The 115,343-nt window shown below is 68.1% G+C and carries 81 protein-coding genes and 4 pseudogenes (1 of these 85 running past the window's edge); 49 read left to right on the top strand and 36 right to left on the bottom strand.

Annotation, left to right across the window (positions count from 1 at the left end; translation table 11 throughout):
- The 21 genes from ACYVLT_RS26655 to ACYVLT_RS26555 form a co-directional block, all read left to right on the top strand.
- On the top strand, nucleotides 1–232 hold the 3' portion of the coding sequence (locus ACYVLT_RS26655; RefSeq protein ID WP_461122947.1) for a GGDEF domain-containing protein. It extends 950 nt beyond the left edge of the window; the window shows 232 of its 1,182 coding nt (coding positions 951–1,182); the start codon falls outside the window, past its left edge; it ends in the stop codon at nucleotides 230–232.
- A gap of 587 nt (nucleotides 233–819) precedes the next feature.
- Nucleotides 820–1,353, top strand: coding sequence for a hypothetical protein (locus ACYVLT_RS26650; RefSeq protein WP_461122946.1), 534 nt, complete (start codon nucleotides 820–822; stop codon nucleotides 1,351–1,353).
- 24 nt (nucleotides 1,354–1,377) lie between these two features.
- Nucleotides 1,378–1,554, top strand: a complete 177-nt coding sequence (locus ACYVLT_RS26645) for a hypothetical protein (RefSeq protein ID WP_461122945.1) — start codon at nucleotides 1,378–1,380, stop codon at nucleotides 1,552–1,554.
- A 553-nt stretch (nucleotides 1,555–2,107) separates the two neighbouring features.
- Nucleotides 2,108–2,599 (top strand): hypothetical protein, encoded by a 492-nt coding sequence (locus tag ACYVLT_RS26640; RefSeq protein WP_461122944.1) that lies wholly within the window; start codon nucleotides 2,108–2,110, stop codon nucleotides 2,597–2,599.
- Nucleotides 2,600–2,748: 149 nt separating this feature from the next.
- Nucleotides 2,749–4,773 (top strand): ParB/RepB/Spo0J family partition protein, encoded by a 2,025-nt coding sequence (locus ACYVLT_RS26635; RefSeq protein WP_461122943.1) that lies wholly within the window; start codon nucleotides 2,749–2,751, stop codon nucleotides 4,771–4,773.
- 545 nt (nucleotides 4,774–5,318) lie between these two features.
- Complete coding sequence (locus tag ACYVLT_RS26630) at nucleotides 5,319–5,660, top strand: DUF4326 domain-containing protein (protein WP_461122942.1); 342 nt, start codon at nucleotides 5,319–5,321, stop codon at nucleotides 5,658–5,660.
- Nucleotides 5,661–6,271: 611 nt separating this feature from the next.
- Entirely contained in the window at nucleotides 6,272–6,787 is a 516-nt protein-coding gene (locus tag ACYVLT_RS26625; protein ID WP_461122941.1) for a hypothetical protein, read from the top strand.
- A gap of 189 nt (nucleotides 6,788–6,976) precedes the next feature.
- Entirely contained in the window at nucleotides 6,977–7,576 is a 600-nt protein-coding gene (locus tag ACYVLT_RS26620) for a hypothetical protein (protein ID WP_461122940.1), read from the top strand.
- Between the two features lie 264 nt (nucleotides 7,577–7,840).
- Nucleotides 7,841–9,091: a hypothetical protein gene (locus ACYVLT_RS26615; RefSeq protein WP_461122939.1), complete on the top strand. Its 1,251-nt coding sequence runs from the start codon at nucleotides 7,841–7,843 to the stop codon at nucleotides 9,089–9,091.
- Between the two features lie 367 nt (nucleotides 9,092–9,458).
- Nucleotides 9,459–10,880, top strand: a complete 1,422-nt coding sequence (locus tag ACYVLT_RS26610) for an ATP-binding protein (RefSeq protein WP_461122938.1) — start codon at nucleotides 9,459–9,461, stop codon at nucleotides 10,878–10,880.
- A 78-nt stretch (nucleotides 10,881–10,958) separates the two neighbouring features.
- Entirely contained in the window at nucleotides 10,959–12,368 is a 1,410-nt protein-coding gene (locus tag ACYVLT_RS26605; protein ID WP_461122937.1) for a hypothetical protein, read from the top strand.
- A 216-nt stretch (nucleotides 12,369–12,584) separates the two neighbouring features.
- Entirely contained in the window at nucleotides 12,585–13,118 is a 534-nt protein-coding gene (locus ACYVLT_RS26600; protein ID WP_461122936.1) for a hypothetical protein, read from the top strand.
- Between the two features lie 633 nt (nucleotides 13,119–13,751).
- Nucleotides 13,752–14,171, top strand: a complete 420-nt coding sequence (locus ACYVLT_RS26595) for a hypothetical protein (RefSeq protein ID WP_461122935.1) — start codon at nucleotides 13,752–13,754, stop codon at nucleotides 14,169–14,171.
- A 97-nt stretch (nucleotides 14,172–14,268) separates the two neighbouring features.
- On the top strand, nucleotides 14,269–15,327 hold the full coding sequence (locus ACYVLT_RS26590) for a DUF4192 domain-containing protein (RefSeq protein ID WP_461122934.1): 1,059 nt from the start codon (nucleotides 14,269–14,271) through the stop codon (nucleotides 15,325–15,327).
- A gap of 365 nt (nucleotides 15,328–15,692) precedes the next feature.
- A complete protein-coding gene (locus ACYVLT_RS26585; RefSeq protein WP_461122933.1) occupies nucleotides 15,693–16,553 on the top strand; it encodes a bifunctional DNA primase/polymerase in 861 nt (286 codons plus the stop codon).
- Nucleotides 16,554–16,855: 302 nt separating this feature from the next.
- Nucleotides 16,856–17,260, top strand: coding sequence for a hypothetical protein (locus ACYVLT_RS26580; RefSeq protein ID WP_461122932.1), 405 nt, complete (start codon nucleotides 16,856–16,858; stop codon nucleotides 17,258–17,260).
- Nucleotides 17,261–17,583: 323 nt separating this feature from the next.
- On the top strand, nucleotides 17,584–18,636 hold the full coding sequence (locus tag ACYVLT_RS26575) for a hypothetical protein (RefSeq protein ID WP_461122931.1): 1,053 nt from the start codon (nucleotides 17,584–17,586) through the stop codon (nucleotides 18,634–18,636).
- A 38-nt stretch (nucleotides 18,637–18,674) separates the two neighbouring features.
- Nucleotides 18,675–18,953: a hypothetical protein gene (locus tag ACYVLT_RS26570; RefSeq protein ID WP_461122930.1), complete on the top strand. Its 279-nt coding sequence runs from the start codon at nucleotides 18,675–18,677 to the stop codon at nucleotides 18,951–18,953.
- 208 nt (nucleotides 18,954–19,161) lie between these two features.
- Complete coding sequence (locus ACYVLT_RS26565; protein WP_461122929.1) at nucleotides 19,162–19,761, top strand: hypothetical protein; 600 nt, start codon at nucleotides 19,162–19,164, stop codon at nucleotides 19,759–19,761.
- A 775-nt stretch (nucleotides 19,762–20,536) separates the two neighbouring features.
- On the top strand, nucleotides 20,537–21,304 hold the full coding sequence (locus ACYVLT_RS26560; RefSeq protein WP_461122928.1) for a DinB family protein: 768 nt from the start codon (nucleotides 20,537–20,539) through the stop codon (nucleotides 21,302–21,304).
- A 1,344-nt stretch (nucleotides 21,305–22,648) separates the two neighbouring features.
- Complete coding sequence (locus ACYVLT_RS26555; RefSeq protein WP_461122927.1) at nucleotides 22,649–23,854, top strand: hypothetical protein; 1,206 nt, start codon at nucleotides 22,649–22,651, stop codon at nucleotides 23,852–23,854.
- A gap of 122 nt (nucleotides 23,855–23,976) precedes the next feature.
- On the opposite strand, the gene ACYVLT_RS26550 is transcribed toward ACYVLT_RS26555, so the two are convergent.
- The gene (locus ACYVLT_RS26550; RefSeq protein WP_461122926.1) at nucleotides 23,977–24,603 is read right to left on the bottom strand and encodes a hypothetical protein; all 627 of its coding nucleotides are present in this window, start codon (nucleotides 24,601–24,603) and stop codon (nucleotides 23,977–23,979) included.
- A gap of 343 nt (nucleotides 24,604–24,946) precedes the next feature.
- On the opposite strand from ACYVLT_RS26550, the gene ACYVLT_RS26545 reads away from it, so the two are divergent.
- Both ACYVLT_RS26545 and ACYVLT_RS26540 read left to right on the top strand, forming a co-directional pair.
- The gene (locus tag ACYVLT_RS26545) at nucleotides 24,947–30,004 is read left to right on the top strand and encodes an AAA family ATPase (protein WP_461122925.1); all 5,058 of its coding nucleotides are present in this window, start codon (nucleotides 24,947–24,949) and stop codon (nucleotides 30,002–30,004) included.
- A 122-nt stretch (nucleotides 30,005–30,126) separates the two neighbouring features.
- The gene (locus tag ACYVLT_RS26540) at nucleotides 30,127–32,517 is read left to right on the top strand and encodes an ATP-binding protein (protein ID WP_461122924.1); all 2,391 of its coding nucleotides are present in this window, start codon (nucleotides 30,127–30,129) and stop codon (nucleotides 32,515–32,517) included.
- Between the two features lie 937 nt (nucleotides 32,518–33,454).
- On the opposite strand, the gene ACYVLT_RS26535 is transcribed toward ACYVLT_RS26540, so the two are convergent.
- Nucleotides 33,455–33,904 (bottom strand): DUF7779 domain-containing protein, encoded by a 450-nt coding sequence (locus tag ACYVLT_RS26535; protein WP_461122923.1) that lies wholly within the window; start codon nucleotides 33,902–33,904, stop codon nucleotides 33,455–33,457.
- A 181-nt stretch (nucleotides 33,905–34,085) separates the two neighbouring features.
- Between ACYVLT_RS26535 and ACYVLT_RS26530 the strand changes: the two genes are divergently transcribed.
- On the top strand, nucleotides 34,086–34,394 hold the full coding sequence (locus ACYVLT_RS26530; protein WP_461122922.1) for a hypothetical protein: 309 nt from the start codon (nucleotides 34,086–34,088) through the stop codon (nucleotides 34,392–34,394).
- 725 nt (nucleotides 34,395–35,119) lie between these two features.
- Here ACYVLT_RS26530 and ACYVLT_RS26525 read toward each other — a convergent pair.
- From ACYVLT_RS26525 to ACYVLT_RS26500, 6 genes are all read right to left on the bottom strand, one after another.
- Complete coding sequence (locus ACYVLT_RS26525; protein ID WP_461122921.1) at nucleotides 35,120–35,383, bottom strand: VMAP-C domain-containing protein; 264 nt, start codon at nucleotides 35,381–35,383, stop codon at nucleotides 35,120–35,122.
- Nucleotides 35,308–35,919 carry a hypothetical protein gene (locus ACYVLT_RS26520; RefSeq protein WP_461122920.1) on the bottom strand — a complete coding sequence of 204 codons (612 nt, stop codon included), beginning with the start codon at nucleotides 35,917–35,919 and terminating at the stop codon, nucleotides 35,308–35,310. The genes ACYVLT_RS26525 and ACYVLT_RS26520 overlap by 76 nt, the downstream gene beginning before the upstream one ends.
- Before the next feature lie 113 nt (nucleotides 35,920–36,032).
- Nucleotides 36,033–36,443: a hypothetical protein gene (locus ACYVLT_RS26515; RefSeq protein ID WP_461122919.1), complete on the bottom strand. Its 411-nt coding sequence runs from the start codon at nucleotides 36,441–36,443 to the stop codon at nucleotides 36,033–36,035.
- A gap of 176 nt (nucleotides 36,444–36,619) precedes the next feature.
- Entirely contained in the window at nucleotides 36,620–38,638 is a 2,019-nt protein-coding gene (locus ACYVLT_RS26510) for a type IV secretory system conjugative DNA transfer family protein (RefSeq protein ID WP_461122918.1), read from the bottom strand.
- Entirely contained in the window at nucleotides 38,632–39,765 is a 1,134-nt protein-coding gene (locus ACYVLT_RS26505) for a C40 family peptidase (protein ID WP_461122917.1), read from the bottom strand. Before ACYVLT_RS26505 ends, ACYVLT_RS26510 begins: the two co-directional genes overlap by 7 nt.
- 4 nt (nucleotides 39,766–39,769) lie before the next feature.
- Nucleotides 39,770–40,204: a hypothetical protein gene (locus tag ACYVLT_RS26500; RefSeq protein WP_461122916.1), complete on the bottom strand. Its 435-nt coding sequence runs from the start codon at nucleotides 40,202–40,204 to the stop codon at nucleotides 39,770–39,772.
- A gap of 354 nt (nucleotides 40,205–40,558) precedes the next feature.
- On the opposite strand from ACYVLT_RS26500, the gene ACYVLT_RS26495 reads away from it, so the two are divergent.
- Nucleotides 40,559–40,741 (top strand): hypothetical protein, encoded by a 183-nt coding sequence (locus ACYVLT_RS26495; RefSeq protein ID WP_461122915.1) that lies wholly within the window; start codon nucleotides 40,559–40,561, stop codon nucleotides 40,739–40,741.
- Nucleotides 40,742–40,858: 117 nt separating this feature from the next.
- Here the strand turns inward: ACYVLT_RS26495 and ACYVLT_RS26490 are convergent, their stop codons facing one another.
- The 7 genes from ACYVLT_RS26490 to ACYVLT_RS26460 form a co-directional block, all read right to left on the bottom strand.
- Nucleotides 40,859–42,793 carry a hypothetical protein gene (locus ACYVLT_RS26490; protein ID WP_461122914.1) on the bottom strand — a complete coding sequence of 645 codons (1,935 nt, stop codon included), beginning with the start codon at nucleotides 42,791–42,793 and terminating at the stop codon, nucleotides 40,859–40,861.
- Between the two features lie 589 nt (nucleotides 42,794–43,382).
- A complete protein-coding gene (locus ACYVLT_RS26485; protein WP_461122913.1) occupies nucleotides 43,383–45,992 on the bottom strand; it encodes an ATP-binding protein in 2,610 nt (869 codons plus the stop codon).
- Entirely contained in the window at nucleotides 45,989–46,411 is a 423-nt protein-coding gene (locus tag ACYVLT_RS26480) for a hypothetical protein (protein WP_461122912.1), read from the bottom strand. Before ACYVLT_RS26480 ends, ACYVLT_RS26485 begins: the two co-directional genes overlap by 4 nt.
- Nucleotides 46,408–46,683, bottom strand: a complete 276-nt coding sequence (locus ACYVLT_RS26475; protein ID WP_461122911.1) for a hypothetical protein — start codon at nucleotides 46,681–46,683, stop codon at nucleotides 46,408–46,410. The genes ACYVLT_RS26480 and ACYVLT_RS26475 overlap by 4 nt, the downstream gene beginning before the upstream one ends.
- Nucleotides 46,684–46,694: 11 nt before the next feature.
- Nucleotides 46,695–47,597, bottom strand: a complete 903-nt coding sequence (locus ACYVLT_RS26470; RefSeq protein WP_461122910.1) for a hypothetical protein — start codon at nucleotides 47,595–47,597, stop codon at nucleotides 46,695–46,697.
- Between the two features lie 891 nt (nucleotides 47,598–48,488).
- A complete protein-coding gene (locus tag ACYVLT_RS26465) occupies nucleotides 48,489–48,788 on the bottom strand; it encodes a helix-turn-helix domain-containing protein (RefSeq protein WP_461122909.1) in 300 nt (99 codons plus the stop codon).
- Nucleotides 48,789–49,056: 268 nt separating this feature from the next.
- A complete protein-coding gene (locus ACYVLT_RS26460; RefSeq protein WP_461122908.1) occupies nucleotides 49,057–49,731 on the bottom strand; it encodes a hypothetical protein in 675 nt (224 codons plus the stop codon).
- 265 nt (nucleotides 49,732–49,996) lie between these two features.
- Here ACYVLT_RS26460 and ACYVLT_RS26455 point away from each other — a divergent pair, with 265 nt between their 5' ends.
- The gene (locus ACYVLT_RS26455) at nucleotides 49,997–50,188 is read left to right on the top strand and encodes a hypothetical protein (protein ID WP_461122907.1); all 192 of its coding nucleotides are present in this window, start codon (nucleotides 49,997–49,999) and stop codon (nucleotides 50,186–50,188) included.
- A gap of 37 nt (nucleotides 50,189–50,225) precedes the next feature.
- Here the strand turns inward: ACYVLT_RS26455 and ACYVLT_RS26450 are convergent, their stop codons facing one another.
- The 4 genes from ACYVLT_RS26450 to ACYVLT_RS26435 all read right to left on the bottom strand — a co-directional run bounded on the left by ACYVLT_RS26450 (nucleotide 50,226) and on the right by ACYVLT_RS26435 (nucleotide 53,278).
- Nucleotides 50,226–51,185: a L,D-transpeptidase gene (locus ACYVLT_RS26450; protein WP_461122906.1), complete on the bottom strand. Its 960-nt coding sequence runs from the start codon at nucleotides 51,183–51,185 to the stop codon at nucleotides 50,226–50,228.
- 108 nt (nucleotides 51,186–51,293) lie between these two features.
- On the bottom strand, nucleotides 51,294–51,785 hold the full coding sequence (locus tag ACYVLT_RS26445) for a DUF6355 family natural product biosynthesis protein (protein ID WP_461122905.1): 492 nt from the start codon (nucleotides 51,783–51,785) through the stop codon (nucleotides 51,294–51,296).
- A gap of 249 nt (nucleotides 51,786–52,034) precedes the next feature.
- A complete protein-coding gene (locus ACYVLT_RS26440) occupies nucleotides 52,035–52,430 on the bottom strand; it encodes a hypothetical protein (protein WP_461122904.1) in 396 nt (131 codons plus the stop codon).
- A gap of 32 nt (nucleotides 52,431–52,462) precedes the next feature.
- Nucleotides 52,463–53,278: a hypothetical protein gene (locus ACYVLT_RS26435; RefSeq protein ID WP_461122903.1), complete on the bottom strand. Its 816-nt coding sequence runs from the start codon at nucleotides 53,276–53,278 to the stop codon at nucleotides 52,463–52,465.
- 694 nt (nucleotides 53,279–53,972) lie between these two features.
- On the opposite strand from ACYVLT_RS26435, the gene ACYVLT_RS26430 reads away from it, so the two are divergent.
- The 5 genes from ACYVLT_RS26430 to ACYVLT_RS26410 are packed head-to-tail and all read left to right on the top strand — an operon-like array spanning nucleotide 53,973 to nucleotide 58,359.
- A complete protein-coding gene (locus ACYVLT_RS26430) occupies nucleotides 53,973–54,806 on the top strand; it encodes a YczE/YyaS/YitT family protein (protein ID WP_461122902.1) in 834 nt (277 codons plus the stop codon).
- A gap of 37 nt (nucleotides 54,807–54,843) precedes the next feature.
- Entirely contained in the window at nucleotides 54,844–55,920 is a 1,077-nt protein-coding gene (locus tag ACYVLT_RS26425; protein WP_461122901.1) for a hypothetical protein, read from the top strand.
- Nucleotides 55,917–56,612 carry a hypothetical protein gene (locus ACYVLT_RS26420; protein WP_461122900.1) on the top strand — a complete coding sequence of 232 codons (696 nt, stop codon included), beginning with the start codon at nucleotides 55,917–55,919 and terminating at the stop codon, nucleotides 56,610–56,612. Before ACYVLT_RS26425 ends, ACYVLT_RS26420 begins: the two co-directional genes overlap by 4 nt.
- Nucleotides 56,613–56,638: 26 nt before the next feature.
- Entirely contained in the window at nucleotides 56,639–57,343 is a 705-nt protein-coding gene (locus ACYVLT_RS26415; protein WP_461122899.1) for a hypothetical protein, read from the top strand.
- 26 nt (nucleotides 57,344–57,369) lie between these two features.
- Complete coding sequence (locus ACYVLT_RS26410; protein WP_461122898.1) at nucleotides 57,370–58,359, top strand: hypothetical protein; 990 nt, start codon at nucleotides 57,370–57,372, stop codon at nucleotides 58,357–58,359.
- A 334-nt stretch (nucleotides 58,360–58,693) separates the two neighbouring features.
- On the opposite strand, the gene ACYVLT_RS26405 is transcribed toward ACYVLT_RS26410, so the two are convergent.
- A complete protein-coding gene (locus tag ACYVLT_RS26405) occupies nucleotides 58,694–59,038 on the bottom strand; it encodes a helix-turn-helix domain-containing protein (protein ID WP_461122897.1) in 345 nt (114 codons plus the stop codon).
- Nucleotides 59,039–59,706: 668 nt separating this feature from the next.
- On the opposite strand from ACYVLT_RS26405, the gene ACYVLT_RS26400 reads away from it, so the two are divergent.
- On the top strand, nucleotides 59,707–62,064 hold the full coding sequence (locus ACYVLT_RS26400) for a helix-turn-helix transcriptional regulator (protein WP_461122896.1): 2,358 nt from the start codon (nucleotides 59,707–59,709) through the stop codon (nucleotides 62,062–62,064).
- A 51-nt stretch (nucleotides 62,065–62,115) separates the two neighbouring features.
- Here the strand turns inward: ACYVLT_RS26400 and ACYVLT_RS26395 are convergent, their stop codons facing one another.
- Nucleotides 62,116–63,357, bottom strand: a complete 1,242-nt coding sequence (locus ACYVLT_RS26395) for a cytochrome P450 (RefSeq protein WP_461122895.1) — start codon at nucleotides 63,355–63,357, stop codon at nucleotides 62,116–62,118.
- An 862-nt stretch (nucleotides 63,358–64,219) separates the two neighbouring features.
- Here ACYVLT_RS26395 and ACYVLT_RS26390 point away from each other — a divergent pair.
- Entirely contained in the window at nucleotides 64,220–64,618 is a 399-nt protein-coding gene (locus ACYVLT_RS26390; RefSeq protein ID WP_461122894.1) for an SsgA family sporulation/cell division regulator, read from the top strand.
- A gap of 424 nt (nucleotides 64,619–65,042) precedes the next feature.
- Here ACYVLT_RS26390 and ACYVLT_RS26385 read toward each other — a convergent pair whose 3' ends face one another.
- A complete protein-coding gene (locus ACYVLT_RS26385; RefSeq protein ID WP_461122893.1) occupies nucleotides 65,043–66,074 on the bottom strand; it encodes a tyrosine-type recombinase/integrase in 1,032 nt (343 codons plus the stop codon).
- Nucleotides 66,075–66,894: 820 nt separating this feature from the next.
- Between ACYVLT_RS26385 and ACYVLT_RS26380 the strand changes: the two are divergent.
- Nucleotides 66,895–67,059 (top strand): annotated as a pseudogene (locus ACYVLT_RS26380) (rhamnogalacturonan lyase family protein); the annotation flags it as partial.
- A gap of 91 nt (nucleotides 67,060–67,150) precedes the next feature.
- Here the strand turns inward: ACYVLT_RS26380 and ACYVLT_RS26375 are convergent.
- Nucleotides 67,151–67,330 (bottom strand): annotated as a pseudogene (locus ACYVLT_RS26375) (transposase); the annotation flags it as partial.
- Between the two features lie 318 nt (nucleotides 67,331–67,648).
- On the opposite strand from ACYVLT_RS26375, the gene ACYVLT_RS26370 reads away from it, so the two are divergent.
- Nucleotides 67,649–70,888: a P-loop domain-containing protein gene (locus ACYVLT_RS26370; RefSeq protein ID WP_461122892.1), complete on the top strand. Its 3,240-nt coding sequence runs from the start codon at nucleotides 67,649–67,651 to the stop codon at nucleotides 70,886–70,888.
- A 404-nt stretch (nucleotides 70,889–71,292) separates the two neighbouring features.
- Here ACYVLT_RS26370 and ACYVLT_RS26365 read toward each other — a convergent pair whose 3' ends face one another.
- Nucleotides 71,293–71,544, bottom strand: a complete 252-nt coding sequence (locus tag ACYVLT_RS26365) for a hypothetical protein (protein ID WP_461122891.1) — start codon at nucleotides 71,542–71,544, stop codon at nucleotides 71,293–71,295.
- Nucleotides 71,545–71,576: 32 nt separating this feature from the next.
- On the opposite strand from ACYVLT_RS26365, the gene ACYVLT_RS26360 reads away from it, so the two are divergent.
- Both ACYVLT_RS26360 and ACYVLT_RS26355 read left to right on the top strand, forming a co-directional pair.
- A complete protein-coding gene (locus ACYVLT_RS26360; protein ID WP_461122890.1) occupies nucleotides 71,577–75,719 on the top strand; it encodes a helix-turn-helix domain-containing protein in 4,143 nt (1,380 codons plus the stop codon).
- 340 nt (nucleotides 75,720–76,059) lie between these two features.
- Nucleotides 76,060–76,230 carry a hypothetical protein gene (locus tag ACYVLT_RS26355; protein WP_461122889.1) on the top strand — a complete coding sequence of 57 codons (171 nt, stop codon included), beginning with the start codon at nucleotides 76,060–76,062 and terminating at the stop codon, nucleotides 76,228–76,230.
- A 158-nt stretch (nucleotides 76,231–76,388) separates the two neighbouring features.
- Here ACYVLT_RS26355 and ACYVLT_RS26350 read toward each other — a convergent pair whose 3' ends face one another.
- The 3 genes from ACYVLT_RS26350 to ACYVLT_RS26340 all read right to left on the bottom strand — a co-directional run bounded on the left by ACYVLT_RS26350 (nucleotide 76,389) and on the right by ACYVLT_RS26340 (nucleotide 81,460).
- Entirely contained in the window at nucleotides 76,389–76,967 is a 579-nt protein-coding gene (locus tag ACYVLT_RS26350; protein WP_461122888.1) for a hypothetical protein, read from the bottom strand.
- A 593-nt stretch (nucleotides 76,968–77,560) separates the two neighbouring features.
- Entirely contained in the window at nucleotides 77,561–80,701 is a 3,141-nt protein-coding gene (locus tag ACYVLT_RS26345; protein ID WP_461122887.1) for a TIR domain-containing protein, read from the bottom strand.
- A 114-nt stretch (nucleotides 80,702–80,815) separates the two neighbouring features.
- Complete coding sequence (locus ACYVLT_RS26340; RefSeq protein WP_461122886.1) at nucleotides 80,816–81,460, bottom strand: recombinase family protein; 645 nt, start codon at nucleotides 81,458–81,460, stop codon at nucleotides 80,816–80,818.
- A 339-nt stretch (nucleotides 81,461–81,799) separates the two neighbouring features.
- Here ACYVLT_RS26340 and ACYVLT_RS26335 point away from each other — a divergent pair, with 339 nt between their 5' ends.
- On the top strand, nucleotides 81,800–82,279 hold the full coding sequence (locus ACYVLT_RS26335) for a DUF6247 family protein (RefSeq protein ID WP_461122885.1): 480 nt from the start codon (nucleotides 81,800–81,802) through the stop codon (nucleotides 82,277–82,279).
- Nucleotides 82,280–82,543: a hypothetical protein gene (locus ACYVLT_RS26330; protein WP_461122884.1), complete on the top strand. Its 264-nt coding sequence runs from the start codon at nucleotides 82,280–82,282 to the stop codon at nucleotides 82,541–82,543.
- Between the two features lie 126 nt (nucleotides 82,544–82,669).
- Here the strand turns inward: ACYVLT_RS26330 and ACYVLT_RS26325 are convergent, their stop codons facing one another.
- Nucleotides 82,670–83,251, bottom strand: coding sequence for a hypothetical protein (locus tag ACYVLT_RS26325; protein WP_461122883.1), 582 nt, complete (start codon nucleotides 83,249–83,251; stop codon nucleotides 82,670–82,672).
- Nucleotides 83,252–83,576: 325 nt separating this feature from the next.
- Between ACYVLT_RS26325 and ACYVLT_RS26320 the strand changes: the two genes are divergently transcribed.
- Together ACYVLT_RS26320 and ACYVLT_RS26315 are read left to right on the top strand one after the other, a co-directional pair.
- The gene (locus tag ACYVLT_RS26320; protein WP_461122882.1) at nucleotides 83,577–88,514 is read left to right on the top strand and encodes a hypothetical protein; all 4,938 of its coding nucleotides are present in this window, start codon (nucleotides 83,577–83,579) and stop codon (nucleotides 88,512–88,514) included.
- A 138-nt stretch (nucleotides 88,515–88,652) separates the two neighbouring features.
- Entirely contained in the window at nucleotides 88,653–93,371 is a 4,719-nt protein-coding gene (locus ACYVLT_RS26315) for an NACHT domain-containing protein (protein ID WP_461122881.1), read from the top strand.
- A gap of 443 nt (nucleotides 93,372–93,814) precedes the next feature.
- Here the strand turns inward: ACYVLT_RS26315 and ACYVLT_RS26310 are convergent, their stop codons facing one another.
- Nucleotides 93,815–95,233, bottom strand: a complete 1,419-nt coding sequence (locus tag ACYVLT_RS26310) for a recombinase family protein (protein ID WP_461122880.1) — start codon at nucleotides 95,231–95,233, stop codon at nucleotides 93,815–93,817.
- A gap of 317 nt (nucleotides 95,234–95,550) precedes the next feature.
- Between ACYVLT_RS26310 and ACYVLT_RS26305 the strand changes: the two genes are divergently transcribed.
- Together ACYVLT_RS26305 and ACYVLT_RS26300 are read left to right on the top strand one after the other, a co-directional pair.
- Nucleotides 95,551–96,408, top strand: a complete 858-nt coding sequence (locus ACYVLT_RS26305) for a hypothetical protein (RefSeq protein WP_461122879.1) — start codon at nucleotides 95,551–95,553, stop codon at nucleotides 96,406–96,408.
- Between the two features lie 145 nt (nucleotides 96,409–96,553).
- On the top strand, nucleotides 96,554–97,624 hold the full coding sequence (locus ACYVLT_RS26300) for a hypothetical protein (RefSeq protein WP_461122878.1): 1,071 nt from the start codon (nucleotides 96,554–96,556) through the stop codon (nucleotides 97,622–97,624).
- A gap of 87 nt (nucleotides 97,625–97,711) precedes the next feature.
- Here the strand turns inward: ACYVLT_RS26300 and ACYVLT_RS26295 are convergent, their stop codons facing one another.
- From ACYVLT_RS26295 to ACYVLT_RS26280, 4 genes are all read right to left on the bottom strand, one after another.
- Nucleotides 97,712–99,307, bottom strand: coding sequence for a DUF4209 domain-containing protein (locus tag ACYVLT_RS26295; protein WP_461122877.1), 1,596 nt, complete (start codon nucleotides 99,305–99,307; stop codon nucleotides 97,712–97,714).
- 416 nt (nucleotides 99,308–99,723) lie between these two features.
- Nucleotides 99,724–101,592: a recombinase family protein gene (locus tag ACYVLT_RS26290; RefSeq protein ID WP_461122876.1), complete on the bottom strand. Its 1,869-nt coding sequence runs from the start codon at nucleotides 101,590–101,592 to the stop codon at nucleotides 99,724–99,726.
- 274 nt (nucleotides 101,593–101,866) lie between these two features.
- Nucleotides 101,867–104,029: an ATP-binding protein gene (locus tag ACYVLT_RS26285; protein WP_461122875.1), complete on the bottom strand. Its 2,163-nt coding sequence runs from the start codon at nucleotides 104,027–104,029 to the stop codon at nucleotides 101,867–101,869.
- A gap of 137 nt (nucleotides 104,030–104,166) precedes the next feature.
- Nucleotides 104,167–105,060, bottom strand: coding sequence for an AfsR/SARP family transcriptional regulator (locus ACYVLT_RS26280; RefSeq protein WP_461122874.1), 894 nt, complete (start codon nucleotides 105,058–105,060; stop codon nucleotides 104,167–104,169).
- Between the two features lie 634 nt (nucleotides 105,061–105,694).
- On the opposite strand from ACYVLT_RS26280, the gene ACYVLT_RS26275 reads away from it, so the two are divergent.
- On the top strand, nucleotides 105,695–106,795 hold the full coding sequence (locus ACYVLT_RS26275; protein ID WP_461122873.1) for a HesA/MoeB/ThiF family protein: 1,101 nt from the start codon (nucleotides 105,695–105,697) through the stop codon (nucleotides 106,793–106,795).
- Here ACYVLT_RS26275 and ACYVLT_RS26270 read toward each other — a convergent pair.
- Nucleotides 106,780–108,993: an ATP-binding protein gene (locus ACYVLT_RS26270; protein ID WP_461122872.1), complete on the bottom strand. Its 2,214-nt coding sequence runs from the start codon at nucleotides 108,991–108,993 to the stop codon at nucleotides 106,780–106,782. The two genes, ACYVLT_RS26275 and ACYVLT_RS26270, sit on opposite strands and share 16 nt — an antisense overlap.
- Before the next feature lie 440 nt (nucleotides 108,994–109,433).
- On the opposite strand from ACYVLT_RS26270, the gene ACYVLT_RS26265 reads away from it, so the two are divergent.
- Nucleotides 109,434–112,463, top strand: coding sequence for an ATP-binding protein (locus ACYVLT_RS26265; RefSeq protein ID WP_461122871.1), 3,030 nt, complete (start codon nucleotides 109,434–109,436; stop codon nucleotides 112,461–112,463).
- 108 nt (nucleotides 112,464–112,571) lie between these two features.
- A pseudogene (locus tag ACYVLT_RS26260) lies at nucleotides 112,572–112,916 on the top strand (ISL3 family transposase); the annotation flags it as partial.
- A gap of 60 nt (nucleotides 112,917–112,976) precedes the next feature.
- Here ACYVLT_RS26260 and ACYVLT_RS26255 read toward each other — a convergent pair.
- Nucleotides 112,977–113,126, bottom strand: coding sequence for a hypothetical protein (locus ACYVLT_RS26255; RefSeq protein WP_461122950.1), 150 nt, complete (start codon nucleotides 113,124–113,126; stop codon nucleotides 112,977–112,979).
- Nucleotides 113,127–113,467: 341 nt separating this feature from the next.
- The gene (locus tag ACYVLT_RS26250) at nucleotides 113,468–113,782 is read right to left on the bottom strand and encodes a hypothetical protein (protein WP_461122870.1); all 315 of its coding nucleotides are present in this window, start codon (nucleotides 113,780–113,782) and stop codon (nucleotides 113,468–113,470) included.
- A gap of 117 nt (nucleotides 113,783–113,899) precedes the next feature.
- Between ACYVLT_RS26250 and ACYVLT_RS26245 the strand changes: the two genes are divergently transcribed.
- The 3 genes and pseudogenes from ACYVLT_RS26245 to ACYVLT_RS26235 form a co-directional block, all read left to right on the top strand.
- The gene (locus tag ACYVLT_RS26245; RefSeq protein WP_461122869.1) at nucleotides 113,900–114,427 is read left to right on the top strand and encodes a hypothetical protein; all 528 of its coding nucleotides are present in this window, start codon (nucleotides 113,900–113,902) and stop codon (nucleotides 114,425–114,427) included.
- Between the two features lie 75 nt (nucleotides 114,428–114,502).
- Nucleotides 114,503–114,912 (top strand): annotated as a pseudogene (locus tag ACYVLT_RS26240) (transposase); the annotation flags it as partial.
- Between the two features lie 127 nt (nucleotides 114,913–115,039).
- Nucleotides 115,040–115,343: helix-turn-helix domain-containing protein (locus ACYVLT_RS26235; RefSeq protein WP_461122868.1), on the top strand; the 304-nt coding region annotated here is incomplete at its 3' end.

Genomic DNA, 115,343 nt, shown 5'->3' with positions numbered 1-115,343 from the left:
GACGGCCGCCGAACGGATCCGGGCGATGGTCGCGGTGCTGCGGGTGGCCGCACGCGACCACACCGGCCAGGAAGTCGTCATCAGCGGTCTGACCCTGTCGGTGGGTGCCGGGGCGTTCCCCGCCACGGCCACGACGGTGGCCGACCTCCTGCTGGCCGTCGACGCCGCCCTCTACGAGGCGAAGGACGGCGGACGCGACCAGGTCCGGTTCGCCGAGGTCGGCGCAGCCTGAGGACACGCACCGACTACCCGAGGGTCGGCGGACTCGGTCGTGCATCGGCCACCTACCCGTTCGTCCCAACTGAAAGCCCACTTCCGGTTGGCTCCGCCGTTGCAGGTCCAGATGATCAGCTGCATCCCGTCGGCGGCAAGGCATTTGGCATCGTTGCGGATCGTGCCGTCGATGTTCCGATGCCCATGCGTCAGGGGCAGGTACCGAAATACTCGATCGTCGATCAACGACGGTGCGGGATTTCTCTGCGCGATGTGCGCCGTGGTTCGTACCCGACCCGGTCCATTCGCCCGACCGGGTGAGGTTCGGGTTGCGCGGTTGCCTCACGCGAGGCAACCGCGCGGCTGCCAGGAACCAGCCGCAGGATGATCCACCTCGCCGCCCACGGTCTCTGCGCCGGCGATCCGGCGGGTCGCCGCGCACGTTGCGCCGCCGCCGGTCAGGCGTCAAGCCCACGGGGAAAGCGTCCGTGGGCTTGACGCCTCTCCCGCCGCCGACGCTGACCGAGCGCGTCCCGCCGGATCGCGGGACGCGGCAAGGCCGTCAAGCCTGACCCTCAAACCCGCGTTGCAGGTCTTGCCGCTCGATTGCAGCAGAGGAGAGAACCCGCAATGGGAGCGGAAATTTTCAGTACCTATGCCGAGGGCGTCGACGTCGCGGCCGCATTCCGGGCGGCCGTCGAGCAGGCGCAGTACGACGACGGCCATGACGGCTCGACCGGCGCGATCGCCGAGAAAGACCATTACGTCGTCATCGACGGCGGGCCGCTGTCGCTCAGCGAGGCCGAGGCGTTGGCGGACAGGCTGATCGAGGGAAGGGACAGCCGGGTTGACGACAAGTGGGGGCCGGCCGGGGCCATCGCGGTCCTCGGTGGTTCCCGCACGCTGACCGGCCTGCCCGTTCCCGTCCGCGCCGACGGCTACCCCGACACGGAGACCGCGGCGCTGGCCGCGGTCGAGGGCCGTCTCGGTGACACGGAGACCGTGACCGAGACGGCCCTCAGCTTCTACACCGCCCGGCGCCGCGGTATCGATGTCGACGAGCACACGACCGCCACCGTCACCACCACCGGTTCGCCCGAGGTGACCGGCTGGTTGTTCTTCGGCTGGGCCAACTCCTGATCCCGGCGCGAAGGAACGCAGAACATGGACGGCAGCCGCGCCCCCTCGAACTCCACGATGACGCTGACCGACGGCCGCGTGGTCAGCGTGGCCGTGTCCGGGCGGCTCGACGTCGACGACCCTGACGGGCACTACACGATCTGGCTCCCCACGGTCGGCGAGGTGAGCCGCGGCGACATCGCGCCGGTCGTCCTCGACTGACGCCACAGAGCCGGGTATGCGCCACCAGCGTGCTCCACCCCAGCAAAGCCGCACGGCGGCCACACCACCAGGTCAGGCCAACCGCCCACACAACCTCGACCGAACCACCGCTCTTCCTTCCCCACCAACACATGTCCGCCCTCACGCAAGCGCATTGCCGTGCCCGAAGACATGCACGGCACACCGGACAACGGCGATGGTCAGCGACCACGTCACCGACGCCGCGCCCTCCGCCGGAGCAAGGCACCTGGTGTTCGCGGTGCCCTGAGGCCGCGCCGAACTCGCCGTCGACGTGTTCCGACGACACGACGGGCGCGAGGTTCTGTTGTACGACGCCAAGGAGGCGTCACGGGGCACCGGCAATCAGTGCAAGGTGCTCGCCGCTCCGCGCCCGCCCCAGGGACACCCGAAGCGATCACGCGCGATAGCGGGGCAGCCGGGTCGCCGACGCGGTCCAGGCGTCACCACGCCCCCGCGCACTCCCCCCTTCCGAATACGGGCGGGCCGACCACCCCGCACGTGCCAGACCGACACCGAGCGAAAGAAGCGACCCGTGTCACCTCCATCCCTGATCGGTGGACTCGACTCCGACAACGACACTTACACCGTCCGGCCGTGCAACAGGTTGGGCTTCCCCGCGAACCAGGTGGCCGAGCTGGGCAAGGCCCTGCACCGCTATCACGACGGGGATCTCGACCGTCTGCTCGCGGCGATCCTGCGCCACGATTGGGAGTCGATCAACCCGTGGTCCGCGGGCCACGCACTGGACACCGGACAGCGCACGCCGGGCACCGCGGAGAACATCAGGCCGTACCGCGGCATCGGCTACCACCTCACCGAGTCGGCCCCGGAACCGAGCACCGGCCGCCTGCGCGACCGCCCGGCCCCGTCCTACCGATGGCTCTACGCCTTCGACGCGGAGGTGCTGCGCGTCTTCCACAACCAGGACGACCGGCGGTGGGTGCCGATGTACGACTTCGTCACCGCCGAGCTTGCCACCCTCGACCTCGCCGGCCTGGGCGATCTGGGCACCGGGCTGGGATAGGCCCACGTGGCCAATCCAGCCGCACCGGATCGAGGACCTCCTCAGAGATCCCCCGCCCGCACCGACCACGCCCTCGCCCCCACGCGGGTCCGAGTCGCGCGCCGACCTGGTCCGGTGTTTGCCGTCCAGCGTGCTCTGTCGGGGTGGGGGTGTCCAGCAGAAAGCACTGGACACCCCCACCTCGGCAGAGCCGCACGGCGACCACACCACCGGACCAGGTCCGCAGCCACAACGACCCCGACCGCACACCACTTTCCTTTACAGCCAACACATTTCGCATTCACACCAGGGCACCGCCATGCCTACAGCACCGGAATGAGGCCATCACGATGACCACGACCCCCGACACCACAGACGCCGACGCCGCTGCCCCCGACGAGGCCACCGGTCACGTAACCGACGACGACACCACCATCGACGACCGGACCGTCTACCCCTACGTCGTTCACGGGATCGACCCGCGGACGCTGCGCGCGGACGGCAACAGCCGTGTGGTCGGCGACATCCGCGAGACCCGGCCCGCGCTGGTGGCATCCGTCGCCGAGCACGGCGTGGACCCGAGGATCTCGATCATCAACGTGGCGCCGGACCCCGACGGTGCCCTCGCGGTGCTCGTGGGCTTCCACCGCCACGCCGCGGCGGTCGCGGTCAAGGAACGGGAGAACCCCGCCCTCACCGTCGATCTCCTCGTGCACGCTCCCGGCACCAGGAGGGAGGTACTGGTGGTTCAGGGCATCGAGAACATCCTCCGTGAGGACTACACCACGGTCGAACAGGCAGAGCTCTACGGCCAGCTCGCCCTCGAAGGGATGAACGCCGAGGCGATCGCCCGGGAACTGAGCCTGCCGGACGCACAGGTCAACGCCGGCCTCGCCGTCGCCGCCAGCACCCGCACTCGCGTCGCCGGCAAGGCCCTGCCCACCGCGGACATGTTCCAGCTCTCCCAGCTCGCCGAGTTCGGCGACGACGAGCAAGCCCACCAGCAGTTGGTCGACGTCATGACCAACCGCCCGCACCAGTTCGAGTGGACGATCGAACAGCTGCGCGACAAGCGGGAACAGCAGGCCCTGCTGGCCCGGGAGACGCAGCGGTTCACCGACCTGGGCTACGCACTGGTCGACGACGAGAACGACCTGCCCGACGGCGTCGAGCGCCTGGACGAACTGTGCGCAGGTGACACCGTCGAACCGCTCGACCCTGACGGCCACGCCGACTGCCCAGGACGCGCGGTCTCCGTCTGGGCGGACCGCGACCTGGAGGTCGAGGTCATCCACCTCTGCGTCGACTACACCGCACACGGCCACCGCACCATCGCCTCGGTCCGGGTAGCCGAGGCCGAGGACCGGCTGCGCGCCGATGGTGTGCCGATCGTCGATCCCGACACCGACGGCATGGTCCGCCTGCACGAACTGCTCGCCGACGCGCAGGCCCAGCACTCCGTCAGTCCCGAGGAGCACGCCGGCTGCCCCGGTCACGCCGCCTACGTCCTGGACAGGCCCTCCCGGGCCATCACGGACGTCCAGTACGTCTGCACCGACTACGCCGCGAACGGCCACGCCCTGCGCTTTGCACAGACGGCGCAGCCCGAGCACGACGCCGCCTGGCAGACCTCCGAGCGCAAGCGGGCGAGCGTGAACAACAGGCTGTGGCGCGACGCCAAGGTCGACCGCCGCAAGTGGCTGACCAAGTACTTCGCCGGCTGGCGGAAGCGCAAGGCCGCCGAGTTGCCGCCGCGCCTGCAGCACTGGCTCGCGCTCGCCCCGATGCTGGCCGGCGACTACCTCGCCGAGCCCGGGCACACGCACGACTACGCCTGTTCGCTGCTCACACTCACCGAACCCCAGGACCACCGGCGCGACCACAACCCCATCACGGTGCTCCTACGGCGCAAGTCGACCACCGAGACCCAGGCCGTCCTGATCCGCCTCGCCCAGGTCGTCGGCGCCTGCGAGAAGCACTGGGATCTCGCTTACACCGACAAGAGCGCCGATGCCAGCTGGCGACGCCCCAGCGAGGACACCCAGTTCTACTTCGAGCTGCTCGCGGCGCTGGGTTATCCGCTCTCCCATGTCGAGCAACTAGTCAACAACCCCGACCTGGACCAGGAGAAGTGGCCTCACCTCGCCCCCACCGACACAGATGACGCCACGGCAGCGCAACCCCTCCGCTCCTGACGGTCAGGCCCGCACCGACCTGTCCGGTGCGGGCCTGACCGCTGGCGCCTTGTCAAGCTGCCCGGCTGCCTCGCTACCGAGCTCAACACTGATACGTCACTGCGGGCACCCGAGACGGTGCCACCGCGCTGGACCACCAACCGCAGCTGACGCCTACCTACTCGGCACCTAGCGACGTGTCCCAGGTGAGCGAACTGACGAGTTGCATGTCAGGTGGTCACAGCGACCCCCAGTATCGCGATCAGGAGATATTCGCTAATTCGGCAGTATCCGCCACTTTCGAGCGTGAGCGTGGTTCGCCACCGTCCTCGGACACGATGCCGCCGCCTGAAGTTCTGACCAGGGACCGAGCGGGACTGGCGATCTGCGCGAAGCCGATCAGGCCGTGCCAGGGTCCGCGGCGATGAACCCGGCCCAAAGTGCGCGGGCCGGAACCCCCGCCGCCCCTTCGGGCCCTGGCAAGGCCTGATCTTCGGCCCGCAGATCGACAGCCTCGGCGCGGCCCAGCCAGCGGGTGTTTCGGACTGGCAAGTCGTGTCCCTGCGATGAAGGAGCACACGGTGCCACATTCATTGGTAGTTCACTGCAAGCAGGCCCCATACGATGTCTACATTGGACGACCGTCGAAGTGGGGCAACCCCTTCAAGATCGGCAGTGACGGTACCCGTGAGCAGGTGATCGACCGGTATGAGCAGTGGCTGCTCAAACAACCTGACCTCGTCGCCGCGCTCGGCGAGCTGACCGACATGACGCTCGGATGCTGGTGCGCCCCGCACCGCTGCCACGGTGAAGTTCTCGCCCGACTGGCAGCAACTGTGTCCGTGTCCGACCTGCCGGAGACGTCCCCGGGCCTCACCGACTGGTCGACGGCAGTGCCGCCGTTCTGAACCTACTGGCGCTCCTCAATGGATCTGTAGCCATGAGAGGCCTGGGCAGCAGCTCATGCGGCACGCCTGGACCGATCAAGCGATCGCTGCTCAAGGCTCGCTTCTCCCGCCTGCACGAGGAGAAGCGAGTCTTTGCCGTGATGCAGGCACCAGCCCTGACCTACCGGCTCCGGGCGCCTGCACAACGCCGGAGTCCACGTCGACGATGTCGAGTACCGGTGTACCCAGTGCAGCGGCCTCGATGTCGACGCCGCCGTGGGCACCGTACTGGCGTCGCCGTCAGCCCTGGCCAGGAGGTGGGCACGGAGCCGGTGCGACACCCCGTCCGGTGGGGCGTGCGCACTCTGCGTCCGCGTCGGGCCGGGGGCAAGCCGCGGAAAAGATGCGGCTTGCCCCCTTACCCCGCCACGGACGCCATCCGAGTGCGCCCCACCGGACGGGGCCCGACGCCCGATACGGCGGCGCCGGTTCCGACTGAATGGACACGATGAAGACGACCCGCCACTGAAGAAGTGTGCTTACCGGTCATTCGTATGCGGTCCGACGGTCAACCGCACTCCCGATAATCGCGAAATCGTCGAGGATCGGACAATACCAACGGAAAGATTATCATGCGCTTGAAGAACTCGAATGGGCTCTTCGTCGACACCATCCGCTGCGCCGGTCGTCGCCAGGCTGCGCTGGAAGGCAGCGTCGGACCACGGTCGGACCGACGCCCTAATTCGATCTACGGTCAGTGCCCGCAGTGCCGGCAGGTCCGTCCCGTCGACCCGAAAGGCAGGCTGGTGGGCCACGACGAGCCGTTGCGGCTGGTCGTGCAGCCGTTCGTGGTCGGCGGGGACGCCTGGACCGCCTACGGCGCCCGGTGGCACCCCGCCGAGCTGGCCTCCATCCCGGCCCGGATCGCCGCCGAATTCGCGTGGCAGCACGAGGACGGAACCTTCATGACCTTCTACGGCGACAACGGTCACCGACCGGTCACCAACGCCATGCCCGATTGGGCCCGTGAGTGGCTGTCGGTCCATGTCCGGTTTGTCGAACAGTGGACGGGCGAACACGACATCATCGACCTGATCCCGGCATCAGAGGCATACCGGTTGCCGATGTTCTCCACGGTGGCGGTGTAGCGCATGGCGACGTCAAATACTCCCGACGACGCCAACCCGGCGGTCGATGCCCCCTCTCGATCCATCGGGCCACCCGAACACGTAGGCACCGGCGAAGTGGAGCTCGGGCAGGGTGGCCAGTGCGAGACCGGTGACGTCACCCCTGGGGCTGTCGGTTTTGATCCGGACACAGTCGAGGGCGCGGCGGTCATGCGACTGCTGCACCGCTATAAGGACGTCGAGCACGACGACCCGAAGCGCGGCGTGTCCGGCGGTGATGCCCTCGGGATGCTGAGGGACTGGTTCCGCTCGCTGGGCGTCGACCTCGGCGATGATCCGCTCACCACGGCGCAGAAGCTGCGGTTGGCCGTGCGACGCCGCCCCGGTGGTTCCCTGCGCGCCCGAGGTGTTTACAGCGTCCGGATCGGCACCGATCACGCCGAGCCCGATCACCTGGTGCGCACGTCCTTGCACGCTCTGGCCGAGCAGTTGGGACCGGGCACCGGTATCGACTTGTCGAACTGCGAAGGTGGCCTGCTCGCCCGGTTCGAGCACGCCGCACCACGGCAGGCGCCCGGTACGCCGGGTCCGGACCTGCTGGAGATCCTCCAGACACTGGTGGCCACGGCCTTGGACTACGACGCCGATCCAGTGCGCCTGGACCCTGACCAGTTCGAGTGGGCTGAACGCAACGGCCACCCGCTGATCATCATCCGGCGCACCGACGGCGGCGTCATCCTGACCAAGTCCCACACTCCGCAGTGCGCCTTCGTCACCAGCGCGGGCATCGCCGGGTGCGACTGCGACTGACGCCGCATCGGGAAGGTCCCCTCCCCCGGTCAGCACCCGTCCGCGCCACTGTCCGCCCCATGTCGGTGGGCCAGCGCAGCCTGCCGCAGCGCCGGCAAGGGGGCAAGCCGCAAACAGCACGGCTTGCCCCCCTCCTGCCGCCGCCACGGCCGAGCGGCCGCGCCCCACCGACACCAGGGGCGGACATCACCGCCATCACGTCAAGCGACGGCGACCGACCACGCCGACATCACCGATCAACCGAGTGCGAGGAATGGAGTTCACGTGTCGCTGACCACCACCGTGCGCAACGCCACCTTCGAGGACATGCTGCACATGCTGCACACCCAGCACGCCGACAAGATCGACGTCGTGGCCCCGGCCACGGCGTTGCGGGCCCGGGGCGGCGCGATCGAGCTGTCCGGGGTCGAGCCGGTCGTCGACGACCACGGCGTCACCCTGGTCGACGGCCTGTACGTGCCCACCGCCGCCGCAGACGGCACGATCGCCTCGAAGCTGGGCATCGGCTCGAAGTACCTGCGGCGCCTGCGCACCGAACGGCCCGACCTGTACGACGCCAACGTCAACGGGCTACTGCACGGCAAGTCCAAGCGCACCGCCACCGGCACGACCACCATGGTCTACCCGGCCGACTCCCGATCGTTCCTGCTGCGGCTGTTCCGCGGCAAGGACGCCGAGCCGGGAGTGCTCCGCGCCCTGCTGTCGGACCGGTTCGGCATGGTCGACAACCTCGACCTGCTCACCGCCGTGCTCGACGGCATCCGCCAGGCCGACGTCGAGGTCGAGATCCGCTCCTGCGACCTGACCGACTCCTCCATGCACTGCAAGGTCTACTCGCCCACCGTCGAACGACTGGCACCGAAGTTCCTGACCGGCTACCGCAATCCGTTCACTAACACGGACCTGGAGGCCGACCGCCAGCGCATCACCACCGACCTCGACACCGGCCGCCGCCTCGCCGCCGCGGAGGGCCTGGGTTACGAGCCCGGCTCGGAGCCGGTGGTCTTCGCCGGGTTCCGCTTCTCCAACTCCGAGATCGGTTCCGGCTCCGTGACCCTCAAGCCGGAGCTGTTCGTGCGGATCTGCCGCAACGGCTTGACCTTGCCCGCCCTGGCCTTCCGCAAGGTCCATCTGGGACAGCGGATGGAAGGCGGCACGATCAGCTGGTCGCCGGACACCGTCAAGAAGCAGCTCGACGTCATCTCCGCCCAAGCCCGGGATCACGTCCGCGAGTGGCTCTCGCCGCGGTTCCTGGCCGAGCAGGTCGCGAAGGTGGAGGAGCAGGCCGGTGCGCCGGTCACCGAGCCGCACACCACCGTGCAGGTGCTCAAGCGCGAGCTCGGGTTCACCGAGACCGAGCGCGAGGGCGTGCTCCGGCACTTCATCGCCGGGGGCCAGACCACCGCTGCGGGCATCGCCAACGCGATCACCAGTTACAGCCAGACCGTGGCCGACCCCAGCCGCGCCGACGCGCTGGACGACCTCGCCCTGCGCGCGATGACCCTGGCCAGGTAGGAGGCGACCAACCTCGGCGCACACGGCACGGGCCCATCCGGTGGCGACCGGGTGGGCCCGTGGCGCCGGCGACGGAGCCCGTCACCTGGGCCCGCACCCACAGAGGCGCGACCGACCCCAGCGATCGACGGTCGTTGTGCTGCTCAGGGCAACCGAGCAGGGACACCCGAGCGGCCACCGTCACCGAACAGCGTAGGCGCCGGCACCAGGCGCCCCTGGGCCCGCTATCACCGCCCGCCGGACCGGCTGCGCAGCCGACCTCGATTTGGCCGCACCACGGCCAGCCACGCACTCACCCCTGGGCAACACCCCGTGAAGTCCTCCCACAGTAGGGAAAGCCATGCCTACCGCTCACGTCCGTTCTCTCATGCCGGTCGCCGGCGGCGCTCAGGACTTGGTGATCACCGCCGTCCTCGGAGCCGACCGCCACATCCGCTCTCCTCTGTCGGGTCGTCGCCGGGTCACACCGGAGCGGCGTAACCGGGTCAAGGCGGCCATCCGCAACTCCGACCTCCCGTACCCGATCACGCCGGTGAGCATCGACAGTGATCGGTTCGTCGGGAGCGAGCACCCGGTGCACGATCTCGCCTTCGCCGTCGCGGTGCTGACCGCAGCCGGCGATATGCCGGCGCTCCAGCACACGATCGTGCTGGGTGGCTTGACCCGGGACGGCAGCGTGCGTTCAACTCCGGACCTCTGGGAGTGCCTGCGCTCGCTTCGCGGACGCACCGACGTCCACCGGGTGATCGTGCCCAACACGGACCCGGCACCCGCGATCGACGGTGTTCAGGTGCTCAGCGCGGCCACGCTGACCGACGTGGTGGCCTACGCCCACGGCCGCCGCGACGCGCTCACCCCGGCTCCCGACGCCCACTCTTCGCCCGAACGCACGATCCCGCCCGTCTTCGACGGAGTGATGCTCTCGCCGTGGGTGGCGCGCGGACTGGCAGCGGCAGCCGCAGGCGGACACCACGTCCTGCTCACCGGACCCGACGCCGACAGCCGAACACTGTTCGCACGCATGCTGGCCGCCCTGCTGCCCGAACTGACCGACGAGCAGGCACGCACCCTGGCCGAGAACCGACGTCACGACGCCCGCGCCGACGGCGTGGTGGTCGATCACAACCCGCCCTACCAGGCACCTGCCCGCGTCGCGTCGTGGTCAGGACTCGCCGGCACTTCCCGTCGACCCGGAGCGGCACTGCTGGCCACCCACGGCGTCCTGCACCTCGCCGACGCGGGCCGACGCTCACCCACCCAGTGGGCGACGATCCGACAGATCATCGACAAACGCGCGGTGTTCCTGGACGTCGACGGCACGCCCACCCGCTTCACTGCAGACCCGCTGCTCGTTTTGTCCTGTGTGGACCTGGTATCGGAGATGCGTCAAGTGCCGCCGTTCATCTACGACCGCGTCTCCGTCCGGCTGTTTGTCACGCACGCCGACCATGAACACCGGCAGGACCCGGATGCGGTGACGCTGCCGGCGCTGGCCGACAGGGTCGCCGCCGCTCGGCTGCGCGCCGCCCGCCGGTGGTCGGACGACGGCGTGTCCACCAACGCCGAGGTTCCCGACGATGCCCTGGCCATGAGCAGCATCTTCCCCCGTGCCTCGTGGGAACTGCTCGATCGTCACCACCAGGCCGGGCTGCTCAGTGGACGCGGCGTCGCCGAGGTCCGGCGCGTCGCCTGGTCGCTGGCCGACCTCGACGCCTGCAGGCACCCCGAGTCCCACCACGTCGAGCAGGCCGTCGCCCTACGACTGCAAAGCCTCCCCGCTTCTTCCTGACCGGAGTTCGCGGCTCGTCCCGGCGCGAGCCGCGAACCCGCCGGTCCGGACATCGCCAACCAGCAAAGGAACCCACGCATGACCATCGAACCCGCTATCCAGCCCGTCATCGACGCGCCGTTGCCGCTGCTGCGGCGGCGTGATCTGGTCCGGGCGGTATCCGAGGAGGCGCCGTGGACCGGCATCGACGAGGTGCTGCGTGTGCTGCGCGACGCCACCCCGCCCACCACGCGCAACGCCAAGTCCTGGGAAGCCGGTCGGGCACGCACCATCAGCATGATCGGTTCCGCCACCGACCTGCGACTGTCGCCCACCCGACGGTTGCTGTCGTTCACCGCGCGCTCCACCAGCGCCACACGCCACGGGCGCCGCCACGTCGTCCACGTCGCCACCGCCACGCACGTGCCCAAGCTCGCCGACCTCGCCCACGGAGACGCCGACGCCACCCAGGCAGGTCTCGACCTGACGGACCAGGCGTTCGCCGACTACGTCGACGCGCTGGAGCGCCTGCCCGGCGCCACTGGCGCCCCGATCGACTGGGGACGCTCACCGGAGGAAGTCCTGGAGCAGGTCACCGCTTGGCGCGATCCCCTGCTCGGCAGGCGCCACACAGCCGAACTCGAACTGGCTGCCGGAGCACGGGCCCTGCATGCCGCCGCGATGCTGCACGCACTCGCCGACGCCCCGGCCCGCGACGCCGCCTGCCACAGCGTCGTCACCCTCGTGCGCGACATCCTCGACGGTCCGTTGCCCTGGGTTCACGGCCGCAAGCCTGGACCGTTCCTGCGGCCGGTCAGCGTCGCGCTCGACGAACTCAACGGCGGTCGCAAGACCGGCCGCAGCGATCAGCGCCCGTCCGAGACCCGGGTCGACGACAACGTGACCACCGCGGTCATCGTCGAAGCCACGCTGACCGCCCTGGCCGGCCTGCCTTACCAGGCCGTCGACGCGCTGCGCCACCGGGCCGGGCAGCTCGACGACCTCGACGCCTGGTACATCCCCGCCGATCGCGCCGCCACGCTACGGAACCTGGCGCTGTCGCTGGCGGAGCTGTTCTCACCCGCGCCCACCGAACTGCAACTCCTGCGCAGGGTCCAGCCCGGCGACGTCGTCGCGTTCCTCGACCAGCCAGCCTGGGGGCCGCAACTGCGGGTCGTGCAGGTGACCGGCCCCGTGCAGTACTTGTCGCTGGGCATGGTCGCAGGAACCGAACGCGTGGCCATTCCGGTCAACGACGTCACCGCCGCGCCCGTCCAGTGCAGCGGGCTACTCGTGGTCGACCCCGCGGCCGGCCACACTCCGCCGATCGACCTGAAGATCATCGACGGTCAGCGCGTCTCGTTCCTGAGGGCAGGTCACGTCGCCACCGACCGGTGGGCGATCATGCCCTCCAGCTTCGCCGGCGCCGACCACATGGCCGTCACCGCCGCGCTGAGAGCGCTGTCGCACCGCGCCGTCGACGAGTTCGACAACGCCGCTCGACCCTGACCACCGCGGACCACACCGGCCGCGGCGTGCGTCGAGGCGCACATGAACGCCACCGACCACGAGAGCGCTCCAAGCTCATCGTGACGAGCGGCTTCACCCGATCCCGCTATCCGTCTACTTCGTTCCTGACGCTCGGACGTCGCCGTGCCCGCGACAGCCGCCGGCACGGCGACATTCGAGGGTCGCTTGCGCATCTAATCCAGAGGAGACGCACCTATGCAGGAAACGCACGACGTCTCGGAGAGTTCGCCGGATCAGGTCGAGGTGGGCCGGTGGGTGAACTACCACGGTTCACTCGACGACCACTGGGGCCGCTACCGGGTCGCCTCCGTCAGCAACACCGTCGACGGCCCGCGGTACGCACTCGCCGACGAGCGGGAACGCATCGTCCTGACCCGCGTCAGCCGCACGTCCATCACGCTCGTCCCCGACGGCCCGCCGCACCACGTGCGGAACATGCACCGACGCCTCGCGGCGGTCAGACAAGCCGCTCACGCCCTGTACGGTGGCGCGCTGCCCGAGCCCCTGGACAACTCGATCCGCAATGTGCCCAAGGTCGTCGCGGCCAACAGACACGCCGAAGCCGAGCACTACCTGCTGTCGCTGGAAGCCACCGTCGGCTGCATCGACTCCGAAGAGTTCCAGCGACGCGCCCAAGCCGTGGTCGTCACCGTCGGCGATGACTCGTGGTCGCCCGAGCGGATGACGTCCGCTGCCGCGACCCCGGAGGTCGCGGCAGGAGCCGGATGACGACCTCCGGGGTCGGGGCGGAAGTTCGCCCACCGCACCGACGGCATGGACTACAGCCCGGTGCGCACGTTCGGTCACGTATTCGCCGATCGGATGCTGTCCGACACTTGGACGCGCATAACACACTGCGATGAACCCGCCCTGTACTGATCTCCACTTCACCTGAAATAGGCCCTACCCGCTCCAGCTCGACACTTCCATTTCGACGGCGCGGCCGTGCCACTCACCGTCCCGGGGGTAGAGGCCGACACGTTGGTCACCCACGCTGTGCCGTCGCTGGCTGTCCTGTGCCGGTGAGCACCACAAAGGATTGGTTCGCCCCGTAAACCACCCGCCCATCACAAGTGCGGCGACCCCCGTGAGAAGTCGACGCGACCCAACCGGCACCTGGTGCGTGGCAAGCCGCTTTACCAGGCCCTCGGTGTCCGTCGCGACGGCGGGGCACGCCCACGCTGCGCCAGCACCGGACCGGGGTCAAGCCCGCAGGACAGGACACCTGCGGGCTTGACCCCGCACGTCCGGCACCGACGCCCACGCGAGTGCGCCCCGCCCCACGCGGCGGGCGCCAACGGCCCGCCGGGCCGGACACCAGTCGGGCAGTCACTGCCACAACACAGTGAAGGACCACAACCCATGCCATCGCACCGCTACCAGGTCAGCCTGATTGTGGTCGCTGCCACCGGTGACCAGGTCACCAGCACCATCCACGACACCAAGTCCATCGACCGCCACCGCGGCGTCAGCAGCATGCGTTCGAACAACACCCTGCCCGAGTTCCTGCGCCGCCGCGACGAGTTCGCCATCCCTGCCGGGGTTCCCGTCGTGCGCTTCGACACCACCGACGGGGCGGTGACCTTCGCGTTCCTCACCCGAGGCCCGTCCCACTTGGAGTACCTCCCCGCAGGCGCCGTGCAGGGTCCCGATGGCACCGAAGCGGCCTACGACGGCCGGGCGTGGCACGAGCTGGCCGGCTTCTACGTCGGTGACGACGTCTACGCACTGCTCGCCGAACAGGCCGGAGTGCACGTCGAGCGCATCCACGGGCACGACTGAACTACCGACCCGTACCCGTCGCCGTCGGGTTCCGGCTCATAGCCACCCGATCGCCGATGGCCGCAACGGTCGACCACAGCTACGAAGGAGCACGATCATGATGTCCGACCCGACGCCCGAGCCTGTCCCGTCCGCCTACTCGCTGGATCAGAACATGTCGGCCAAGCTGAGCGAGCCCGGCGAGCTGATCGCTGCATCGCCGTACCTGATCGGGTACTACCCGGCGGACGCTCTGGTCGTCAACATCATCGTCGACGGCGTGATCGAACTGACCATGTGTTCCGAACTGCCCGCCGACGACCTCTCCCAGAGTTTGGTCGGTCAGATCGCCGCCATCGTGGCGCGTTACCCCGCCGCGGCGGTCGTCGGTGTGGTCGTCGGCGGCGGCGAGCCCGACGGGCACGTTCTACCGCGCACCGCTCTGGTCACTCGACTGCGACACGCGATCTCCGAGTACGACACGTCACTGCACATGTTCTGGACCTCGGTGATCACCGCCGGAGCCCAATGGCACGACTACGACAACCCGTTTCACACCGGTGTCCTCCCGAACCCGGAAACCTCCCTGATCGCCGTGAAGGCCGCAGTGCAGGGGCTGCGGGTGTTCGGCAGCCGAGACGACCTCCTCGCCCTACTGCGGCCCGACCCGCAGGACGCCCTGGCTCGCCGAGCGACGGTGATCGACCTGCTACCGGATCAGGTTCGCCGGCGATCGGCAAGCGTCTCCTACCGACTGGTCATGGAGCAGGTGAAGCGGACCGGCGGACGGTCGGAGGCACTTGCCGACCAGGACATCGCGATGCTGGCCGTGGCCCTATCCGACTACACGGTGCGCGACGCGTGCATCGCCACCGCGACAGGCGAACACGCCCAGGCCGCCGAACGCCTGTGGACCGAACTTACCCGCCAGTGCCCCACCCCGGAATGCGCGGAACCGGCCGTGCTGCTGGCCATGTCCGCCTACCTGCGCGGCGACGGCGGGCTCGCCGCCTTGGCGCTCGACCGTGCCGATACCGCCGTCCCCGACCATCGACTCGCCGAACTGCTCCGTGCCGCCCTGTACAGCCAGATCCACCCGGACAAGCTCCGCCCCATCGTGAACCGCGCGGCCGAAACCGCAGAGCAGTTGGTTCGGGCCGATCTCGCGTGGCCTTGACCGGCCTCGTTCCCACCTCCACGGCAGCGCGCCTGCGCAGCGCACCTTGTCTGGCACCCACCGCTGCGCAGGCGCACTGACCACCAGGCTCGCACACGGACGACCGTCTCATAGGACCGCCCACAGGCCCGCCACCGTTGTCACAGATGCCGACGCGACTGCGCTCCAAAGGTTGAGCGTCCGTGAACCACTCAAGCGAAACCCGGCAGCAGCAACAGTCGCCGCAACCGGTCACGCTGCTCATCCATGGCGAGCCTCCGCGACACCACCCGAACCCGATACCCATGAGGAAGGACAGGACTGCCTTGAGCATCGTGAGCACAGCTCGATTTCCGGAAACGCGTTCACGCGTACCACCGCGACTGATGCGCGTCGCGCTCAACGCCGCCCGCGACGGTCACCACGTGATCCCCCTGTGGCCCCGCAGCAAGATACCCAGGGACAAAGGGTGGGAGTCCGCGGCCACTCGCGACCCTGAGCGGATTCGCGACATCTGGGGAGCGCTGCCCTACAACGTGGGCATCGCCTGCCGCCCCAGCGGCCTGTACGTGCTCGACCTGGACGACGCCCACGGCCATGAACCACCGCCTCAGTGGGCAGGAGCCAGGCACGGCCGCGATGTCCTGGCACGACTGGCCGCCGCAGCGGGGCAGCCCTACCCGGCCGACACCTTTGCCGTGCAGACCCCCAACAAGGGGCTGCACCTGTATTTTCGGGCACCCGTCGAGCCGGAGCTGCGCAACACGATCGGCCGCCTCGGGTGGCGCGTCGACTCCCGCGGCGCGGGCGGCTACATCGTCGCCGCCCGATCAGTAGGTGCCCGTGGCGTTTACCGGCCGATGAACCGCGCCCCGATCGCCGCACTGCCGCTGTGGCTGATTCCCCTGCTGCTGCCACCCGAACCACCGAAGCTTCTGCGGTCGACGAGCAGGGCACCGCATCATCCGGACGCCTACCTCGACGCCATCGTCACCGGCGAAGCCGACAAAGTACGCAGAGCCGCTCCCGGGCAACGGCACAACACCCTGCTGCGTGCGGCGAACAAGCTCGGCCGCTGGGTGGGCGGCGGCGACCTCGACGAGCATGAAGCCCGCGCCGTCCTGCACGCCGCCGCCGCCCAGCACGACGGAGTCGAAGGATGGAGCGCGCGCCAAGCCGAGACCACCATCAGCGACGGGCTCACCTGGGGCATGGCCCGACCACGCAGCCTGGCCGACCTTCGCTGACCACCCGGCCCAACGGCGCGACTTGCTCCCCGTCGACCCGACTGCGTGGTTGAGGTGCGCTCCTGTGCGGCCGGCTGTGCCCGTGGTTGCGGTGCGCCACACCGTACAGGGGCAGTGGGTGGCGACGGCACACAACGCCGCCCCCACCCACTGCCCCTGTCTCGGCGGACGCGCCCCGCAACCGCGGGGCACCCCGACTCGCAAGAGGGTGCGACACGATGAACATCCGACCGAACCGACAGCGCCTCGCGGAAGCCTTCGGCCGGTGCAGGCACACACTGCTGCGCTGGGCACAGCGCTCCGTGAGCATTCGGGTCTTCCACAACCTGAACGACCGCGCACTGCTGGTGGGCTACCAGGGACAGCCGGTCGCCGAAGTTCTCGCCTACACCGGGCCGCCGAGCGCCCGCAGCCACGACGTGGACCTGGTCGAGGCCGCCTTCCAGCTGTGCAATGTCGGCGACGACCCCGAGTTCGGCCGACCCGACCCACGCGCCGTCCGCTACCGCCGCCGCGGTAACCGGTCGCTGTCCATCGGCGACGTCGTCGCGGTCGACGGGCGCTTCTACGCCTGCCAGCGCATCGGGTGGCGCCGCATCGCGCAACCCAGGCTGATGCACGTGCGGCGTCACGGCACCACGCCACTGCACCGCGACCAGCGCCCCGTGCCGGGAACCGACCCGCGCTCACCCGAACCGCAAGTCTGACCCCGGCACGTGGCAGCCCCACTAGGCAGGGCACGGCCTGTCCTGCAAGGCGTATCGATGCCGCGGACGCCGAGGCACCGCACATCCCCGGTGATTCCTCCCGACGCCGGAGCAAGCGCCTCGCAACCATGACCGCCGGACATCGGCGGAAGCGGTCGTCGACCGAGAGCACGACGGCCACAACGGCTATCCGCCTGACAGCCCACCTCGCGCAGCGCCCCATCCCACGAGCCCGGCTTCGGCCGGCGCCGTGGGGCTCTCGCCGCGCGCAACCCCACCTCGCCCACAGTCACTTCCCCACCTTCCAGGAGCCACACACCGCCATGCCCTTCAACCCCGACACCGGCATCTGGGACAGCAGCTACAGCCCACCGGAACCCCGCGACCTGCCCGCCGTTCGTCTCTACCTGCGTGAGGTCTTCGCCCAGCCGGAAGCACTCGCCTTCCACACCACGATGGTCAGGCAAGGCCGCTTCTCACTCGACCTGATCCGCTCACCCGACCCGGAACAGGCTGCGCGGCTCATCCTCGAAGGGGAACGCGAACGCCTCGCCGAGGCCGCCCTGTACTGGGTCTCCCCGGAGATGACCCAGGTCGCCACGACTGCCGCCAACACATTGCCCGAGGATCTGCGCGTCGACGAAACCCACCAGCCCGCCGAGCAGGGGTTCATCGTCTTCACCGAACCCATCGGCTCCTACATCGGCGACGCGCTGGGCGACCGACGAGTCGACATCGCCGCCGCCTCCTGGGGCCCACTGCCGGGCGTGCCCGACGCCACCGGGGTGACCTTTTACAGCGTCCGCGACCTCGACTACGTCCGCCACGCCCTGCCCCGAATCCTCGGCCGGCCACCCAAGCGTGCCGAACTCGACGCCGCATTGAAAGCCACACCAGAGTGGCTGTGGGACAACGAGATCACCCTGCACCATGGCAACACCATCGCCGACCTCAACCTCATCGGGGAGCTGAGCACGCTCTTGGTCGGCCAAGCCGTCGTGCCTTGGCTGAAGGTCCTCTACGCCGCATGGCTGCTGATGACCCAACCAGGGATCAGCGAGACCGAGCAGATCACCCCCAATCGGCGCCTCCAGCGCCGCGAGGCCCGCGAGGGTGTGCGCACCTCCGAAGTCCGCATCGTGCACGTGCATCGCCGACACCGCGACAAGCCCACCGACAACCGGCCCGCCGGCACCGGTGAGCGCCAGTACACCGTGCGGTGGCTGGTCCGCGGCCACTGGCGCAACCAGGCTCACGGCCCCAACCGGTCCCTGCGCCGCCTCGTCTGGATTGACCCCCAGATCCGAGGCCACAAGGACAAGCCGCTCAAGACCGGCCACACCGTCCACGTCTGGGACCGGCCAGCGAGCAGGTAAGACACCCTACTGCACGACACCCCCGGCGGCATGGCCTCATGACCCGATCACAGAGCCCGGCCACGACAACGCCCGACACCGAAGTCGTTGTACTGCACGACCGGCCCGTCAGCTCCCACGGCCGCACCCGCGACTACGTCCACCCGGACCGGCGGGTCGTGCAAGTGCCCGACCGCACCTGGCCCGCGGTCTGCACCTGGGACTCGCCGACCGGCGTGTGGTTCGACCGCCACGGCCGCCCGGTCGACTCCGTCGAGTCGAATCTCGCCGCAGGCCTCTTCCTGCTGTGTCCCGGCTGCGGCCTCGACAACACGTAGGCAACCTCGGCGACGGCGCACGGACCCCCGGCACCCAGGTCGACGGGCTCCGCATGTCCGTTCGAGTCGGAGAAGCAAGCCCTGTGACAACACGTCCGTTCTTCCATGCCGAGGCGGCCCGTACTCGACCGACCTCACACAGTCCCCGCCGTTCGGGCTGCTCAGGCACGCGCCTGATACGAACCCACGCCGAAAGGGCCAAGACGTCATGAACAACTCCGCTGAGGAGCCAGAAACCCGCATCCGGCACCTATCGGCTACCAACGCCGATCGCGGCCCATCCACTCCGACCGCCGAAATGACAGGCCCGGACGCGGCCGAGTTCGCCGCGGCGTCACCGCCGCACTCCCGGCTCGGCCTGTTCTGCCACGCCGACCAGCTGTACTTCCTCTCGGTTCCCAGCGATGACGACGAACTGGCTCTGCTGCCGATCAGCTTGGTCGGCGACCCCTACGCCGACCGCATCCACGTGGTCCGCGGAATCGACTTCTGGGTAGGAGACCGAAGCCTCCAGAACCACCCGCCCAACACGATCGCCAGCATCCTGCTCGACGACCTGCTCGGCGACATCCTCACTGGTGAGGTCGCCGCCGATGAAGACGACCTCACCTTCGTTCGAAGGCTCCGCGTCACAGGCGTGCCGAGAGTCGCCGGCCCATGCCTACTGCTGGGACGCGACGAGACGACCGACACCAGCACAGGGCTGCCAGAGACGTTCCTCGACTGGTTGCGACGCAAGGCGGCGCAACCAGTCGTCGACCCTGCCGAGAAGCTGACCGCAGGCGACGGAGCAGACCTGGATAAGTAATCCGCGGTGTTCCGACTTCGACTGCGTTGACCACCGACCTCCGCTCCAATACCGACCCGCCGGGCGGAGCACCGACACGCACAAGGAGACCATGACAGACTCCACCGCAGGACCCTGTCCCCGGTCGTCCCCCGTTGGGCGACCTGGCACCGATGTGTCCAGATTGCGGCATAGGCGTCAGCCAACCGCACGTCGTCGACGAGACCGGCGGCGGCGACACCGCCACCTGCCCGGTGACCGGCTGCCAATGGGTGATGTGCGACGGCAAGCACGACTGCTGACGCGACCTCTGGACCGGATGGCTGCCCGGGGACCTCTTCCCTGTCAAGTCGGCGTGTTGAGAGATCTTGAGGGCTGCTGTGCGGCCTGGGGTGGGTGACCGCCGGCGGGCTACCCAACGGATCGCATTGGCCTGCGGAGAGGCCCTACGCTCCGCCATAAACGCACCGTCGGTGACGCGAGCGGCTCGCGGCAGAAGAGTGCGTTCCCGCTGACGAAGGAACGTCGTTGCAGGTGTGGGCCGGTCGGTCCTGATCGCGCGGTGGAACTCGACCCAGGATACTTCGGTCATCTGTACGAAGGCTTGCTCGCTCACAATGACGGCGTCTGCAGGCGTCGGGCATATGAAGCCGGGCCGGTGTGCGGGCGCGGGCGCCACAGCACCTTACGCCACCGTGGCCACGACCTCGACGCCGTTCTTCACCTTCCGTGGCGGGCCCGCTTCAGACCACTGCCGAACGTGGCGCGGGCGTGATGAGTGCGCGAGACTGCTTCGATGGTTTCCGAATACGCCCAGAGCGACCAATTCCGCGGTGCTCGTATCCACCTGTGCAACCTCTCCGGCCTCGAGATCCGCGATTGCGAGGTGAACGATCTGAAGATCGTCGACTGCTACGGCAGCGACGTCTACCTCGGTGGCCACTTCGAGCGCCTCGTCGTCAACGACGTCGACGTGACCGCCTACGTCGACGCCGAGCTCGACCGCCGGCACCCCGCGCGGGCGCTGGCGCGGAACGCGGCATCCCCCGAGGACTACCGGGCTGCTTGGGACGCCATCGAGACCCTGTGGGACGCGACACTCGACCGAGCGCGGCAGTTGCCCGCCGCCAAACTGCACGAGCAGGTCGGCGGAGAGTGGTCATTCGTCGAGACACAACGGCATCTGCTGTTCGCCTGCGACGCCTGGCTCGGCAACGCCGTGCTCGAGGAGAAAGCGCCCTACCACCCATTGGGCTTCCCGGCCGGGGGGACGCCGCCGGACGAGTCGGCGAACCTCGGCCTCACCCTCGAAGCCACCCCGACGCTCGACGAGGTGCTCACGCCGCGGCTCGCCCGTATGGCCGCGATGCGGCGTGTCGTCGACGGGCTGACCGCGGCCGAGCTCGACCGGGTATGCGGTCGCAAACCAGCGGACATGTATCCCGACCAGGAGTACGTCGTGCGCCGCTGCCTCAAGGTGGTGCTGAAGGAAGAAGCCGAGCACCACCGATACGCCGTGCGCGACCTAGCGGTGCTCGAGGCAGGTGTGCCTGAACGGCAGTAGTTCCCGCGTGGACCCCCAGCGGTGCGGGACGCACCGGGCCGCGAAAACCTGCGGAACTTTGTGGACTGCCCGTACAGGCTCAGCAGCGGATCCACCCGGTAGTCCGGCGACAGGAAGAGCGGGTCGCCCGCCCGCACCCCCACCTGATCTTCCCGCACCGGCAGGTCCTCCCACCCCGCCAGCAGCCGCCGCCGTACTCCACCCCGCACCGCATCCCGCGGCACCCAGCACTCGCCAGCCCGTCATCCCACCGTCCCTTGTGAACTGCATCAACACGCACATTCAATAGGGAAGACCTCGACTGTGAACTACTCGGTTGGATGATCGCCCCCGGCTTCCCCGACCTCAACCGGCTCTATACGCAGGGCATGTGGGATCCGCAGCGCTGTCTCTGGATCCCACGCCCTGAAGCCGACCAGCAGTAGAGCTTGCGCGCCCAGCGGGAGGTTGATGGGGAGGTGTGGGCTCTCGGCGATCGGCCATGCACGGTGTGCGCTTCGCCCGCCGAGAAATGCCCGCGGCCAGATTGGCCGAGACCGAACCAGGTCGACCATCGAGCCGAAATCGCACCACGACACACCATCGGCCAAGAACCAGCCGCAGGCGAACGCGCTCACACTATGGGAGCCCGGCCGGAGGTCGGTGGGCAGATGGTTGGGGGCGTGCCCAGCCGAAGCCAGGCACGCCCCCGGTCACCCCGCAGAAGCCCGAAGGCTTACCACCGCCAGGCAGTGGCTCGACCAAAACTACGGGGGACACAGCACATCAGAACCATGCAGGCTCACAAGGGCCTATTCCGATGCGCTACGAGGCGTAGTATAGCGGCCCAACGGATCATCATCACAGCCCTGGCGGCGCGCGGCATCGCCGCCATCTCCAAGGCCCTGAGCTGCCGTTTTGCTATCACCGTAGCTGCGTACGCGGCCCGGCGAGGCGCACCTTGGCCGCCGCGCGTCACCAAGCCCCCTCGTGCCCTGAGGGTGTCATGCCGCTACGGCCGCATCAAGGCACCCAAAAAATTCTTCTCCGCAAGCTCCGAAGAATTATTTCGGGGCCCACCTTGACCCGACCTACGCGACACGAAACCAGCACTACGCGAGGAGGCGGAGGGAAAAGGGTTGGCCACCATTCTTCGAGATGCTCGACAATGCGCGGCACTTGCGTTAGTTGGCGCAAAAGCACAGGTCAGGACACTGAGAAGGTGGGATAACACTTCCGCAACGACAATGCTCATGTCATTGCATCATCTTGCGAAATGGCCAATCTGGCCATTAAGATAGAATCGCAAGACACGCCGGGAAGACCAAACCCGGCGTACATGCGGATCACAATTCGAGGTTATTCATGTCGCAGCTCACGTCTTTTTCCGATGCACTCAACGATGCCGCCGCCTTCGTTAGGGGTGGCGACCGCGCAGCCGCCAAGCGTCACGTTCGCGCCGTACTCGACAACGCCGACCCCGAGACGCTGGCCCTGATGGGCAAGTGCGCCGCCACGCTCACCAGCTACCCCTACCGCATCGCCATCGCCAAGCTCCGCAACGCGTGGCAGCGAACCACCAACCCCGAGCACCGCGACATCATCGCCGCCTGTGTCCCCGACCAGGACCCCGGCCTCTACCGTCCCGACACCACCAGCGCGCCCCGCTACGGTCGCGGCAACTACCAGGCCCCGCGCGACAGCAGCACCCGCTACGACCACAGCGCCCGCCGCACCGTGCCTCAGCAGCGCACCCGCGCCCAGGCCGAACCGCGCACCGTCACCGAGTACGCCGACACCCGCGCCGGAGTGGACGACGCCCCCGCACGCGGCGAACGCCCGATCGCCTACGAACTGGATTACGACCGCGCCGCCGTTGCCGATCTGCGCACCCGCCCGTGCGTGTGGTGTGCAGGGGAACGCGCCGTCATCGACGTCTACACCGACCGCTTCAGGGCCGGACACGGTGACGACGGACTGTGCACCGAGTGCCGTTCGCTCAACCGCCCCGGCATTCCCGAGCTGCACACCGGTCACGCCTACGCCGACACCATCCGCGCCCGATGCGACTACCACGTCACGCACAACGGCATGCCCGCCGTACGCGCCGAGTGGCGACGCGCCATGCAGCAACACCGCCGCCTCACCGCCACCACCATCGAACAGTGGGCGAAGGACTACCAGAACCGACAGGCCACCGTCACGATTGCCGACGGCGTACCCCGCTGCGCCCACTGCGACGCCAACCTGAACAGCACCCCCAACCCCCACGACGTACCCAACCAACACGACGAGCGCAACGCCCCGCATGACCCGCGCTACTGCTCCCGCACCTGCGCCAACGCCGCCACCGCCCCCGAGGACGCCCCCGAACCGCAGCCCGAGCCGGAGCCGCAGCCGCAGCCGGAGCCGGAGCCGGAGCCGGAGCCGGAGAACGTTCCCATCAAGGACAACGGACGTTGCGGGACGTGCGGAGACGTGAAGCAGGTTCGACAGGGTCTGTGCCTCGACTGCCGGCGGTTGGAGCAGGAGACCGCCCAACAGCCGCACACCGAACCGGTGGCCGCCTAACCCGCTCAACCACGGCCGGCGGACGGGAACAACCCGTCCGCCGGCACCCGCGGCGTGCCGGGTGGCCGGCATCGAGCCGGCCACCCGGAAAAGCTGGCCCCACCCACCCACCCCCGACCGCCTCACGGCGACATCGAACCCGCCTGCGGCGGGTACTCACCCCCGCCAACCCCCACATCTCCCGCACCGAAGCGATGCCCCCAACCCATCGCAAGAGCACCCCCGACACCATCATGACCGGACGACACCCCGCCACTCGACGCGTGTTCATCGGAACCGCTCACCACGTCCGGCTCACCACTGACAGCGACGCCGATGACGTCCTCACCATCACCGCCCTCTCGCTCGGCGTCATCCTCCGGTTCATCCGACTCGCCTCCAGTCGACGCCGACCGCGCCAAGCGCACCAGCGACGCAACCATCTGATCGGACATCCCCGCGTAGCGCGCCAGCTCCACCTCGTCGAACACCTCCAGCGCCGCCGCGACCGTCTGCGCCAGGCCAACCCGGGCCACCTGCTTCTTCGCCCGCTCGGCCTCGATGTCCTTACCGAGCTGCTCGCGCAGCACAGCGACCCGCTCACGGTGTCGCTTCCGCAACCCCGCGATCCGCTCGTCGCTACTGCGCTCCACATCCTCGGCCGCCTCAGCGGCACGGGCGACATCCCGGATTCCGGTCGTCCGCCGCCGGGCTCGCCGCCTGTCCTCCTCCGCCACCTGCCGGGCGATGTCCTTCGCCGACACAGCCATGCTCCCGACCTCCACTCCGCACGGTCCCCCTGGGAGCACCACCACCGTAAACGCCACTTCCCCCCAACTCCAGAAAAAACACATTTCCACAGCGACACAGACCCGCGCAGCGCAACCGATCCCGTCTGTCCTTTCGGTACCTTTTCGCTCAACGAAAAGTCGACATCGGAACGCCCACCGCTTTCAAGCAATACAAGATCAACTGATTTGCACTATGGTATCCACGAGGTTTCCGCATCAGGGCACCAAGCCGGTAGCGGTCATCTCGGCCCCCACGCCAAGAGCCGAAGAGGCGGCAGGTCGTACAGCGACGTCGCCGAGCAGCGCGCGGGGAGGTCGTCGCGTGGCCTACGTCAAGCCCATCGGCTTCGACCCAGTGGAGATCGACTACCGCCTCGGCCGGCACAGCTCGTGCAGCGGTTCCGACCGGGAACGGCCGCTGTCGGCACACCCCAAGGGTGGCCCGGCGGGCCTACTGTGGATCGGACGAGGGCTGCACGAGGTCGGCATCACCCCGCTGAGTCCACTGACCCATGACCAGTTCCCCCAAGCGCGGACCCTCGCCACCGGGCACCATCCACATACTGGCGAAGTACTGGTGGAGCCCAAGAAGGCCGTCCCGGAGGATGCCAAGCTGCCGATCTCGCCGCTGGTGCGCGCCGTGCACGGGATCGCCAACCAAGCCGGGGTACTGGTGTCCGAGGTGCTCGCGGAGCACAAGCTGCGGGACATGTTCGCCACCGCAGAACGGGTGTGGCGGGCCGACGGCGAGACCGCGCGCCTGCGTGCCGACCACGCAGGTCTCATCCTCGACGCCATCGGACTGGCACCGGACGACGTCTGGCAATCCGGTGCCTTCACGCGAGCCACGGCGAACCTGTTCACCATTGTCCAGACCACCGGCCACACCGGAAAGCCGCGAAACAAGCGGGCGCCGCGACGCGTCATCACCGGCAACGCCGCCTACGACCTTACCGTCGACATCCCCAAGAGCGACTCGACCTTCCTGGCCATCGCCACCCCGGAGCTGGCCGCGCAGGCGGAGCCGATGTACCTCCAGCAGGTGCTGCGCACCTTCGACTGGCTCGAAGCCCGCACCGCCTACGGCATGCGCGGCAAACACGGCCAAGGCAAGACAGCCACCACCGTCCCTGGATCCGGCTTCCTGGGTTGGGCAATGGTCGAACGCACCGCCCGTCCCGTTACAGGCATGCCGGTGGGCGATCCGCACTGGCACGTTCACCTCACCCTGTCCAACATGACCCGCGGCATCGAGGACGGCAAGTGGAGCACCATCGCCGCCGGAGGGCGCGATCTCATCCGCCACGCCCCGGTGGTGCAGCACATGGTGCACGCACTGATCCGCTACCAGATGACGACTCGGTTCAGCGTGCGCTACCACCGCAGCCAACGCACCGGACGCTGGGAGATCGCAGGGATCCCCGACGAGACACTGAGGCAGTTTAGCAAGCGCAACAACGATATCCGCGCCCTGCTCACCCGTCTGGGACACGACCCGCAGACCGCGACCCGCGTCCAACAGGACCTCGCGGCCCGACTGACGCGCCGCCCCAAGCACGCACCGGGACGTTCCCACGGCGACTACATCGACGCTCCCGACGCCACGCTCCAGGACATCTGGCAAGGACAGGAACTGGCCGCCGGACGCGACCCTGCCGAGCAACTGCGACGTGTTCTCGCGGGTGGTCACCTGCCCGAAGACAGAGAGCAGCTTGAACCCGAACCGGTCATCACCGCCGAGACCATCGCGCGCCAACTACTCGACCCGGCCGCCGGTCTGACCTCGCACAGCCGCCGCTTCACCCGCGCCGACGTATTACGCCACGTCGCCGACGCGATGCCCGGCGGCTACGAGTCCCCCGAGGCGATCGAGGCCATGACCGACCGGGTCCTGGCCCACCTTGACTTCGTCCGGCTGCCCCAAGGCGCGGAGCTGGTCCACGGAGTGGGCGCGAAGCGCTCCCTGGCCGCGCAGCACATGGCCAACGCCGAGCAGTTCACCACCACCGACGTCGTCGAAGCCGAGAAGATCATCCTGCGCGCCGCGAAGGCCAGCCACCCCGAACAGTCACCAGTCCGCGTCACCGACCCGGACCTGCTGCAGATGACATTCGACACCGTCGAAGCCGGTCAGGGCTACCCGCTCTCCGACGAGCAACTCGCCGCCGTGACGCGCCTGGCGACCGACGGCCGCATGATCGACACCGTCAACGGCGCCCCCGGCACCGGCAAAACCACCCTCCTACGCGCACTGCGCACCACCCTGGAAGCAGCTGGCTACGTGGTGGAGGGCACGGCCAGTGCCGCCGTCGCCGCCCGCAACCTCCAGGCTGAATCCGGCATCCCCTCCCGCACCCTGGCCTCGCTGCTGTTCACCGCCGAGGACCTGGACAGCACCGCACTCACCGGCGTCGACGTGCTTGTGGTCGACGAGGCCAACCTCACAGACGACCGCGCCCGCGCCCGCCTGTACCGCCGAGCCACCCGAACCGGTACGCGCATCGTCGAAGTCGGCGACAAACTTCAGCTGCGCGGAGTAGGCGCGGGCTCACTGTTCGGGCATGTTCACCGACTCGTCGACGGCCCCGATCTGGTCGACAACAGAAGACAGCGCGACGAGGATGAGCGCGAAGCCATCGCCCTGTGGCGCGAAGGCCGCTACAGCGAAGCCCTCGCGATCTGGATGCTCAACAACAGACTGGTCGCCACCGACACCACCTCCGAAGCCACTGCCGCCATGCTCGCCACCTGGGCGCAGATGCGCACCGGGGCACCCGACCCACACACCGAGATCCGCGGCCTGGTGATGCTCAGCGCCACCCGCGACATGGTCGACCGGCTCAACCACGGCGCCCAAGCCCTGCGCCTGGCCGACGATGAACTCGGCCCCGGCCGCACTTATTCGTTGCGACGCGGCGGCGAGATCCGCTTCCACATCGGTGATCACGTGCTGATGCGCATCAACGCCGTGCAGCGCCGCACGTTGGCCGACACCGACGTCCTCAACGGCTACCGCGCCGTCGTCACCGCCATCACCGACGACGGCACCCTCACGGTCGAGTGGCAGGAGGACACAGCGGATGGCCGCGCCGCCCGCTTGGGCAGGCTGACCCCGGAGTACGTCGCCTGCGGCGGTGTCTCGCTCGGTTATGCCATGACCGTGCACAAGAGCGAGGGTCTGACGGTCGGTGACCAGTGGCGCGGGCCCAATGGCGAATGGTCCGGCGGCACGGTGCTGTTCCACGCCGCCGGAGCCGACAACCCCGCAGCCCACGTCGCCACCAGCCGCCATCGCAACGCAGTCCACCTCTTCGCTCCGCTTGACGCGCTCGACACCGAACGCGAAGTCACCGCCCGGCCCGAGCTGCGCACCCGCGCGGAGCGGATGGAACGTGCCGTGGAGAAGCTCGCCCGACGTGCCCGCGCCACCGAGACCTCACCCGACGACGTGCCCGTCGTCGTCCAACTGCGGCTCGCCGAATTCCGCGGCCTTACCGACGCGCAAGCCCGCGAACAGCACGCCCGCGACGCCGAAGCCGCCGCACGCGAAGCCCACCGACGCCGCCGGGAACGCGCCGAGCACAGCGCCGAAGCCAAACAGGCACACGCCGAACGCGCCGAGCGGGACCAACGGTCGCGCGACCGCGCGGCGACCCTGCTGCGTGACGTGTGGCGTCACGAGCCCGACCTGGTGGAGCGGATCATCGCCGCGGCCGCGTTCACCACCGTGGCCCGGCGGCTGGCCGAGATCGAGAACTCGGCACTGGACGTGCACGAAGTGCTCGCCCAGGTGCCGCTACACACCGTCGCCTCCGGCGCCGTCACGGACCCCGCGGCGTTCACCGCGTGGGCCGTGCGCGACGCCGCCGAACGCCTCGCCGACGGCCTCGTTGACCGCGAGCACGAACAAGCCGAACGCCGACAGCAGCGGCAATTGATGCGCGACCAGGTCGCCGACCTGCTGCGCGAGACTTGGACCGCACGCCCCGAACTGGCCGAAGCCGTGATCACCAGCTCCACGTTCGACGCCGTCGTCCGTCAGCTCGACCACCAAGCGGTCGGTGGCCTGGACGCCCGCACCCTGCTCGGACGCGTACCGCTGGCGAAGGTTGGCCACGATAACGTCGACGACCCGGCCCGCCTCACCGCCTACTTCATCAAACGCGCCGCCCGCGCCCACCAGTGGGAGGTCGACCAGGCGCAGGGTGGCAGCGACCGGGCGGGCGCCGAACGCCACCGCCGCAGGGTCGCCACAGAACACCTGCGCCGAGCCTGGGCCGACTACCCCGAGACCGTCGACCTCGTCGCAAACGGACCCGCGTTCGGCGCACTCGCCCAGCGCATCGAACAAGCCGCCGAAGCCGGCATCGACGTAGACGCCGTACTGCGCCAGGTTCCACCCATTGAGGTCAGCGCACGCTGGGTCAAGAATCCCTCGGCGTACACCACCGCCGCCTTCCAACGCGCCGCTCAGCATCAGACCCAGCCCACCGGTCCCGAACCCGCTGCTCTCGATCGACAATCACAGGCCCACGAGCCTGAACCACAGCGCATGCCGCGCTGGACCGATCGCGAACACGGCCATCACGACGACGGGCACCTGCGGCGCCTCCTCGCCGTCGAGCAGCAGCGCCTCGAAGCCCTCGACCGAGCCGTCGACGAAGCCCGCCGCAACGCCGAAGAGCTACGGATCCAGGTCAACACCGAAGCCGGTCCCGCCGTGCGGGCACTCGACGAACACCTGCACCGGCTACGCGAGCAAGCCGATCTGGTGCGTCAAGCAGACGACCTCGAAACGCGCTGGCACGCGGCCTTGGAACGCGCGGAGAAGGCCGCCGCCGACCGCGCCCGCACCGAGCACGCCCTCGACACCCTCGGGCCGCTGGCCCGCACACGGCGCGCCGAACTGTCCGAGCAGGTCGAACGGCACACCGAGGTGGAGGAACAGGCGCACGCGCACGCCCGTGACCTCGCCGCGCAGGCGGGGCGACTGCACGAGCGCACCGGGCCGCCCGAGCAACGCCGCCACACCGTCGTCCGCGCCAACGCCGCCGAGAAAGACCACGAGCACGCGCGTCCTAGAGCCCACCAACGCGACCTCGACGCCCTCACCATCGCCCAGGACCGCGCCGAACGCCTCGCCGCCGAACACGACAGCCTCACTCAGCGCATCGACGGCCTGCGCAACGAAGTCGAGCTGCGCGACCGCCAACCCGAGCATGTCCGCGAGCGAGAACGACAGGAACGGCACACCGAACTTGTTCCGGCGCACGACCGAGCCGGTCGCGCGCCCGAGCCCGCCGGGTACCAACCCCACATCGGCGACCCTGAACCACCGCACACCGGCAGCGAGATCGAGCCGCAACCTGGCGTCCGCTAGCGGACCACCGAGCAGCTCACCCCGCGGGCGGCGTACGGAGAACAGGTCGTGCTCCGGGATCAGGTTGCGGTGGGCGTGGGCGGCGGTGCCCGCCTTTCGTGCGGACGAGTTCGAACGGTCGGGTGAACTTCGCAGGCACCGGCCGGTATCCGGTGGTCATGGTGCGACGCTGCGATTCGCCGACCAACAACCAGGTCGAGGAGGTGTTCGAGATGGTGGCACCCGAACCTGAGGTGCGTAACACGGCATCAGGTGCTGCAGGCCACGTAGTGCAGGTCGGGGTGGTCCACGGTGATGTCCACCTGCACGCGGCACCCCCTCAACCGACGCAGGTGATTCCGCGTCAGCTCCCTGCCGCGCCAGCGCTGTTCGCGGGACGGGCCGCGGACCTGACCGAGTTGGACCGCGCCCTGTCCACCTCCGTACCCAACAGAGTCGACATCGCCGTGCCGGGACAGGCTTCTGCCGACGTGCTCGTCGCGGGCGCGACGGTGATGGTCTCCGCGATCGGCGGGGCCGGAGGCATCGGCAAGACCTGGCTGGCCCTGGCCTGGGCGCACCGCCACCTGGACCGGTTCCCCGACGGGCAACTGTTCGTCGACCTGCACGGGTTCAGTCCCGCAGAAGAGCCGATGACGTCCGGGGCGGCAGTGCGCGGGTTTCTCGAAGCCCTCGGCGTCGACCCCAACCGCATGCCGACCGACTTGGACGCCCAGTCCGCGCTGTACCGCAGCCTGGTCGCGGGCAGGCGGATGCTGATCGTGCTGGACAACGCCGCCACCGTCGACCAGATTGTCTCCCTGTTGCCTGGCAGCCCGACCTGCACCGTGCTGGTCACCGGCCGCCGCAAGCTCGCCTCGTTGATCGACCGGTACGGTGCCCGCCACCTGCGACTGGGCGTCCTCACCCAGGCCGAGTCGCGCGCCCTGCTGGCCGCACGCCTCGGCACCGACCGCGTCGCCGCGGATCCCGAGGCCGTCGACGAACTCGTCGAGCTGTGCAGGAGCTACCCGCTTGCTCTGTCGGTCACCGCCCGCAATGCCGCCACCCGCCCCGGCATCCCGCTGGCCGAGATCGTCGCCGAGCTGCGCGACCTGGGCCTGGAGATGCTCGACCACGACACCGACCCCGCCGCCAGCCTGCCCGCCGTACTGTCCTGGTCTCTACGCCACCTCACCGACGAACAGCGTACCTTGTTCGGGCTGCTCGGCATCGCGCCCGGACCCGATACCACCCTTCCCGCCGTGGTCTCCCTCGCCGACCTGTCCCTCGCCCGCGCACACAAGGCGCTCTCGGCGCTGGAAGAGGCGTCGCTGGTTGAACGGCGGCCGCACGGCCGGTATGCGATGCACGACCTGGTCCGTGACTACGCCGCCACCACCGCCCATGGTCTGGCCAAGCCTGTGCTGAAAGCGGCGATGGAACGGGTGGTGGACTTCTACCTACACACCGCCCACGCCGCCGACCGCCTCCTGGAACCCCACCGCCAACCGATTTTGCTCGACGAACCGGCTCCCGGCACCCGTCCCCATCCGATGTCCGACGTGGCGACCGCCATGGCGTGGCTGGACGCCGAACACCTCCACGTACTGGCCGCCCAACACACCGCCGGTCTGCACCACCGGCACCACGTCGTGTGGCAGTTGGCCTGGACCATGACCACGTTTCACTACCGGCGGGGCCACCGCCACAACGCTGTAGTCGCGTGGCAGGCCGCTCTGGATGCCGCCACCCACCTGAATGACGCCGTCATCACCATCCTCGCTTACCGGGGTCTCGGCCATGCCTGCACCAGGCTGGGACGGCATGAGGAGGCGACCAGGCACCTGCGCCGGGCCTTGGCCTTGGCCGACCACCACGACAATCCCGTCCAACAAGCCCGTACGCACCGTGACCTCGCGCGGGACTGGGAGTGGCAAGGGGACGACCGGCAGGCCCTCCGGCACGCCCGGCGCGCCTTGAACCTCTACCGCACGCTCGACCACCCCGTGTGGGAAGCCGACGCGGCCAATCAGGTGGGCTGGTACGCCGCCCGCCTGGGCGACTACAACACCGCTCGCGACCACTGCCAAGCCGCTCTCACACTGCACCAACATCATCACAACCCCGCTGGTGAAGCCGTCTCACTTGCCAACCTGGGCTACGTGGCCCACCACACCCACCGACATGAACGGGCTCTGGACTGCTACGAATTGGCCCTCGCCCTCCTCTGGCAGGTGGAAGACGGCTACAACGTGGCCACGACTTATGATCGAATGGGGCAGACGCACGCGGCCCTTGGACAACATGAGCATGCCCGCAAGGTGTGGCGGGAGGCACTGGAGCTGTACCGGGAACAAGGCCGCGACACTGACGCCCAACGTGTCCAACAGCAGCTCCACGACCTCGATAGCAGCGACGAGGTCGATCCGGACGATCCCTGCCAACGTGTCGCCGGCGACGCTGACGGGCCCTTGTCGAGACCGGCGTCATCGGCCAGGAGCAACAGCCCGTCTCGGCAAGCCGCACCATAGGGTTGCGATGACCACCGCCGTCCAGCCCTCGACGGTCAGATACGAAATCCGCTCAAGGTGATCAACGCGCGATGCCTTGCGCGGTGATGACCTTCGAGTCCATCGCGAGCAGGCCCGCGCCGGGTAGCGCGACCCACCCGAAGCACCGACCGACAAGGTCACACCTCGGTATGGTCGACCGCTGCCGGGCCGTTGGATGCGGTTGGGCGTGTCCGGCGACGCAAGATCCGCCTTTCAAGCCCCCGCTCCCACACGGTGAGGCGAGTCGTAGACCCACAGCCTGTACGAATCACCCAGGTTGATCAGATCCTTAGCACCCCGTTGTTGGTAAGGTCGTATCCGGCTCGAGCGTTGAACCTCATCTGGGAGGTCGGGCGGCGCACCTTGCGGGGCGCCACCCGACCACATCGCGCTACTTGAACAGGTCGATGATCTGCCCGATCAACGCCACGACCTGGACAAGGGTACCCAGAAGGACGCTGGCCTGATCGGAGCGCCAACTCCGATCGGGCTTGCGTGCACCCTCCGGTTCGTCATCCTTTTCTGGATAATCTTGATCCAATCCGCACCTCCGTCGATCACCTCGTTACGAGGCGAGCCGCTTGTCGACTCACGTGTTGTCGACAAAGCTCGAAGGCATCGTAGATTTGATCTTACGGAGGCAGCACAATCGAACTGTCGCCCGAAAGCCCTGTCTCCGTCAGGACTCAACTTCGTATGCGATCTTCAGTGCAGAGGGCGGTTTTGTCCAAGCGGCCACCGAAGCCAGCCGGGATTGCCGGGTCGTCGTCGGCGAGGTAGCGGACGCAGCTGTCGTAGCTGCACTTCGACAACTCCAGCGCGCCGACGCCCCTCGGCCCGCTTACCGGCCGCGACCCGGCCCATCGCCGTGACGGTTTCCCGTGCTCCTCGCCGAAGGTGCGGCGGTGTCGATCCTTCAGTTCCATATTCGGCGGGTCGCCTCGGCGTACCGGCCCTGCGCCCGGATCATGACGCCGTACCAGCTCATCTGGCTGATGAGCACTGCTTGCACGAGGCGGTGCAGCTCGATGGAGTTCGTGCGGTGGTCCACGCGGACGAGTGCGAATCGGTTGATGTCGCGAATTGCCTCGTTGAGCCGCAAGCGGTCGCGCAGCACCCGGGACAGCTCGTTCGGCACACCGGTGATGTTGCGGCTGTAGGTGAACATCGCGCGGTTGATCGGCTCCGGCGCCAGGAACGCGCACACCTGGAGCAACCGCAGCGCCGAGGGGTTCTTGCGCTTGAGCTCGTTGAGCGACAGGTCCCACATCGCCGCCACCGACTCGGGGTAGTCGAGGGTGGTGGTGACGTTCAGCAGCTCCAGCTGTTTCTCCGCGAGGAGTTCCAGGTACTCCGCGGCGGGCATGCCCGTCTCTACACGCCACGCCGCCACCTGCGCGATGGCTCAGTCGCTGCCCCAGTTCCACCAGCGAGTTGACGATCTTGACCGACCGCTCGGCGGGCACCCACCAGATCAGGTCGAAGTTCGCGCGGTTCCGATAGGCGTACTCGATGGCCAAGTGCGACTTGCCCACACCTCCCATGCCGTGGAGCGTTTCGGGCAGCACGGCCGCTGTCCCGCCCCGAACCAGACGCCGTTCGAGCTCCTGGAGGAGGTCCGCCCGCCCGGTGAAGTTCACGTTCCTCGGCGGTACTCCGCCGAAGACGGGCGATGCGAGAGTCCTTCTCCTTTCTTCCTGCTCGACGGCAGTCACCTCTGCTCCTCCTGCATTTCGCTCGACATCGACCGTGTCCTCGCGAACATGCGTTCGGGCACGTTCATCAGCCCGCATATCCGCGCCCGCGTCATCATTCCCGACCGTCGGCGACCGCTCGACTCCGGGGTCCTTGGCTGACGATTTTCTGGGGAGATGCAGCCCTGACCAGGCCCTACGCACCGCTCGCTCCGCTTCCGCCACGTGCGGCGGCGGGCTAATACGCGAAGCGGTCGAAATCGGCTCCTCGTCCAGCGGCCAATCGAACCCGGCCACCACCGGTTGCTGTTCATCCAGGTAATGGCGGACCACCTTGCGAACCCGCTCGGTGTCGACCCGACGTCCGTATGCGAGCAGTTCCTCCCGAATACCATCCCGCACGAACCTGAACACCACTCGATCTTCGCCGTCTTCAGGGCCGCCGGGCACGATCGCCACAAGGGGGCCGCCGAGGAATTCCGACAGGGCCGCCCGCCCGGCTTCCGGGTGCAGCACCTCGAGGATGCGGACGAGGAGGGGGATCTCCAGTGGCGTGACGGCCCAGTGGACCGCCAAATCGAACACCACCGACACGTGTACCGTCACATCCTTCCGGTGCGGGCACGACACCTGGGTTCGGATCGATAAGCCGATTCAATGCCAATGCGCCCGGAATCAGGGAACCATGGCTTGGACACCACCCTAGCGCCCGACCGCGGCGTCAGTGCGCGTTGACGAAGTGGATCGATTCCGAACGGGGGCGATAATCGGGGATATACCGTGGAATCGACTACTCTCTCACCATATTCGAGTAAACAGGAGGCTACGCCTACCAGGTGAATTAGGAACCGCTGTGCGTCTGGTATCGGGGGCACGCCCGCTGGGCATCAGATACCTCCCTGCGAACCCCAACCAGAGGTCAGGGGTTCCGGTAGACGCTCTGCGTCATCCCAGAGGACGGCAAGACTTCGGCCCGCGCGCGGCCCATCTGACTCATTCGTCAGCAGTGCTTCGCGGCGCAACCGGGCCAACCGATCGGGCAACCGACGGACCTCGCCTGCGGCGAACAACTCGGTCACGGCGTCGTGGAAGTGACTGGTGGAGCAGTCCTCGCGGTCCCAGATGATGATCGGGATCCCGGCCCGGAACAACCGGAGCCCTTCCAGTTCAGCCAGTGCGAGAGCACCACCTTGGCCTGGTCGACCGGGTCCGGGTCGACTTCGAAGACGAGGTGCACCACATCGGGGTCATCGTCGTCGGCCTTGATTTCGTTGCGCCACCGGGCCTGCTCGAACAGATCGGTCACCTCGAACTTCTCCGCCAACCTCCAGTTGTAGCGACGCAACTCGGCCGCCAGGGCGCTGTCCCCGAGATGTCCGGCGAGGCAGTCCACCAGCACCATCGCGGGCAGCAGGGCACCCGAACCTGCGTTGTGGTCGGCGAGGTGCAGGAACAGCGACCACACGGAGCGGCACCGCGCGGGAAGGTCGTCGCAATGCCCATCGGTGGACACGTCGGCCAGGCGACGCAACTCCAGCCGTTCCTCGAACGGGTCGTCGGACAACCGCACCGATCTCAACGCCTTCGCCAACCGGTCCCAGTCCCCCGTCGGCAACGCCCGGAACGCGGCCCACTCGCCCCCCAGTTCGACGAGCCTCGGGATCTCGGGCGCGTGCCGGTCCAGCAACCGATGCAGATGATGAGTACGACGCCTTCATAGATGGCCAGCCGAGAAGCTGCCGACCGCGCAACCGAGCGGCAGGGCTCGATTTGCTGCGAGTAAGGCTTGCAGCCGTCGGATCAATGACCAGTCGGCGCGCGAAATGCCGTACTCGAACGTGCGCTCCCCACGGAGAACCCGAACGAGAAGTGCAGCTCCTGGCGGCGTGCCTCGCCAGAGTCCTTGGCCTGAAGCCGGTCCGCTGGACGAAGTACATCGCCTGGGATGGTTCGCCACGAGGCTGGATGCTCGCCTGCACGGCAGCCAGCGGGGTCGCTGCCCAGCAGGTGGTCGAGCCGCGATCGGAAGCCTGGTAGGTAGCGGAGGTGGTAGTCGCCTGCCATTAGCGGTGTGGTTCTGCGGTCGTGGTGGGTGTCGTAGTAGACCCACACCATGACCGCGAGGTCGTACGCAAGGCCGGGATGCAGCGGCCAGCAGTCGGGGATGAGTTCGCGACTGGTCACGGCGTGGACGACGTTGTAATCGGCCACCCATCGCCGAACCATTCGCTTCAGGGCGGCGGACTCCTCCTGGGATAGCACGCTCCACGTCCACGGCGTGCGTCGGACCGCCGCGGGTTCGGACTCCAGAAGTGCAAGCAGGATCGCCGCATCGTGCTTGGCGGACGGTTCGGGTACAGATGAGGTAGGACCGATTGACTGGCCGGTCACGGCTGGATGCCTCCAACACGGTTGAAGGTGGCTCGCGCTTCGGCCGCGTCCATGCTCGCTCGGCCTCGGCTGCGTTCGCGGCTGCGTGCTTCCCTCAGGACTACGTCGACAGCGGCGACCTCGCAGTGAATGCGGCGGCTCAGGCGGCGGCGTTGGTAGATCGTGGGTGCGGAGGTCACGAACAGCCCTGCCCCGCGTGGTGCAATTACGGCCCGACCATCGGTCAGACGCTGTTGTTCCGACACCGACAGGCTGTCCACCCGGCTGACCTGGTCGGTGCCTCGTGCGCGGGTGCGTTCGGTGAGCGCCGCGTTGCCCGCTCGGGCGGTCAGCTCGGGTGCAACGGTCATGTCCAGCCCGCCGACCAGCGTGACGCTGGCCGAGGCCCGCAGACCGTCTGCTTGGGCGCCGTAGACTTCGTCTTCTTGGCTGCTGCTCTGCACCGAGTACAGGTAGTGGATGCCGTGCTTGCGCATGGTGTTCCCGACGTAGGGCAGGTTGGGCACCACGACGCTGTGCCGCAACTCGTCGAGGACCGCGACGAACGGCACGGGCAGCCTACCCCCAGTATGGCTGAGTGCCGCAGTGCGGGCGGCGATGAACATTTCCGCAGTGAACAGCGACAGCAAGGGCCGCACCCGGTGCACACGGTCGGGATCGGCCAGCACGTAGACGGTGCCGCCCTCGCGAACGAAATTGGCCATGTCGAACGACTGGTCCGGGTCGACGTCGCAGAACGTGCGGCCTTCGCTGCCGATCAGTGCGTTGATGGTCAGGGCGAGGTAGCGCTCGACGCCGGAGGTGGTGCGGTCGGATCGGGTGCTCAGGTGGGTGGTCAGCGCGAGCAGAGCGGTGCGGTCGGCGTGCGGGTGCTCGGCCAGTACCCGGCGCGGGGTGGTGTGCTGGGTGTCGGACAGCCACTGGGTGATCTCGTCGAGGCCGTAGCCGCCCAGCGCCGCCGCGTACAGCCAGGCGGCCAGGACCTCGCTGGAGGAGTTACGGAAGAAGGTGTCATCGTCGCTGCCGCGCCGTTGGGTACCGGCGGTGTCGGAGCCGGCGACCAACGCGTGTGCCCGTCGGGTGGCCACGGCGAAGTCGGCGCACCCGTCGATCGGGTTCCACCGCACCTGCGGGAATCCGGCGGTGAACCGGTGGGCCGGGTCGGAGAAGTCCGCCGCTGCGACCGGGTACTCGCGCATCCGGCGGTGGCGCGGGAGCCATCGCAGCGGTGCCCGCGCCGGGCGTGAGGGGCGGTGGCGGCGGGCCAGCACGGTGTGGGTGAACACCGCAGGCTCGATGCTGAGCACCATCGCCGCGCCGGGCAGGTCGCGGATGATCGGGATCAGTAGGCGCAGGGTTTTGCCCCAGCCGGTGCGGCCGAGGATGCGGATGTTCTGCTCGAAGTGCGCCCACAGCGGCACCCACGGCGCCCACGGCCGCAGTGGTCGGCCCAGGCGATAGCCGAACGCGGTGGTGGGCATGGTCAGGCGGGTCCACCATCGGCTTCGGGGCCAGGTCACGCGGCCTTTGCGGCGGGCCTGCCGGCGGCCGAGCGTGCGCCGCACCTCTCGGGTGCTGGCCAGACCTTCGCGGCGGTATCCGGCCACGGGTGCGACCACGAACGCGAGCCACGCCGCCCACGGGGGCAGGGCGATGGTGAACGCCCAAAGGGGGCGCACGGGCCACTGGATGGTCACCGGCCACCGTGATCCGATCCGATTCGGAGACGCGGTCGGGTCGGCATGCGGAACGCTCGGGGGCGTCGGCGAGACCGTGCCAGAGGTGGCGGTTGAGGACGGAGGCCGGTAGGTCGGCAGGCCGAGCAGCCCTCCGTCACCGCCGGTCGGCGAGTGCAGCTGGAGCCGGGGTGGTCGCCAACCCTGTCCGTCGACCATGGCGAGCAGCCCTGCGCCCAGCCACACGGCCGCGACCGCGCCGGCCAGGGCGAGCAGCAGGCTGGCCGCACGGCGTCGACGTTCCTCCAGCGTCGTGCGGTGTCGTCCTGGGATCACCATGCGCGCACCACCAAGGAGTCGAACCCCGTGACACGGGTGCGCACGAGGCTGACCTTGACGACGCCGCCGCTTTGAGGTGCTTCGACCATGTAGTGGACGCCGTTGAGCGTGCCCAGGTAGAGCGCCACATGGGTCGCCGGGCGTCCCCAGAACAGCATGTCCCCGGACTGGGCCTGTTCCCAGGGCAGTGAGCGGCCGACCTGCTGCTGGTTCTGGGAGACCCTCGGCAGGGTGACGCCGATCTGGGCGAAGGCGTAGACCATCAGGCCTGAGCAGTCGAAACCGACGTTTTCGAAGTCGCCGTGGGCGTCGCCGACGCCACCGTCGCGGATGCCGACAGTGGGGCCGTTGGTGTTGCCCCCGCCCCACGAGTAGCGGGTGCCCAGATAGCTCAACGCAGCGGCCACGACCGTGGCGACTCGTTCGTTGGGCATGGCGAGCGTGCCGAGGATCCCGGCTTCAGCGGGCAGGGTAATGGTCGTCCCGCTGACCATGATGCGGATCGGTCCCGCGCCACCACCCGGCGCGCAGACGATGCCCCCGGTGCCGCCTTGGACGGGGGTGCCCTCGTAGAGCTGGGCAGCCAGCGCGGTGGCCCACCCGTCCCATCGGGCATACCAGGAGGCTCCGGCGCCGGATGCCTGCACGGTCTGCGCCGCGTCGGCCAGCGCGACGGTCGGGTCGTTGTAGTTCGGGACGCGAGCCAGCAGCTGCTCGTAGAACGCCTTGGTGGTGTCGGCGGGGTCGTTGCGGTTGACGTTGGCGTACAGCTCGCCCTGCTGCTGGAACAGTCCGAGGCTGCGGCCGTTGACCGCGTCAGGGTCCAGGGTGGATTCCTGCATGGCCGTGGCCAGGGCTATCGCGGTGCCGCGCTGGGTGATGCCGAGGCCCTTGCCGACGGCGACGATGGTGCGGGCGACCGCCATCTGGTCGGCGCTCAAGGTGGCCTGCACCTGCCCACCATGAGCGGTTTGCTGGGCATCCGGTTGGTTGGTGGGTCGGATGGTGACCGTGCAGCCGCCACGTGGCGGAGCCGCCGTCGCCTCCTGGGCTCCGATGCTGAGCAGCGCGACCAGCAGCAGCACGCTGAACAACGCGACTGTGCCGCCGAGGATGCTTTTGACCATCAGTTCAGCCGCCCTCGGCGGCCAGGTCGACCCGCCACGTGCCGTCGACCTGCCGCAGCACAACCCGGGTCGAGGCGACCCACTCGACATACCGGGTGCCTGCGGCGGTCGTGACTAGCCGGTCGGCGGTCACCCGCACCACGACCCGCTCCGCGGTTCTGGGCGCGCTGGGCACGAGCTGGGCAACAGGCGCGGAGCAGTTCCCGGACTCCCGGGCAGCGGTGGCCTGTTCCCAACTGCGCGCGGCACGGTCGTCGGCGGTGGGGTCGAACAGCGACCACGCCTCAGCGGTCATCGCCGGTCGGGCCCGCCGCTCGGCGTCACCGAACCGCTCCCCGGCGGTGGTGAACGGGCACCACCGCGCCAGCCACGCACGTGCCGCGCTCTCCGCACCGGCCAGCTCCTGACCTGCCGGTGGCCCTTGTGGAGCCGCTGTCACGACGATCGTCGCCGGATCCGTCGCGGTCCGGGGCTGGACCACTGTCGGTGCGACCCCCGAGGGCGGGATGGGTGGTTGTTCCGGCAGAGTCATCGAAGACGTGACGCCGGAGGGCTGGACCGTCATCGACGTCGAGGTGCTGGACGTGACCCCGGCGGGGGTCGGTGCCGGTTCGCCAGGCTCACCCGACGCGCTGTCCGGTGTGCCCGGTTCATCCATCGACCAAGCCAAACCCACCACCGCGGCGACCACGGCGATCACGCCGGTGACGGCTGCGATATTGCGGCGGACCGATACGGGCCCCCATGGCGTGCGAACGTCGCCCAAGCCCCGGTCGCGGCTGCGGGTGAACTGGTGGTGCAGCTCGGCGCGGCGCTGCGCACCGACCTCGCGCAGCTCGCGCCGTCGATGTGCGCGGGCTCGGGCGCCCACGCCCCACGGCCACCATCCCGGCCGCGGGCCAAGCAGATCACGTCCCCAGAGCGCGCGGCTCACCTCGCGTGCGACCTGCGCTGGACCGTCCGCATCGCCATCTGACTGTTCGGCCCCGGGGTTCGCGATCTCGTACGGCTCGGAGTCGTCGTGTTGCGCGCCGAAGCGTGTCACCGGTGCTCATCCCTTCGCTGATCAACCGGACTCGGTGTCACCACGCCGCTATCCGGGTGTCCGACGTGGCCGTGTCGGCGGTATCGGATTCGCGTCGCCCTGATCTGGTGAGCGCGTTTCGCGTCGCACGGAACGTATTCGGGCCGTGGTGATCTGGTGGACGCCACGGCGGTTGCGTGCCGGGGGCGGCGGTGTCTTGTCAGGCGGTGCGAGTCCCCGCCCGCCGGGCGGAACGACCCACACCCGCCGCGTGTCTCCGACTCCTTGCGTGGTGCCGGTTCCGCCGGGCGACGCGATCCAACGGCGCGGGCCGACCGCGGTGGCCTGCTCGGCGTCGAACGTCGCACCCCTGCGTGCCTCGGGGTCGGGACCCGAGACAGGCTTCTCCCTTACCGCCAAAGCAGGCCCGGCAGTGATTGCGGTTGTAGCACCGGTCCCGTGCGGGCGTGCTCGACGCCCACCTGGGCCCGGCGCGTAGGGCCGTACGTCAGTGGACGGGGTGATGCGGGTGGCGGTTGCCTCCACCGGTCCGCGGTCGATGTCCGCTGCCTTGGTCGCCGTCGATCTGAGCTGGTTGGCCGCGATGCGGGTCGCGGCGACGGCCAACCCGACCCCACCGACCGCCGCTCCACCGGCCACTCGCGCTGCCCCGGCGGCGACGCGGGCGACGCCGCCGAACGCCTTGAACGCCGTCCGTGCCACCGACCGCGCGATCAACGCCGAGCCGACGCCCATCGTGCGGGCTCCTTCGCCGCCGGTCAGCGAGTCCACCCAGGCCTGCATCTGCACCGCCGACGTCATCAGGGCGATGTTGAGCACCGTGACGATGAAGAAGCCGTGCTGGCCGACGAGGGTGACGATGACAGTGGAGGTGACGGTCACACCGGACACTGTCGTGGTGATGGTCAGTGCTTGAAGGCTGCGACCGAAGGTGTAGATGACGTAGCGCGTGCCGGCCGCACGAGGCCAGCCGGGTATCGGCCACAAGGTGAGGAACACCAGCCCCGCAACCAAGGAGAGCAGCAGTCCCACTGACGCGTTGAGTCCGGCCACGATCAAGCGCACCAACAGCAACTCCAAGGGCACTACCAACAGCGTGAGCAACAGCACGATGCCCAACCGTGCCGGGTCCTGGCCGCGGATGTAGTCGCTGTAGGGGCCGAACTCCTCGACCGCGCCTTGGTCGTCGAGGATTTCCATCCATCGCTTCCAGGTGTCGTCGTTGGCCAGTGCGTGGTGCCCCGCCTTGCCGCACACGTTCAGGGAACCGAAGTGCGCCAGGCACCAGGGGGTGGCGCCGAAGTTCGACCACATGCTGTCGACGAGTCGGCGGGTTCCCGCGTGTGGACTTCCGTCGGCGATAGCCGGTGCACGGAATCCGGTGGGGTTGTTCGTCGTGGTCACGAACTCGGTCGATCCGGCGATGACACCGTCGGCGATCTGCTGTCGAGCGCCGTCCACGGTGGTCATCACGGTGGACGGGCCCGAGGCGACGAGCATCGCCGTCGCGGCAGTGGCGATGACCCAACCCAAGTCGGTGGCGAAGCCCCTGCCCTCACCGCGCCATCGGGCGTAGGTCATAACCGCGCCGATCGCGACGGTAGCCATGATCAACGGCCAGAACACGTGGTAGGCGACAGAGTTCACCGCTTGGTCGATCTTGTTGCTGGACTCGGCGTAGAGGGTGAGGTTGAGCAGCCATTCCAGCAGCGTCAGCGCGCCCTCCAGCACGCCGAGCGCGAGCCACATCAGCAGCAGCGTGATCACGCCGATGATCTGGTAAACCGGCAGCGCCAGATCCAGCCAGCCCGATGCCGAGTCATCCGGTTTGACCGTGATGGCGTAGTCGTAGAACGAGTACGTCTCGAACAGCGTCTTCGGGCTACCGCCCGCCAGGTCCGGGCCGGTGATCACGTCGTCGGCCAACGCACTGCGCGCGTGGCCAGCGATGAGCAGCCCCATCAACCAGGCCAGGGTCATCATCCGTTCGGGCCGGTCTCCCAGCCATCGCAGCGGTCGCGGGCCACGTTCGCGCGCTAGCCTCACCACCAGCAGCGCCTGCGAGCCCGTGCTGCGGCCGAGGTCTGCCAGTCTGGCGAGAACATGTCCTCTCATGGCTCCTCCGCGGATGCAGCTGCCGCCGAGTCGACCAACCACCGGTCGTCAACCAGGGCCAAGCCGACTGTGATGTGCCTGGGTGCGTCGTCGTGCGCACGGACTTCGACCACCGCGACCGCGACCTGGGCGGACCTGCTCTCTCCGAGGATTCGGACCTCCGGTCGCGGCCGGTAGTCAGTGATTAGGCAGCGCGCTTCGCGGCCGAGCCAGGCACGCCACCGCGGTGTCGCGAGTCGGCACGCATCCGGGTCCAGCGCCTGGTGGCGTTGTGCGAAGGCGAGCGCCACCGACGCCGGATCACCGAGATCCAGTGGTACCGCGTCTACCGAGGGCTGCGGTTCGGGCCACGAGATGGCGATGGTGGTTAGGCTCACCAGTGCTGCTGCCGACACAGCCGATGCGATCATTCCCGCGCGGCGCTGGGCAGCTGACGGTCCCAGCGGTGAGGTGGCGATCACCGGACACCCTCCTGGTGATCGGCTCGCTGCTGTTCGCCGACCACGCCCTCCGCAACCGCCTTGCCGGGCTCCGAGGCATCAGCCGACGCCGCGACCGTCCGGACATCCGGGGACACGCCGCCGACCTGTTCACCGTCGGTGCCGTACGCGTAGAGGTCGGCCGAGTCCTCCGCTGCGTCTGTGGACAGGGTGTCGGCGATCCACTCGGTGAGGCGGTCGAAGGCCACCAGCCCGAGCCGGTTGTACCGATCGCGCATCACACACTCGCCCGGTCCCAGCATGCTCTGCGCTTGGCGCAGTCGCAGACCTGCGTCGGGCCGGTGCAGCAGCACCGCCTGGGCGCGCTGTTCCTCCTGCCCCAGCGCCTCGAACGCCGCCGACATCACCAGCTGCTCGACCAGGCCCTCGATGGCGGCCATCTCGACCGCAGATTGGGAGTCCAGCAGCAAGTAGGTCTTGAGTGCGCGGCCGGTGCGGGCCAGCCACTGCACCAGCGACCGGCCTTCCGGGTAGGCGGTGATGCGGTGCAGCTCGGTCAACGCGACCAGCTTGATCAGTTCTCGCACGTGGCGTGACTGCATCAGCGCGTACGCCGTGGAGGTGCGGAAGGTGGTCATGGCGCAGCGCTGGGACACCGTCCACTGCTCCGCCATGCTGCCGGGCTGCGGCAAGCCCAGGCCGTCCAGACGCAGGTAGACCAGTCCGCGGCCGGACAGCATCGGAGCCGCACCGGCCGCTGGGGTACCCAGCGCGGCGCGCACGTCGGACTGGCGGGAGCGCACCGACAACGTCTCGCCCAGCGTCCGCGCCGACTGCGCGGCCGGTGTGTCACCGGGGGCGGCGATGAGTTCGCCGATCACGGCGGTGGCCGACCACAGCTCGCGAGCGCGGGCCAAGACCCGGTCGATCGCGGCCTCCAGCACCGCCTCGGTCCCTCGCCGGTCCTCACCGCTCAGCACGCCCAGCAGGGCGTCCAGGGTCAGCGCGCGGGCCTCGTCTGCAGTGGGCGTCCACCGCATCGGGTCCATCAACCCGGCCGCGTCCGGTGCGGTGACGTCGATGACCTGCACCGGGACACCCAGGACGCGGTCGGCGACCTCCACGATGCCGGCCAGGTCGCCCTTGGGGTCGGCCAGCAGGCACCAGGCGCCCTCGGCCAACGCCGCGAGCACCGTCAGCATCACCGCGGTCGACTTGCCGGAGCCCGAGCGGCCGGTGAACGACATCGTCGTGGGCATCCGTCGGTCATCGGCGGTGCGCGAGACCAGATGCAGCCGCACCGGTCCGGGTGTCGCGCCGAGGTTGCCTCCGATGTAGGGACCGCTGCCGTCGCCGACCGCCGAGCCGCCGTGGAACCATGAGCCGGCCAGTGTGCGCATCGGCTGGATCTGTCCGAACTCCGACACCCGCACCCGGTCCCCCGGCAGCAGCTCCTTCCACAGCAAATCCTGGATGTTCGGTGCCAACTCCAAAGCCACGATGCCGGTGTAACGGCGGCGCAGCGTTTCGATGCGGTCGGTTAGCTCCTCGACAGTCTCGGCGTGCACCACCCACCGCGGGTGCGAGGTCGCCAGCATGTCGACGCGCCGCCGCACTTCCCGGTCGCGTTCGGCGAGCGCGAGTTCGGCCTCGTCAATCTCCTCCGGTGGGGTGGTGCCCGCCTCACCGGCCTCCAGGGACTGCGACCTGGTCCACTTGCGGCCGGTGCGCAGCAGCGCCAGCGACCCGGTGCGGCCGTGGTTGACCCCGCGCACCGACGCCTCCACGTCGGTCAGCTCAGTCAATAGCGCCAGCCACTCCCCGCCGGGGATCTCCAGCTCATCGGCCGGGAAGCCGTTGACCGCAGGCACTAGCACCGCCACGTGCCGCGTGGCACCGGTGACGGCGTCCCTGGTGGTCACGTAACGGCCGTCGGAGCTGGGGAGGACCTCGCCATTCATCAGCGACACTAGTCGCGCGCCGGACAGCTCGCCGTCGTCGACCGAGGCGAGGTCGGCGGTACGACGAAGTTCACGGGCATAGGCCCACGCGATCGCCGCGGCCGACGCCGGGACACCGCGGAGAGGGCTGTCGCGCGCCTGGCCGAACCACCGCCGCACGGTGGGCCGCAGTTCCTCGACACGGTCGTGTGCGTCGCGCAGCATCCCTGCCCGGGAGCGCAGCTGCGCGGCGACCGCCTGTCGTCGACGTTCCCACGGCGAAGCGGTGTCTCGAGTCGGCCAGCGCACGCCGAGCAGCACCACGCGGCGGCGGAAGTGACCGGCTTCCGTGTTGCGGGCGATGCGATGTGCGCCCAGCTCGATGTAGTAGTCCGCACCCGGCGCGCGGACCCCGGGACTGGAAATCCAGCTTTCGCGGTAATCCTCGTCTGAGTACCGCGTCCACATGATCTTGAGGTGGTACTCGGCGTCAACCGGCAGAAGCGTGTGCAGCGCGGCGGCCGTGGCCCAGGTCGCGGCCTCCAGTTCGCCGTCCTCCATCAATTCGGTGGAGCCGTCCGGGATCTGCGTCCAGCTCCACACCGCGTCGTCCGTGACCTCGATGCCGTCCAGGATCAGCAGTGGCGCGGCGGGCGGGTCGGTGATGTGGCGTGTCTTGCGTGTCATGGTGCGCCACCATCCTTTCCGGACTCGGGTGCCGAGGTGACCAGAGGAGTGGTGACCAGCAGCCGGATCGGGTCGGATCGGCGTCCGGTGATTTCCAGCAGTGGGTTGCCGATCACCGCCCTGCGAGACGGCATCCGGAATTGCGCCCAGTCCCGCCAGGCGGCGAGCATCATCCGGCCGGTGTCATCGCGCCGCGTGCCGTAGAGCACGAACACCACCGGCGGCACCAGGAACACGAGTGGCGACAGGCGGTGCAGGATCGGCATATCCAGCAGAAGCAGCACCGCCCACCACAGCGCGAAGCCGACCGCCCCGATCAACAGGGCCCGCCGCTCTACACCACGTCCCAGGGAACGGCCGAACAGCTCGTACTGACGGGTCTGAAGTTTCAGGTGGACGGTGTCGGTGGGCAGCCTCATGTCGTACCGCCGACCACGGACTGGATGATTCCCTTGAGGATGTTCTCGGCGGTGTCCGGGAAGAAGATGAACACCCCGCACGCCATGGCGCCCAGGATCTGCGCCATCATCCTGCCCGGCTTGTCCTCCATGTAGGACCAGAAGGCTCGCACGCCCAGCACGATCATCAGCAGCACACCCAGCAACGTGAAGATCGCCTGCTTGATGCCGTCCAGGTTCACCTGTTGCAACGGTTGGGTCTGCGCCAGGTCCAGGGCACTCACGATGGTCATCGCGGTGTTCATCACGGTGCTTTCCCGGTGTCGATGTTGATGCCCGCCAACAGCCAACGGTCGGCCTGGCGGTGCAGGCTCAAGCGGTAGGTGCAGGTCAACCGGCCGGCACTCTCCGCCACGCGCCACACCGCTGTGGCCACACCCACGCGTTGATCGGGCGGTGCGCCCGCGGATGCCTGCATGCCACGCCACTGCCGCAGCTCGACGAGCGTCGCCGCGCCCTCCAGGGAGGCGATCCGTGCTCGCGGAGCTCGGACGAAGTCCAGGTCGCCGGTGGCGAAGGCATCCATGAAGGTCTCCACGGCCGCACGGGTGTCACGGGTGAACCGGTCGTCGGACACCGCCTGGCCCGACGGCACGGATTCAGGGACCACCGTGCCGGGCTCACCGACCAGCGCCGGAGACGCGGTCAACAACAGGCGGCCGTCGTGCTCCGCCAGAGGCACCGCGACGACCAGCCAACGCGCCGGATAGGCGCGCCAACCCGGAAGGTCCGCCGGTGCCGGCTCCGCGGCCGGGATACCGGAGCCGGCGGTGGGCAACGAAGACCCCGACTCCTCGGAGGGCGGTTGCGTCGGGGACTGTTCTAGCGATCCCCGGTCCTCGTCCGGCGCGTAGGGCACGACTCGCACCCGCACGGTCACCACGGCCTGCTCGCCGCCGTGTCGCACACGGCCGAGGACAACGGCACTGTCGGCGGACTGACGGCCTTGGCCGTCCCAGCCGTCTACCTCCCGCCCCGGAAACGCCCACCGCCGCATGACCTGCTCGCGGCGCTCCCGCTCCCGGGCATCCCAGGACAGGTAGTCCACCGCCATGCCCGCGGCGGCCCCGTCAAGAACCTCATCGGCAACGCCTGGGGTGGAGGTCGACGTCGACGGGCGCAACCACGCCGCCACGGTGACGGTCACGTCGACCGCGCCCAGGACGGTCAGGGCCGTGATCGCGGTCAGCACCGCCAGTCGCCGCGCTCGCGTCCACCACGGTTCGCGGACACCGTCGACCACGTCGAAGGCGGTCTGTCGCGACGTGGGTGAATGTCGTACCGGTGCGGCGTCGGCCGGAGGCGTCGGGGCCGGTGGCGCCCACTGCGGTGCGATACCGTGCGCTGGCGCTGGCCCGGGTGGTGCGGGACGTCCGGGCACCGAGGCCCTCCACGCGGGCGGCCGGTGTCGAACGTCCAACGGCGGTGCCTTTGGTCCGATGGCCGCGCGTCCTGGCTTGTCGCCGGCGGCGAACGCCGTGCCGTTTGCCCGAGTGGCCTTCCTGGCCCGGCGCGCTCTCCAGCGGACACGGACAGCCCGGTGATTCTTTCCAGCCATCAACCGCCACAGCAGATCACCGACCATGATCCGACCTCCGGACGGCCGACAGCCTCGTGACCAATACACACATGTAACCCCCTGTGAACACCGCATCGCTACTTCGCCACAATCCCGGATGCGCGGCGCGATACAAGCACCATAGCTCCAGTCTGCTCACAGAAAGCGTTTTTCCCGTAGATCGGGAAAAACGCTTTCAATGAATAAAAACCACCCGACTTGAATCTGATGCGATGCGGAGAAGTCCGCGACGTGCCATGATGTAGTCGGTGCGCAGTCGGGTCTGCGCGCTGTCGGGTGTGCGGGCGGTTGATTGCTCGTCGAGCCGTGGGGGCGTAGGCGAATAATCTTCCGCTCGCACTGGCGACACATTCCATGTGTCGAAAAACGGGTGTGCGGGAACCGGGGGCGGTTCCCGCACACCCCGCCCGCCATGAGCGTGTCGAGGCGAAGTCGTCGAAGCAATCGCGCGGCAACCGGTCAGTTCTTTCGGTCAAGCCGCTCGGATGTGGTGCGAGAGGTGATCGCGACCAGTCGCCCGCCGATCCGGTATCGGCGGCCCACCCGTTCCACGGCGCCGCAGTCTTCCAGGGCGCGGATGAGACGGTGGACCGTGCTGAGCGGAAGGCCGCCGAGTTCGCCGATCCGGGCCAGTGTCAACGGTGCCGGTTGGGGAGCGATGGACTCCAGCACACGCAGGCAGCGCTCCAGGTAGGAGTCGCGACCATGAGTCGCGGCTGCGGGGGCGGGTCGGGCCGCCCCGGATGGGTCACCGGTCATCGCCGTGCTCCGCTGTCGATTCCAGTTCCGGGTGGGTCAGCCGCCACGGCTGCGCGCCTTGTTGCCGATGGGATCGAGCCCCCAGTCGGCCAGGGCTCCGGGCAGGGAGAGACGGGCGGCGTCAGGCGATCCTCCGCCGCACCGGTTCACGACGGTGCGGTCAGAGCACCGGTCCAGCATCGCCTCGACGCTCCGGCGATCGGCAGTCATCAACGATGCGACCACAAGGTATGGGACGCGCACGATGCTCAACTCCAGTGGCGGGTTGTCACGGCCTCGCCGTCCACGGGCCAACCTGGATGTACTGCGGCACCGTGGCGGGCGCCCGCCACAGCAGCGGCCACCAGTAGGTCGTCTCGGTCACCACCGCGACCGGACGTCCCGCCACGAGCAGACGTGCCTGCGAGTACAGCGCCGGGGCATCGGCCTGCGCTGGCCCGTCGATACGGACGGTGAACTGGGTGGCACGTTGCACCGCCGCACCGAGCAGCTCGCCCAGCGGGACGCTGCCGTGTCGCAGCACCGCTTGCCCGTCGATGTCCAGGCGCAGCGCCGACTCGTACACCAGCGCCGTCACCGCGGCAAGACGCACGGCTGCATCACCCGTGGCAGGCACCAGAAAGCCGTCGCGCACCGTGACACGGGCACCGGGCGGGATATCGAGCAGCTTGGCCTCCAGCGGGTTCACCTCACGGCGCGTGTCAGGGGCGCGCGCTGTCCTGCGCACGGCAAAGCCGGTCCACCAGGACAAGGCCGCGGTGTACGTAGGCGCTGTGTTGATCAGACGCTTGAGCCGCACTGCCCGCTCCTCCAGCTCCTGGCCTGGGCTTTCGCCATGGGTTCCAGGAGTGTCGGTGGCCGGCCTTTCCGTTTCGACCGCGGTCCTGAATGTGGTGGCGTCGTGGCCGATGCTGACGCGCGTGTCGATGTCGACGAGGGACACGGTGATGCTCCTGCCTGAAAGCCGGCGTTGGTGGGGACGCGGCCCGCCCTCCTGGGAAGCGAGGGCGGGCCGCGCGCTGAGGGCTCGTCACTCGGTTCACCCGGTGACCGGGTGCCGGGCGACGACGATCGACGGTGCGGGTGCAGGGACGACGACCACGCTGGTCGTCGTCGATTCTGACTGAGGGCCGGAAGGGTTCGGCGCCGACGACGATGACGTTCCCGTCGGGCGGGACGTCGTGGTTATCGGCGTGGTCGTGGTGGGCTTGGACGTGATGGCCGCGGGCTTCGGCGGCGTGGTCATCGTCGTGGACGATGGGACGCTGATCCCTGCCGCCCGGGCCGAAGCGACGGTCGTGGTCAACACGGTGGCGGCACCTGCGATGAGCGCACCGGCCGCCAACCCGGCCAGGATGATGCGGGCAGACCTACTCGTCACTGGATCTCCTTACGGCTGAACGGTTTCCTGCCCGGCATCGACGCCCCTGGCGCCCGCTATTTGATCAACACGGTGGTGCCCGCAGGAATGGGGTTTCCGTCGTGGAGTGTGGTCAGTGTGTGCAGTGCGTCGGCGGGAACCCGGATGCAGCCGTTGGAGCCGGCGGCGCCGAAGACGCCCGGATCGGGCCAGCCGTGCACGGCGATGGTTCCGGGCCTTCCGCCGTAGGTGGTGTGAGTGTCGGAGTGCGCACCCAGCGCCAGGGGCACCGGCGTGTAGGTGGCGGTGGGGTCTCGCGTCGTGGCGATCACGAACGTGCGTCCCTGGGGCGTGACGGAGTTCCTGGCGCCGATGCCCACCGTCCACCGTCCGATCTCGCGATCATCCTGGTGCAGCGTCAGCGAGTAGCGCGCCCGGTCGACGGTGACCAGGTGGGGCGTCGTGGCGAGCATGATGTCAGGTCCCAGGTACAGCCAGGCCACCCTGTTGTTGGGCCTCGACGGCAGGGCGACCATGACCCAGTTCGATCGTGGCTCCAGGATCGGCAGCCAGGTGTCGACCTGAGCGCGCGCCGGTTCGACGCCGATGAGCTGGGTGCTGGGCACCGCAGCGACGGGGTCACCACCCGGCGACGCGTACGCCGCCACGGTGCGCGTGGGATGCGCGACCGTGCCGTCCGGCACCTGCTCGGGTGCCGAGTCGCGTGGCGCATCGGGCACCTCAGTGAACGTGTCTGCCTGCGGCAGCAGGACCAGTTGCTCCTCGGATACCGGCCGGGGCCGCGGTGATGCCACGGGACCGGCCGCCGCATCGGCGACCGGTCCCGTTTGCCGGCCGGGCGAGGAACCGGTAGCCGAGTGACTGTACTCTCGGTTCTCGGCCGTGAGAACGACTGCGACCACGGTGAGGACGGCTTGCGCGAGCCCGCCGAGGACGACTCCTCGCGATCGGCGTGGGACCACGTTTCCCGGGTCGTTCGTCCTGCCGTGGCGCACGATGGTCACCTCCTTCGTCATTTGCCGGACTAAGTGGACAGTTGGGCTAGAAATGAGGTGGTGCGCCGGACGTCCCCGACAGCGGCGGTGCACCTGGTTTCGCGCGCAAGCGCCTTACAGGTGGACTTGTCAGCAACCGCGGCCGTTGTAGTAGGCGTAGGTGATCAGCCCGCCTTGGAGGGACGGGTGGGTGGACAGGTTGGTCGTGCCGGGCCACACGCAGATCGAGCGGGTCGCGCCTGTGCCCCACCAGAACTCCACGTTGATCGAGATCCGTCCGGATCCGCAGTGGACGTAGTACGAGTTCCGGTTGGGCGCATACCAGCCGCACCCCTGGGCCGTCACGCCTTCGGTACCCGCTTGGGATGGCGCCGGAGCCGCGAGCTTGACCTCGCCCTGGATCTGCGATCCGGGCAGGACCACGCCGGCCTGGGTCTGGATCTGCGAGCCGGGGGTGCCTGAAGGTGCCTGGATCCGGGACGCGGACTTGTCGGTCGAGGTGGGCCCGTATGGGCCGCCCATGGCGATCTGTGCCGAGGCGCTTCCCGCGGCGACGGCCAGCGACAGCCCGAGCGCGAGGCCGAGCACGCCGAGCAGGCGCAGGATGGACGTGCGTGTCATCGGGTTCCTTTGCTTCCGGTGGGGACGGTGTGCCGCGCCGCTCGCCGCGCCCCCAGGGGGATTGGGCCTGAGCGGCGGCGCGGCACACCCTGCCGGTCGGGAGTGACCGGCAGTCTGGTTCTCACCGCCATCCGACGGTGAGCGTCCGGCCCGCAGTCGGGGCCGGCGGTCTGTGGTTGTCACGGGGCAGGGCGCTTGGTGAGCGCGACGACACGCCGCGTTCGGTGAAGTGATTGCCGTCCAACGCCTTTAGCGTCTGATCAATGCCAGCTGCTCTGCCCAGAACGCCCGCATCGGACCGCAGGACGTTGCGCCCACGGGCGGGATGTGGCCGGTGGCCTCGATCTCCTGCCGTGACGGACGTTCGCCAGCTCGCGCCTGCCGTTCGCCGTCGTCGGTGACTGTGCCCGTGAGCTGGAAGCGTTGCCCACTGGGCAACTCCAGCACGACACAGCCGGGTTGACGTCCGGTCCACTCGACGCTGCCGGTGACAGTGACCATCGATCCGCGCGCCTGTGGCGGCGGGATCACCACCGCGGTTTTCACTTGCGGATCGGGGCGATTCGCATCCGCGGATGCCGAGTCGACGACGTCTTCTGGTTGCGAGGTCGCGCAGGCCACCGCCGCAGCCAGGACGCTCAACATTCCCAACACGGTGGACCTCCGCCGATGGCGCCTCATCCCAGGTCGCCTTCGTCCGTCGGGATGCCCACGTCCCAGAACGTCGAGTCAGTCAGCGGGACCCTCGGCTCCCGCGTCCGCGACAGCGATGCCGTGTGGATGGTCCTGGCAGCCGAGATCAGCGAGTTCGGATGCGCCATCTGCGGTGCCAACTCGTCGAGGACCGCGTGCGCGGTATCGCGGGCGAGAGTCCGCCCCAGCAGCCAGATCCGCGACGGCACACCCGCTCCGCGCAGGACCGCGTAGATCTCCTGGGTGGCCGGCAGGTAGCCCAGCACCCACTGACCGCAGCGATCCGGTTGCAGGGCGGCGGACAGGTCGTCGTCATCGCCGTCGCGACGCCAGGCCCACCCCCACTCTTCGACGCCGTTCAACGCGAAGACACCCAAGCCCGTGGCAGTCGCCCTCCGAGGGTCGAGGGTGAGGAACGTGGTCTCGTCATCAAAGACCACCACCTGGGCAGGAACGTCCGGTGACCGACGCCAGCCGTCGGCAGCCGCCCGCAGTGGCCCCGACGGCGGGTCCAGCCCGATCACGAAGTCGCGGAGATCTTCGGCCAGGGCACGCGCGTTCTCCAGCTCCCGCACGGCCTGGGCGTGCTCGTCCACCGCCCGCTCAAGCGCGCCGATGTCGGATTTGGTCGCGGACCGGATCGTCGTGATGCGCCGCTGTGCGTCGTCGATCCGTTCCAGTGCCTCGGCCGACTCCTGCCGCAGCGTCGCTTCCAGCAGCAGCAGGTCACCAGCGGCGTCGGCGGTCAGGACCTGGAGCGACCCGTCCCTGACCAGGCGGTCGCTGATCGTCTGCGGCACCGGATCCGCCCGGTGTCCCAGCAGCACCAGCAGCTGCCCTTCCACGGTGTGCCGCCATCGTGCACGACGTGTCTCCACCTTGTTCCCCCTGTTATCCACCCGTCAGCAGGGCTGCGTACAACCGCTTGGTCGGACTTCGTGCGACAGCCGTCCTCTGACAGTCCACGAGCAATCAACCCGTCAATCGCGAACAAACCGACCCATGCAGGCACGTTTCGCGTCATCGCGACAGACCATTGGCCATGTCCGCATCCATGAGCTTCGCCGCAACAGATGACCCCGTTGCCGACAGAACAATGACACAGACTCCTGCGTCCCGTCACGAAAAAAGTTCGAACTAAACACAATTGGCTTCCGACCTGCACAAATACAACCATCTCGACTGTGCCTGATATTTCCTCAAGTGAAATGCTTTCAATGCATGAAAAGAGCCGATTCCACCACATGAAATCTTCCGCCACGCGCGTCGTAAGCATTGTTTCGACTGATGAAAACATTCCCTGGAGCACTTCGAGTCGACTATGGTCCTCAGCGCGCGACCGGCACCCCCTTGCCAGCCGGTGTTCTCAAACAACGAGATCGAAGGGACAGCCATGCGTAATGCGATGCCGAGTTCCGTGGGTCCGCCCGTTCGATGTGCGGTCGCGCCACGAGCCGCGGTTGCGTGGCAATGCAGGGCCGGACAGGTGCAGGTATGACCGGCACCGGCCGTCGGATCACGGCGCAGGGAGCCCGGTTCATCGGCCTGGTGGCGGGAACGGTCGCGATGGGGTTGGGCATCGCACTGCTGGTGCGTGCCCGGCTCGGTCTGCTACCGCTGGACGTCCTGCATGCGGCAATCAGCAGGCACACCGGGTGGACGATGGGCGGCGCGTTCCTCGCCGTTCAGGCGGTTCTGCTGCTGGCTTACCTGCCGCTGCGGGTGCGGCCGGGTGTGGGGACGGTCGTCGCCGCGGCGGCTCCGGCGCTCGTGTGCGACGTGGCCTTGGCCCTGCTGCCGGATTTCACCCTGGTGTGGCGCCTGGCGCTGTTGCCGCTCGGCGGCACACTGTTCGCGCTGGGGATCACCCTGTACCTGGACGCCGGGATGGGTGCACTTCCGCGTGACGGCCTGATGCTGGAGCTGCACCGCCGCCGGCCGTGGTTGCGCCTGGCGGTGATCCGGGTTGTCTCGGATGTCGGATGCCTGCTGGCGGGCTGGCTGGCCCTGGGACCAGTCGCCGCGGTGACCGAAGGAACCGTGGGTCTTGGCTCGCTGCTGTTGGCGTGTCTGCTCGGACCGGTCATCGCGATCCTGCTGCGCCGGACCGGGAGCTCCACCACGCCCGCCGAGTCGTCACAGGACGGACAGGCATGCCGCGCCAGCGGCCAGGCGTGTACTTCACGCGATTCCCATCGCGAGTTGGTTACACAACCCCTTCGCCCCGCAGCGACCGACGACGTCACGCGGGACTACTCGCGAACATCCGCGACACAGACCCTCGACGGCGTACCGGTCGTCGACCTCGCCCATCACCTCAAGCGCTGACCTCTCGGCGCGCTTACCTTCACCTGTAGGGAGATCCATGTTGCGCGGCCCTGTTCGGGCCGTCCTGCTGCTCTGCGCTGTGGCGCTCGCGGCAGTGGCGTGCACCGGCTCACCATCCGACCAGTCGACACCCACCCCGACGCACGACCCGAACCCCTCCACGCAGGCGGAGGTCCACCCGGCCATACCTCAGGACCTGCGCCCGGCGGCCGAGGCGTACTCCCGCTACCGGGAGATCGACGCCTGCGCGCTGCACGACCCGGCGGCGGCCGAGAAGGCGTCCGGTGAGGGCAGCACCGGAGACGAGCTGATGCCCGGCGACGACGGCTTCAACAGTTGCACCCTGCGGCTGCACAAGTCGGAGTTCGACTCCACGTGGACGATGTACCTGAGGGCGGCGCAGGAGTACGACGCCGCGCTCCGTCGCGAGGCAGCGCCCGAGCAGGTCGGCGGCGTGGAGTTCTACGTCAAGGAGGAGGGTGCGCCGCAGCCCTCCTGCGAGCTGGCCCGCCCGCTGGACGACACCTACGCGGTCGTGCTCGACGTCCACCCCGGCGACCGCGACAACGTCGTTCGGCCGGTGTGCGACTTCGCCCGTGACTACGTCGGGCAGCTCACAGACCGGTGGCGTGACCTGCCGCGCCACGGTTCCGGTCGCACGCAGCCCGCGCTGCCGTTGGCGCTGCGCGATCCATGCCAGGCGCTCACCGCCGTGGTCGACGATGTGGGCGCGGACGCGGAGATCCAGCCGCGCGAGGTCTACGAGTGCAGCATCATCCCCGGTGCCGCCGGCACCGCGAACCCCAAGGGCGAAGCCGGGGCCGGTGGGATCACCGTGGTCTTCGGGGTCGACGAGGACCCCGCACGCAACCTGACGATCTCGCCCGACGAGTACCGGGCCGTGGACATCGCCGGTTACAAGGCGGTGACGGGTGCCCGTGCCGGGCAGTGCCGAACGGTGGCGGTGTGGGATCCGGACGCCACGATCGTCGAGGACCACCAGGACGATGACGCACTGCCCGCAGTCCAGATCATCCAGGTCGACACCCCCGACTGCGAACAACCGTCCCAGGCACTGGTCGAGAAGATCCTGAACGCGGTGGGCAAGCCGTGACCCCCACCCGCACGCTCGGCACCGTGCTCCTGGCGGCGATCATGGCGCTGTCGGCCTGCACCACCACCATCAACGGCACCGCACGACCCCATACGCAATCGACCCAGGACAGCTCCCAACCGGCCGTGTGCAGCCGCGCGCCAGACCCGGACAACTGCGCCGAGTTCCAGCGCACCGAACCGGCCAAGGGCGAGCATCTGTTCACGGCGTGGGCCGCGGACGAGGCCGCCAGCTCGCAGATGCTGTGCAGCGCACTACCCGACCAGACCTGGCAGCAGTGGCTGAGCGAGGGCTTCTACCGCTACGTCAACGACTCCTCCTGGTGCGAACTGTGGTCGGCCGACAACCAGATCGCGATCAAACTCGGACTGTTCGGCGCCTCGCCCCTGCGCGAGTACTTGGCCAGATTCCAGTCCGATCCGGGCATCTCCGCCCTCACCCGCCAGGTGCAGATCGCCGGAGTACCGGCGATGACAACCGGGCTGGCCGCCGACTCCGACGGCGTCGGACGCGACGGCGAGCAGATCACCCTGGCTCCGCACGGCGACGCCGACAAACCAGGCGTGCTGCTGATCCGGTTGGAGCTGCACCCGCCACGCGGCCGTCCCTCCAACACCCCGGTCGACCGCAACCGCATCGGGTTCCGCGACGACCTCGCCGGCGCACTGCTCGGCGCGCTCTACCCGCGATGACCCTTCCACCGACACGGAGACCATCCATGCGCACCGGCACCATCGCGGCCCTCGTCATCGCCGCGGCAGCGATGACGTTGACCGCCTGCACCACCACCGTCCCCGGCACCGCGACCTCGGCCGGCACCACATCGAGCACCGCTGGATCGTCAACCGCCCCGACGACTCCAACTCCCGGCTCGGCGACAGCCTCGGGATCGGATCAGCCTGACGCGCCCATCACCCTGGGCGACCTCGACCAGCGTGTCGACGCCGCGAGCGTCGGCGCCCCCTACGACCCCTGTTCCATCGGCTGGTCCGCCTTTCCCGCCGAGGTACGCCCGACCAAGGCCGACGCGAAGCCATCGCTGCGCCCTCCGCGCGACGGGGATGCCTTCGCGATCGCGTGTCGCTACGACAACGGCGACACCGTCGAAGTCACCGTCGACGAACAGGGAAACGCCAGCAGCAACACCGGCCGCGACTTCTTCGCACTCATCGTCTGGGCCCGCCCCGACCAGGTCTCGACCAACCCCGCCGACCACACCAACTCCTCCGCCACCACCTACGGCGGCAAACAGGGATTGCTCAAGCCCGGCCAGGACCGCAGGGGCAACGCGATGTGCACCGCGATCATCCGACTCGCCAACGGCGCCGGCGGCGTCAGCATCACCAACGGAAAGTTCACCCAGATCGACACCTGCTCGATCGCTCGCACCGTAGCCGACAAGATCGCGGCAGTCGCGCCATGACCGAGCCGCAGACCCGCATCCACACGTTGGCCGGCGACGTCACCGTCGACATCTCCGCCGGCGCATCTGACGCACTGCCCCTGCCGCCGCCGGTCCCCTCGCGACGACGGACGATCCTCACAGCGCACGGCCCGACCGTGCGGCTGATCGGGGCCAGTATCGCCTTGGCGATCCTGGTAGTGCTGCTGCGCCACCAGGACGACACCTCCGCACGGTCAGCCGAACAGGCCACGGTCACCGCTACAGCGACAACCCTGGTCCGCACGGTGCCCACCACCTCGGTACCCGCCACGATCACACCGACACCGGCGCCTGGCGCGATCCCACCACAGCAGCCAAGTCAGGATCACCTCGACCGGCTACCGCTCGCGGTCGTCGGGCAGGTCCTGGCGCACGCACCGGCCGATCCCGACCCGACCGGTGACCCCGGCACCGACGTACTCCATCCGACCGCCGCCACCGCGGTGTACAACGCACCCGGCGGGCAGCCGTTCGCGCGCCTGCCGCCCAGACAAGTGTTCACCCCGACATGGGTGCCGATCACCGAACGCCAACCGGGTTGGGTGCGCGTGCTGCTGCCGACCCGCCCGCTCGACGGCGGCGTCACGCCTACCGGCTGGATCCATCTCGACGACACGCTGCGGCTGTCCCGGACCGGCCACAGAGTCGACATCGATCACGTCTCTGGCAGTGTGGCGGTGTTCGCCCAGCTCGGTCGCGTCACGACCAACGGAACACCACCAACCGCTCCCCCACCCACAGCAGGCAAACCACGCACGTTCGTCGCGATCGCGGCCCGCACCACCGGAGGTGGGTGGCTCACCCGCATCTGGCTGCCCCTGGTGGTCAGTAGTGAACGCATCTGCACGAGCCTGCTCGGCGCCACCAGCGTGCCCGGCTTGCCGCCCATCTCGCCGCTGGGCCACCTCGACACCCAGAACTGCCTCATCACCCCCGACGAGCTGCGCGGCGCGTTGGCTGAAGTCCCCGCGGGCACGATCGTCCTGCAACGCTGAAACGTCCTGACGGGCCATCGTGACGGACACCTGGTGCGCACAGCGTCCGCTGGAGCCCTTCGTTCTCAACCTCGGGTGGTCCGCATCATCGGTGCGGACCACCCGAGCGACGGTTCCTCCGGTACAGCTTCCGCGAACCCGCCGCGACCGTCCCGGACACTATTGCCCGGACAACCCGCCGCAGCTCCGCCCCACACCGTGAGACGACCTTCCGTGACAACGACAGGCGCATACGAACGCGCCGGTCGCCTCCACGATCCGTCTCCAGCAGCCCTGATCCGGTGTCTCGCTGCTCGTGGAACGGCATCCTCCAACCCGACGAGCCGGACGGTTCTCACTGCGGCCGGGCACCCGACCACTCCGACCACACAGGCCCCAGCGTGTACCGACCGTGATCCCTTTCCAAGGCACGCAACCTCACCAGAGCCTTGGCCAAGCGGTGCGTCGTCGGCAGCGGCAGCTTGACCGCGAGGCTCATCTCGGTCAGGTTCATCGGCCGGTCCTGGTTGGAGACAACCTCCAGCATCTGAAACGCCCGCTCCAGCACCGAAGACCGACTGCCGTTACCCGTCGCCGTGTCTTGATCCGCCGGGCCGTCGGAGACCTGTGGTTCGACGTACCGTTCTCGCAAGGAACGGTCTGGCCACAGGGATCCCCGTTCCCGTCGGTCGTCGCTCAACGACACCTGCTTCCCCTCCCTGGCCTGTCGCGCGGCAGCCATGCACCTCGCAGGCGACGAACTCGGCGCGATCATGCGCACGATGCCGTCGTGGCGACGCTCGCCCTTGTCACGAACCGGTTCATGCCTGGGAGCTCCCACCTGGTGATGACGGTTGTGGCGTCGCCACCGGGTCCCGTCACGCGACAAGGATCGAAGGCCTGTCCAGTGCCACCTGCACGTCACTCACGCGTGCGACCCCGGTCTTGGTGACCGAGTCGCCGTGTACCGACAAGCATCGTGACTGCCAGCCTCACCAGGCATCAGGGCGAACCCCGCAGTCAGCTCGAACCCGCGCAAGTGCGGATGACCTTGAGACGCCAGGTCCACCAGCGGGTAACCACATCGTTACCGACGGTACATGCCTCATCACCGGACGCACCCAACCGGGGCAGGACCCTCCACCCGATCAGCGCAGCACTGTCGAGTCACCATCGTCAATTGTCAAGTTCCGGCCGAGCCAGCGCAGTTAAACGGGCCAATTGAGCCGCACAGCCTTTAATGGGTGGCAGATGTGCTGCCCTCACCACCGCCGAGCCCTGGTGCGAATGGTCACGTTTCGTCGGGGTGCCGCCGCGACGTTGCGGAACGGCCGCCCAGTCCAGGTCGGGTGTCGTACGGTGCACTGTATGGGCACGTCGTTTGGGGCCGCAGCATCAGACCAGGACGGCAGCATCGAGACGCGGGACGCCTTCGTCGGCAGGCGTAGACAGCTGACCGATCTGAGGAATGCGATGAGCGGATCCCGACTTGTCACGCTCTCGGGTGGTCCTGGTGTGGGCAAGACCAGGTTGGCCCAGGAATACGCCAAACTGGCGCAGTCCGCCTACGAGCACGGCGGAGCGTTCGTCGATTTGCGCCGAGTGCCTGCCGGGGACACCGCGTTGCTGGAGCAGGCCGTGGCATCGGCGGTACGGCTGCCCAGCCAGTCCGCCCGGGATCTGCGGACATCGCTGATGGCGTTCCTGCGCGACCGTCGAATGCTGCTCATCCTGGACAATTGCGAACACCTGAAGGAGGACGTGGGCGGCCTGGTGGACACGCTGCTGCGCGGGGCGCCTCAGCTGCGGGTGCTGGCCACCAGCCGCGAGTTGCTCGGTCTGATCGGCGAAATGCTGATCATGGTGCCGCCGCTGGAGCTGCCCGACGAGGACGGGCCGCTGAATCCGAAGGTGGAGGCGGTTCAGCTACTGGTCGAACGCGCACACGCGGGAGTGCCCGGGTGGAGCCTGACGGAGCAGAACTGGCCTGCGGTGCGACTGATCCTGCGCAGTGTCGGCGGACTGCCGCTGGGCATCGAGCTGGTGGTGGGGCAGATGAGATCAGTGTCGCCGGAGGCCATCGCCGCCCGGCTCGACCGATCGCCGCACCAGCAGGCCCTCAACGAGCTGATCGGCCCCAGCTACAGGGTGTGCGAGCCGGCCGAACAGCTGCTGTTGGCGGCGCTGTCAGTGTTCACCGGCCCGTTCGATCTGGAGGCCGCCGAGCAGGTGTGCGCCGACGAGAAGCTGCCCGAGCGCGCAGTCGCAGAGGCCTTGGCCGGCTTGGTCGACAGGTCGCTCGTCGTGCCCTCCCCGTCCCGCACCCACTACACCTTGTTGGAACCGGTCGTGCAGTTCGCCGCGCAGCGACTACACGAGTTACCCGACGCAGCCGCTGCAGTCCGGCAGCGGCACCGCGATCACTACCGGCACGTCGCAGCGCGGCATGCCGCAGGGTGGCGCGGCGGGAACGAGATGGAGGTACTGCGCGCCGTCGAAGTCGACATGCCCAATCTGCGGGCGGCACTTGGGGCGCTGCTGGCCGATCCCGCGTGCGCCGGGCAGGGCCTGGAGATGGCCGTGGACGTGGCTCGGACTCGCTGGTGGACGTACTCCGGACGTCTGCCAGAACAGTCGTTGTGGCTCAACCGCGCCCTGCAGGCCACCCCGGCGGTCGCGTCGGTGCTGCGGGCGAGCGCGATCGCGCTCGACGCGTGGATGATGTTGTGCCTGGGGGAAGGCCGCGAGGCGGTGCTGAGGCGCATCGCCGATGCCGAGGCGATGGCCCCGACCGACGAGCAGGTAGCCGCTCTGTTGTTCATCAAGGGGGCTCAGGTCGCCCTGCTCGATGGCGACCGCAGTGGGATGGATTTGCTGCGCCAGTCGCATCGCCTGTGGCTGTCCTACGGCCCCGATGCTCTGGTCGACGCGCACCTGACCGAGACGCTGCTGACGATCGGGTCGGTGCTCGTAGAGGACGCGGAGGAAGGCCGGCGGGCAGCACAGGAGTTCTTGGCCGGCTGCGAGCGGCTGGGCGCCGAATGGGGCATGGCATGGGCCCGTTGGTGTCAGGCGGTGGCACTGGTCCGGTTCGACGACGAGCCGCGCGCGGCCGTGCGAGTACTCCTCGACGGTGTGCGTGGTCAGCAGCGGATCAACGACCGGTGGACCCCGCTGTTCACCCTTCCTGTGCTGGCCTGGGCGTTGGCCCGCTGCGGGCGACGCTCCGCCGTCGCCGCGGCCCGACTGCTGGGCGCGGCCGACGGCCTGCATCAGGCGACCGGCATTCAGCTCTCCCGTGATCTGAGGGTTTTCGCCCTGGTGCAGGAGAACGCCGAGGCCGCAGTGGCCCAACACCTGTCCCCCGAGCAGTACGAGCAAGCCCGTGACGTCCGAGTGGGCACCGTGGACGACGCCGTGGCGCTGGTACTCAACGGCCGGTACGCCGATGCGCCCGACGACGAGGACGAGTCTGCGGCCGACCGGCCTGCCTCGAACAAGCCCGCAGGCGGCGAGTTGACGGAGAGCGAGCCAAGGCTCACCGCCACCGAGAACGAGGTCGCCAAGTGGCTGATCCAAGGCCTGGGAAACAAGGCGATCGCCGACAAGCTGTACATGAGCCATCGGACGGTGGAAAGCCACGTGCGCAGCATGCGCGACAAGGTGGGCGCGGCTAACCGCGTCGAGCTCGCCACACGCCTTATCCAGCGGCGCGAGGACCACTGACGTCAAACTCACGACCCGCCCAGCCCTACGGGGACGCGCGGCGAAGGCGGTTCACCCGGTCAGGACGACGTCGACCTCGGCGAACCCGTTGGTGACCAGGTACGGGTTGCGTGGCATCTCGTGCACCGCGATCGCCGGACGTGAGCGCGGCCAGCGCGAGAGGACCTCCTGTACCGCGATCTCGGTCTCCATCGTGGCCAGAGGGCTGCCCACGCAACGGTGCCACCCCAGGCCGAAGGTCAGGTGCGACCGGGCGGGGCGTGGCCGGAAGGGCAGGAACCGGTGCGCGTCGGCGCCGAACGCCTCCGGATCCCGGTTGGCCGAGCCGAGGTTGACCATCACCAGTGCGCCCGGTGACAGCGTCACGCCGTCGCCCAGGTCGATGGGCTCGCGGACGAGGTAGTGCGGGATGTTGCGGGTGGGAGGGTCCCAGCGCAGGCTTTCCCGCACCACGTCGGGGATGGACTCGGGGTTTGCGGCGACCGCGGACCACTGCTCGGTGTGCAGCAGCGCGGCCAGGGTATTGCCGATGGCCGCGGTGGTCGTCTCGTGACCGGCCAGCACCATCAGCACCGCGGTGGTCAGGACCTCCTCCGGGGCGAGTCGGTCCTCGCCGCCGGTGTGCACCAACGTGGACAGCAACGCCTCGTCGGGCCTGGCGCGCTTGTCCTCGATCAGCGCGGCCAGGTAGCCGACCATCGCCTCCGAGGCGGGCTGCTGCCGTTCGGGTATTTCGGTCATCATCGCCGAAGACCACCCGGCCAGCAGGCCGCGGTCCTGCGCCGGCACGCCGAGCAGTTCGCAGATCACCATCAACGGCAACGGCAAGGCCAAGGCGGCCACCATGTCGACCGGCCGGTCCGGATCCACCTCGTCGAGCAGTGCCCCGGTGATCTCGACGACGTTTTGCCGCAACTGCTGCACCCTGCGAGGGGTCAGCGCCGCCGCCACGGGGCGCCGCAGCCGGGTGTGGTCCGGCGGATCGGCGTTGATCATGCTTCCGCCGATGACCGCCGTCACGTTCGGCTCCACCCCCGCCTCGACCATGTGCTCCCTCATCACGGAGGCGATACCGGCGCCGTCCTTGGTCAAGCCCGGATGGTTGTTCAACAGCGTCCGCGCCTGCTCCAACCCGACGGTGAGGACGTGGACCCGCACACCGTTGGCCTGGCTGGCCAGATGCACCGGTCCGCTTCGGCGCGCGGCATCCTCGACCTGGTGGTGCAGGTAACCGGTCGAGTCACCGCCGACCAACCTGGCGCGGTCGACCTGGTCGTGCTCGATTCGGGTCATGGTCTGCGGCTCTCCCCTAAATCTCGGCGGTCCGGGCGGCGACGCGGTGCACCGGCAACAATGCCGCGTCCGTGCCCCGCGGCGCATCAGTGCCGACACGCGGATTCCAGTCGTCCCGGTACGGCGCGGCCAGAAGACATGCAGGCGACTTGAGCCGTCACAACGCGTGTTGTCGCTCGTCGAGTCGTCGTCCGGACCGACATGCGAGTCAGGGTCTCCTCCATTCGGCCCCAGGGCGATGCCGACAGTGATAGGGCCATTACCTAGTGCAACCCAACCAGCTTAGGCTTCTCCGCATCGATGCGGTTCACAATTGGTCTCCGGGTTTGATGCGATGTCGAGCTCGCTCCGAGTCACGAAGCTGATCTCGGACCTGGGGACATGCCCGTGGACCCATCCGGGGTCAGAACGACCGGCGCTGCCGGATCCGGCACGCAACCAACGTTTGCGCGGCGCCACGCAGGGCCGTCGTCGCAGCCTTCGTACCGGACACCGCGACGGCGCGGCGCTCCCCCGATGGGTAGGCACGACGAACAAGGGAGTGCGGATGGTCACCGGACGCGATGGTCCCACGGTTGGGAACCTCCACCTGAGACCCGCTATGCCTAACCCAGCACCGCGAGCAACTCCACCGACGCAGGAAGCGCAGTACCGACCCAGGAGCACCGTGATCCGCTCGTCCGAACCCACCCTCGTCATGGTCGAGCGTCGCGATCCCAGCAGGGACCGGCGCTACTGACCACAGACTCCGGCGCACCCGCACCGCTAAGCACCTCGCCTGGGCCGCGGTGTGGTGGGGCAACCCACGAGCCTGCCGAGCCGCTCCACCACTGTCATACAACAAACCAGGGGGACCGTTTCCATGAGCAGACCGCTAGTCATTGAGACCACCGGTGCGATAGGCCTGACCGGCGTGAAGGTTCGACTGGCCTACGACCAAGCCGATCCATACACCATCTTACTGTACGTCTGGAATTGGCACGGCAAACACTGGCTTGAATGGGTCTGCGAACGTGACCTGCTCGCCCAGGCACTCAAGTGCAACACGGACGGCACAGTTACAGGTGAACTCGACATGCTGATCACCCGCGTCAACCACCAAACCGTGAAGATCACCAAGATCACACGCGCTGAACGGCGCGAACAAACTGAGGTCGTCCTCGGTGCCGCCAAGCTGGCTTCATTTCTCGACGACACATTCACACTTGTTCCTCGCGGTCATGAACAAGTCGAACTCGACGTTGAGCAGCTACTACACTGACCTGACCCCTTCAATCGATGCCTGACCGACAGGATGCAACAAGGCACGGGATGCACTGCAGAGTCCACCATCGACAGAGCGAAACACCGGTGGAGCAGCAGCATGTAGACCGCTCCACCCATAGGCCTGCCGTGCGAGAACCGCAGCGACGTCCGAGCCGTGTGTGGATTCGCACCATCCCGAGGTTCACTCTCACAGGATGATCGACAACGGACATCATCTCCTGACGCCGCCTCCCGTCGAAGTGCGTGGTGGGATCACGAGTCGGCATGAACAACGCACCGAAGGACGAACAGCGGAACCGAACGCTGCTGGGTATGAAAGGGGCGCTGTTCGCCAATCAACGGCTGTGATCAGCCCAACGCCGCGACCAGTAACACGCCTCCGATATTGTCACCATGGCCGCCCAGAACGCAATCGGCCGTCACAGCCTAGTACCGCCAGCAAGAGGGTGCGGTTCACCGGTCAACGCCGACAGTGCGGCAGCGACCTCGTCAATGCCTGCTCGAACGTAGATAGCTGTCGCACCGTGGTGGTCCGAGGCGCTGTCGGCATGCCCTGCGAACGCCTGCGCGACGGCGTAGCCGAAGTTGCGCCTTACCCACTTTAAGGTGGTGTACCGCAGCCAGTGCGTCGAAATGCCCTGCTTGTACACTGGCTCCACGTGTTGACCTATACGCCGCCACAGGCCGTCATAACGCCTGTAGGTCAGCGGATCGCCGTTGTGATAGCGCAGCACCGGACTACTGCCGTCCTGCGCGCCCCTCAGGTGCGCGTGGTCGACCAAGTGTGTCATCAACGTCGGCGACACCGGCTGCCAGCGACTGGTTCCGCCCTTCTCATGCAACTGCACCAGACACTGCTCTTGGTCCAAGTCGTCCAGTGTCAGTGCCAGAGCACCTCCGCGGCGCGCAGCGGTCTCGACGTGGAACCGGATCAGCAACGCGTCCAGCGCCGGATCGTTGCCCGTCGTGGCAGCCGCCTCGGTGATCCGATCAACCAGTTCGTTCTCCAGGCCGCGGCGCCTTGACGGCAGCCTCTTCGGCTTCGTCACCTTCCGGGAGGGATCGTCGGCAGCGGCTATCAGTCCGTCGTCGACCGCGACTCTGTAAAGGCATCGCAATGCACCGATAAGATGCTCGGCAGCACTTACGCCGCCCCGGCCCGAGCGCCGCGTGACAGCCTTGATCTTGACTTGTTCAGCCAGATCCGCGATCTCCGACGGAAGCGGCTCGTCCAACCTCCGGTCCGACCATACCGCCAAGACCTTCTTCCAATACGAACCGTAACAGCGACGAGTGCCAACCGAAACCGTCCGCTCGACCACCGGAAGGAATTCCGCGAAAGTAGGCATCGGCGGACGATCGCTCGCATACCCAGCGAACAACTCTTCCGGCGCAATTCCCATGTGCGCAATCAGCGCACGCGCCACATCGATATCAGCTTTGGTTGCCATCGACACCTAAACCATCCGGTGACGCGGCACCCGAGTCCGGATCGTGAAAACTCCGGATCATTTGCGCAATATTCACTGAAGGGTGCACAACGAGTACGCCATCGAGCCCCGTGGCCACCATGAGTACCCGTTGCCCGACTCTTAGGCCACACAGGCGCAGCATGGCCTGTGGTAGCGCAACGCGCATGCGTCGGTCAACGAGCGGCTGACCCCCTACCGCCGCATGGGCGACCACGAAGTTCCGGCCGAGCGCGGGGACCAACAACGTTCGATGATCCCATCCGAGACTGGTCAGGATCGGCCGACTTGCCACTCTTCCACGATCATCTACCAGACCAAAAGCAAACTGCAACTCCGCCCTGCCCACCAGAGTGTGGAGCTCTCCGAGGTTGAACTTGCTTATTCTTCCACCCACCGCAATCGCGTCGACCACAGGCAGGGCTAGCGATTCTATTACTAACTCTTCGGCAGCCCGCGCAGATCCTGCTGCAGCCCGCCCGCCCCGCACTCCAACACTCACCGGTGGCAGTTTCAATAACCCTCCTGTCATCGACGAACGCCCTCGAATACGTTCGCCAGGGTAACCCAGTCACCAGCCGATCGCTAACATTTCAAGCATTGGAACAAAGGCATCCACAAGAGTTCCACGAGATCCACCAGTCTCGCCGCCGACGACCTGCCGGCCCTGCCTCGGGCTCGCTGGTGGGGTCACGTGGTGGCCGCCTTGGTGTCCGGACAAGGCAGCCGTGTTCGCCACGACGTTGGCCCGTGAACTGTGCCGACTGCGGTGATCGTGACGGCCGTGCGGGACGAATCGCACATGAACGTACCGATCCAGCTGCCGGCAAGCACCTACAGTGCGAACGACGCCAGCGTGGTCGCCGTCGACAGTGACGGCCAGTACGAAATCTTCCTGAGGTGGTACCAGGACAACGCCAAGGCCAATGCCCACTCCGGTGTTACGGGCAACACTTACATTGACGCCTACCGGCTCAACGGCACCCGACTGTGGCGCATCGACCTGGGCCGCAACATCCCATCCGGTCCGGCGCCCAATACACCCAGTTCCAGGTCTACGATGAGCCGTCCCGACACACGATCTCGACACCGGGATGCTCGCGCAGCCAGGTCTCCAGGACGGCGGCGTCGCGGCCGGGCAGGACCGCGACACGGTGGCCGGTGCGGGCGTCGATGACGATCGTTGCGTAGCGGTGGCGGCGGCGCCGGGCGAAATCGTCCACGCCGATCACCTGCGGGACCGACTGCTCGGGCAGCGGCAGACGCGGCATCGAGGACCAGGACGACTTCGTCTGAGCGGGCAGGGGTGGAACCGGACCCCGTCGACGTCGACCGGCAGCCTCGAGTCGTTTACCGGGATTCACCACATGGGTGTCGGCGTTCGACGAGGGTTACCGCCGCGATGGATCGTACGGATAATCGGGTCGACACGCGCGACGTGGTGAGCGCCGCGGATCGGGCTGGCGCGACGACGAAGGGCGGACCAGGCGATGGCCGACGGACTGCTGAAGTGGTTGAACGGTCGGTTCGCGTCGGGATCGCGCACGGACAACGTGATGACTGGGACCACGGAGGGCGACCTCACCCAGTTCCGGGACTTGCGCGTCGACCACGTCGAGGTCAAGGTCGGCGCCCCACTCCCCCGCAATTCTGCGGACTACCGGCAGCAGGTGCTGCGGATCGCCCCGAACGACCTGATCGGTCGGGAACGCGAACTCCGGGAGATGGCTGAGTTCTGCACCCGGGAGACCGGTCCGGACTACCTGTGGTGGCGTGCGAACGCCTGGGCCGGGAAGTCCGCGCTACTGGCCTGGTTTGCCCTGCACCCGCCGGAACGCGTTCGAGTGGTGTCGTTCTTCATCACCGCGAGGTTCGCCCACCAGTCCCACCGGATCGGCTTCGTGGACAACCTGATGGAACAGCTGCTCGCCATCCTCGGCGAGTCCAGGGCCGACCTACTCACCGATTCGACGCGCGACATCCACTTCATGACGACCCTCGCGGACGCCGCTGGGAGGTGCGCCCGGCAGGGCGAGCGCCTGGTCCTGGTCGTCGACGGGCTGGACGAGGACCAAGGCGTGACCGCCGACGGCGATGCGCACAGCATCGCGGCACTGCTGCCGCGGAAACCGCCAGCGGGGATGCGGGTCGTGATGTCGGGCCGGCTGAACCCACCGGTTCCCGCCGACGTGCCGCCGGAGCACCCCCTGCACGACGGGTCGATCGTCCGCCGGCTCGAACCCTCGTCCGAGGCGGCCACGATCCGGGTCGACCTCGAACGCGAACTCGACCGGTTGCTCAACGGCAACCGGACCCAGCAGGACCTGCTCGGCCTGCTCGCATCGGCCATCGGCGGCCTGACCGGGCGCGACCTCACCGAACTCACGGGGAAATCCCAGCGCGAGGTGGATCGGCACCTGCGAACGGTCACCGGGCGCAGCTTCGCCCCGGACTCCGGAGAATGTCTCGACCCGGACGCCGCCTACGTGCTGGCGCACAGCGAGCTCCAGCGGACCGCGATAAACGACCTGGGACCGGATCGGGTTGACCACTACCGCACCCGGTTGCACGAATGGGCACGGCGCTACCACGCCAGGGGATGGCCGGACGACACACCCCGCTACCTGTTCCAACCGTACTTCGGCATGGCCAGGGAGGCAGGTGCCGACGCGGTGATGACCTGGTGCGCGACCGATGCGGCTCGCCACGATCACATGCTGCGGACATCGGGCGGGGACGCCGCAGCGATGACGGAGATAACCACCACGAGGGACGTCCTGCTCAAGCAACCGGAACCGAACTTGGCGGACCTGGTGCGCCTGGCCGTCCACCGGGTGCGGATCGAGGCGCGGAACGAGCTGATCCCGGTGATGCTGCCGCGCCTGCTGGCCAGGCTCGGCGAGCCGCTGCGGGGCTTGGCCCTGGCGAAGGCCGTCACGGATCCCGAACACCGGGTCCGCGCGCTCGTCGAACTGGTGCGCGACACCGAGCCGACCGCCGTGGAGACCCGTTCCCGCCTGCTCGACCGCGTCGAAGACCTCGCCGACACGATCCACGACGAGCGCTGCCGAGATGTGGCGTGGACGAGCTTCGGCCGGCTCGTGGCCGGCACCGGCGATGTGAGTCGCGCAGGTGAGCTCATCGCTCGCACGGGCGATACCGACCGGCGTGAGCGGGCGTGGCACTCCCTGATCCCGATGATCGCCGCCACCGGCGACTTCTCCCTCGCCGAAAGCATCCTGAGAGCCGATGCCTCCCCCGAGACGAAGGTCGGCGCAGCGGCGTCGTTCGCCCGGTCGGCCACCGCCGCCGGTCTCCCCGACCTGGCCGAACTGGCCACCGGGTTCGTGAACAACCGGATCGCCCGGGACCGCGTGATCGCCGCACGGGCCCGCATGGCCGTCGCCATGGGGAGCGTCGACGAGGCCCTGCCACTGCTGCACCGCCTGGTCGACGGCAACCTCCACCTCCGCCTCGCGACATCACTCGTCCGCATCGCCTCGATGAACGGTGATCGCACCGGCGCACGAGCACTCGCCCGCACCCTCTCCGATCCCGCATCGCGGTCCCGCGCCCTGCTGCCGTTGAACTCCTCGCAGGGTTCCGGCGACCTCGACCGCGCCGTCGCGCTCGCCTGCGCCACCCGGTCCCCTGCCGACCGGGCAGCGCGTCTCATCGTGCTCGCGCCGGCCGTGGCCGCCGCCGGGGACCTCGACCGCGCACGCTCCCTGACAGACCTCGCCGAAGCCGCAGTCCGGCACATCGCCGACCGGGACGTGCGCGTCTGGACGACCTTCCGCGTCACCGATGCCGCGGCAGACCTGGAGATGACCGTGCCGGACAACCCGAGGATGCTCAACCCCGTTCTGCGAACACAGCGCGACCTCGACGAGTTGGCCGCCCTGGCGGACGTCACCGCAGGTTCCGAGGAATGGTCGACCACGCTGTCGGCGCGCGTCGACGACCTCCGCGTCGACCAATTCCCGCCGACCCCGAGGGCAGCGGCCCTCATCCGCCTGGCCGAGGTCACGCTCTCGACCGGACACCCGGACCGCGCCCGGCAGCTGGCCGGGGAGGCCGAAGCCACGGCGCGCACCGCCGGCCGGGGCGAGGACGACGAAGCACTGAGCGACCTCACCCTCAGTTTGGCGAACATCGGCGACTTCACCCGCGCGGAGGCGGTCGCCCGGTTGATCAAAGGATCAACCGTGGCGGCCGGGACGTTCGTCAAGGTCACCCACCTCGCGGTCCTGGCGGGCGACAGCCACGCGGAATCCGCCGCAGCCGACGCTCGCCGGGCGATCGGCAGCATCGATGACCGACCGACTAGGCACCGCATGCAGAAGGCACTGGAAGGGGCCTGGGAGGGGAAAGTGGACGACGGCTTCTCGCCCCAGACGAGCGGCTGGGACAGTGGATTCACCAAAGAGGTCATGCTGTTCAACTTCCGCTCCGCGGTCGCTGCCGGAAACCTGGGGGAAGCGCAGCGGTTGGCGAGCGGGATACCGAACACCCACATGAGAGCCGAAGCCATAGCGGAGCTCGTCCGCCTGCGCGTCGAGCAGGGCGAGGTCGACTACGCGGAGAGCCTGACGCAATCGATAGCCGACCCCGCGTACACGGCAAGAGTGCTGGCCGGTCTGGACGGCCTGGTCGACCCGGAGAAGATCACCGCGCTGATGATCGAGCTCACGGTCCGCGACCACTGGTCGACCCTCATCCCCCTGGCCGCTCTACCCGACCGCACGAGCCTGCTCGAAATCCTGAGCGACGAGGTGACAGCGGCATTGCGGTGAAACCGCTCCTCCTCGCCCGCGCCGCCCGACCATCACTCACCGGAACGCACCGACGGGTTCAGCCAGCCGCTGCATCCAGACTGGGCAGATGCCGTGAGGATCGCTCCAAAATTCTGTCGAGTGCACCGTCACGACGGCCAGGCACGGGCAGCAGCCGCGGCGGCGTTGATCGGCTCGCTGTGCGTGGTCCTGCTGGCGACTGAAGTGGCGGAGGGCGCGAGCGGATCACGATAGAGGATTCCGCTGCTCGCGGACATGACCGCTACTCACTGCGGATGACAAGCACTGTCCGCGCGGTTCCTACCTGTTCGGAGATAGCCGAGTCGCTCGCCGAATCCACCACGGTGCCCAGCCTCTGTCGTCCCGCTGCGACGTGATCCGTGCGTGGCGTAGGTTTCCGGCGGTCAGCGTCGGGCGATGACCCAGTTGAACAGAGCGGCTGCCGCAGCGGTGGCGCCGCAGCCGCCGAGGACCGCCTCGGCGGGATGGTAACCCGCGAAGGCGACGAGCACGCCGGTGCCGATGCCGCTGAGCGCCGCGAGCGTAAGAATCAGCGCAGCGCGCAGTCCGAGCAGCGGGGTCGGCTCGGATGAGTCGGGCTGGTTGGTGTCGGGGGTTGGCATCGGGACCTTCCAGCCGTCGCAGTCATGATCCATACGCACAGCATGCGTATGCTAATGTGAGGTACATGGAAGACGATTTCGGCGACCTCGTCAAGCGGGGGCGAGGAGCACTGGGGTGGACCCAGCGGGATCTCGCACGACGGATGGGCGTGGGTCAACAGGCCGTCAGCGCCTGGGAGCGCGGTTTGGCGCGCCCGGAGGATGCAGTCGTCGCCCGCCTTGCCGAGGAACTTCCCGTCGATTTCGCCCCGTTGCGGGGCACGGCAGGTTCGAACGAGAAGGCGATCGGCCCGGTCGGAGTGCGGCCGCCGGTCAAACCGTTGCTCAGCAAGCTGCCGCTGCACGAACTGCCGCCCGACGTCTTCGAGCAGTTCAGTGCAGATCTAGCCGCCGCTCTGCACCCGGATTCGGAGGTGCACCGCTACGGCGGTCAAGGCCACACCCAGCACGGGATCGACGTCATCGTCCGGCATCCGGACGGCACGATGACCGGAGTCCAGTGCAAACGTGAACAGAAGTTCGGGCCCGTCAAGATCACCGAAGCCGTCGGGAAGCTGATACTCGAAGTCGACCGTTGCCGGATCTTCCTGACCCGCGTCGCCAGTCCGCAGGCTCGACAGGAGATCGGCAAGTACTCCTCATGGGAGCTGTGGGACGTCGATGACCTGTCCGCAGCGGTGCGGTCCCTACCGGACCGGGATGCGGCCGTTCGGCTGGTGGACACCTACTTTCCCGGGTGGCGCGAGGCATTCCTGGGAGTGGCATCCGCCGGTTCGTGGTTGACGGCCGAGGAGTTCTTCCGGCCCTACGCCCGGGACCGCATCTACTCGCACGTCTGGCAACTCGTCGGCCGGGACGACGCGCTGGCCGACCTGCTGAGCTGGGCCGGTGACCGCGATCGGCGCGAGACGATCGCGTTGGTCGTCGGCCGGGGAGGAATCGGCAAGACCCGCCTAATGCGTGCCCTGGCCGACGAACTCGTCGAGCGGGGAGGGAACAGCGTTCGCTTCCTGGCCATGAACGCCGCCGTCGACATGCGTGATTTCGAGCAGCTCCCTCCCGACGACGGCCTGGTCGTCGTAGTCGACGACGTCCATGACCGGACCGACACGGCCACAATCGTCGCCGGTGTGCGGCGGTTTCGGCCGCGAGCCAGGGTGCTGTTGTCGTTGCGGCCCTACGGCCGGACGTCCCTGCTCGCAGATCTCCGACAGCTCGGCGTGCACCCGTCGGAGATCCCAACACGTGAGCTGAACGACCTCACCATCCCGGAGGCCGAGGCGCTGGCACGCTCCATTCTGGGTGCCGACACCGAGTCCTGGGCGGCGAGGCGGTTGGCGGAAGCTGCTCCGGACTGCCCGCTGCTGGTCGTCGTCGGCGCCAACCTGATCGCCAGGGCAATGCTCGATCCAGGGCGCCTGGAAGCCGACGAGAGTATCCGAGAGGAGGTCCTGGGCGCGTTCCGCGACGTCGTGGTCGACACGCCGGGCGGCGTCGATGCCGAACTGCGGCGAGAGGTGCTGCACGCGATCGCCGCGCTACAGCCGTTCAGACTCGACCAGCCCGACTTCCAGCAGGCTGCCTCGACACTGACCGGCAGGCCGTTCGACCACGTCATGCGGCACGTGCGTGCGTTGCAGGAGGCGGGAGTGCTGATCCGTCGCGACGAATCCATACGGATCGTGCCCGACCTGCTGGGGGATGTGGTGCTAGCCGAGGCAGCGGTGGACGGTCCCTCCGGTCTCTCCACCGGCTACCTGGAACGGGTGTGCCAGGCCACCGCGGACGCGCCGCTGCTTCATGCCATGGTCAACGCCAGCCGTGTGGACTGGCAGACCCGGAACCGGGGCGGCAGCCGCAGTCCGGCGGTCGAGGTCCTGTGGAACGCCCTCCTTGCCGCGTTCGAAGCAGGCACGGAGCACCATCGGCACCGCATCCTCGAAATGGTGCGCCAGGTCGCGGCCTTCCAACCGGCCCATGCGATGGTCATGGTTCGCACGGCACTCAGGCGTCCGGCGGGCGACGGTCGCGTCGACCGGGTGCCGGCCGCCGCGATCGACGGCGGTCTGATTCGGGAGCTTCCCGGCATCCTGCACCGCATCGCCTTGCACTTCGACCACTTGCAGGAGGCGGTCGACCTGCTGTGGTGGTTGGCGCGCTGGGACACCAGGCCGCCGCACCAGCACCCGGAGCATCCCATGCGCGTGCTGACCGATCTGGCCGAGTACACCGCCAACAAGCCCACTGCCTTCCAGGACCGGATGATCACGGCGGTGCAACGCTGGCTCCGCGAGGACGACATCGCCGAGCACCCGTACTCACCGTTCGCGATCCTGGAACCGATGCTGGCCACCGAGGCCGAGGAACGCCACACCGATGGGCTCACCCTGATCCTGCGCCCCCTCGCGGTCATCGCCGACGTGGTCCGCCCGATCCGGGACCGTGTCGTCGACTTGGCCTTCACCGAAGCGCGTGCCGACGACGTGCGACGCGCCGTGCGCGGCGTCCAAGCCCTGGAAGTCGCAATCCGCTACCCGATCGGAATGCTCGGTCGCCCGGTCGACGACACCGAACGCTCCAGCTGGACACCGGTGTTCCTTGACGTCATCGAGCGCATGGCCGAATTGGTCACCGGTCAAGGTGTGGAACCGGTAGTTGCGGTCGCCGTCCGCAAGGCCCTGGCAGGGCACGCCCAGCACACCGAGGCAGAAACCAACTCGGCGGCACGGGCAGTGATCGCGGACCTGCCCAACGACGTCGACTACCAGTTGGCCCACGTCCTGCACGACGGGTGGGGGCCATCTCTGCCGGACATGGACGACTACTACGAACACAGCCGACGCCAGCGGGACTACTTCACCAGCCTGGCTGCTGACCTGTGCAACCGGTTGCCACCCGACGAGGTCGTCGAGCAGGTTACTCAGCGGTTGGTCGCGGATCACTACGCCTACCAGGACAGCGTGGCGACACCTGTCCCGTTCGTGTGGACGTTGGCGCGTAACCACCCCGAGGTCGGTGTCGAACTCGTGAAACGGGTCGCCTCGGACTCCGCCACTGCCACCATCGGCGCTTCCGACCCGTCGGTCGTGCTACGCGAACTCGTCGCGGTCGTTCTCGGCGCCTTGACCGAGTCATCGCCCTCCGAGGCGATGAACCTGGCACGAGCGCTCCTCGACACCCCCGACCTCCACAACGCCCGTGCCGTCGCGTACGCCTTCAGTTGGGGACGCGGAAACCGTGCCACCCTGCTCGACGGCGAAGCGGAACTACTCCGCACCTTCGCCATCCACGGCGATCCCGACGTACGCAGGCTCGCCGTGTCCGCTACGCGGATGCTGGGACAACAAAACCGGGATCTCGCCAGGCAACTGGTGACCGGCGTCCGGTTCGCCGACTCGAAGGCACTCGCCAGCGAGGTGGCGGCCGTGCTCTCCACACCCGGGCCCCTGTCATGGAGGGAACTGACCGGCCCCGACAGGGCCGATCTATTCGAGCAGTTGCACGATTGCCCGTCCCTGGACGATTACCACATCACCACGCTGCTGACCGAGATGTCGGCCGAGCACTCCGGAGAGGTGCTTGAGCTGCTCATCCGCCGCGTCGAAGCCTATGAACGCAGCGACCACACCTCCCGCTACGAACCCCTGCCGTTCCGGTGGCACACGCCGTTTCGCTTCACCGACAGCACGCACTTCGAACAGCACCTGCGTCGCGTCCTGGCCTGGATCTCCGAGCACCCCGAATCCTGGATCCGCGAACGCATGGGCTCGCGGATCTTCGCCGCAGTCGCCGGAGGTTTTCACGACCCGGTTCTGAAGATTCTGTCCGATGCACTCCGATCCGGCAGTCGGGCGCACGTGCTGGCCGCCGGCATCGCACTGAGTGAGGCACCACGCGACTTCGCCTGGACTAGGACCGCGTTCGTGATCGAAGCCTTGGAGATCGCCGAGCGGTACGACGAGGATTGCGTCAAAGCCATCGGTGGTGCGCTCCACTCGGCTACGGTCCGCGGCATGCGCGTCGGCACACCGGGCAAACCGTTCCCAGAGGACGTCGAACAGCGAGACGAGGCAACTCAGGTCGCCGCAAGTTTGTCCCCCGGCTCCATCGAACACCGGTTCTATACGTCGCTGGTCTCGGCAGCCGAATCCCAGATCAGATGGCAGCTCGACCGGGATGAGCGGTTGAGCGACAGGCGTACCTGGTAGGCGCTCGGGAAAGCCAGCTGGAAAGGCCGACCACGAAATCAGTCAGCCAGGCACAGCGCGACAGGTGCCAGTTCCGGCTACGTCCGAGTCGGCGATCAGCCGGTCAACCGGTTCAGGTCGATGTCGAGGTGGCCGATCGGATCAGTGACCAGACCCGACGCTTCCTGCCGTCACCTCAGTTCGACCCGCCGGAACGCTGCACGCCCGCCCCGGCGAGCGCCTCGGGCAGTCCAGGCACATGATCTCCACCGAAGGAAAACGTTCGTGGGCAAACGGTAGCGGCATGTCCCCGGGGTGATCGCAACCGCAACGCGCCCGCCTGACCCGCCTCCGGGCGCTGGTGCCGGTCGGCAACGCGATTGTTGGCATCGGCCCGGCCGATGCCAAGCAGATGGTTGTAGTGACCGACCACGACTCGAAAGTATTGGCGCGCAAGCTCTTTCGCTGCCGCACCTGGAACCTCGGGACCGCGCTGGACTGGGCCGCGCAGCGTGCCTCGGCGGCGGGGTGACGGTGGCGTGCGAACCGACCGGACACCGGTGGCGGACCCTCGGACAGCTCGCCGCTGATCGCAGCATGCCGTTTCGTGTGCACCAGCCCATGCTCAGCTCGTGGTCACGCGTGCGGAGGACCTGACCTTCGACAGGACCGACGAGAAGGACACGGTGCTCATCGCCCATGACCGCGCAACTGCGTTGCTACGTGCCCGGACCCGTCGACGAGACATGGGGACGACTGCGGCACCTTGGTGCCCGTAGGGATCAGTTGATCGTCACGATGACCGGCCAGGTCCAGCAGATGCGGTCGCTGCTGGAGTGCGTGTGGCCGGCGGCGCTGGACACCGCGAAGCAGCCGTTCCGGTCCCACACCTGGCTCGCCGCCCTGACGGCGGTCTGCGACCGCGGCGGCGACGACCTGGAACGGACTCGCCGACTGGGCGCCGACCGGTTCGAGCGGGGCGTGCGGCGCGAGGTCGTTCGGCGGTGCGCACTCAAGCCCTCGCTGCGGATCGCGAGCAACCTGTTCGCCGTCCTGACCGACCCCACCGGAGTGATCGCGCACCGACGTAGGGCACTGGAACGGGTGCGATTCCTCCTGACCAACCGCGACCACGCCGAACGATGCCCGGCCGAGGTCGAGTCGCTGATGCCCGGTGTCGTAGACGAGGTCGGCCTGACCGCACTGGTCGGCTCGATCACCGGGCTGTCCGTGCTCGGGGCCACGGGAGAAGACGTCCGGAACGATCACCGGCCGCACCAAACTCCCCGGTCAGGGCCGCACCAAGCCTACGCCTGGCCGCCTGGCGGGCGATATGGGGAACACCACGCGCCAACCCCGTCTACAACGCCCGCTACCGGCACCTCACCGGACGCGACACCAACAAACTCACCCCCGACCCAGGGTCGACCGCAACCACGAGCAGGGCCGGGCAAGCCCCACGCGGCATGGAGACACCTCCGGGTGATCTCGCCTCTCATCACGGGCAGCCCACCCGTCCCCATACAACCCGATGACACGGTGCCGGGACCAACCCCATGCCGCTATGCAGGGAACGACGACGAACCCAGGGACCGACCGACCACTCGACCAAACGACATACGCTGATGAGAGTGCGTTGCCGATCCTCGGCCGAGACGGCGGACGCCTCGGCAGTCGGTAACGGATCATCAAGGATGACCCTTCAGAAATCCGCATTTCTGCGGTGTTGCGGCAATCGTTCGAGTGGCCATTGGGCGCGCACAGGTGAGCCCCGCTCAGAATGTTGTCCCGACGATCACAACAAGGACGCCACGCCCTGTCTTACCGATGGGTATGATTCGCCTCGGCGATCGACACGAGGTTCAGCCGCAGACCTCCTGGTAGGACACCTCCGGCACATAACGCTGCCACTCCTCGCGGGTGAGCGAGCGTCGAGTGGTGTCGCATAGGGTTCTGGCGATATCGCTGGTGTAGCCGAGATCCCACCGCCGCACCGAGTGGTCCTCGCCGACGCTGGCCAGTGCTGCACCGTTGGGGCTGAAGGCGATCGCGCGCACAGGGCGGGTATGGCCGAGGTAGGGCTGACTGATCTGACGTCGGCTGCCGATGTGCCACAACCGCACCGAGGTGTCTCCGCTGCCGGTGGCCAGCAGTCGCCCATCCGGGCTGAACGCCACCGAGTACACCGGCCCGGTGTGGCCGGTGATGGCCTCCCCGACCGGCTGGCGGTTCGTGGTGTCCCACAGCCGGATGACTCCGTCATCGGATCCAGTGGCCAGCAGGCTGCCCGTCGCGTTGAACGCCACGCCACCTACCGGGCCGTTGCTCGCCACAGTCAGCGTCGCGTCACGTGCCGGGTCTGTGAGGTCCCACAGGTGGACCTTGCCGTCGTCTCGGCCTGCGGCCACGCTCCGCCCGTCCGGGCTGAACACGACCTGCACTGCGGGCGGCCCATCGAGCAGAGTTCTCGTCCGGGTCTTCGTCGCGATGTCCCACAGGAACACCGCGGGCTTGACCTCCTTGGAGTCACCCGCGGCCACCGCGAGGGTCCGTCCGTCCGGGCTGAACGCGACCGACCAGGCCACCGCACCCGCGACCAGCCGATCGAGCTGTCTTCCGGTGCGCAGGTCCCACAGCGTCACACTGCCGCTCTGCTCGATCGGCTGGTCGCCATCCCGCCAGACATCCACGCCGGCCAGGGCCACCGTGGTGCCGTCGGGGCTGAACGCGATCGACCGAACTGTTCGGGTGATCCCGGTTGACAGGCTGCCCACTGGCTTGTCGGCATCGTCCCACAGCCGCACGCTCGGCCCTTCACTTCCCCAGTTGATCCCGGGGTTCGTGCCGGGTGAAAGCGTCACGCCGCCATCCACTTCACCGCTGAACACATCGTTCAGCACACCGCCGGCCGGTAGGCCGCGAACTCCGCTGAAGGCAGTCAGCCAGTTCGCGCCGGCCAGGCACAGGCGCCAACTGTCCTGTCCGCAGGAGAACAGGTTCCTGGCCTGCTCGGGGCTCCACCCGTAGTCGCCACCCGTGGCAAGGGTCCGGCCGTCCGGGCTGAACGCGGCAGCGTAGACCGGGCCGACGTGCCCGGTCATCGGCCGGTTCGCCCGCAGTTGACCGCCGACGTCCCAGAGCCGGACGGTGCCGTCCACGGCCCCACTGACCAGCGTGCGGCCGTCCGGACCGAAGGTCAACGAGGCGACCTGCCGGCTGTGCCCGGCCAGCGGGTTACCGACGGCTTGCCGGGTTCTCGTGTCCCACAGCCGGACGGTGCCGTCCTGGCCGCCGGTGGCCAAGGTCCCGCCGTCCCGGGAAAAGGCGACTGGCGGTGCGTTGCCGAACCGGTCGACCTCGGTGCGTGCAGGAATGGCCGGTCCGCTCTCCTGTCGCGTTCCCACGTCCCAGAACCGGATCGAACCGTCCGCGCCCGCGCTGACGAGCGTCTTCCCGGTCGGGGACATGGCGAGGGCGGGCACGACCCGGGAGGCTCCATCGGCTCTGTACGCCTTCACCGGCGCACCGATCTGGTGTTGGGTGGCGGTGTCCCAGAAGCGCAGGGTGCCATCCACCGCCGAGGTAACCAGCGTGCGGCTGTCCGGGCTGAACACCGCCGAGGGACTCACTTCGGCGGCAGTGCCGTAGTCGGCGACCGTCATGACGGCGCCGATCTGCTTCCGCGTCACCGGGTCCAGCAGCCGTACCCGCTGCTTGCCGATGCTCACCACCAGGAATCGCCCGTCCGGTGCGTACGCCTCGGCGGGAGCGGGGTGGTCGTTGGTGTTGGCGGTGGCGGGGCGGCCGTCCAGCTCCGTGGCCGCCACCCGGCGGGCGGCCACGTCCCACAAGGTGCCGCCGCTGTCGTGTGCGGCGACGGCCAGGGTACGGCCGTCCGGGCTGAACTCGACCGACCGGACCGTGCCGGAGAACACCGGCAGATCGCCGATCGGGGCACGGGTCCGGCTGTCCCACAGCCGGACCAGGGTGTCCGCCGCCGTGGCGAACGAGGTGCCGTCCGGGCTGAACGCCACCGCACCGACTGCTTGGCCGCCCGCGTCCAGCCGGGCGATCCCAGACCGGCCCCCGGCGACCAGCATGCTGGTCGCCGCCTCGGCGGTCGGGCTGACCCTGGCGGCCGCCAGGCTGAGCAGCCGGGACAGGTCCGGATCGGTGTCGCCGATCGCCTCGCTGCGCGCCGCGAGCGCCCGGGACAGCGCCTGATCCCGTTGGGTGATCGCCGCCTGGCCCTGCACGAACGCGATCAGTCCGAGCAGCGACACCAGCCCCACCGCTGTCCACCGCAGCCAGGTGGCGATCCGGTGCTGCCGGTCGTCCTCGCTGTCCAGCCGGTCCTTGGACTCGCCGTGGACCGGAGCGGCCAGCGTGGCGAGCTCGGACCGGAAGCTGCTGTTGCGGATCGACAGGCGCGGCCGGTCGCGAGCCCAGGTGAGGTCGACCCAGAGCGGTTCGGCCGCGAACCAGCCGGTCAACGCGGGGGGTAACGCGGTGGTGCGCTCCCAGTCGAAGTCCCCAGCGACCCCATCCCACTTGATCTCCCCCTCGCTGAGCACGATGAGGAACGTCTCGCGCTCCCGGTTGGCTCGCCAGTACTCGACCTCCCGCCCCACCCAGACCGATCGGGCGGCCTGTGGGGAGGCCATCAGGATGAAGTACCGGGAGGACTCCAGCGCGTTCTCGATGGTTCGCCACAGGTCCGGATTGGCACCCAGGCTGGTCTGATCCCGGAACACCCGCAGCGCCCTGGGGCGGTACCAGCGCTTGGCGAACCGATGCAGACCACGTTGCACCTCGGAGGCCAGCCGCATGTCCGCCACATGGCTGTAGGACAGGAATGCGTCATAGCCGGCGCGGTCACTCGCCATGGGAGGCCCTCCACAAAGGGATACTGACGGCTGATCGTCTGCTCCGGATGCCGATCCGCGACCACTACTTCCGAGCTGGCCGCACGCCTTACCCACCTTGTCACCGACCGACGACACGCCCATCTCCGAGGGCACTCGTGCCGGCTCTCAGACCCGTGGCATCGCCCGACGGGCTGAACGTGGGTGGACACAGCACAGTCTCGCAACACCGGTCGGCGGCATGACCGAATGTTACTGACGTACCGAGGACGAGGACTCGTGCGCTACGTCGATCACCCGGCGTGGAGATGGTGTCGTCAGCGCCTGGCGGTGTTGTCGATCCAGGTTCGGGTCCGGTCCGAGCTTCTGCGCCCGTCGTCCCCACTGGGCGTCAGCCCGCCTGGGATGTGGGCCGCCGTCGACCAGTACGTACCCGTAGGGCGGACGCCCACCCAGATACCGGCCCAACTCGGCCTGCGCCTTCATCGACGCCAACGCCCGGTTACGGGCCCCGACCACCTCCCGCTCCGACTGCGCACCCAGGAACGTCATCAACCTGCGGTGTTCACCGTCGTCCAGGTCGACCCGGCCGCCGACCTCGGGCAACCACACCTGCACCCCGACAGCGCGCAGCAGCGGTGCCAGTTCGTCGAACTGACGACCGCAGAACGCCCGCTCGTACTCGCCCACCACGATCGCGTCGAACCCGCGGTCCGGGTCGGCCAGCGCCTCCAGCAACCTGGCAGCCTGCGGCCGGTTGCACCACCGGCGTCGTCGGGAGGCGCCCTCGTCGAAGAACTCCGCCATGACCGTCCCGTGCCCGGCGATCAGGCGCTCGCTGACCTCTCGCTGCCACAACCGCGAGGAACGCCGGTCCTGATACTCCGAAGTCGACATCCGACCGTAGAACGCGAACCGCAACCCGAGATGAACGTGCGGGTCCTGCGAACGCCTCCGCTCACCCTCACGCTGCCTGGTCCGCAACCAGCAGTCCAACAGGCCCTGATCATCCATAGAAGCGCTGGTCGTCATGGGTGCAACACCTTCGGTCAAGGGACACGACACCCTTGGGACCGCACCCGATCACGACCATGACAGCGACACCCCGGCGAACACCCGTATGGACCAGGGCATACCTCCGAACAGCCCTGCTGCCTCTACCGGCGTGCAGGTGGGCATGAAGCCATCGTCGCTGGGCAGATGCCGCCAGAACCGCCCTGGACAAGCTGGTCGAGGATGCTGACACAGCTGTCTGACACGATCGATGCGCCCTGGATGTCCGATTCGACAGCCCGCCCGGCGAACCCCGAGGTCGCGCCGCCGTCCATCGCGAGCGTTACGGCGAACAATCCTTCGCCGGTGGACCGCGCCGCACCCTGGCGATGGCGCTATCGTGTCGATGTGACCGCAGCCGCCGCACACGAACCGTCGCCGGAGACCGCCAGGACTCCCGAGGCGATCCGCGCGGCGCTGCTGCCCGAGGAACGCGACGCCTTCGACGCCGACTGCCGCCACGCCCTCGGCCAGGCCGTCGAGCAGTCCAGCCTGCAACCGGTCCGCGACGTGCTCGACCACTGGTGGCGCATCGCCACCGTCACCCGCCACGACCCCGCCGCACACCGACGGATGCTGGCCCGCGTCGACCAGACCCTCACCGGCCAGACCCCGCCGCGGCTGCGTACCTGGGACGAACTGCGAACGGAACGCGGCCTGTAGGTGACCTACACGATCGAGTTCCCGGACGAGGTCTGGGACCAGGTCCACGCCCTGCCCGCCGAAGCCACCACACCGTTCGCCGAGGCGATGACCCTGCTGACCCACGAACCCTGGCACGGCGAGCCCTACCACCGCGCCAACCCCACCGGCGCCCTACGCCAACTCATCTACGGCTTCGGCCACGGCCTGATCATCTACGTCATCCTCGAACAGCAGCAACGGGTCGTCATCGAACGCGTGCTCTGGCTGGAAGACCTCGGCTGACCACCTATACGGTTACGAACAGTGCGTGAAACCAGCCTCCATTCAGACGTAGAGAGGGCACATGGCGGGCACCAGGAGGATTCTTCTGGGCCTTCCCTTAATGGGGAACTCGGAGCACTGTATCCGTCAAGCGTCACCGAGATGATAGGCGGAACGCTCGATCAACATCCCTTCATCGACGCTTACCGAACAGTCTGAGGGCATGTGCAATAAGGTGTCGCATATCGGACATCGCAAACGCCAGGGCGACATCATCCTGTTCGAACTGGCCACTTCCGTGTCGGGCGCCAATAGGGCGACCGACCACGATCGGCCGTGCGCAAAAGCCGAACACATCTGCCACGAACTGAGCACGTCACCGATGCCCGGCGTCGCCTCGGCCGCGTATTGCAGGATCCGGGTCATCCAAATTTTGGCGATCTGCACCTGAGGATTCCGTGTGACAGTACGGGCGAAATTCAATACTTCGACCCGAAATTCTTTGATGTTACTCCGGTGATCCTGTGAGCGTCGATCCATGAACCGCTCGAAATCTTCGCGGTCGGTCAACGTCAATTGTAGGCATCGCAATTGACGTTCCACCGGCTCGTCCGGCCCCAGCAACCAGACGACCGCGGCTGCGCTCTCGATGGCCGTGCGGAGCACGCTGAACGGTGCTGCGGTGGCGACGTCGACCGACGCGGAAGCGAGTAGGCGCGTGGCCTTCACGTGGACCGAGACGGTCCGGAGCAAGGGCAGCACCGATCGAGTACGGGATCGTCTCGCCAATCCGCCACCTGCGGCACGGTGGCGGCCAGCACCGACACCTCGTCCATCGTCCGCAACAGGAAGTCGCGTACAGCATCCTTGGGAACGTCCTCAACCATCGCGACAGTCTCCATGTGACTGCAAACCGTAGCCGACCACGGCCTGAGTCGCTCCAGCCCAACCTCGACCCGCCCGAGGCGGGCACGCTACTGCTGCGACAACCGCGGATCCAGTCGTCGGCGGTATAGGATCCGCCGACCAGGACTCGTGATCGAGGTAGCCGTCGATGGTCAGCAGCAAGGCCGGATCCAGTGTGTCTCCAGAAGCCACAGGTGGCGCGGGCACGATCGATGAGTACCGGTTCGCGGCCGTCAACCTGGTGAAGCTCCTGCGCGGGGACATGGCTCCGGGCCTGTCGGCTCCGATTGCGGCCGTCGGGTTGCAACGACGGGAAGCGGGGAACATCCTCGACGATGTCGTTCTTCAGACGGCGCCGGAAAGCAATGCGCTTCAGATCGAGTACCAGGTCAAGCGCGCCATGTCCCCGGTGCAGTCAAACGCTGCTTTCATCGACTCGCTGAAGCAGTGCATTCAATCTTTGGAAGACAACGCGGAGGAAATCGAGTCAGGACAACTGCGTCTCGGGTTGGCAACCGGTCCGTCGCAGCAAGTCGACCAGTTGCGCAAATTGACGGGAATAGCCTGGCAGCACCTCACCTTAAGGTCGTTCGAAGCGATCGTCAGGCCCAGCGTGACCGATCAAAAGGTCTGCGATCGGTTCGAGCGCGTTGTCGAATCGGTCGCCGTGGCCCAGCGGAGTCGGGGCAAGTTGCTCGAAACACTCGATTGCCGGTCACTGGCGCTGGCAGTGCTTCGTTCCCTGCACGTGTGGCAATTCGAGATCGGTCAGGACGGCCGGGACACGATCGATGCCGTGGGCCGCTTGGCCGACGTGTTGCCCCCGGACGGACACTCGGCCCTTGACGTCTTCACTTACCTGGCCGAGATCGCCGAGGAGGTGGGGCCGAAAGCCGGTTTGATCGACCGGGCGATGCTGCGGGCGAAACTACTGCGTCGTGAGGTGGCGCTGACGGTCGAACCGAAGCAGCGCGCCGCGTTGGCAAAACTGGCAGCCGCGACACAGCGGGAACTCGGCGCCACGGCTTGGACTATCGCCGATCGCCTCGAACTGCCTCGCGAGAAGACACTCGACCGCATCAAGGCCGCCGTCGAAGCGAACTCCTTCGTCCTGGTCTCCGGCTCGGCCGGTGTCGGCAAGTCCGTCCTCGCCCGACGCGCGGTCAAGGATCTGGCGGCAACAGCGAGCACGGCCATCATCAATCTGACCGGCCGTAGCCAGGAGAGCCTGGCCGATCTTCAAGCCGAACTCGGTGTGGAGCTGGCCTCTGCCTTGCAGGCCGCTGCCACCACCGGCCCTCGGGTGCTGCTCATCGACGGCGCGGAGCACGCGCTCACCAACAACGCCCGTTTGCTGACCGCGGTACTTCACGCTGTGCCGCTCGACCCGGAGAAAGCACCCCCGTGGACCGTCATCGTGACAGCCCGGACGGAAGCCGCAACAGCGGTGAGCCGCCGCCTGCCGTCCCCGCCGGTGCGGATCGATGTCGGTAACGCCGACGCTGACGAAGTAGGCGCGATCATCAACGCGTTCCCGCAGCTGACACCGTTGACACGGCACCCGCGAAGCAGGCGGCTTCTTCAACTGCCCTATCTGGTGGATCTACTGGTCCGGGTCGACTCCGGACTCGATGACCGCCCCCTCGGCGAAGAGGACGTGATGGACCACGTGTGGGAACACGTGGTCCGCCGCGGCAACGGCGAACGACCCGGCGCCGGTACACCTCACAGCAGGGCCGTGGCCTGCTTGGTGCTGGCCGAGGCATCCCTGCACGCGGACGGCGGCTCGACACTGGCTTCCTGCGAAGGCGAGGCAGTCAGCGGATTGATCAGCGACGAGGTGCTGGTCAGGCACCGCAACCGCCACCGCTTCGCCCACGACATCCTTTTGGACTACGCGGTGGCCAACAGACTGCTGGAGGACGACCATCAACATCTGCTGACCGGGGTCGACGAGCCACGCCGGCTCATGCGTGCCATTCGGCTGGCGATGCAAAGTCGACTGGGGGACGCCCAGGCCGAGGGCTCGGCGGTGGTCCGACAGCAGTGGGGCGAAGCCGTCGAACTCGCCCGGCAGTTGGAGGAACGGGACGGGCCGCGCTGGCGCAACATTCCCTACGAAGCGCTGCTCGCGATGGGCGATCCCCGGCCGCTGCTCGACGCCCTTCGCTTCCCCTTGTTGGAACGCGACGGTGAGCAGCTTCGTCGGCTCCTCAAGGTGACCCGCAGTTTCGCGGCCACCTCCGTCAGGGAACCCGAAGCCGACGGCTTCCAACTCGACGTCGTACTGGCCGCCCCTGTTGTGGACTTCGTCCGCACTGCAGGTCAAGCCCAGCCGCAGAAGGCGACCTATCTTGCCGCGGACGTGGTCCAGCGGTGGCTGCTCGCCGCATGGCGTGCCCGTGTTCCGATCGAGACCCACATCACCGACCCGCGACAGCTGGCTCAGGTCACTGCTCTGTGGTCGGAGGACGATATCTACGGGGACCGGCTGAAAGCCGTCCTGCCTGCCCTGGCCATGCTCGGCCGGTACCCCACGCCGGAAGCCCAGGCGGTGTTCGACCGCCTGTCCGACCGCAACGGCGAGCTGTCCTCGATCGTCGAGGTGTCCGATGTCGCCGCAGCAGCGGCGCGAGCGAACCCCGAACTGCTTCAGCTGCTCGCAGGCCGCTACTACCTGGACCAGGATCTCCGACTCGACCCGGCGGAGACTCCGCCTGCGGCCAGACGCAGACGTGGTCGGCGCAGGCCCAGGTTCGCCTCCGGCGAGGAGTTCGAAGACGGAGTGCGCGACCACACGCCCAGCTACCTCAAGGCGCGGAACACGGGCTTCGCGGCACCGCACTACGGCCCCTTCCAAGCACTGCTGACGACCTCGCCAGAACACGGCCTCCGTCTCATCGGCGCCGTCGTCGACAGCGCCACCGCAGCCCGGACCGCTGTGGAGCGCTCGTTCGAGGACCGCCCCGATCCCAGCTTGACGCTGACGATCCACCGCCCCGATTGGGCCGAGCCAGTCTCCTACCGCGGCACCGCAGCGACCTGGGGCTGGCTCCATGGGACAACCAACGGCACCCACCCGGCGATGTCAGCACTCATGGCACTGACACAGTGGACACTGCAGGAAACCCATCAGTTTCCCCTCGGTGACGTCCTGGATCAAGTACTGGGAGTCAGCCGCAGTCTGGCGATCCCGGCTGTCGCCCTGTCGCTGATCCTCGCCCGTTTCGACATGGTCACCGATGAATTGGACCCGTTCCTCGGGCAACCGCTTGTGTGGGATTTCGAAGGGGATCAACGGCTGCAACAAGCTGCCGTCATCCTCGTCGGCCGCAGCAATCCCGAACGTCGCAACCGGCTTCGTGCCCTCGGCGATCGACTCGTCGAACTGACTCACCGTGATCTGACCGCGCACCTGGGCCAGGCACCGCCCGATGATCATCCCGAGATGCTTGTCGCCCTGAAGCGGGCCCGCAGTCTGGACGTCGACGCCTACCGACTGGAGCAGTCGTCGGAACGGGAAGGGATGGTGGAGGTGTCCCTCGACTACCCGGAGGAGCTCGCACGCGGTCTGAGGCAGAACGGACTGCCGTTCCAACTCCACCTCCGAGTCGCTGGCATCACCACTCAAGCCGTACAGGCGCGCGACGAACGCGCGGATGCAGATCCGGTCGCCTTGTGGCACGACCTCATGAACGTCTTCCGGCAGCTCGACGAGCTCGACAACCCTCACCTCGGCACCATCCACCCCCGACGCGAGGCGGCGTCCACCGTCGCCTCAGCCGTGCTGCTGGCAGCCGCTCGCAACGGCGACACCGCAGACCGGCAACTGATCGAAGACACCGTGCTGACGCTTCTCGACGCCGTGGAACATCCACCGGCCGAGGAACACGATCAGCACTCCGAGGATCGGAGTATCCGATGGCCGATGGGTGCCGACCGCGCCGCGGCCACAGCCCTGCCTTGTGTGCTCACCACCCCGGGCTTGCGCGATCGATGCGCGCACCTCGCCGACCGTGTCGAAGCCGCGATCTTGACTCTGGCCGAGTCCCGCCCCTCCGAAGTGAGGCGACGACTTGCCGACACACTCACCGACGCACTGAATCCTTCCTGCGACAACGAGCACGACACCCGAATCCACTCCCTCGCCGTCGCAGTCATGAAGAAGATCGTCCTCAACGCCGGACTCGGGCCCTGGAGTGACCACCAACGAAACCGGATCAAGCTGACAGAGCCCTTGTCAGAGGTTCTAGGGTCAGGTGATGACATCCTCCACATCGGTGAAGCCTCGGATGCCCTGCCTGCTCTCATGCGCACCGCCCGCCTGACGTGCAGGCACGGCCAGGCTGCGGCGGAGACGCTGCGAGCGCTCGTGGACTACGACATCCTCGCGTGGCCGAAGCACTACGCTCGACACCTCTACTCCGACACCGAGCACTGGCGCAGCGAACTTGATCGCCATGTCGCCGCACAGGTCCTCGACGGCGACAGCGCACTGCTCGACCGTTACCTCGACGGCTTCGCCCCCGTCGGAGAAGAACTCCGCAGCCTGCTGACCGAACTCGTCAAACAGGCCACAACACCAGAACACGGCACGCTGCTGTTGGAAACCTACTGGCCGCGCATCCTCGATCGCCTGCTCCCGGCCAACCGGAACCTCGCCGGCAACGACTACCGCGAGCACCCGCACCACAGCCACGAGGAGGGCTTGGACCGGGCACTGCTACCCGAGTATCCAGTGGACAGAGACTGGCCACTACAGCCACTCGGTACCATCCTGAAGCGTTGGGCGCAGGCGTTCGAAGGCAAGCCTCACGTCGCGGATCGCGCCCTCACATGCCTGGCACAGTACGGCCTGCTCGCCTCACCTACTGCCACAGGCATCATCTTGAACATCCTGGGCGACAACGTTCACATGATCCGTCAGGACTGCCGAACCGTCACCACCTGGCTGTACGTCATCCTCATCGCCAATAAGGACGCAAGCGTCGGTATCAGGCCCCGACTGCTCAAACTACTTGACGAGCTGGCAGATATCAGTGATACGGACGCCATCGAACTGCAGCGAGAGCTGGAACTCCAGTAGCCGGAGCCGCAGTACCCCTCGGGCATCAAGAACATCCTCCCCAAGATCCGTTGATACAAGAGGTTCGGACACATGGTCAGTCGGCACGACGACGGAGCCGGCGTCGCTTCCGCAGGTGGATCCCGTGCCGCCGGAGGTATGCGCTTCCAGGCCGAGGTCTTCGCCTGGTGGGCCGCTCTCGCGATGTCCGGCGAGAGCCCTGGATTCGATTTGGATCCGGCAAGCCGAGTGCAGGCTGTCGGCTGCGAGACGGGCCTGCCCGTCGATGACGTCGGGGTCGCCTTGCACGACGGGGGCTTCATCCTCCTCCAGGCCAAGCGAGGAATGACTCGGCTCGACGCCGGCTCCAGCGACCTGAGCAAAGCCGTCGACCAGTTGATCGACGCCTTCCGTGGCGGTCTCCGCACCAGGGTCGAGGTTCGCGGAGTCGACCTGGCCCGAGATCGCCTGGTGATCGCAACCGATGCCACGTCGAGCGGCGCATTCGATGATCTCGCGACGGTTCTTGCCCGTCTGCGGGGCCATCCGGACACATTGCCGCTGGAGGGCGCCGCAAGCACGGCCAGACAGATCACCGCCTGGACGCGTTTCCACAGCATTGTCGAGCAGCGATGGACGGGGGCATCAGGGTCAGCGCCCACCCAGGAGGAGTTGCGCCGGTTCTACCGCGTCTTGGAGGTTCAACGGCTTGACTTCACCCCGGACAATGGAATGCACCGCAGGCAAACAGCGAACCTGCTGGAGCGCGCCGGTGCCACGGACGGCCCGCTCGACCGCCTGATCAGCCTGGGACTGAAGCTTGCTCATGAACGGTCCTGGCGACTCGTCCACCAACTCAGAGCGGCACTGGACATCCCCTTCGACCCTTCGGCGAATACGCCGAACCAGCCGAGAGGGCATGTTTCGTTCGAGTGGTTGCATCACCGTCTCGATGAGGCGGTAGGCAACCTGGGCCCTCGGTACAACCGCGAGTTGACCGTCGACGTGCCCGTGGGACGTGTGATGGCCGGGTTCGCGCGCCGGGAGGACGCATTGTCGCCGCTGCGCGCCCAGTTGCACCAAGCGCACACCGCGCTCGGGCGGGCGGCAGCCATGGAACCCGGACAAGGGCGCCTTCACGACCTGGTGGCAGACCTCAAGGCTCTGCGCGAGCCAGTCGACGCTCCTGCCGGACCCGGCGCTCTACCGGTCGATCTGTGGCGTTCCCGGTGCTTAGCGATACTCGACTCTCTCCGAGAGATACCGGACGACCCCACTCTCCAAAGCCGGGAATCGTCCGACTTCCGCGACGCCGTCGACTCCGGATGGGAGCACCTGGAACAGGCCGTCAGAGCGTTGGACGGGCCAGCACTGACCGCGTGGAACGAACCTGTCCTGCTCATCACGGGGGAACATGGCCGAGGCAAGAGCCACCTCCTGGCCGACACCGCCGTCTCCGCGATCAACGACGGCCAACCCGCTGTGCTGCTGCTGGGACAGCACTTCCTCATCACGAGGGAACCGTGGGCCCAAGCGACAGCCAACCTGCGCTGGCCGGGCACCAGCGACGAATTCCTCGCCGCGATCAACTCTCTCGCCAAGTCTGCGGGTCGACGGGCACTGCTGATGGTCGACGCCCTCAACGAAGGCGATGGCAGGACAATCTGGCCCGCACGCTTGGCGGGCTTCCTGGAGCAAGTACGCCGGCACGACTGGATCGGCGTGGTCCTGAGCGTGCGGACCATCGCCCAGGACGCCTGCGTTCCCCCCTACGTCCGCGACGAAGTACTGGTCGTCCCGCACCTCGGGTTCGACGGTGTGGAGTTCGATGCCGTACGGGAGTTCTTCCGCTACTACAAGCTCATCGGCCCCGCCACACCGCTGCTGCTCCAAGAATTTCGGGAACCGCTGTTCCTGGAGTTGTTCTGCCGCACAGCTCAACAACATCCCAACCTGCTGACCGGTGCCGCGCCGGGCCTGAGCACCGTTCTCGACGAGTACCTCACCACCAGGGACGAGGTGGTCGCCGAGCGACTGGACACCGATCCGCACGATCGTGTGGTCGTCACCGCGTGCCGCGAGCTGGCCAGGGCCATGCACAGTCGAGGCAGGCGCTGGCTGAGCAGGCAAGAGGCCAAGGAAATCACCGAACGCGTGTGGCCGACGACGGGCGGGTACTCCCGCTCGTTGTTCCTGGCACTACTGGCCGAACGAGTGCTCATCGAAAGCTTCATCGGTTGGCGCCAGCACACACCCGACTCGCAGCCGGTGCAGTTCGCCTACGAGCGCCTTGCCGACCACTTGATCGCCACCAACCTCATCGACTCGGCGCACCGCGGCAGCCACTACGACCACGACGCGCTCGCGCGGATCGCGGCCGACCTGCCCGCAGGCGATACCACGCTCGACGCGCTCACCCTGCTGTTGCCCGAGCGCGTCGGGATCGAACTGACCGATTTCGCCCACGTCCTGCCACCGGAGACGAGCAAGGTGCTGCCCGACCGGGTGGTTGCTTCACTCGCGCTGCGAGTACCCGGCGCGATCACCGACACCGTAGCCGAGCTGCTGGAGCGACGACTCCTGGGCGAAGACCGACAAGCCGCCCGAGCCGCCGCACACATCGCCGTGTCGTTGGCGTGCCGTCCAAACCACCGCCTCGACCACCAGTGGTTGCACACGACACTAGCGGCGATGCCGATGTGGCAACGGGACATGACCTGGACCGCAGCCACCGCCGGACGACGAGCACAACCAAGCCCTTACGCAGGATTGCTCACATGGGTCGGCGCCGAAGACGAACGCATCCTGGCTGGCCTGAGCGGGGAGTCGGCCCTCGCGAGTGCCGTAACCCTGATGTGGGCATTCACCAGCTCCGACCGGTTCGTACGCGACACCGCCACCCGCCGCCTGGTCAAGATCGCCTCAATCCATCCGACCGTGCTGTCCCCGCTGATCCACCGTGCCGCCGAGGTGGACGACCTCTACGTCCTGGAGCGGGTCTGCGCGGCCGCCTACGGCGTCGCACTACGCCGCCTACCCGACGCCATCCTGCTCAAGGTCGCCACAGCGACCCTCGACACCGTGTTCGGACAGGATGATCCGCCACCCCACATCCTGATCCGCGACTACGCTCAGGGCATCGTCCGGCTCGCCCACCAGCGCGGTCTGATCACCGACGCCCACTGGGCCCGAGCAGCAGGCCCCTGGTCGAGCCCATGGCCCGGCAGAGATATCCCTGACCCGGACGAGCTGGAACGACTCTACCCCCTATTCGCCGATGGAAAGCCCGCCCGAAGAGAAACACTGTGGGCTTCGATCCACCTCAGCGTCGGCGAGGGCGGCGACTTCGGCCGCTACATCATCGGCACCAACCATCCCTACAGCTTCCCCTTCACCACCCAACTCCGTGACGCACCAGCACAAGAGACCACCACGGACGAGATTGCGGCATCCGACGACACCGAACCTCCACACCCCAGCATGCTGGAGCAGCTCGTCGACGCCCTACCCGAAGACCACCCGCTCCACAAAAGCATCACCGACCTGCTCGCCTACGCCGAAACACTGGCGGAGGACGAACCACACCAAGAGCAGACCCCTGTCGACGCCAACCTGGTATGCCGCTTCGTCATCCTCGGTGTCGCCGACCGCGGCTGGACACCCGAACGCTTCCGCGACCTCGACTACGAACTCGACGAAGAGCAGGACGTCGGACGCGCCTCACGCAAGCGGGAACGCATCGGCAAGAAGTACCAGTGGCAGGCATGGCACGAAGCCCTCGCCCGGCTCGCCGACACCCATCTGCCCAGCGAGAACCCCAACCGCCAACCCGTCACAGCCGCACGGATCTCTTCCACCCGCGACATCGACCCCTCGCACCTGCTCACAGGAAATCCCGCCAGCCCGGCCAACGACCAGTACATCCCGACAGACGCCTGGTGGCTGCCACTGTCCAGGCCGGAGACACCCAACCTGTCCAGTTTCGATCTCCAGTGCGCTTGGGTCGCCGACGACACAGCACTACTGGACACCAGTGCCCTCGTCGTCGTTCCCGGCACCACAGCCGCCGCCTCACCTGCCGGCCGCGCCCTGCGCCTGCGCGACAGCGCCGAGTGGATCCTGCTCCACGGCACCGCAGCCTGGTACTGGGACGCCTACGGCCCTGCTCCACGCATGAACAGCAAGGGCGTCTGGGCAGACCAAGCCGCCGTGTATCACACCGTCCTCATCCGCCGAACCGACGTGGCCGACGTTCTGGCATCTCCGCTCCAGCCCTACGGTCCACACCACTACAACCAGAGCTTCGCCGACGGACCGTTCCTCGGCGAGTTCCCCGACCAACCCGCCTACACCGACCTGCTCGACGACCGCGGGCACGAGCATGGGTGGGCCACCGACACCCACATCCCCGCGCCGGTCCTGCTCACCACGGACCACTACCTGTGGGAGGGCAACATCTACGACTGCTCCCTCACCGACTCGGTGTCCGTGTCCCTTCCCACAGCCCACCTGCTCAGGCTCCTAGCCCCGAATGCCTTCGCTCGCGACGGCGCCGTGTACGGGGAAGGCGGCGAGGTCATCGCCTTCGCTCCCAACGTCTTCGAACCCGGTAACTCCACCCTGCTCATCCGCGCCGACATCCTCCACACCGGACTCAACGCCGCCGACCTGACGCTGGGCCAAGTCACTTACCAGGAACGTCGCTCAGCAATAGCCCTAGAGCATGATCCCTGGCCCGGCCAAACCACCCGTACCAGCCTCCATATTCACCAAACCACCTCCGATGGATGGATCGTCGCCGGCACTGTTAATCACGATCACAAGTACCCGCCACGCTCACCACGCAGCGGATCAGAGGCCCAGTCACGCCAGCGATAGCCAGAGAGGCTTATAAAGCTGGCACAGGCGCTACCTCGGCCGAGTCGAGGAGTTCGAGCGATGTCAGTCAAAGGCTAGCGGGCCGCGTCGCGCTGTGGCACGTGAAGTCCAAGTAGGCGCCAACGGCTGACTGCGATCAACTGCGGACTACAGCATCTAGATCGAACGTACCGCTACAGCGGTCTGTCCTACTGCCATCTCCTACTGAGACCACAGCCCATTGTGGACGATGTGACGCCGAAGATCTTCTGTGCTACGTTCTACGTGTGACACATCCCCAGGGGGGACGGGGAACACACAAGATCATCGTGGTGACGAGGCGCGGGGATTCGACCCCCTGGTGGGGATGTATCCCACGCGTGGGGGTTCAAGTCTCGGACACACAGTTACCCCACGGGGCAGGTCGACAGTTTGTCGAACTCGCGTCGTGGGGTTCATCTTTTTTACCGATTCGCCGATGCGCGCGGTTCTTCGATGACGACTCTGTCGGCATGACAAATGATCACGACCCGGTCGGCGCGCAGTGTGTCGACGACCGGGCGCGGGCTCGCCGCCGCGGGCATGTGCAGGGCATGTCCGATCCTGATGATCAGCTGCTCTTCGCGGAAGTAGAGCGTCGGCGGCATGGCCTCGGTGCGCGGACCGCGAAGGTGGCGGCAGCGGTAGCCGGGACGTCCGTGCACCCACCGGGACTCCATCCGCCGCCCGCACGCGCCGCAGCGCAGCAGCCCGGCCAGCAGGTACTCCCGGGTCTCCCCGCGCCGGTTCGGGCGCTGGGCGCGGATGCGCTGGACGGCGACGAAATCATGTTCACCGACCAGCGCGGTGTGGGTGCGCTGGCGGGACAGCACCCACTGGTGGGCGGGCTTGCGCTTCGTCATACGGTGGCGCCGCTGATCGCTCTGGGTGGTGTGGTCGTGATCGACGCTCTGCCGGTTCCACACCTGCCACCCGGTGTAGCGCGGGTTCCGCAGGATCGTGGTCACGGTCTCGGCGGTCCAGTGGCGCCTGGTGCGATGGGTGTTGCGTTCGGGGTCGTGTTCGGCGGGGCACGGCGTGCGCTGCCGGTTGAGGGTCTCGACCAGGTCCTCGATGCTGCGTCCGGCCAGGCGCTCGGCGAACAGCCACCGCACCGTCGGCGCCGTGTCGGGGTCAGGCTCGAGGCGGGTGACGTTGCGGCCGCGGCGTGCGCCCGCAGGGTGGGGATGCGGGCCCGCCTCGACCAACCGGTAGCCGTAGGGCGCCCGGCCGCCCAGGTAACGGACCTCCTCGGTCAGGGCCCGCATGGCCGCCATCGCACGATGCCGGGCACGGACCACCTCGCGCAACGACTGCGCACCCAACATCCTCACCAACGCCCGATGCTCCGCCGTCTCGAGATCGACCGGCCCACCGGCCTCGGGCAGCCACACCCGCACACCGTGACGCCGGAACAACGCCAGCAGCCGCTCCAACTGATCGCCCGCGAAGCCGCGCTCGTACTCCCCCACCACGATCGCGTCGAACCCCCGATCCGGATCCCGCAACGCCGCCAGCAGTTCCGCGGCCTGCGGCCGGTCACGCCACCGGTCACGCCGCGACCGCCCGGCGTCGAAGAACGTGGCCGTGATGGTGCCGTGTCCCGCGATCAGCTCCTGGGCCACCTCCAGCTGCCACGCCCGCGAGGTCACCGGGTCCTGGTGCTCGGTGGTCGAGGTCCGACCGTAGAACGCGAACCGCAGACCACCCATGGGAGCAGGCCCCTGGTCGCACTGGACCCCGGACCGGTCTTCCGCCCGCAGGCCCATCCAGTCCGTGAGCACGTCCCGACCGGACAACACCACGACAGCCGCCTTCCACACCGCCACAGGAAGCAAGATCATCCCAAGGTGGCTTCTAGGCGGCATGGCAGGCCCTGACTCGACCGACGCACCAGCCGGGCCGGTGAGCGCCGCGTCTGCGAAACGTCGCCGCCAGCCGCAAGATCGAATGCCCGCTATGCGGCATGACCGGATGTTCGTAATTCTGCAACTTGGCTTGGTCGTCGGAGTTCTGCTCGCGCTGGCGGACTGAGTAGCTGTTTCCGAGCTACTGGTGCTGGGTGAGTCGGCGGCTGGTGATGCGGATCATGGCCTAGCAGACCACGGCCTGGTGGCGGTGGGGTAGGCGTTCGTAGTCGCGAACGCAGCGGCGGTGTCCGGTGATCCAGGAGAGGCTCGGCACTGATCCCGACTTCATGTCCGAGGACTACTCATCCAACAGCGTCTACAGCATCCGCGACCGACTGCTCACCCACCTGGCTGCGCGCGGACACTACGACACACTGTCTCTGTTGCGCGACAACCGTCCCGACCTCGACCGCACAGTGCTCGCAGCGCACCTGCGCCGCGCCCGCGACCAGGCAACCAACCTCGCCTACACCCCGCTCGACCCAGCCGACCTGCTCGCGTTGCTCGGTGGAGCCGACACCCGACTGATCCGCAGCGCCGACGATCTCCTCGACGTCGTGCTGGAAAACCTCCGCGAACTCCAACACCAGATCACCAACCGCGGCGCGTTCAACGACCTGTGGAACCTCGGCGAACCTCCCTTCCCAAAGGCGGAGGACATCATCTCCGACTGGATCCAACGCAACCTCAACCCTCTGCTGGGCACCACCGCCGTCGTCGAGCGCGAACCCCAAGCCCGGCGAGTCAGGCCCAGCGGCACCGGAACCAGGATGGACCTCACCGTCACCGCCCCGATCGCCGCGCAGCCCGGCAGCACAGCACGAGTGATCATTGAAGCCAAGCTCCTCAACCGCTCCGGCCTGCTCACCTCGCTACATGAGCAACTGGTCGATCGGTACCTGCGACGAACCGGAACACGGCACGGCATCTACCTCGTCTACTGGGTCGACCGCGCATGGCGGCCGTCGGGCTGGACAAGCGCGCACCGATACGACGCAGACGCTCTACAACAACGACTGACCGAGCAAGCGGCGGAAGTCGATGATCGCTACGTCGTCCACCCGTTCCTGCTCGACATCACTCCGCCCTACCCGCCGCCAGCTCCATAAATAAGCGCTCTCAGGCCAAATCGAATGAGCGGAGCACCTACACGGTAACGACGCCGCCACCGCTCAAGGGAAGTGTCGGCAAGCGCATATAGACTGGGCAGCCCGACCCGACGGTCAGGCCGGAGGCAGGCCACGGATTCCGCTGGTGTACCTCGATCTGAACCACATCGTCGCGATGGCCAGGGTGCAAACCCGTCATCCGAATGCTGCACCGGCGTACGACCGCCTGTTCGATTCGGCGAGCCGCGCCGCTGCCGGACACCGTGCGATCTTGCCGTTGAGCGAGTCCCATGTTTGGGAGATCGCCAAGATTGCCGACCCGAAGCAACGAAAAACCCTCGTCGACGTGATCGAACCACTCTCCGGGTACCAGTACATGCTCGGCCGCGTCACTTTGGCTCACCTTGAGTTCGAGGCAGGGATCGCCGTGATCACCGGGGAACCATCCGAAATCATCGGTCATCCGCTGATCAAACCGACCATCGGGCATGCGTTCGGCAAGGTCGGCGGATTGAAGTTCGTCGACGAAAACGGCAGGAACACCACCGACGAAGTCCGCCGCAGCATGGGCGCCGATGAGTTTGACCGCCGAATGACCGAAATGAACTTCATGTTCGAACGCCAAGCCCTGCCCGGACCAGCGGATGACGAGATCGATGATCTACGTGCAAGATATGGGTACCGGCCAAAAGTCGCCTTGGAAAGCCACGAGAGTCGGGTCGCGTTCGAGTGCGAGACCACCCGTCTTCTGGACGAGCACCCGGAGTGGCGACGCGGCCGTCTGCGTGACCTTATCGCAGCACGAGGATTCACGCACGAGTGGCTCGACATGCTCAATCGAATCCGAATGGAGCGTATTAACTCAGGCCGGCCAGCCTTCGAGCCGACCGACGATCAGATGCGCACTCTTATGAGCGCGATGCCGCACGCTCAAATAGCAATCAGCATGAAAACGCGATTCCACCAGAACCCTGAACATGTCTGGACAGCGAATCACATCACCGACATCGACGCCATGTCGGTCGCCTACGCCTATTGCGACGCCGTGTTCACCGACAAGGAAGCACGAAACGCTCTACTGGCGTCCCGCGAGCTTCGCCCACTCCGCACGTTCGTTCCACGTCGCGTTGATGAACTCATAGAATGGCTGGACGCGCTACCGGTTCGTGTCGCACCGGACATCCTGGTGCCGCACCCGCCGTCACGAATCTCTTGAGAGAAACCCAGCCACGTCCATGCCGGGTATCCGTTTGCTGGTAGAGGTCGCGGGGTTGCACTGGTCAATAATCGAGCGTTATTTCACTCAACTCGTGGACGTTAACTGGGTCGGTGTCAACGAAGCCACGTAGGCGGCGGCTTGGAGAAGCAGGGCAGTTCCGGTCTCGCCGACACGGTCGACGAAGCCGTGGGCGAGCTCATTGCGGAGATTCGTGCCGACTGTGTGGGCGCAGAGCACCAGGATGAACCGGTGCCACGAAGGATCCATTCCCAACGCCAGCAGCTTGTCGAGCAGGAACCTCAGGCCCGGGTACTGGCCCGGTGCCCGGTTGCGCTGCACCCGGTAGATGCCCGCATCGCTCTCGATCAGCAGGTTCCGGGCCAAGGCCTCGATGCGTGGGGTGATCGTGAACGCCGCGCCTTCGGTGTCGCCTGCCCAGAACCGGGCGAACGCGCGGCCGATACCGGCGCTCAGGTGGTGAGGGATCACAGGGTTGGCGCAGAAGTGATCGGTCAGCTCCGCCACGCTCGGGATCGGGTGCCTGGCTATCACTCTGACCAGGGCTTCGAGGAGCACGGGAGAGAACAGCTGCATGTGGTGCAGCTCGTGTTGGACCAGGCGGTACTCGTCCTGGTCCTCCGAGCTGCTCGCCTGGAACCGGGGGAGGTTGTCGCCACCCAACTGCACGGGCGGAAACAGCTGCGAAAAGACGGATACCTTGGAGAGCTCGTCCCGCAGTCGGCGATTGCGCTCCAGATCACCGGTGGCCGGCCCGAATCGTGCGAAGCGCACCAGAGCCTCTCGCCAGTCATCGGCCTTGGTGATCGGCCGCAGCATGCGCTCCAGCTCGCCGCGGGGCTGTGCCGTCTCGACCGAGAACGTGGTGAGTCCCAAAATCTCCAGCCGCATGGCCTGCAACTTCACCGTGGCGCGCTCCACCAACTCCTGGTCGCCGCTCATCCGCGCGTGCTGCACCGCGGTCTGCAGGTACGTGACCCGCACCAAGGGCTCCACCGCCTCACCGGCAGCGATCCATACATCGACCCGGTCCGACCAGAGCCGACGACTCGCTTCCGGTTGCGCCTTGACCCGGGCCAGCTGTCGCTGGATCACCGAGTCCTCCTGATGAGGCCGACCACGGTAGAGCGTCCACGCTTCTTCCAGCATCGCGGCCACAACGTGATCGGCACCGCCCTGTTCGATCAGCACGTCGATGAAGCCGAGCACGACCCCCGGTGCGGGACGGTCCTCCTGCAACGCCTGCCACGCGAGCGCCGCAGTCCGATCGAGCACATCACCAGCAGTCCCAACCTGCTTGGTCCGCAAAGCCAGATCCAACGCCGTCCGCACGGCCTCCACCGCGTCGAGACTCGGGGCATCGGCCAGCCCGAGGTAGCCCTCGGCAGCACGACGCGCCCGCTGCCCCACGTTGCCATGACGCCGCTCCACCAACAGATGCTCAAGCCGGGCCACCGCGCGATCATGGGTGACCAACCCGGCCAGCTCCGCCCACCACGCCACACAGGCATCCGGAACGTCCTCCAGAAACGGAATGCTGGCCGTCCCGTCACTGAACACCATCCACGGCACGAAATACTCGCCCTGCGCCTGGCCGTCCCGCTTGCGGTGGAACTCAAACGCCCAGATCGTCCACTGCACAACGAACTTCTGTTCATCCACAACCTGCTCCGTATCGGCAGTATCGCCGAAAGCCGCCCTCAGCCCAGTGCTGACGTCTCGCGCATCAGCTGCTCCGTTCGACGCCTGGTCGACCAAGCGGGCAACACTCTCGGCCGTCCACCGTTCCACGGGCTCAGTAGTCATCACGACACCTTATCTACCGTCCCGGCAGACAACGAGCCGTTAACCGCTACACCTGCCGACTCCAGGGAAGATCGCTGCCCATTGTGGACGGTGTGACACCGGAAGATCGTCTGTGCTACGTTCTAAGTGTGACACGTCCCCACAGCAGGACGGGCACCAACAACACCATCGCGGTGACGAGGCGCGGGGATTCGACCCCCCGGTGGGGATGTATCCCACGGGTGAGGGTTCAAGTCTCGGACACATAATTTACCCCGCGAGATAATTCCAGGTCACCTGGGAGTCTCGTGGGGCTTTATGTTTCCCGACGCTGCTTCGACCCTACCTGATGGTCGCTGCTCGTAGGATGTCTGCCGGTGCGAGGGCAGGAGCAGTGGGCGGCGTCCGGCTCGTCCCACGACCTGTCGACCGCGGTCACGGCCGTGTCTCACCGGCGGCGGGTAACCCGCTCCCCCGGTTCGGGATGCGTCCCGCGAGTGGGTGGCGCGGAGCCCGGTCTGTCGGTGCCGACGCTGGGGCACTGCGGGGAGGATCGGTCTCCGGAGAGGCTGGCGCGTGAGGCGAGTTCTGCCAGCCGGTGCATTGACCTTCGCGGCGGGCGCGTCGGGCTGATCCGCCGCCGAAGCCGTCGCACGACTCAAGGCCAGCAGAATTTGTTCGCCTGCTTTTCCACGATGTCCGGTCCCGGGCCTGCCATGGACAGGCTGCGGTGCCGGGTGCCTGCGTGGTGTGCGTGCTCGCCCCGTGGTGCCGCGGTCGAGCAGAGCGACCCCTGCGGCGTCGCAGCGGAAAGCGAGGTCGAGTTCGTCGACCAGGCGTGCGGTCTTCTCCGGGTCTGGGTTGTCGGCGATGCCTGCGGCGGTGAGGTGTGCGGCGATGCGGCCGAGCGGGTGATCCTCGCGCAGGTACAGGTTGCCCGGCGCGCCTTCCGGTCGGGTGCGGGCGCTGGTGTGACCGTGGCGGCAGCGGTACGCGGCACGACCGTGGGAGCGGTGCGAGTCCATCTTCCGTCCGCACAACCCGCACTGGAGCCTGCCCGCGAACAGGTAGACGCACTCGCCTCGGTCAGCGTCGGCTTGCCGGGTGCTGTTCCTGGCGGCCTGGATGGTCTGGGCGGTGACGAAGTCCTGCTCGGACACCAGCGGCGTGTGGGCGATGCGGGTCGAGATCGCCCAGGCGTGCTGCTCGTTGCGGACACTGGTCCGACGCCCGCTCGGCGAGCGGGTGGAACGGTCGGCACTCGTGCGGTTCCACACCTGACGACCGGTGTAGCGCGGATTGCCCAGGATCTCCACCACCGTACGCAGCGACCAACCCGCATCGCCCCTATGCCGGTCGCGTTCCGCGTCCGCGCTCGACGGGCTGGGCACGGCCTGTTCGTTGAGGTGGCGGGCGATGCCTGCGGCACTGTGTCCGGCCAGACGTAAGGAGAAGATCAGCTGAACCACAGGCGCCGTGACCGGGTTGGGTACGAGCCGCTGCTGCCGAACCCCGCGACGCGCCAACGCTCGATTCGGGTGCGGGCCAGCGTCGACGAGACAGTAGCCGTAGGGCGGCCTGCCGCCGAGGTAGCGTCCCTGCTCGACGGTCTGCATGCGCATAGCGGTGACGACCCTGTGGCGGGAACGCAGCACCTCCGTGAGCGAGCGCTTCGCCAGCAGCGCCAGTAGCGCTTCGTGCGCGGGATTGTCGAAGTCCACCGGCCCCTCGGCCTCGGGCAGCCACAGCTGCACCCCGTACAGCTCCAGCACCGCCCGCAGCTCCCGCACCTGAGCACCGTCGAGGAACGCGCGCTCGTACTCGCCGACCACCACCGCGTCAACCCGATTCGCGTTCGCCGCGATGTAGCGCAACATCGCCGCCGCACGAGGCCGTAGATGCCAGGGGACCTGACGGGAACACCCGACCTCGAAGTACTCCCCCACGATCACACCGTGCCCGCCGGTCAGCCTACGGGACACATCCAGCTGCCACGCCCGCGACGTGCGCGGGTCCTGGTGCTCACGAGTGGAAGCCCGACCGTAGAACAGAAACCGCAGACTGCCGACAGGAGTCGCGTCCATGGCCGGGATGCCCGGCGGGACCGTGGCGGCGATCCACTCGGCGAGCGTGGTCGGACGGGACAGAGCGGACACCGACATGGCGCGGTCCTCGACATCGGAACGGGGGCTGGACGCCGAGGTGACGAGGCGCCTTCGCCACGATGACAAGGAACTCCAGATATACGCCCAATCGGAGCAGCCCGAACCGCCTGTGCTTGTCTGAACAGCTGCGGCATACGCGTATCCGACCGTGCCTGGTGGCGTCGATACCCACGGCGAGTCGCTGCTCGATAGCGCGGAACCGCGCTGCCGCAGGCTTGACGTCGGCTTCAGTCTCTCGCGCACCGACGCCGACCTATCCCAGGTCGACCGCTCAACCGCTGTCCGGGTTGGCGCTGGTGGAGTGGTCGAGCTCGTCGAGCTGCTGTTGGACGCGTTCGGCGTCGGCGTCGCGGCCTTGTTCCCGGTACAGCTCCAGTGCCTCCCGCCACACCGTGCGGGCCTGCTCGTGCTGGCCGAGGGCGGCGTGGGGGTGTCCCACGCTGTCGAGGGTGTCCGCGACTTCGTAGGTGTTGCCGAGGGTGCGGTTCAGGGTGAGGGCGTGGTGGTAGTGGTCGAGGGCCTGGTGGTGGTCGCCGGTGTGGTGGGCGATGTAGCCCAGGCTGTCCAGGGTGGCCGCCTCGCCGTCGGGGTCGTGGTGGTGTCGGTTCAGGGTGAGGGCGGCCTGGCAGTGCTCGCGGGCGGTGTCGAACCGGCCCAGCCGCGCGGACAACCAGCCCACCGAGTTGAGCGCGCCGGCTTCCCGCACCGGCTGGTCGAGGACGCGAAAGAGGGCGAGGGCGTGGTGGGCATGCTCCAGGGCCCGCCGGTCGTCCCCCCGTCGTCCCCAGGTGATCGCGAGTGCCCGGTGGGTGAGGGCCTGTTCGGTGGGGTCGTGGTGGCGCAGGGCCAGGTCGAGGGCCTGCGCCAGGTGGGTGGTGGCCGCTTCGTGCAGGCCCAGCAGGGAGCAGGCGTGGCCGAGGTGCCGGTGGGCCCGGCTGCGGGTGGTGGGGTCGGGCAGGTGGTCGGCGGCGTGCAGTGCGGCCTGCCACGTGGTGACCGCGTCGTGCCGGTGTCCCCGTCGGAGGTGGAAGGTGTTCAGGTTCCAGGCCAGGTGCCAGACGGTGTGGTGGTGTCCGAGGGTGGCGGCGGTGCGTTGGGTGGCCAGCAGGGTGGCGTGCTCGGCGTCCAGCCAGGCCAGCGCCGCGGCGGTGTCGGGCAGCGGGTGCGGGTGCACGCCGGGCGCGGGCGGCTCGGGCGACAGGAGCGGGTTGCGGGGGTACAGGAGGCGGTCGGCGGCGTGGGCGGTGTGCAGGTGGAAGTCCATCACCCGGGTCAGGGCCGCTTCCCGCAGGTGCTCGGGCAGGGTGGTGTGGGCGGTGTCCGTGGCGTAGCGGCGGACCAGGTCGTGCATGGCGTACCGGCCGCCGGGCCGTCGTTCCAGCAGCGAGGCGTTCTCCAGCCCGCTCAGCGTCCTGCGGGCGGTGCGGTCGGGCAGGCCGGTGAGGGCGGCGGTGGCGGGCGGGGTGGTGTCGGGACCGGGGGCGATGCCCAGCAGCGCGAACACGGTGCGTTGGGTGTCGGTGAGGTGGCGCAGGGACCAGGACAGCACGGTGGGCAGGCTGGCTGCCGGGTCGGTGTCGTGGTCGAGCGCCTCCATGCCGAGGTCGCGCAGTTCGGCGGCGGACTCCGCCAACGGAACGTCGGGGCGGGTGTAGGCGGTGCGGGCGATGATCGCCAGGGCCAGCGGGTGGCCCCCGCACAGCCCGATCAGCTCGTCCACCGCCTCGGGTTCGGCCGCGACGCGGTCAGGGCCCAGGCGGGCGGCCAGCAGGCCGCGGGCCTCCTCGTAGGTGAGGACGTCCAGGGGCAGGTGGCGGGCGCCGTGCCGGTCGATCAGCGAGGCCAGCCGGTGACGGCCGGTGACCAGCACCGTGCAGGACGGCGAGCCGGGCAGCAGCGGCACGACCTGGTGGGCGGTGGCGGCGTTGTCCAGCACGATGAGCATCCGCCGCCCGGCCACCAGGCTGCGGTACAGCGCGGCCTGGGCGTCGAGGTCGGTCGGGATGCGGTTGGGGGCGATGCCGAGGGCGTCGAGGAACCCGCGCACCGCCACCGCCGGCTGCACAGATTCGCCGGTGGGGCTGAAGCCGTGCAGGTCCACGAACAGCTGCCCGTCGGGAAACCGCGCCAGGTGCCGATATGCCCACGCCAGGGCGAGCCAGGTCTTGCCGATGCCCCCGGCACCGCCGATCGCCGACACCAGCACCGTCGCGCCCTGCCCCGCACCCGCCGGGCCGGTGGTTGGGGCCGCGGTGGTCGGTTCCCGCGCGTCGGTGCCCGGTCCCCGCGGTGTGGCGGCGTGGGTCAGGGCGCGGTCCAGACGGGCCAGTTCCGCGGTCCGGCCGGTGAACAGTCCCGGTGCGGCGGGCAGCTGCCGCGGGATGACCGGCGCGGGCCGCGGTGGCGGCGGGTGCAGGTTCAGATTGCCGTGCACCACACCGACGGCAGCGCCGTGATCGGTGGCGACAAGGTCACCGTGGATGCTCGTTGTCGCCGCGGTGCCAGCGTCCGGGGTGGTGTCGGAGTGAGGCGGGTTGGGCGCCGACGCGGTGTGCCCGTGGTCCGCGTCGGCTAGCGAGGGTTGTCCGGTTCTCCCGTCTGGGGCGGTGCGCTGATGGTGAGGTGGTCGCCGGTAGCGGCACCGATGGTGATGCCCCATGCCGCGCCGTTGACGCCACCGTGAATAGTCGTACTACGACCACCGGCCCCGCTGACACCCTCGTGGTGGCTGGAGGCCATGTCCCCGGTGCCGAGGTCGCTGGATTCGCCGTTGGTGCCTGTGGGTGTGCTGTTGTGCGGGGTTGGTGTGGTGGGGCCTGGTGGGTGGGTGACGAGGTGGTGCAGGCGGGTCCGGGTGGGGGTCGAGAGTCCGGTGCCGCCGCTGAGGTCGCGCATGCGGGTGGCGATGTGGTCGGCCCAAGCGGTGATGTCGACGTGTCGGCCGCTGTGAGCCAGTGCCTCGGCGCCCAGGAGCAGGAGTCGTTCGTCGTGGACGATGTCGGCTTCCAGCGAGCCGAGCTGAGGCGGGATCTCGTGGTGTCGGCCCTGTTCGAGCAGCAGTTCCCAGAGGGTGACCAGGGCAGTGCGGCGGTGTGCGTGGGCGTGGTGGCGGAAGGTGTCCACCCAGCGTCGGCGCACGTCCTCCAGCGGCGCCCCACGCCACAGTGCGAGGGCGTCGTGGAGGCGGTCGGGGTCGCGGTGTTCGCCCGCGGCACGGGTTTCGCGCAGGAAGCGGTGGTAGTCGACGGTGCCGGGGTCGACGTCGAGAAGGTAGGCGTTGGCACCGGGGTCGTGGCGTAGCCAGATGCCGTCTCCTCCCGCTCGTTCCATGGCGTCGCGAATGTAGCCGACGTAACGGATCAAGGTTTCCGGTTTGGGTTCGCTGCGCCCTTCCTCGACCCAGATCCGGTCGAGCAGTGTGGTGACGGGGACGGGTCGGCCGACCTCGACGGCCAGCAGGCCCAACAGACACCGCTCCGCCGACCTGGTCAACGTGATGACGTCGTGGTCGCTGTGGATCTCGACGTTGCCCAGTATCCGGATCTCCACCCGTTCCCCCCGGCTGTAGCCCCTTCTTGGGAGCGCAGTCTGTCGAGATCCGCGCCGTCGTCCAGCCGATACGACGGTGCTGCACTCGTCCGTAACGCGGGTCCACCCGGACGGGGCAGGAGCCGTCGACGGTGCGTGGCGGTTTCGCACTTCGGGTTCGACCGAGTGGTGTCCGACAACTGCGGACACCACGGCGGACAAAATTCCCACCCAATTGGGGTAGCGATGTCCGTCCCGGTGTCGCGGACGCCGTCCGGGGATCTGTCGCGTGCGTTCGCCGATGCTGATTCCAGTCCCGGCACACGGGATGCGAGGCCGGAATCGGAGATCGACGTCATGAGCGGCATGGGTGGCTACGGCCATCACCTACCGGATGCGTACCAGGCGAAGCGATTCTGCTGCCGGGTCTCGCTCCGCGAGGGTGTACGCGGCGTGGCGCGAGCTCCTTGGGCGGGAGGGAGGTGGCTGTGGTGATCGAGTTCGAGGATGTGGTGTGGCAGGAGTCGTTCAGCGGCGAGCAGGTCGGCGGTTGATCAGAAGGAGGGTGTTGATGTTTCGTCCACGAATCAAGTTCGAACACCGGCCCGTCCGCTACGGCGAGGACCGGATCAGGATCGGAGGCGACGTGGTCGGTGTCGCCTCGGAGATCGGTGACCCGGAAGGGTGGGTGTGGACGTTGCTCAACACCCTCGACGGCACGCGCACGGTGGACCAGGTCGTCGCCGACCTGGTCCACCACTACCCCGACCGGCCGCACGAGCAAATACGGCAGGCGGTCGACGACCTGGTCACCGCAGGGTATGTCTACGACGCCGCCGCACCTCCACCGGAACGGGTGATCGGCACGGGGTTGGATCGGTACGACCGCGGGATGATGCTGTTGCGGTGGATGGACCGCACTCCCAGCCGCAGCGCCTGGGACGCGCAGTTGCTGCTGCACCAGGCCCGGGTGACAGTGGTCGGGGTCGGCGGTGTCGGTGCCGCAGCGGCGTGGGCGTTGGCCGCCTCCGGCGTCGGACAGGTGCACTGCGTGGACGGCGACGTCGTGGAGTGGTCCAACCTCAACCGGCAGGTCCTCTACACCGAGCACGACCTCGGTCGATCGAAAGTCGAGGTCGCGGTGCAACGGCTGCGGCAGCACAACTGCGAGGTGGTGGTCACCGGTGACCACCTGGTGATCGACCGGCCTGGGCAGCTGCGGGCGTTGGCCGTGGACTGTGATGTGCTGCTGCTGGCGGCGGACACACCGGGTGAGATCCGGTCGTGGACAAACCGGGCGTGTTTGGCCACCGGAACAGCGTGGGTGCACGGCGGCTACTTTGGTCCGCAGGTCCATATCGGACTGTACCGGCCAGGAAGCGGGCCGTGCGCGGACTGCGGCCGCACCGCCCGGTTAGAGCGTGATGCCGCGTTGCCGCCACTGACCCCATGGGCACCGGCCCGCGGTCAGACGCCTCCGCACGCGGCGAACGCGGTGACCGCAGGGATGACCGGGTTACTGGCGGCACACGCGGTGACCAGCCTGATCACCGGCGCGCCGGCACTGCGGGTCAACCGGGAATACGGGCTGAACCTGGTGACTCTGCGCGAACACACCGTCGGATTGGACGCACCCCGGTCCGATTGCCCGACCTGTTACGGGCTGGTCTGATCTGCTGCTCCGGCTTCCAGCTCACGCAGCCGGAGCAGCACCTCCTCCGCCCGCGGGTCCATCAGCGCGGTCAGCACCGCCACCGCCTCCTCCAGCATCTGCCGGGCTTGCGTAGGCTGCCCCAAGTGCTGGTGGGAGGCGGCCGCGGCCTCGCAGAGGGGAGCGATCAGGTACTCCATCCCGCCGGCCTCCCGGCACGACTGCAAGGCCTGTTCGCACAGCTCCAACACACGGCGGTGCTCGCCCAGTTCCTGCCACGCGGTCGCCATTGTCCGCAGGGCATGGGCCTGGCTCGCGGGATCGGCCTCGCGGCGCAGCACCAACTCGCGTTCCGCGTGTACCAGTCCCTCCCGTGGCCGTCCGGCGGCGATGTGGATCGCCCCCAGGTTGCCCTCCACCACCGCCTCGGTGCGCACCTCACCGGCCCGGCGCGTCAGCGGCAGAGCTTCGGTGTAGCAGGCCAACGCCTGCTCGTAGCGTTTGAGCGCCCTGTGCAGATAACCCAGGCCACACCAGGATTCCAACTCCCGGACGGTGTCGTCCACCAGGCGTGCGGTCTCCATCACCTGCGTGAAGTCGGCTTCAGCCTGTGCCCACATCCCCATGTCGTGATGGGTGTTGCCGCGGCGGATCAGCAACGACAATTCCGAGCCGTGGTCGCCCGAGGCGCGCGCGGCCGACAATCCCAGCGTCTCCGCCTCCAGCCGCAACGGCCACCACGACCGCGGCCGCAACGTCACGAACCGGTAGGCACCAGCCAGCAGGATCGTCTCCTCCCACAACCGGTCCTGGTGGGCGATGCGCACCGCCGACATCATCGTAGGCAACTCCGAGATCAACCACTCCATCGCCGCCGCGCGGTCGAACTCCGGCACCCCACGAGCCCTGCCTCGCAGCGCCAAGGGCGAATTGCCGGGGAACACGACCCGGTCTGCCACATCGGCGACTGTCGCGTACCAGCCGATCACCCGTTCCACAGCCTGTCGCCGCTCCGGCCCGGAATCGTCGGCATCTGCCCGCCCCGCCGCGTAGGCGTGCGCCAAGTCGTGCAGCCGGTACCGCCCCACCCCGACCGGCTCCACCAGATTCAGATCGACCAAGTCCTCCAGCAGCCGACGGACCCGCGACAACGGCCAGTCCGACAAGGCTGCCGCCGCGCCTTCGCCCAGCTCCGCCGCAGGGTGCAGGCCCAGCAGCCGGAACAGACGCGCCTGCTCCGGCAACAACCGCGCATACGACGCGTCGAACACGGCCCGCACCGCAGCCGAATCGTCCCCCGACACGCTCAACCCCTCCACCCTGCCCCGCTGCCCGGCGATCTCGGCCACCAACCCCGCCACACTGCCATGCCGACGCCCCGCGACCCGACACGCCGCCACCCGCAACGCCAACGGCAACCCACCACACAAGGCGACCAACGACGCGACCGCCTCCGGCTCCGCCCGAGCACGCTCCTTCCCGATCACGCCCTCCACTAACGCCACCGCGTCCTGGGCGGGCAGAACACCAACCGGCAGCCGTACCGCACCGTCGGAAACCGCCAACCCCGTCAACGCCGCACGCCCGGTCACCACCGTCACACACCCCGACCCCGCAGGCAGCAACGGCCTCACCTGAGCCGCCGACACAGCGTTGTCCAACACCACCAACACCCGCCGCGACGCAGTCAACGACCGATACAACCCAACCTGCGCCTCCTCGGCTGCGGGCACAGCCTCCGCCGAGATCCCCAACCCCTGAAGAAAACCTGCCAGCACCGCCGACGGAACCAACGGCGCACTCGGCCCGTAACCCCTCAGATCGGCGAACAGCGTCCCGTCGGGAAACCGCGACTCGGAACCTCGCGCCCACCGCACCGCCAACGACGTCTTCCCGACCCCACCCATCCCCTCCAACACCACCACCGACGGACCACCCGGCTCATCCGACGCCCCGCCCAGCGCGCTGTCCACCGCCGCGAGTTCGCCAGCCCGGCCGGTGAAATCCCGGACACCAGCTGGCAACTGCCGAGGTACCGGAGCCCGTGGCGCCGGCAGCACCACCTGCCCGATGCTGCCCGCCTGCACCACCGCACCCACCACGGCAGTCCCCGCCAACGAGTTCGACACACCCACCCCGTCCGTCACCCACCACAGATCCCACAACCGGCACCGACGCACCACCGCATCGACTGCAGTCCACCCGGTCGGCTCACCCACCCGCGACACTCTCAGACCTCCTGGCGTCGATCGAGCATGATCGACGCCAGGAGGAAGTGGAGGTCCCGAACAGCACACCGGTTGTCGCCCACGGCTGCATTACTACTACCGATACGAACTGATCGAGTGGTGTCGTACGCCCAAAGGGTCGACCGACGCGCGAGAAAGCCGACGTCGCCGCCATTCACGACGCCGTCGGTGATCACACACATCGATCCCCCAGCGCAATCGGTGACCAACGATCACCGCAGAACAGCGGACCGGAGTGGCCGCATACCCACCAGTCGGGTGGACTCATACGGCCGGACGGGCGACTGAGGCGTCGAAAGACGCGACCCCTTCCTCGCTGGTCGGTAGACCGTGGTTCATCGGCGCACCAAGCTGTTCTGCCCTCGGGGGTTGACATGGCGGATACGGGTCGGCACACGATCAACCGCACGATGGTCTTGGTCGACGTAGAGAGCTTCAGCTCCCCTACCCGGACGCTGCACCACCAGCCCGGCCCCCGCACGGCCCTGTACGAGGTGGTCGGCGAGGCACTGGCGGCGGCAGGGGTGCCGTGGGACATCTGCCACGATGAAGCCCACGGCGACGGCCTGTTCCTTCTGATTCCGCCGGACTACCCGAAGGCACCGTTGGTGGAGGTACTGCCCGAGGCGTTGGCCCGGGCAGTACGCGGGCACAACGCCACCAGCCCCGACGCCGCCAGAACACGGCTGCGGTTAGCGGTGCACGCCGGCGAGGTAGCCCTCGACCAGCAGGGCGCCACCTCCGCCTCCCTGACCACCGCCTTCCGGCTGCTCGATTCACCGCCGCTGAAGAACGCCCTGGCCGACTCTCCCGGTGTGGTGGCAATGATCGTGTCTCAGGTGGTGTTCGACGAGGTCGTACGCCACTGCGCCACGCTGGACCCGGCAACATTCCGACCCGTAGAGGCGGCGGTAGAGGGACTCCGGGGCCTGGCGTGGATCGCTCTGCCGGATCACCCCCACCCACCCGACCTCGCCGTTCTCAACCAGCGCCGGACAGACTCCACATCGTTCACCTTGGCACCGGATGGCCGGAACTCGACCGTGCCCGGCACCGGCGCGAGTACCGACACTCCCGGGCCTCGGAACGTGACCATCGCCGGTGGCGTCCACGGAGTCGGATCGGGCATCACCATCGGCGCAGCCACCGGCGACCGCTCCACCATCGGCACACCACCGATAGGTGGACCGGACAACCCCCCGGCAGTCGACACGGACTCCAGGCGCACCGTGTCGGCGCACGACCTCGCCCACCCCGAGTCGTCCCCCGCACGGGTGGTGGCGCGGGTGGGTGGCGATGTCAACGCGAACGGCGGGGCCGCCGTAGGCACGCTCACCGGGGACCTTCACCTCCACCAAGCGGTGGCTCCACCACCCGTGCCTATCCCGCGTCAACTCCTGCCCCCGCCGGCAGATTTCATCGGTCGTGACGACGCCTTGGCGACACTTGATCACGCTTTGACCGTTGACCCGAATAACGTCCTGACCGACCTGCGAGACCAGGGCCGTAAGGCAAGACAGGCGGTGATCACCGCGGTCGGAGGAACCGGTGGTATCGGCAAGACCTGGCTCGCCCTGACCTGGGCCCATCGCAACCTGAGCCGGTTCCCCGACGGACAGCTATTCGCCGACCTACACGGGTTCGGCCCCGGCGCCCCTCGGCACGCTGGCGACGTGCTGGCCGACTTCCTCGCCGCCCTGGGCGTAGACCGCGACCTCCAGCCCCAGCAGTTGGACGCCCGTGCCGCGCTCTACCGCACCCACACCACCGGCAAACGCCTGCTCGTCCTGCTCGACAACGCCGCCACCGCCGAACAGGTCGTGCCCCTGCTACCCGGCGGTACAACCTGCACAGTGCTGATCACCAGCCGACACCGACTGCCGTCTCTGATCACCCGCCACGGTGCCTGCCCCGTAACGGTCGATGTGCTCACCGAAACCGAGGCCCGCACGCTGTTGTCCGCTGCGCTCGGCAGCGCCTACGCCACCGCCTCCGCCCAACGGGCGGTCGCCGAGCTGATCAAGTTGTGCAGCGGGCTTCCCCTCGCTCTGGGCTTGGTCGCTGCCCGCGTCCGTCCCCACCCCGAATTGCTGGAGGACATCGTCGCGGAACTGCGCGACCTCGGTGTGGACGCACTGGACTCCGACGACCCCGAGGCCAGCCTACGCGCTGTGCTGTCCTGGTCATTACGCCAGCTCACCAGCCAGCAGCACGCCGCATTCGCCCTTCTGGGCATCGCTCCCGGCCCGGACATCGACTTGCCTGCCGCCGCTAGCCTCACCGGCCTGCCGCAGCGGCAGGCTTACGCCGTGCTACGCGGGCTGGTCGACACCTCCCTGCTCGGCCGCACTCCCGGCGGCCGCTATGTCATGCACGACCTGGTGCGTCACTACGCCGCCGACACCGCCCAGAGCGACCTGTCAGACCTCGAACGTACGACGGCGTTGGAGCGGGTGGTGGACTTCTACCTGCATACCGCCCACAGCGCCGCCTGCCTGCTCAACCCGCGCGGGATACCGATCCAGCTTGATCCGCCCTCCACTGGCACCCAGCCTCCTCGGCCACTGCGCGACATGCCTGCCGCGATGGCCTGGCTGGACGCCCACCACGCGCACCTTCTGATAGCCCAACGCCTCGCCGCCGCTCATCACGACCACCAAACGGTGTGGCGCATGGCCTGGGCCCTGGCCAACTTCCACCCACGACGAGGGCACAGCCACGATGCCCTAACCGTGTGGACGGCCGCCATCGCCGCCGCCGAGCACCTCGCCGACCCCTCAATCCACGCCACCACCTACCGATTCCTCGGGCACGCCCACGCCATGTCAGGGCAGCACGAGCAGGCAATCACGCACCTCCACCACGCCCTCTCCCTAGCCGAACGCCACCACGACCTCGCACAGCAAGCTCCCACCCATTCGGTCCTCATGCGGACCTGGGAACTGCACGGAGACCACCGGCACGCCTTGGAGCACGCCCGCCGAGCCCTGGATCTCTATCGAGCCCTCGACCGACCGGCGCAGATTGCCGAAGCGCTCAACACGGTGGGCTGGCACGCCGCCAACGTCGGCGACTACGACACCGCCCGCGAACACTGCCAGGCCGCCCTCGTCCTGCACCGCAAGCATGGCGACTTCCACACTGAGGCGGCCACCTTGGACAGCCTGGGGTTCATCGACCATCACACCGGTCATCACCTGCGTGCCGTCCGCCACTACCGGCAAGCACTACGCCTCTACCGGAACTCCGATAGCTCCATGTACACCGCCGACACCCTCGACCATCTCGGCCACTCCTATACCGCTCTTGGCCGTCACGAACAGGCCCGAGCCGCATGGACGGAAGCACTCGAACTGTACCGGCAACAGGGCCGCATCACCGACGTCCAACGCGTCCACCACCAACTCGACAATCCCACAGGAAGGGAAGACGAGCCATAATCCGCTCAAGCAAGCGGCTTCGGAAGGCCCTCCCACCCCGGTCTGCGCAGCACCGCCTTGCTCGGCAACCCCGAGACCGAGTGCTCCTTCCGTTGGCGGTCAATCGCGCTGCTGACCCGGCCCGAGAATCTTACCGAACGGCAACGAGAACAACTCGACGCCCTAACCACGGCCTGCCCGGAGATGACGGCCCTGGCAAGCGTTGTGCGTTCCTTCGTCACACTGCTCACACCCCACAAGTACAACACGGCCCGATTGGCGACGTGGACCACCGCCGTACGCGAGGCGGACCTACCCCACGTGCACTCCTTCGCCCAGGACATCGACGCCGTCATGGCCGCGATCACCCTCGACCACCACAACGGATGCACCGAAGGCGTGAACACCAAGACGAAGCTGATCAAGCGCCAGATGTACGGACGAGCCGGCTTCGACCTCCTCCGTCACCGCATCCCCTCGGATGCACCACCGAAAGTGCGCCAGAGCCGCTCGTTGACAGACCTGGCTGACGCATCAGAGGCCCAAGTGCCGGTACACGGCTTCCACCATCTCCTCCCGTTCCGCCGGGTCGATGGCCCGCAGGTCGGCGTCCTTGGTGTCGCTGGGGCGCGTGTACCGGTCGAACGCCGCGATCTTCTCGGCCTGCTTCTTCCAAATGCTCACGCGCCGTCGAGCCGGTCCGCGAGGCCGCGTCGTCCTTCATCCCGCCAGGTGAGGCGGACAGCACAACGTGCGCCTCACCGTCTGCTCAGCTCCATCGCACAAGTACGTCCGGCTGGGACCGGGACTATCCGGGAACACGCCGGCCACTTGTCCTCGACCGGTGCCGCATGGCGTGACGCTGGATCGTGCGCGGTGCGGACCCGGACACGTTCCTCCTCGCCATCGGCCGATCCTGCCGAAACGGCCCACTCACCCGGCTGTTTTCGTGTCCAGGCCTCCCTGAACAGGATCGCGGCCCCCGGCTGACGGATAGTCGCGCTCGACGACCGCAGGCACCGTCGTTACCAGCGGAGTTCGAAGCGGGCGGCTTGGGCTGCGGCGGCGAGGCGTTGCCACAGGCGTCGCCGCGGCCGAGGTCCGACCGGAGCGGCCAGTCTGGCCCTGACGAGTGCCGTGTCCCGAGCGACCGCCTGCGGGTTGGTGAGCAGGACGACGACAGCGCATGCCCGCAGTGCCAGCGCGGCGTCGACTGGATGCACGGTGCCGGTGAACCCGTGGGCGATGAGATTGCGGATGTTGTTGCCGTCGCTGAGCAGAAGTGTGCGGAGGAATCGTTCCCAGTCCGGGTCGAAGTCGTTGCTGAGCAGCCCTGGCAATAGGCTGCCCAGACCGGGGAACTGGCCAGGCGTGTCTCCGATCTGGGTGCGGTAGAGCGGCTCGTCGAGTTCGAGCAGCAGAGCACGGACGGCGGCTTCGATCTTGGGTACGGCCAGGTGGGCGCTGGCGGTGTACTTGCCGACCCAGAACAGCTGTTAGGCAAGACCGGAGTCTGCGCCGCCGACATCCTCGCCAGAAACCCGCAGGCACAGCCGGACATCCTCTGCCCGCTGTTCAACGACAACGCCCCAGCCGTCCGCGCAGCCGCCACCCACGCCATCAGCAAACTCCACCAAGTGGACACCACGATAGCTCACAAGATCACCGAAACGTTCACGAACAGCCACGGATTCGACGACCACTTCGAGACACTGTTCCACGCGCTCCAGGACAACCTCCACCTGATGCCCGAAGCGATCATCACCGCCAGTGAACAAGCCGTCCGCATCGCCGGCACCAACCTCGGAGACATCAGCACACGCCACGCCGCAGCCAGCCGCGACATCGTCACCACAGTCGTCCGCCTGTACAGGCAAGGCAACCAAGACGTTCGCCGTCAATGCCTCGACATCATCGACTCACTATGCGAAGCCAACGCCTTCGGGATTACCGATGCGCTCGATGCCAATCGCACTGCGCAGTAAGGGCAGTACTTGCCGGCGGGGCGGGCTCGGGTATGGACACTGAACTGCCGCAGAGCAAGACTTCGATCTCGTATCCGTATCGCCGCCCTGCTCGCCGGATCGGTCGTCTTGGCCGAGAACGAGCCCCACCTCGAGCTGCTCGCCAGGGTCCGGGTCTGCGGATGCACACCGGCCCGCCACCGTATCTCCACATCCGGCACCAACCACCGTCGCGCCGTGCACGGCACGGCCGACTTCGCCCCGGCGCCTGGCACCACCACGTGCCGGTCCGCAACGTCTCGGTGGTGTTCCGCTACTTCCTCCAGCAGTTGCTCGACGCCTACCCTGACGCCCTCGGTCGTGGCTGTGTCGTGCGACAACGCCACCGCCCACCACAGCGGCATCACCCGACGATGGCTCGCGAAGCAGCCCCCTCCCTCATGGTGATCGAGGGCGGGAAGTACAGCCCGCAGGACAACCCTGCCGAACGGGCCTGGGCGGCCTTGAACAGTGAGCCATTTTCATCGTGACGTCGCAGGTCACGGCGCAAGCTGAGCAGTGGGGAGCGGTGGGCGAGGCTCCCGGTAAGGCAGCAGTCGACCAAGATCCGATGCCCCAACCGGGAGCCTCGTCGTGCTGTCCTACCCTGCCGCGATTCCGCTGTCCAACCACACCCTCGTCCGCCTGGGCGACCTGATCCGCGCGGAGCGGACTCGGCGTCGGTCTCGTTGGCGGCGACTTGACCCTGGCCGTCAGGCGTTGCTCGTGCTCGCGCACCTGCGTAACGGCGATACCCACGCCCGCCTCGCCGCCGGGTTCGGCATCTCCCTCAGCACCGCCTGGCGCTATGTCCGTGAAGCGGTGGACCTGCTCGCAGGCCTGGCCGACGACCTCCACGCCGCGGGTGAACGCGCCGCCCGCCTGGCCTACGCGATCC

Source organism: Saccharothrix stipae (assembly GCF_054781895.1).
The sequence above is the reverse complement of the archived record's forward strand: the minus strand, read 5'-3'. Positions and strand labels throughout refer to the sequence as shown.

Bases quoted from the DNA above. Each gene is read 5' to 3' on its own strand.
- ACYVLT_RS26340 (WP_461122886.1), bottom strand. From the start codon at position 81,460: ATGTCGACTTCGGAGTATCAGGACCGGCGTTCCTCGCGGTTGTGGCAG.
- ACYVLT_RS26620 (WP_461122940.1), top strand. From the start codon at position 6,977: ATGCGACTGCTGCACCGCTATAAGGACGTCGAGCACGACGACCCGAAG.
- ACYVLT_RS26400 (WP_461122896.1), top strand. From the start codon at position 59,707: ATGGGCACGTCGTTTGGGGCCGCAGCATCAGACCAGGACGGCAGCATC.
- ACYVLT_RS26610 (WP_461122938.1), top strand. From the start codon at position 9,459: ATGCCGGTCGCCGGCGGCGCTCAGGACTTGGTGATCACCGCCGTCCTC.
- ACYVLT_RS26335 (WP_461122885.1), top strand. From the start codon at position 81,800: ATGCTGACACAGCTGTCTGACACGATCGATGCGCCCTGGATGTCCGAT.
- ACYVLT_RS26490 (WP_461122914.1), bottom strand. From the start codon at position 42,793: ATGATGACCCTGGCCTGGTTGATGGGGCTGCTCATCGCTGGCCACGCG.
- ACYVLT_RS26365 (WP_461122891.1), bottom strand. From the start codon at position 71,544: ATGGATCATGACTGCGACGGCTGGAAGGTCCCGATGCCAACCCCCGAC.
- ACYVLT_RS26570 (WP_461122930.1), top strand. From the start codon at position 18,675: ATGACCCGATCACAGAGCCCGGCCACGACAACGCCCGACACCGAAGTC.
- ACYVLT_RS26510 (WP_461122918.1), bottom strand. From the start codon at position 38,638: ATGGTGATCCCAGGACGACACCGCACGACGCTGGAGGAACGTCGACGC.
- ACYVLT_RS26535 (WP_461122923.1), bottom strand. From the start codon at position 33,904: ATGCCCGCCGCGGAGTACCTGGAACTCCTCGCGGAGAAACAGCTGGAG.
- ACYVLT_RS26625 (WP_461122941.1), top strand. From the start codon at position 6,272: ATGCGCTTGAAGAACTCGAATGGGCTCTTCGTCGACACCATCCGCTGC.
- ACYVLT_RS26595 (WP_461122935.1), top strand. From the start codon at position 13,752: ATGCCATCGCACCGCTACCAGGTCAGCCTGATTGTGGTCGCTGCCACC.
- ACYVLT_RS26450 (WP_461122906.1), bottom strand. From the start codon at position 51,185: ATGACGAAGGAGGTGACCATCGTGCGCCACGGCAGGACGAACGACCCG.
- ACYVLT_RS26505 (WP_461122917.1), bottom strand. From the start codon at position 39,765: ATGGTCAAAAGCATCCTCGGCGGCACAGTCGCGTTGTTCAGCGTGCTG.
- ACYVLT_RS26390 (WP_461122894.1), top strand. From the start codon at position 64,220: ATGAGCAGACCGCTAGTCATTGAGACCACCGGTGCGATAGGCCTGACC.
- ACYVLT_RS26600 (WP_461122936.1), top strand. From the start codon at position 12,585: ATGCAGGAAACGCACGACGTCTCGGAGAGTTCGCCGGATCAGGTCGAG.
- ACYVLT_RS26440 (WP_461122904.1), bottom strand. From the start codon at position 52,430: ATGTTGAGCGTCCTGGCTGCGGCGGTGGCCTGCGCGACCTCGCAACCA.
- ACYVLT_RS26560 (WP_461122928.1), top strand. From the start codon at position 20,537: ATGGTTTCCGAATACGCCCAGAGCGACCAATTCCGCGGTGCTCGTATC.
- ACYVLT_RS26430 (WP_461122902.1), top strand. From the start codon at position 53,973: ATGACCGGCACCGGCCGTCGGATCACGGCGCAGGGAGCCCGGTTCATC.
- ACYVLT_RS26315 (WP_461122881.1), top strand. From the start codon at position 88,653: ATGCGCTTCCAGGCCGAGGTCTTCGCCTGGTGGGCCGCTCTCGCGATG.
- ACYVLT_RS26585 (WP_461122933.1), top strand. From the start codon at position 15,693: ATGCGCGTCGCGCTCAACGCCGCCCGCGACGGTCACCACGTGATCCCC.
- ACYVLT_RS26370 (WP_461122892.1), top strand. From the start codon at position 67,649: ATGACTGGGACCACGGAGGGCGACCTCACCCAGTTCCGGGACTTGCGC.
- ACYVLT_RS26555 (WP_461122927.1), top strand. From the start codon at position 22,649: ATGTCGCAGCTCACGTCTTTTTCCGATGCACTCAACGATGCCGCCGCC.
- ACYVLT_RS26320 (WP_461122882.1), top strand. From the start codon at position 83,577: ATGGTCAGCAGCAAGGCCGGATCCAGTGTGTCTCCAGAAGCCACAGGT.
- ACYVLT_RS26310 (WP_461122880.1), bottom strand. From the start codon at position 95,233: ATGATCTTGCTTCCTGTGGCGGTGTGGAAGGCGGCTGTCGTGGTGTTG.
- ACYVLT_RS26465 (WP_461122909.1), bottom strand. From the start codon at position 48,788: ATGACCGGTGACCCATCCGGGGCGGCCCGACCCGCCCCCGCAGCCGCG.
- ACYVLT_RS26395 (WP_461122895.1), bottom strand. From the start codon at position 63,357: ATGACCCGAATCGAGCACGACCAGGTCGACCGCGCCAGGTTGGTCGGC.
- ACYVLT_RS26575 (WP_461122931.1), top strand. From the start codon at position 17,584: ATGCCCTTCAACCCCGACACCGGCATCTGGGACAGCAGCTACAGCCCA.
- ACYVLT_RS26550 (WP_461122926.1), bottom strand. From the start codon at position 24,603: ATGGCTGTGTCGGCGAAGGACATCGCCCGGCAGGTGGCGGAGGAGGAC.
- ACYVLT_RS26565 (WP_461122929.1), top strand. From the start codon at position 19,162: ATGAACAACTCCGCTGAGGAGCCAGAAACCCGCATCCGGCACCTATCG.
- ACYVLT_RS26480 (WP_461122912.1), bottom strand. From the start codon at position 46,411: ATGAGGCTGCCCACCGACACCGTCCACCTGAAACTTCAGACCCGTCAG.
- ACYVLT_RS26645 (WP_461122945.1), top strand. From the start codon at position 1,378: ATGGACGGCAGCCGCGCCCCCTCGAACTCCACGATGACGCTGACCGAC.
- ACYVLT_RS26630 (WP_461122942.1), top strand. From the start codon at position 5,319: ATGAAGGAGCACACGGTGCCACATTCATTGGTAGTTCACTGCAAGCAG.
- ACYVLT_RS26275 (WP_461122873.1), top strand. From the start codon at position 105,695: ATGTTTCGTCCACGAATCAAGTTCGAACACCGGCCCGTCCGCTACGGC.
- ACYVLT_RS26605 (WP_461122937.1), top strand. From the start codon at position 10,959: ATGACCATCGAACCCGCTATCCAGCCCGTCATCGACGCGCCGTTGCCG.
- ACYVLT_RS26475 (WP_461122911.1), bottom strand. From the start codon at position 46,683: ATGACCATCGTGAGTGCCCTGGACCTGGCGCAGACCCAACCGTTGCAA.
- ACYVLT_RS26485 (WP_461122913.1), bottom strand. From the start codon at position 45,992: ATGACACGCAAGACACGCCACATCACCGACCCGCCCGCCGCGCCACTG.
- ACYVLT_RS26590 (WP_461122934.1), top strand. From the start codon at position 14,269: ATGATGTCCGACCCGACGCCCGAGCCTGTCCCGTCCGCCTACTCGCTG.
- ACYVLT_RS26265 (WP_461122871.1), top strand. From the start codon at position 109,434: ATGGTCTTGGTCGACGTAGAGAGCTTCAGCTCCCCTACCCGGACGCTG.
- ACYVLT_RS26415 (WP_461122899.1), top strand. From the start codon at position 56,639: ATGCGCACCGGCACCATCGCGGCCCTCGTCATCGCCGCGGCAGCGATG.
- ACYVLT_RS26290 (WP_461122876.1), bottom strand. From the start codon at position 101,592: ATGTCGGTGTCCGCTCTGTCCCGTCCGACCACGCTCGCCGAGTGGATC.
- ACYVLT_RS26425 (WP_461122901.1), top strand. From the start codon at position 54,844: ATGTTGCGCGGCCCTGTTCGGGCCGTCCTGCTGCTCTGCGCTGTGGCG.
- ACYVLT_RS26360 (WP_461122890.1), top strand. From the start codon at position 71,577: ATGGAAGACGATTTCGGCGACCTCGTCAAGCGGGGGCGAGGAGCACTG.
- ACYVLT_RS26385 (WP_461122893.1), bottom strand. From the start codon at position 66,074: ATGGCAACCAAAGCTGATATCGATGTGGCGCGTGCGCTGATTGCGCAC.
- ACYVLT_RS26445 (WP_461122905.1), bottom strand. From the start codon at position 51,785: ATGACACGCACGTCCATCCTGCGCCTGCTCGGCGTGCTCGGCCTCGCG.